Origin of the sequence: Caballeronia sp. GAWG2-1 (assembly GCF_023631405.1) — a bacterium.
Classification (GTDB): Bacteria; Pseudomonadota; Gammaproteobacteria; order Burkholderiales; family Burkholderiaceae; genus Caballeronia.
In genome coordinates this window covers 56904-145587 of sequence record NZ_JALQDD010000032.1, presented here as the reverse complement: position 1 = coordinate 145587, position 88684 = coordinate 56904, and the positions used below count along the sequence as shown (strand labels likewise).

General features: G+C 60.7%; 77 protein-coding genes and 9 pseudogenes (1 of these 86 running past the window's edge). 39 read left to right on the top strand and 47 right to left on the bottom strand.

The window, feature by feature from the left end:
• Positions 1 to 193: 193 nt before the first annotated feature.
• Complete coding sequence (locus tag NCR98_RS22980) at positions 194 to 1225, top strand: IS110 family RNA-guided transposase (protein WP_250470253.1); 1032 nt, start codon at positions 194 to 196, stop codon at positions 1223 to 1225.
• Positions 1226 to 1583: 358 nt separating this feature from the next.
• Here the strand turns inward: NCR98_RS22980 and NCR98_RS22975 are convergent, their stop codons facing one another.
• Entirely contained in the window at positions 1584 to 1859 is a 276-nt protein-coding gene (locus tag NCR98_RS22975; protein WP_502799799.1) for a ProQ/FINO family protein, read from the bottom strand.
• A 343-nt stretch (positions 1860 to 2202) separates the two neighbouring features.
• On the opposite strand from NCR98_RS22975, the gene NCR98_RS22970 reads away from it, so the two are divergent.
• The 3 genes from NCR98_RS22970 to NCR98_RS33690 are packed head-to-tail and all read left to right on the top strand — an operon-like array spanning position 2203 to position 3421.
• Positions 2203 to 2826: an integrase gene (locus tag NCR98_RS22970; protein ID WP_250527427.1), complete on the top strand. Its 624-nt coding sequence runs from the start codon at positions 2203 to 2205 to the stop codon at positions 2824 to 2826.
• Positions 2823 to 3098, top strand: a complete 276-nt coding sequence (locus NCR98_RS33695) for an RES domain-containing protein (protein ID WP_502799796.1) — start codon at positions 2823 to 2825, stop codon at positions 3096 to 3098. The genes NCR98_RS22970 and NCR98_RS33695 overlap by 4 nt, the downstream gene beginning before the upstream one ends.
• Positions 3099 to 3121: 23 nt before the next feature.
• On the top strand, positions 3122 to 3421 hold the full coding sequence (locus NCR98_RS33690; protein ID WP_502799798.1) for an RES domain-containing protein: 300 nt from the start codon (positions 3122 to 3124) through the stop codon (positions 3419 to 3421).
• A gap of 474 nt (positions 3422 to 3895) precedes the next feature.
• Here the strand turns inward: NCR98_RS33690 and NCR98_RS22960 are convergent.
• Positions 3896 to 4054 (bottom strand): annotated as a pseudogene (locus NCR98_RS22960) (transposase); the annotation flags it as partial.
• Between the two features lie 335 nt (positions 4055 to 4389).
• Between NCR98_RS22960 and NCR98_RS22955 the strand changes: the two are divergent.
• From NCR98_RS22955 to NCR98_RS22940, 4 genes are all read left to right on the top strand, one after another.
• On the top strand, positions 4390 to 5349 hold the full coding sequence (locus NCR98_RS22955) for a substrate-binding domain-containing protein (RefSeq protein WP_250527426.1): 960 nt from the start codon (positions 4390 to 4392) through the stop codon (positions 5347 to 5349).
• The gene (locus NCR98_RS22950; RefSeq protein ID WP_250527425.1) at positions 5339 to 6901 is read left to right on the top strand and encodes a sugar ABC transporter ATP-binding protein; all 1563 of its coding nucleotides are present in this window, start codon (positions 5339 to 5341) and stop codon (positions 6899 to 6901) included. The genes NCR98_RS22955 and NCR98_RS22950 overlap by 11 nt, the downstream gene beginning before the upstream one ends.
• A 17-nt stretch (positions 6902 to 6918) precedes the next feature.
• Positions 6919 to 7905: an ABC transporter permease gene (locus tag NCR98_RS22945; RefSeq protein WP_250527424.1), complete on the top strand. Its 987-nt coding sequence runs from the start codon at positions 6919 to 6921 to the stop codon at positions 7903 to 7905.
• Positions 7906 to 8012: 107 nt separating this feature from the next.
• Positions 8013 to 8756 (top strand): GntR family transcriptional regulator, encoded by a 744-nt coding sequence (locus tag NCR98_RS22940; RefSeq protein WP_250527423.1) that lies wholly within the window; start codon positions 8013 to 8015, stop codon positions 8754 to 8756.
• Here the strand turns inward: NCR98_RS22940 and NCR98_RS22935 are convergent.
• The 8 genes from NCR98_RS22935 to NCR98_RS22900 form a co-directional block, all read right to left on the bottom strand.
• Positions 8710 to 9414, bottom strand: a complete 705-nt coding sequence (locus NCR98_RS22935) for a 2-dehydro-3-deoxy-6-phosphogalactonate aldolase (protein ID WP_250527422.1) — start codon at positions 9412 to 9414, stop codon at positions 8710 to 8712. The genes NCR98_RS22940 and NCR98_RS22935 overlap by 47 nt on opposite strands.
• An 18-nt stretch (positions 9415 to 9432) precedes the next feature.
• Positions 9433 to 10422 (bottom strand): 2-dehydro-3-deoxygalactonokinase, encoded by a 990-nt coding sequence (locus tag NCR98_RS22930; RefSeq protein WP_250527421.1) that lies wholly within the window; start codon positions 10420 to 10422, stop codon positions 9433 to 9435.
• 76 nt (positions 10423 to 10498) lie between these two features.
• A complete protein-coding gene (locus tag NCR98_RS22925) occupies positions 10499 to 11227 on the bottom strand; it encodes an SDR family NAD(P)-dependent oxidoreductase (RefSeq protein ID WP_250527420.1) in 729 nt (242 codons plus the stop codon).
• 83 nt (positions 11228 to 11310) lie between these two features.
• The gene (locus NCR98_RS22920) at positions 11311 to 11838 is read right to left on the bottom strand and encodes a 2,4'-dihydroxyacetophenone dioxygenase family protein (RefSeq protein WP_250527419.1); all 528 of its coding nucleotides are present in this window, start codon (positions 11836 to 11838) and stop codon (positions 11311 to 11313) included.
• A complete protein-coding gene (locus tag NCR98_RS22915; protein WP_250527418.1) occupies positions 11831 to 13099 on the bottom strand; it encodes an alpha-hydroxy acid oxidase in 1269 nt (422 codons plus the stop codon). Before NCR98_RS22915 ends, NCR98_RS22920 begins: the two co-directional genes overlap by 8 nt.
• Before the next feature lie 15 nt (positions 13100 to 13114).
• Positions 13115 to 14026 carry an NAD-dependent epimerase/dehydratase family protein gene (locus tag NCR98_RS22910; RefSeq protein ID WP_250527417.1) on the bottom strand — a complete coding sequence of 304 codons (912 nt, stop codon included), beginning with the start codon at positions 14024 to 14026 and terminating at the stop codon, positions 13115 to 13117.
• A gap of 13 nt (positions 14027 to 14039) precedes the next feature.
• Positions 14040 to 15125: a lactonase family protein gene (locus tag NCR98_RS22905; RefSeq protein ID WP_250527416.1), complete on the bottom strand. Its 1086-nt coding sequence runs from the start codon at positions 15123 to 15125 to the stop codon at positions 14040 to 14042.
• A 75-nt stretch (positions 15126 to 15200) separates the two neighbouring features.
• The gene (locus NCR98_RS22900; protein WP_250527415.1) at positions 15201 to 15890 is read right to left on the bottom strand and encodes a GntR family transcriptional regulator; all 690 of its coding nucleotides are present in this window, start codon (positions 15888 to 15890) and stop codon (positions 15201 to 15203) included.
• Between the two features lie 141 nt (positions 15891 to 16031).
• Here NCR98_RS22900 and NCR98_RS22895 point away from each other — a divergent pair, with 141 nt between their 5' ends.
• The 17 genes and pseudogenes from NCR98_RS22895 to NCR98_RS22815 all read left to right on the top strand — a co-directional run bounded on the left by NCR98_RS22895 (position 16032) and on the right by NCR98_RS22815 (position 34458).
• Entirely contained in the window at positions 16032 to 17108 is a 1077-nt protein-coding gene (locus tag NCR98_RS22895; RefSeq protein WP_250527414.1) for an ABC transporter substrate-binding protein, read from the top strand.
• Between the two features lie 19 nt (positions 17109 to 17127).
• Positions 17128 to 18651: a sugar ABC transporter ATP-binding protein gene (locus tag NCR98_RS22890; protein ID WP_250527413.1), complete on the top strand. Its 1524-nt coding sequence runs from the start codon at positions 17128 to 17130 to the stop codon at positions 18649 to 18651.
• Positions 18648 to 19586: an ABC transporter permease gene (locus NCR98_RS22885; RefSeq protein WP_250527412.1), complete on the top strand. Its 939-nt coding sequence runs from the start codon at positions 18648 to 18650 to the stop codon at positions 19584 to 19586. Before NCR98_RS22890 ends, NCR98_RS22885 begins: the two co-directional genes overlap by 4 nt.
• A gap of 4 nt (positions 19587 to 19590) precedes the next feature.
• Positions 19591 to 20586 carry an ABC transporter permease gene (locus tag NCR98_RS22880; protein WP_250527411.1) on the top strand — a complete coding sequence of 332 codons (996 nt, stop codon included), beginning with the start codon at positions 19591 to 19593 and terminating at the stop codon, positions 20584 to 20586.
• Positions 20587 to 20661: 75 nt separating this feature from the next.
• On the top strand, positions 20662 to 22353 hold the full coding sequence (locus tag NCR98_RS22875; protein WP_250527410.1) for a GMC family oxidoreductase: 1692 nt from the start codon (positions 20662 to 20664) through the stop codon (positions 22351 to 22353).
• A gap of 67 nt (positions 22354 to 22420) precedes the next feature.
• On the top strand, positions 22421 to 23173 hold the full coding sequence (locus tag NCR98_RS22870) for an SDR family NAD(P)-dependent oxidoreductase (protein WP_250527409.1): 753 nt from the start codon (positions 22421 to 22423) through the stop codon (positions 23171 to 23173).
• 39 nt (positions 23174 to 23212) lie between these two features.
• Complete coding sequence (locus tag NCR98_RS22865; protein WP_250527408.1) at positions 23213 to 24298, top strand: glycerol dehydrogenase; 1086 nt, start codon at positions 23213 to 23215, stop codon at positions 24296 to 24298.
• Positions 24299 to 24321: 23 nt separating this feature from the next.
• Positions 24322 to 25302, top strand: a complete 981-nt coding sequence (locus NCR98_RS22860) for a C-terminal binding protein (RefSeq protein WP_250527407.1) — start codon at positions 24322 to 24324, stop codon at positions 25300 to 25302.
• Between the two features lie 20 nt (positions 25303 to 25322).
• The gene (locus NCR98_RS22855) at positions 25323 to 26000 is read left to right on the top strand and encodes an RraA family protein (protein WP_250527406.1); all 678 of its coding nucleotides are present in this window, start codon (positions 25323 to 25325) and stop codon (positions 25998 to 26000) included.
• Positions 26001 to 26031: 31 nt separating this feature from the next.
• Positions 26032 to 27186 (top strand): mandelate racemase/muconate lactonizing enzyme family protein, encoded by a 1155-nt coding sequence (locus NCR98_RS33515; protein ID WP_250527405.1) that lies wholly within the window; start codon positions 26032 to 26034, stop codon positions 27184 to 27186.
• A 36-nt stretch (positions 27187 to 27222) separates the two neighbouring features.
• Positions 27223 to 28209: an aldose epimerase family protein gene (locus NCR98_RS22845; RefSeq protein WP_250527404.1), complete on the top strand. Its 987-nt coding sequence runs from the start codon at positions 27223 to 27225 to the stop codon at positions 28207 to 28209.
• 56 nt (positions 28210 to 28265) lie between these two features.
• Positions 28266 to 28451 (top strand): hypothetical protein, encoded by a 186-nt coding sequence (locus NCR98_RS22840; protein ID WP_250527403.1) that lies wholly within the window; start codon positions 28266 to 28268, stop codon positions 28449 to 28451.
• Positions 28452 to 28469: 18 nt separating this feature from the next.
• Positions 28470 to 29495, top strand: coding sequence for a zinc-binding dehydrogenase (locus NCR98_RS22835; protein WP_250527402.1), 1026 nt, complete (start codon positions 28470 to 28472; stop codon positions 29493 to 29495).
• An 85-nt stretch (positions 29496 to 29580) separates the two neighbouring features.
• Positions 29581 to 29799: a hypothetical protein gene (locus tag NCR98_RS22830; protein ID WP_250527401.1), complete on the top strand. Its 219-nt coding sequence runs from the start codon at positions 29581 to 29583 to the stop codon at positions 29797 to 29799.
• Between the two features lie 141 nt (positions 29800 to 29940).
• Positions 29941 to 31308 carry an MFS transporter gene (locus NCR98_RS22825; protein ID WP_250527400.1) on the top strand — a complete coding sequence of 456 codons (1368 nt, stop codon included), beginning with the start codon at positions 29941 to 29943 and terminating at the stop codon, positions 31306 to 31308.
• 82 nt (positions 31309 to 31390) lie between these two features.
• Complete coding sequence (gene dld, locus NCR98_RS22820; RefSeq protein ID WP_250527399.1) at positions 31391 to 33106, top strand: D-lactate dehydrogenase; 1716 nt, start codon at positions 31391 to 31393, stop codon at positions 33104 to 33106.
• Positions 33107 to 33727: 621 nt separating this feature from the next.
• A pseudogene (locus NCR98_RS22815) lies at positions 33728 to 34458 on the top strand (helix-turn-helix domain-containing protein).
• A gap of 45 nt (positions 34459 to 34503) precedes the next feature.
• Here the strand turns inward: NCR98_RS22815 and NCR98_RS22810 are convergent.
• Positions 34504 to 34809, bottom strand: a complete 306-nt coding sequence (locus NCR98_RS22810; RefSeq protein WP_250527398.1) for a porin — start codon at positions 34807 to 34809, stop codon at positions 34504 to 34506.
• A 493-nt stretch (positions 34810 to 35302) separates the two neighbouring features.
• Here NCR98_RS22810 and NCR98_RS22805 point away from each other — a divergent pair, with 493 nt between their 5' ends.
• Positions 35303 to 35971 (top strand): carboxymuconolactone decarboxylase family protein, encoded by a 669-nt coding sequence (locus NCR98_RS22805; protein WP_250527397.1) that lies wholly within the window; start codon positions 35303 to 35305, stop codon positions 35969 to 35971.
• A gap of 68 nt (positions 35972 to 36039) precedes the next feature.
• Here NCR98_RS22805 and NCR98_RS22800 read toward each other — a convergent pair whose 3' ends face one another.
• From NCR98_RS22800 to NCR98_RS22785, 4 genes are all read right to left on the bottom strand, one after another.
• Positions 36040 to 36753 (bottom strand): dihydrofolate reductase family protein, encoded by a 714-nt coding sequence (locus tag NCR98_RS22800; protein ID WP_284503922.1) that lies wholly within the window; start codon positions 36751 to 36753, stop codon positions 36040 to 36042.
• A gap of 84 nt (positions 36754 to 36837) precedes the next feature.
• Positions 36838 to 37680, bottom strand: a complete 843-nt coding sequence (locus NCR98_RS22795; RefSeq protein ID WP_250527395.1) for an SDR family oxidoreductase — start codon at positions 37678 to 37680, stop codon at positions 36838 to 36840.
• 82 nt (positions 37681 to 37762) lie between these two features.
• On the bottom strand, positions 37763 to 37984 hold the full coding sequence (locus NCR98_RS22790) for a hypothetical protein (RefSeq protein ID WP_250527394.1): 222 nt from the start codon (positions 37982 to 37984) through the stop codon (positions 37763 to 37765).
• A 64-nt stretch (positions 37985 to 38048) separates the two neighbouring features.
• Positions 38049 to 38711 (bottom strand): NADPH-dependent F420 reductase, encoded by a 663-nt coding sequence (locus tag NCR98_RS22785; RefSeq protein ID WP_250527393.1) that lies wholly within the window; start codon positions 38709 to 38711, stop codon positions 38049 to 38051.
• Between the two features lie 121 nt (positions 38712 to 38832).
• On the opposite strand from NCR98_RS22785, the gene NCR98_RS22780 reads away from it, so the two are divergent.
• Positions 38833 to 39744, top strand: a complete 912-nt coding sequence (locus NCR98_RS22780; RefSeq protein ID WP_250527392.1) for a LysR family transcriptional regulator — start codon at positions 38833 to 38835, stop codon at positions 39742 to 39744.
• Between the two features lie 94 nt (positions 39745 to 39838).
• On the opposite strand, the gene NCR98_RS22775 is transcribed toward NCR98_RS22780, so the two are convergent.
• On the bottom strand, positions 39839 to 40888 hold the full coding sequence (locus NCR98_RS22775; protein ID WP_250527391.1) for an NAD(P)-dependent alcohol dehydrogenase: 1050 nt from the start codon (positions 40886 to 40888) through the stop codon (positions 39839 to 39841).
• A 274-nt stretch (positions 40889 to 41162) separates the two neighbouring features.
• Positions 41163 to 42282, bottom strand: a pseudogene (locus NCR98_RS22770) (IS3 family transposase).
• 69 nt (positions 42283 to 42351) lie between these two features.
• On the opposite strand from NCR98_RS22770, the pseudogene dmeF reads away from it, so the two are divergent.
• Positions 42352 to 43303: pseudogene (gene dmeF / locus NCR98_RS22765) on the top strand (CDF family Co(II)/Ni(II) efflux transporter DmeF).
• Between the two features lie 183 nt (positions 43304 to 43486).
• Positions 43487 to 44902: an MFS transporter gene (locus tag NCR98_RS22760; RefSeq protein WP_250527390.1), complete on the top strand. Its 1416-nt coding sequence runs from the start codon at positions 43487 to 43489 to the stop codon at positions 44900 to 44902.
• A 59-nt stretch (positions 44903 to 44961) separates the two neighbouring features.
• Here NCR98_RS22760 and NCR98_RS22755 read toward each other — a convergent pair whose 3' ends face one another.
• Both NCR98_RS22755 and NCR98_RS22750 read right to left on the bottom strand, forming a co-directional pair.
• Positions 44962 to 45978 (bottom strand): zinc-dependent alcohol dehydrogenase family protein, encoded by a 1017-nt coding sequence (locus NCR98_RS22755; RefSeq protein WP_250527389.1) that lies wholly within the window; start codon positions 45976 to 45978, stop codon positions 44962 to 44964.
• A 77-nt stretch (positions 45979 to 46055) separates the two neighbouring features.
• The gene (locus NCR98_RS22750) at positions 46056 to 46889 is read right to left on the bottom strand and encodes an SDR family oxidoreductase (protein WP_250527388.1); all 834 of its coding nucleotides are present in this window, start codon (positions 46887 to 46889) and stop codon (positions 46056 to 46058) included.
• Positions 46890 to 47220: 331 nt separating this feature from the next.
• On the opposite strand from NCR98_RS22750, the gene paoA reads away from it, so the two are divergent.
• The 5 genes from paoA (at position 47221) to NCR98_RS22725 (ending at position 53859) form a co-directional block, all read left to right on the top strand.
• Positions 47221 to 47871: an aldehyde dehydrogenase iron-sulfur subunit PaoA gene (gene paoA, locus NCR98_RS22745; RefSeq protein WP_250527387.1), complete on the top strand. Its 651-nt coding sequence runs from the start codon at positions 47221 to 47223 to the stop codon at positions 47869 to 47871.
• The gene (locus NCR98_RS22740; protein WP_250527386.1) at positions 47868 to 48836 is read left to right on the top strand and encodes an FAD binding domain-containing protein; all 969 of its coding nucleotides are present in this window, start codon (positions 47868 to 47870) and stop codon (positions 48834 to 48836) included. The genes paoA and NCR98_RS22740 overlap by 4 nt, the downstream gene beginning before the upstream one ends.
• A 2-nt stretch (positions 48837 to 48838) precedes the next feature.
• A complete protein-coding gene (paoC, locus tag NCR98_RS22735; RefSeq protein ID WP_250527385.1) occupies positions 48839 to 51052 on the top strand; it encodes an aldehyde oxidoreductase molybdenum-binding subunit PaoC in 2214 nt (737 codons plus the stop codon).
• Positions 51053 to 51284: 232 nt separating this feature from the next.
• Positions 51285 to 52697 (top strand): MFS transporter, encoded by a 1413-nt coding sequence (locus NCR98_RS22730; protein ID WP_250527384.1) that lies wholly within the window; start codon positions 51285 to 51287, stop codon positions 52695 to 52697.
• Positions 52660 to 53859 (top strand): amidohydrolase family protein, encoded by a 1200-nt coding sequence (locus NCR98_RS22725; protein ID WP_250527383.1) that lies wholly within the window; start codon positions 52660 to 52662, stop codon positions 53857 to 53859. Before NCR98_RS22730 ends, NCR98_RS22725 begins: the two co-directional genes overlap by 38 nt.
• On the opposite strand, the gene NCR98_RS22720 is transcribed toward NCR98_RS22725, so the two are convergent.
• From NCR98_RS22720 to NCR98_RS22650, 15 genes are all read right to left on the bottom strand, one after another.
• Positions 53853 to 54827, bottom strand: coding sequence for an SMP-30/gluconolactonase/LRE family protein (locus NCR98_RS22720; protein WP_250527382.1), 975 nt, complete (start codon positions 54825 to 54827; stop codon positions 53853 to 53855). The genes NCR98_RS22725 and NCR98_RS22720 overlap by 7 nt on opposite strands.
• A 26-nt stretch (positions 54828 to 54853) precedes the next feature.
• Positions 54854 to 55687 (bottom strand): SDR family NAD(P)-dependent oxidoreductase, encoded by an 834-nt coding sequence (locus NCR98_RS22715; protein WP_250527381.1) that lies wholly within the window; start codon positions 55685 to 55687, stop codon positions 54854 to 54856.
• A gap of 66 nt (positions 55688 to 55753) precedes the next feature.
• Positions 55754 to 56893, bottom strand: coding sequence for a zinc-binding dehydrogenase (locus NCR98_RS22710; protein WP_250527380.1), 1140 nt, complete (start codon positions 56891 to 56893; stop codon positions 55754 to 55756).
• A 58-nt stretch (positions 56894 to 56951) separates the two neighbouring features.
• Complete coding sequence (locus NCR98_RS22705; RefSeq protein ID WP_250527379.1) at positions 56952 to 58412, bottom strand: aldehyde dehydrogenase family protein; 1461 nt, start codon at positions 58410 to 58412, stop codon at positions 56952 to 56954.
• A 59-nt stretch (positions 58413 to 58471) separates the two neighbouring features.
• Positions 58472 to 59914 carry an aldehyde dehydrogenase family protein gene (locus tag NCR98_RS22700; protein ID WP_250527378.1) on the bottom strand — a complete coding sequence of 481 codons (1443 nt, stop codon included), beginning with the start codon at positions 59912 to 59914 and terminating at the stop codon, positions 58472 to 58474.
• 59 nt (positions 59915 to 59973) lie between these two features.
• Complete coding sequence (locus NCR98_RS22695) at positions 59974 to 60918, bottom strand: electron transfer flavoprotein subunit alpha/FixB family protein (protein WP_250527377.1); 945 nt, start codon at positions 60916 to 60918, stop codon at positions 59974 to 59976.
• A 13-nt stretch (positions 60919 to 60931) separates the two neighbouring features.
• Positions 60932 to 61681, bottom strand: a complete 750-nt coding sequence (locus tag NCR98_RS22690; RefSeq protein WP_250527437.1) for an electron transfer flavoprotein subunit beta/FixA family protein — start codon at positions 61679 to 61681, stop codon at positions 60932 to 60934.
• 26 nt (positions 61682 to 61707) lie between these two features.
• Entirely contained in the window at positions 61708 to 62271 is a 564-nt protein-coding gene (locus NCR98_RS22685; RefSeq protein ID WP_250527376.1) for a DUF2889 domain-containing protein, read from the bottom strand.
• Positions 62272 to 62303: 32 nt separating this feature from the next.
• On the bottom strand, positions 62304 to 63578 hold the full coding sequence (locus NCR98_RS22680) for a CaiB/BaiF CoA transferase family protein (RefSeq protein WP_250527375.1): 1275 nt from the start codon (positions 63576 to 63578) through the stop codon (positions 62304 to 62306).
• A 64-nt stretch (positions 63579 to 63642) separates the two neighbouring features.
• Complete coding sequence (locus tag NCR98_RS22675) at positions 63643 to 64515, bottom strand: HpcH/HpaI aldolase/citrate lyase family protein (RefSeq protein WP_250527374.1); 873 nt, start codon at positions 64513 to 64515, stop codon at positions 63643 to 63645.
• A 43-nt stretch (positions 64516 to 64558) separates the two neighbouring features.
• A complete protein-coding gene (locus NCR98_RS22670; protein WP_250527373.1) occupies positions 64559 to 65731 on the bottom strand; it encodes an acyl-CoA dehydrogenase family protein in 1173 nt (390 codons plus the stop codon).
• Between the two features lie 76 nt (positions 65732 to 65807).
• Complete coding sequence (locus tag NCR98_RS22665) at positions 65808 to 66536, bottom strand: FadR/GntR family transcriptional regulator (RefSeq protein WP_250527372.1); 729 nt, start codon at positions 66534 to 66536, stop codon at positions 65808 to 65810.
• A complete protein-coding gene (locus NCR98_RS22660; protein WP_250527371.1) occupies positions 66533 to 67291 on the bottom strand; it encodes an enoyl-CoA hydratase/isomerase family protein in 759 nt (252 codons plus the stop codon). Before NCR98_RS22660 ends, NCR98_RS22665 begins: the two co-directional genes overlap by 4 nt.
• A gap of 53 nt (positions 67292 to 67344) precedes the next feature.
• Positions 67345 to 68637, bottom strand: coding sequence for an acetyl-CoA hydrolase/transferase family protein (locus tag NCR98_RS22655; RefSeq protein ID WP_250527370.1), 1293 nt, complete (start codon positions 68635 to 68637; stop codon positions 67345 to 67347).
• 190 nt (positions 68638 to 68827) lie between these two features.
• Positions 68828 to 70300: an MmgE/PrpD family protein gene (locus NCR98_RS22650; protein ID WP_250527369.1), complete on the bottom strand. Its 1473-nt coding sequence runs from the start codon at positions 70298 to 70300 to the stop codon at positions 68828 to 68830.
• 193 nt (positions 70301 to 70493) lie between these two features.
• On the opposite strand from NCR98_RS22650, the gene NCR98_RS22645 reads away from it, so the two are divergent.
• Positions 70494 to 71252: a FadR/GntR family transcriptional regulator gene (locus NCR98_RS22645; protein WP_250527368.1), complete on the top strand. Its 759-nt coding sequence runs from the start codon at positions 70494 to 70496 to the stop codon at positions 71250 to 71252.
• Positions 71253 to 71261: 9 nt separating this feature from the next.
• Here the strand turns inward: NCR98_RS22645 and NCR98_RS22640 are convergent, their stop codons facing one another.
• Entirely contained in the window at positions 71262 to 72581 is a 1320-nt protein-coding gene (locus tag NCR98_RS22640; RefSeq protein ID WP_250527367.1) for an MFS transporter, read from the bottom strand.
• Positions 72582 to 73293: 712 nt separating this feature from the next.
• Between NCR98_RS22640 and NCR98_RS22635 the strand changes: the two genes are divergently transcribed.
• Positions 73294 to 73515 (top strand): hypothetical protein, encoded by a 222-nt coding sequence (locus tag NCR98_RS22635; protein WP_250527366.1) that lies wholly within the window; start codon positions 73294 to 73296, stop codon positions 73513 to 73515.
• A gap of 127 nt (positions 73516 to 73642) precedes the next feature.
• Here NCR98_RS22635 and NCR98_RS22630 read toward each other — a convergent pair.
• Both NCR98_RS22630 and NCR98_RS22625 read right to left on the bottom strand, forming a co-directional pair.
• Positions 73643 to 74031 (bottom strand): annotated as a pseudogene (locus tag NCR98_RS22630) (aldehyde dehydrogenase family protein); the annotation flags it as partial.
• Positions 74030 to 75141 (bottom strand): annotated as a pseudogene (locus NCR98_RS22625) (aminotransferase class III-fold pyridoxal phosphate-dependent enzyme); the annotation flags it as partial. The pseudogenes NCR98_RS22630 and NCR98_RS22625, both read right to left, overlap by 2 nt.
• An 85-nt stretch (positions 75142 to 75226) precedes the next feature.
• Between NCR98_RS22625 and pdxR the strand changes: the two are divergent.
• On the top strand, positions 75227 to 76732 hold the full coding sequence (gene pdxR / locus NCR98_RS22620) for a MocR-like pyridoxine biosynthesis transcription factor PdxR (RefSeq protein ID WP_250527365.1): 1506 nt from the start codon (positions 75227 to 75229) through the stop codon (positions 76730 to 76732).
• 361 nt (positions 76733 to 77093) lie between these two features.
• Here the strand turns inward: pdxR and NCR98_RS22615 are convergent.
• A pseudogene (locus NCR98_RS22615) lies at positions 77094 to 77366 on the bottom strand (IS3 family transposase); the annotation flags it as partial.
• Positions 77367 to 77373: 7 nt separating this feature from the next.
• Positions 77374 to 78750 (bottom strand): annotated as a pseudogene (locus NCR98_RS22610) (IS30 family transposase).
• A 64-nt stretch (positions 78751 to 78814) separates the two neighbouring features.
• Between NCR98_RS22610 and NCR98_RS22605 the strand changes: the two are divergent.
• Positions 78815 to 79111, top strand: a pseudogene (locus NCR98_RS22605) (IS3 family transposase); the annotation flags it as partial.
• A gap of 171 nt (positions 79112 to 79282) precedes the next feature.
• On the opposite strand, the gene NCR98_RS22600 reads toward NCR98_RS22605, so the two are convergent.
• The 8 genes from NCR98_RS22600 to NCR98_RS22565 form a co-directional block, all read right to left on the bottom strand.
• Positions 79283 to 80227 carry a 2-hydroxyacid dehydrogenase gene (locus tag NCR98_RS22600; RefSeq protein WP_250527364.1) on the bottom strand — a complete coding sequence of 315 codons (945 nt, stop codon included), beginning with the start codon at positions 80225 to 80227 and terminating at the stop codon, positions 79283 to 79285.
• Between the two features lie 47 nt (positions 80228 to 80274).
• Complete coding sequence (locus tag NCR98_RS22595; RefSeq protein ID WP_502799794.1) at positions 80275 to 81063, bottom strand: class II aldolase/adducin family protein; 789 nt, start codon at positions 81061 to 81063, stop codon at positions 80275 to 80277.
• 30 nt (positions 81064 to 81093) lie between these two features.
• Complete coding sequence (locus NCR98_RS22590; protein WP_250527362.1) at positions 81094 to 82404, bottom strand: MFS transporter; 1311 nt, start codon at positions 82402 to 82404, stop codon at positions 81094 to 81096.
• 60 nt (positions 82405 to 82464) lie between these two features.
• Positions 82465 to 83595, bottom strand: a complete 1131-nt coding sequence (locus tag NCR98_RS22585; protein ID WP_250527361.1) for a porin — start codon at positions 83593 to 83595, stop codon at positions 82465 to 82467.
• Positions 83596 to 83753: 158 nt separating this feature from the next.
• Complete coding sequence (locus NCR98_RS22580) at positions 83754 to 84848, bottom strand: ABC transporter ATP-binding protein (protein ID WP_250527360.1); 1095 nt, start codon at positions 84846 to 84848, stop codon at positions 83754 to 83756.
• Positions 84845 to 85651, bottom strand: coding sequence for an ABC transporter permease (locus tag NCR98_RS22575; protein WP_250527359.1), 807 nt, complete (start codon positions 85649 to 85651; stop codon positions 84845 to 84847). Before NCR98_RS22575 ends, NCR98_RS22580 begins: the two co-directional genes overlap by 4 nt.
• Positions 85648 to 86499 carry an ABC transporter permease gene (locus tag NCR98_RS22570; RefSeq protein WP_250527358.1) on the bottom strand — a complete coding sequence of 284 codons (852 nt, stop codon included), beginning with the start codon at positions 86497 to 86499 and terminating at the stop codon, positions 85648 to 85650. The genes NCR98_RS22575 and NCR98_RS22570 overlap by 4 nt, the downstream gene beginning before the upstream one ends.
• A 22-nt stretch (positions 86500 to 86521) precedes the next feature.
• The gene (locus tag NCR98_RS22565; RefSeq protein ID WP_250527357.1) at positions 86522 to 87574 is read right to left on the bottom strand and encodes an extracellular solute-binding protein; all 1053 of its coding nucleotides are present in this window, start codon (positions 87572 to 87574) and stop codon (positions 86522 to 86524) included.
• A 462-nt stretch (positions 87575 to 88036) separates the two neighbouring features.
• Between NCR98_RS22565 and NCR98_RS22560 the strand changes: the two genes are divergently transcribed.
• On the top strand, positions 88037 to 88684 hold the 5' portion of the coding sequence (locus tag NCR98_RS22560) for a LysR family transcriptional regulator (protein WP_250527356.1). Its footprint extends 267 nt past the window's final position; the window shows 648 of its 915 coding nt (coding positions 1-648); its start codon is at positions 88037 to 88039; its stop codon lies beyond the right edge, outside the window.

The following is an 88684-nucleotide window of genomic DNA, read 5'->3' as shown; positions in this document are numbered from 1 at the left end:
TCGACATGGTAATCGTGTCCGTTGCAGCCATCGCGGTCTCCTGCGCCGAAGCATCGGCGCGGGGTAAGCTTAGGCGGTTCGAAGCGGACATTTGAATCTGGCTAAAAGCAATGGGATGGACTCCTCCTCACCCCGCGGGAACAGGGCGCATGATTGCAGTTGTCTTCAACCGGTCAATCAGGAGGAACACAAGATGGACATCATTCGCGTCGGGATCGATCTCGCAAAAAATGTCTTTCAAGTTCACGGCGTGGATCGACGCGAGAAGACGGTCTGGCGTCGCAAGCTTGCACGCGATGAATGGCTGGATATCCTGCGCAAAACGGTTCCCCTGCATGCACAGATCGGAATGGAGGCGTGTGGCGGGGCTCACTATTGGGCACGGCGTCTCCAGATGCTTGGATATACGGTCAAGCTTATCGCTCCGCAGTTCGTGAAGCCGTACGTCAAGAGCAATAAGAACGACGCCAACGATGCTGAAGCTATCTGTGAAGCGATAAGTCGGCCTGGCATGCGTTTCGTCTCCGTCAAGACGGTCGGGCAACAAGACGTGCAGGCAGCTCACCGGGTGCGCACTGGACTGATGGAGCAACGAACCGCGAAAGCAAACCAGATTCGTGGCTTGGCCTCCGAGTACGGTCTCGTGGCTCCCAAACAGATACTTCAGCTACGACGCGCAGTTCCTGTTTGGCTCGAAGATACCAACTGCGGTCTGAGTGATCGTTTCCGTCGACTGCTCACGGGGATCTGGGAAGACCTGCGCTCACTGGACGATCGGATAGCACAACTAGACCGCGAAATCACTGCCATCGCGGCATCTGATCCCGTAGCGGTGCGTCTGCAGCAGTTGCGTGGCGTCGGTCCGATGGTCGCCACGGCCTTGTTGGCCGCAGTGGGCGATGCCAGGCAATTTGCCAATGGACGACAGATGGCTGCATCGCTGGGGTTGACGCCCAAGCAGAACAGTTCAGGCGGCAAGGAACGGCTTCTCGGAATCAGTAAGAGAGGCGATTCTTATGTGCGTTGCCTCTTGATTCACGGCGCTCGAGCGATGATCCAGATGGCCAAACGCAGGACTGATGCGCTAAGTCTCTGGGTCATGCGTATTGCGGCAAGCCGGCATCCCAACGTTGCCGCGGTCGCCTTGGCGAACAAGACTACGAGGATCGCGTGGGCGATGATCACACGGCAAACAGATTACCAGCCAAGGCTGGCTGCGCAGTAAAGTCGTTCGCGACTAGCGATACCTTCTTTAAGATTGCAAAACAAGCCGCATGATGGCCAACAGGTCGAACCGGCGCTGATCGAACCCGCTAATGTCCGGGGCTTCGAGCCCGTAAAAGCGATTGGGAATCAGCGCGCGAATAGCCCATCAGGGTCCGCTGCCTCATTGAGGCGCAGCTTCATGAGACCGGATATACGTGAGCGATCGATACTAGGGCTGACACGCGGAGTGTTTGCAAACGAGGAGGAGTCCATATACGGACATTACAATCTAGCCGCTACAATTAAAAGTGCGTTAATGTTAGTTATGTCAAGTTCACTGTGCCATTGCATGGTGCTTACCAGGTCAACGCGGTTAATCATGAAGGTTTTGAGAACTGCTCCCGCCGCGCGAGCCGAGTGTTCCCATACTCCACTACGGTCACGGTAACGACGCCAGCATTCGCACTGTTAAGGTCTACGCGCACCGCGCCTTCGATGAGACATGTTCGTGGGCCGCGGCACCATGGCTTGACGCTGTTACGAGCGTCTCGCTCGCTCAGTCCGAGCGACGCCGCTCGGGCAAGCATGTCCACAAGAATCCATACCTTAAGCGGCACCTTCGGGGCGGAATTTCGCGGAAAGGCGCGGGAAATGTCGTTGCAGCGTGGTTACTGCGCGCGCCGCTGCGGTAACGGACGTTCGCGAAGGCTTCTGTGGCTGCTTGATCTCGGTTGACGTTCACTTGCGATGACGTCGAGCGTGGCGCAACGTTCTGCTGCCTCGGTTCAGCTGCGCTTTGAGCGCAGCGAGATGTTGGAATCCAATTGTGCGTGGCTGCAATCAGGCGGCCCATTTCACCAGTCGCCTTCATCACCGTTGTCAAGCCCAACTGCAGTCGCTCGCCGCGCGGCCAGGAAGCCAGGCTAAGGCGACAAAGTTGACAAACGCGACAAAAGTGTTCAAAGTGCTGGTATGTGTCTCGCACGAGGCCAAACCATGTCCAAGCCAATGCCCGCCATAGACTTCCCAGAGATCACCGCTGAAGACGCTCATCGTTTCGAACGTGCCGTACGCATCGATGACAAGGATGCCTTCATCGCAGAGCTGAACGCGTTGATTCGAGAGAAATTTGCGGAAGCCGCGCCCTCGCCCCTCCAGCTCAACACGGACCTGCGAGCGAAAGCACGCTCGCTTCGGGCCGAGTCACCCTGGCAGCCGTCGGCGACCGATGTGCAGCGCGGACGTGCAGCGTTGTTGCGCGCATACGATGCACCCGGGAACATTCCACTGACGGAGTTTGCGCGGTTCGCACACAAGTCGCGCCAACAGATTTATAAAGATCTGTCAGCACAGCCTCGGCGCCTTCTCTCATTAGACGTGGGTCGTCGGGGTCAGCGACTGCCTGATTGGCAGCTTGATCCGCTGAAGCTCAAATTTACGCGCGAAGCGCTCATTCGAGCCGCATCGGTTGACTCATGGACGCTGTATCGAGCGCTGTCTTCTCGAAATGATGCGCTCGGTGGTCACTCACCTATCGAAGCCGTGACGCCAGGTAACTTTGATCGACTTGTCGAGGTTGTCCTCAACGCGGTCGGTGTGCACGGTGAGGAAGCGGTTTGACTTTGTCGATTCCAAGCCGCGTCATTGCGGCCGGAGAACTGCTCCAGCACATCAGCCGAGTCGAATACGCCGCCACGCCGCTCTATTTTGGTACAAGCTCCGCAAATCGACACGACGATCCGACCGGTGACTATGGGATCCTGTACTTGGGCTTCGACCTTCCGACAGTATTGATGGAGTCGGTCTTCCATCAGCACCAATGGCACCGGAGCCGTTCGCGTACCATTACGCTAACCGAGATTCGTGGACGCATTGTGCTGCTGTCGGCGTAGTCGAGCGACTGAACTTGGCTGACATGACCGCGCCAGGCGTGATGGCGAGGGAATTTGGCCTCAATCTCGGCCAACTGGCGAGCCGACGTTACATCCACACGCAGCGTATCTCTCGGCAGATTCACAAAGCGCTCGACAACAGCGGCATCCCAGCCTTCGACGGTCTGCTTTATCCCTCGCGGAATAATTTCCCCGCGACATGCATCGCTCTCTTCTGCCGGGCACGAGCGAAAGTCGTGGTGGTCGACGATCTCCCGCTGGCGCAACATGTCGACTGGCCCGCTTTCGTAAATCAGTATCGCATTGGGGTGGCCGAAATTTGAAGCCGTTGACCGCACAGAGGGTCCGAAGTGTTTCCATCGCGCCTGAGTCGATTCTCAAAGCGAAGATAGCGCAAACACTAACAAGTTCCCCTATGCTCTTCGAAAGGTCGAGACTCACCAGCCTATTATGGAACGGTTAGATAGCGATCTAAATATGTTGCTGCTAAGTTCAAACGTCGGGGTTGCCGCTAAGTAGAGATGTCGGGTTTTGAACGGATGTTTCTGTTCAGGTTGTGGGGTTGGGGCGGCGCAGCCGCCCCCCGTTCCCTCATCGTTTTTGCACTGACCTCGAGAATCGCTTCGTTCTTATCAGCGATGCTCAGTGCGCGTTGCTTCTTCAGTCCTTCAAGCGCCTTCTTGGCCCGAACCTGTTCACCGCGATGCGTGCGTGACGGCGCATCACACGCACGACGATCGTCTCGATTGGCTTGCAACAAGCGTGCGGCTTCGAGTGCATGCGCCATGAAATCCTCCTTTATGTGCAACGAGAAATCCATAGGCGGCGATACATTTCCAGGCGTGGTGGTGAGATCCGCGCCACCCACGCCCTTCGACGTGTCCAAGGCCAAACTCCTGCTTGAGGTCCTGGTAGTCACGCTCAATGCGCCAGCGCATTTCGGCGACGTGCACGAGATCTTCGGCATTCTCGCAGCTGCCGACGCGGTCTCAACGCGCTCAAGTTTTCGTCGACGGACTCAGCCGAGTTAATCCGCCCCCAAATCGGAGCAACTATCAGTACTGTGCGTCGGTGTCCTAGGTGAAACTACGGATTTCCGACAAGGATGGCGTACATAGAATGACTGGTGTACCAGATGCCAGACACGAAATTCCAGAAAATCGGGAGATTTAACTACTGATAGGGGCACCGTCTTTTCATCACGTGTGCGCTGCTCCGTCGATTTCGTCATTTATCTTCAGATCAGGTGATCGCTCGCTATCGGGCTCTTCAGAAACGTAAGGGGACAAAAATGAATCGACGTACCTTGGTCGCGTTGGCGGCCGCTGTTGCCGTGTTCGGAGCCAATCTCGCTCACGCCGCGGACAACATGGCAGTGGCTGGTATCGTCTTCCAACAGGACATGTTCATGCGCAGTGTGGCGCGCGGAATGAGCGAGGAAGCCAAAGCCGAAAATGTCCAGTTGCTGGACGGCAACTCGGACAACAAGGCGGAGAAGGAAGCCAGTCTGATCGATACGTATATCGCCCGTGGCGTTAAGGCAATCGTGATCGCGCCGCTGAGCGACCAGGCGTCGATCCCGGCGCTCAAGCGCGCGCATGACAAGGGCATTCAGGTTGTCACCTGGACGACCGATATCAAGGCCGACTTTCCGGCCGCGCGCGTCGGTTCGTCGGGCGCGATCATGGGCGGCGGAACCGGCAAGGCTGCAGCGCGATTCTTCAAGGAAAAGCTCGGCGGCACGGCTACGGTCGGGCTGATCGGCTTCAAGGCGCAACTGCCCGAACTGAGCACGGCGCGCACGCAGGGCTTTCTGACCGAAGCGCGCAAGGGCGGCACGGTCAACGTCGTCGCCGAACAGGATGCCTGGCTCGCGGAGAAAGCCGTCACGGTAGTCAGCGACATGCTCACGGCCAATCCGAAGATCAACGTGATCTATGCCGCCAACGAAGGCGGCACGGTCGGCGCGGTTCAGGCCGTGCGCCGCATGAACAAGCAAGGCAAGGTGTTTGTCTTCGGCACCGATGGCTCCGAGCAACTGACCAGCTTTCTTCAGGATAACGACGGTGTGCTGATCGCGACGACGGCCGCGCAACCCAAGCTCATCGGACGCGAGGCCGTCAAGGCAGCGGTCAAGGCCGCCAAGGGTCAGGCGGTCGACAAGGTCATCGAAGTGCCCGCCGTTCCGTTGAGCCGCGATGACCCCAAGACGCTCGCTTCCTACGCGGCAAGCCTTAAAAATGTCAATTGAGACCCTTGCCGTGGACGCATCCATCGTCGATGACAATCGGGCGTGCCCAAGCTCCGCGCGCATAGAAGCACGCGGCCTGTCGCGTAGTTTCGGGGCGAGCGTCGCGCTCAGGCCGTTCACGCACACCTTCGAGCCCGGTCAGATTCACGCGCTGATGGGCAAGAACGGTTCGGGCAAATCCACGCTGCTCAAGATTCTGGCGGGATCGATTCGCGCGGATGGCGGCGAGCTGCTCGTCAACGGCACGCCGTGCGATTTCCATCATCCGTCGGATGCGTTCGCGGTCGGCATACGCATGGTGCATCAGGAGTTGTCGCTGGTGCCCACGCTCTCGGTGGCCGAGAACATCTTTCTCGGACGCCTGCCCGTGACGCGTCGCGGACTGACGCGCGGCATCGACTGGAAACAGTTGCGGCGCGATGCCGAACGCATGCTCAAGGCGACCGGCCTCGATGTCTCGCCCGACGATCCCGTCTCGAAGCTGCCGGTCGGACAGCAACAGATGGTGGAGATCGTCAAGGCGTACGCCACGTCGCCTTCCGTCCTGCTGCTCGACGAGCCGACTTCGGCGCTCAGTCATCGTGAAGTCGATCGCCTTTTCACGCTGGTGCGGCTGCTGCGCTCGCATGGCGTGACGATGCTTTACATCACGCATCGCATGAACGAGATCTTCGATATCGCCGATACCTGCACGGTGCTGCGCGACGGCGATCACGTGAGCTCTCTGCCTATTGCGCAGACCAGTCCGAAGGAAGTCGTCCGTGCCATGTTCGGCGAGCATCATGTGCCCGCGCGCGTGCAACCGCGCCAGTTGCCCGCCGATCAGCCCGCCCTGTCGATCAAAAACCTGCAACGCGAAGGCGTTTTCGAAGACGTCACGTTCGATTTGCGCCGCAGCGAAGTGCTGGGCATTGCCGGCATGCTGGGCGCGGGACGAACCGAACTGCTGCGTTCGATCTTCGGCGCCGATCCGCTGGACAGCGGCACGATCGACATGCATGGCGAACGTGTTCACGCGCCCTCGCCGTCGCGCATGAAAAAGCTCGGCCTCGGCTACACACCCGAAAACCGCAAGGAACATGGCCTCGTGCAGATGCATTCGATCCACGAGAACCTGTGCCTTGCCGGCCTCGCGCGCATGTCGCGACTGAGCTTCATCAATCAGCAGATGGAAATCGGCCCGGTCCGGCAACAGATCGCGGATCTCGCGATCAAGGCGCCGCGCCCGCAACTGCCCGTCTCGTCGATGTCCGGCGGCAACCAGCAGAAAGTGGTGCTCGGCAACTGGTTCAACACCAATCCCCGCGTGATGTTCTTCGATGAACCCAGCCGCGGCATCGACATTCAGGCGAAGGAGCAGATCTTTCGCATCATCCGTGAGAAAGCGCAACAGGGCATGAGCGCCATCGTGGTGTCGAGCGAACCGGAAGAACTGCTCGAAGTGTGCGACCGGATTCTGATCATGCATCGCGGACGGCTCGTGGCCGAGGTCAACCCTCAGACGATCGCACTCGACGATCTTTACCAAATCATGATGGAGGGCGCGCGATGACCGCCAAAGGAAATACCATGCCGAACGCGACTGCGACCGCAAAGCGCAAACAGCCCGGCGAATCGCTGCTGTTCCGTTACATGCTGGAATTCGTGCTGATTTTCGTCGCGGTAATGCTGGCGTTCTGCGCACCCGGCTTCGCCACGTTCGCCAATCTGCTCAACGTGATGCGCGCCATATCGATGCTCGGCATCGTCGCGTGCGGCATGACGGCGGTGATCATCTGCGCGGAGATCGACTTGTCGGTCGGCTCCGGCATGGCGCTCGCCGGCTGCATTCTGGCGTGGGTGGTCGGCGCATGCACGCCGCTGGTGGGCAGCGTCGCGGCGGTGTTGATCGGCTCGTGCGCGGCAATTCTCGCGGGCATGGCTTGCGGCGCGTTCAGCGGCGTCATGAAGGCGGCCTTCAACGTGCCCACGTTCATCACGACGCTTGGGCTGTTTGCCGCGTTGCGCGGCGCGGCGAATCTGATCACGGGCGGCTATCCGCTCGCGACGTTTCCCGGCTGGTTCGACTTCATCGGTAACGGTGCGCTGTTCGGCCTGCCGTTTCCGGCGTTCGTGTTCGTCGCGGTCGTGCTCGTCATGCATTTCGTCATGAGTTACACGACCTTCGGACGCGCCGTCTATGCAGTCGGCGGCAACGCCGAAGCAGCGCGTCTCTCGGGCATCAAGGTTGCTTGGGTCAAGTCGGCCACGCTGATCCTGACGGGCGGCCTCGCCGCACTGAGCGGCATTCTGATCGCGTCGCAGATCGGCTCGGGCACCGGCACGACCGCCACGGGCATGGAACTCGACGTGATCGCGGCGACGATCATCGGGGGCACAAGCTTGTTCGGCGGCAAGGGCCGCATATGGGGCACCTTTATCGGCGTGCTGTTCCTGGGCATCATCGGCAATGGTATGACGTTGATGAATGTTTCGGAATACTGGCAATATGTTGTGCGCGGCGGGCTGATCGTCGGGGCCGTCATGCTGAGTCAAGTCACCGACAAGCGGCGCTGATTTTCAACTGATACGCTGGGTCGTACGCCGCGTGCGAGCGCGGCTTCTCAGAGTATCTCCGCGAGCGTTCTGACTTACCTTTCTTCTGCCTTGAACCGGACCCCATCATGGAGCCCATTGCACGCAGCACATCGTTGGCAGAAAGCGTCGCCGCGAAATTGCGCGCCGCGATCGTCAGCGGCGACTATGAACTCGGACAGGCCTTGTCCGAGCGGGTGCTGGCCGAAATCCTGCGAGTGTCGAAGACACCGGTGCGCGAAGCATTGTCATTGCTGCGCATGGAAGGGCTCGTGAAAGTGCTGCCGCAGCGGGGCGCGACGGTTTTTCTGCCCAACGAAGACGAAGTGCGCGAACTCTGCGAGTTGCGCCAGGCGCTCGAAAGCACGGCGGCCACGCGCGCCATGCAGCGGGATCATGTCGGCTTCGCGGACAGCCTCGACGATGTCGTGCGACGCATGACCGTCGCGCGCGAGAAAGGCCGGACGCGGACTTATCTCGAATGCGACACCGCGTTTCATCAGTGCTTTTTCGATTGTTGCGGCAATCAGTTGATGGCAAGCACCTACGCCATCCATAGCGGCAAGATCGCGGCGTTGCGCACGCATCTCGCTGTCCGGCCGATGCATACCGATCTCAGTTTCGATGAACACGGACAGATCGCAATCGCCGCACGCGAGAACGACATCGAGCGCATGCTTGCGCTGATCGATACGCACATCGACCGGACGAAGCAGAGCTTCGCGCGCGTGATCGATGCCATTCAGGCCGCGCAGCTAAACGCGGCGCAGTCGTCGCGCTCGGAAATCACGCACGGGCGTCAGCGCATCTCGCCGCAGTCGAAGACCGTTTAGCGTCCTGAAGCTTGCTTTGATAGGCGAGCGCGCTTTCCTTCGTCGCGGCGATACTCTGAGCGGGTTTATACAAGCCCGAGCCGAGTCCGAAACCGCTCGCGCCCGCCTGCATCAGCGAGGCTATGTCGGCAGGTTGAACGCCGCCAACGGGTATCAGCGCGCAGCTCTTCGGCATCACGCTACGCCAGGCTTTGAGCACGGCACGCCCCAACTGTTCGAAGGGAAAGAGTTTGAGCACGTCGGCGCCATGCTCCAGCGCGGCGAAAGCCTCGGTCGGCGTTGCCACGCCGGGCGCGGTCATCAGCGCACTTGCCTTCGACGCCGCGATGATCTTCGCATCGCTGTGCGGCATGACGATCAACTGACCGCCCGCTTCCTTCACGTCGCGCACGTCCGACAGGCGCAACACGGTTCTCGCGCCAATGATGGCATCGTCGGGCAGCGCGCGGCGAATCGCGCCGATGCTGTCCATCGGACGCGGCGAATTGAGTGGAACCTCGATCACGCGAATTCCCGCTTCGTACAACACGTTCGCGTGATCGACAGCTTCTTTCGCCTCGATGCCGCGAAGAATCGCGATCAACGGGCAGGCTTCCAGCGCGATGTCGAATCGTGCCCGGTTCGCGGTGGAAGAATCATCGTTCGATGCTGAATTCATGGGCCGAGTCTTCCTGCGTCAGTTTGCGCGCACGGGCGATGCAACCAGCCCCGCGTCGTGCGCGATACAAAAAAGTCCGCATTCGGTCATGCCCTGAAGCACGCGAACATCAGGACAACCGACATGGGTAAGCGCCAGTTCATACTTCCGGCACAAGGCTGCATCGCCGATCAGGCCGAGTGTCCATTCCTTGAGCGTGGACTGCTCGGCCGCGAGATGATTCGACAATCCGAGCAATTCGTGCGCAATCAGCAAGCCGGACAGATAATCCGACTGTTCTTCCGCCTGCAATTCGCCTGTCAGCCCAAGCGTGCGCGCACTGAAGATGGTGGCGAGCATGCCGGCATCGCCCAGACGCACGGCCGTATCGACGCCACGCAAGAACGCCGTTTCGTTCGGACTGGCGCACGGATGCATCGTGCGGCCGAGAATGGTGTAGTCGCACAGCACGCCGAACACTTCGCCCGTCATGAAGGTGAGGAAATGCTCGATCTGACCATCGACGACGAACGCCCACTTCGCATGCGTGCCGGGAAGTCCAATCAGCGTTTTGCCGCCATCGGCGAGTTCGGGATGCGCCACCCGCGCACCGAAGATCTGCGTTTCCTCTCCGCGCATCACGTTCGGCAACGCGCCCCGCTCGATGATGCCCGGCACGATATGCACCGATGCACCGCGCGATGACGTGACAGTCTTGAGCGCGCCGCTCAATGGTGCGCAGTTGGCGGGCGCCGTGACGTAGGGCGCCTCCACCCAACCTTGCGCGCTGCCGATCATGCCCGAGGCGATGACGGGCAACGCGCGCGAGTCCAGCCAGTCGCCGCAGAGCGCTTCGAAAACTTCGTCGAAGCCGCCCATTTCGCGCGGCTTCGGCAAGCGCATGATGCCGTTCGCCGAGTGACGCGAATCCAGCACGGCGCCCGTCTCGTCGAACAAGTAGGCGCGCAAGGACGAGGCGCCCCAATCGAGACCGATCAGCGCCGGCGGGTTCGTGTTTTCAGTGGTCATCCGGCGGCTCGGGAAGAAAGGATTTCACGGTGGTTCGAATTACGACGTTCCATTGCATGGATCGACGAGGAAAGCATCACGCCACGAGATAGCCGCCATCGACCGGCAGGATCGCGGCCGTCATGAACGATGCGGCCGGCGTGCACAAAAACACCGCCGTCTGCGCAACTTCTTCGGGCGTGCCCCAGCGTCCGAGCGGCGTGCGTCCGAGAATGGTCTTCGAGCGCGCGTCGTCCTGCTGAAGCGCCTGCGTCAACGGCGTCGCAATCCAGCCCGGCGCGATGGCGTTGACGCGAATGCCGTCCGCCGCATAGGCAATCGCCAGAGACTTCGTGAGTTGCGCCACGCCGCCCTTGCTCGCGCTGTACGCGGGCACGAGACCGCCGCCGAAAAAACTCAGCATCGATGCGGTATTCACGATGCATCCGGACGACTGTCTGAGCAACGGCCGCGCACCGGCGCACAAACGCATGGTGCCGTTGAGATTGATATCGAGCACCTTTTCGAAGACATCGACTTCATGCTCCTCGCCGCGCCGGATCACGCCCGCGCAATTGACGAGAATATCGAGGCGTTCGAATCGGCCCAGCACGGTTTGCACGTCTTGTGCCGAACACACATCGAGCGAGACCTGCTCGACGGCTTCATCGACCGTGTTCGGTGCGCCATCGGGTGGCGGCAAGCCCGCCGCGACGACCTTCGCGCCGAGCGAGGCAAGCAGGTTGGCGATGCCCGCCCCGATGCCCGATCTGCCGCCCGAGATGAGCGCGACCTTTCCTTCGAAGAGATTGTCTTTGAACGTCATGTGAGTCCCATGCAACGAATGATGTGAGCGTAATTCGTAGTACTACCGGCTGAGCGCGAGAAAATGGATCGCAGACGATCTTCTCAGCGAATGAACTGATCGACGTAAGATTCCCCGAGTCCGACCGATGCATAGTGCCGTCTGCACATGTCGATCTTGGTGAACACGTCTTCATAGCCCGTATAGTTGCCGTACGGGTCGCAGTAGTACATCACGCCGCTCACCTGAAAATACGTGATCATTTCTTCCACGTCTTCCGGCACGTAGAGCGTGTGCGTTTCGCCCGGCGGCTCGTACACGTAGCTGCCTTCGGTCGCGGTCCACTCGTGTTCGAGATATTTCCAGCGGCCCTTCAGCACCATGCCATGCACGCCTTGCGGATGACGATGGCGGCTCAGCACACCCGACTTGCGCACGCGCAGCAGATTCATCCAGTAACCTTGCGATGCGTTCAGGCACAACGGGCGAAACGAGACATTCTCGGCTTGCGGCACCCACACGCGCTCGTCATCGGGAATGGCCATGGGCACGACGACTTCCTTTTGCGCTTCCTTGGGAAAGGGCAATTGGTAGGGCGTCATCGGGGAATACTTTTCGGCGATGTCAGGCATTGCTGCGCTCCTTGGAAACGATTGGGGAAAGAGTTTGTTGTTCGCGGCCGCCGTGAAGAAGGCCCGGATGGTCCAGCAGATGTTCGACCTCGCGTGTCAGCGCGCGTTGGCTGCCCTCGTCGCGATGGCGAACCGCACCGCGATTCGCGCGCAACTCCTCGATGGAACACATGCCCATCAGCGCGAGCGTCAATTCGGATTCCTTGCGCAGCAGTTCGATCGCCTGCGTCACGCCCTTGCGTCCTGCCGCACCGAGCCCATAGGCGTACGCGCGTCCCAGAAGCACGGCGTCCGCGCCCAGACCGATGGCTTTGACGATATGGCTGCCGCGACGAATACCGCTGTCGAGCAATACTTCCGCGCGTCCGGCCACGAAGGCAGCGATCTCGGGCAGCATCGAAATGGACGAACGCGCGCCGTCGAGTTGCCGTCCGCCATGATTGGATATGCACACGCCGTCCGCGCCGCCATCGAGCGCCCTGCCTGCGTCATCGACGGAAAGAATGCCCTTGACGACGAGTTTGCCCGGCCATTCGCGCCGCAGCCACGCAAGATCGGACCAGTTCATGCTCGGGTCGACGTTCGCAGACAGATACGCGGCCTGCGCCATCAGGTTGCCGGGCACGCCGGCCTTGCCCCTGACATTGCCGAGCATCAGGCGGCCTTTCAGGCCCATGCGCACGCACCAGGCGGGACGCGACAGCACATCGAGCATGGTGCCGATCTTCAGTGACGACGACGTGCGAAAACCGTTGCGCGTATCGCGTTCGCGCACGGACGACACATTGGTGTCGGCCGTCAGAAACAATGTGTTGACGCCGACTTTCCAGGCCCGCTGCATGATGTCGGAAGCAAGCTCGCGATCCTTGAAGACATAGAGTTGCATCGCGAGACCGCGCGGCATGGCAGCGCCCACTTCCTCGATCGAATTGACCGAGAAGGTCGACAGACACATCGGTATGCCGGCGTCGGTCGCGGCGCGCGCGGCCTGCACTTCGCCGTCGGGCCAGAACGATCCCGCGAAACCGACGGGCGCGAGCATCGCGGGCATCGAATGGCGGCTGCCGAGAAACTCGGCCGACAAGTCGCGCTTCGAAAGATCCACGAGCACACGCTGCTCCAGCGTCCAGTCATCGAAATCCTGGGTGTTGCGTGCGAGCGTGGTCTCGGAGAACGCGCCGCCGTCGATATAGTCGAAGAACATCTTCGGCAATTTGCGACGCGCTTGCCGGCGCAGATCGTCGATGTTGGAAATAGTCATGGCCGCGCGATCCCGTCACGTCCTTTCGACGTGTTCGTAGACATCGTCCTCGGGACGATAGCCGAGATACTCGATGGCTCCGCTCAGATCCCAGTCCATGTCCTTGTTGTTCGACACGCCGTTCACGACGATAGCCTGCGACGGCCACGCTTCGCTCGACGCCAGCACCGAGCGAATGAACAACTGATCGAGGTCGCGGTTCGACAGCCACATATTGCGGAACCAACGCAGCGTGCGACGCGCTTCGTCGTCGAGTTCGGTCGTGTCGGAGGTGGACGCGGGCGACCCCGAGTGCGTGATGTCGCGCGCGTTGTTGTCTCCGGTGAGCGCCCAGCCCACGCGCACGGACACGGCGCTCAGCTTGCCTTGCGCCAGTTCCGCCACCGATGCGCAGAGCTTCTCGCCCATGACCTTGGCCGTGCCGTACGGAAGCGAATGCAGTTCGCGCGTGCCGTCGTGCCATTTCGTGCCGGGCGCGGTGTCGATGTCGGTGGTCAGCAGGGCCGGTCCCATCTTCGCCGCGAGCGGCATGTCCTTGTACGCGCCCATCGTGTGATTCGACGACGCGAAGACGAAGCGTCCGACGCCCGCGCGCACGCATTCCAGCAACAGGTTCGACGTCATGTCGTAGGACGCGAGCGAGTCGAGCCATGACGAATCGGGCACCGGATTCAATGCGGCGAAGTGAATCACGGCATCCACTTCTTCCATCGCCTGGGTCCATTCACCTGCGCGCCGGGTCAGGTCGCCCGGCACCAGCCGAAGGCGTTCGCGCGCGACATCGGAGAACTTCGCATAGTTGCCGCTGCGATCGATGCCGATCACCTTTTCGCACCAGTCCGTGCGCGCCAATGCTTCGACCACCTTCTGGCCCAGATTGCCACCGGCGCCCGTGACCATCACGCGGCGAGGGAGGGAATGACTCATGATGCCGTTCTCCTTAAATGAACTCGATGCAGACTGCCGAAGGAATCGCATGCGTGTAGCCGGTATCCGTCAACGCGCCGGTTTCCGCGTCGATCGAAAACACGCGGATGAAGCCATCGTCCTGCGATGCGGCCAGCAAAAAGCGGCCATCGGGCGACACCCGGATATCGCGCGGCGTCCGGCCGCCGACGGCCCATGTTCCGATTGGCGTAAGCGTGCCCGCGGCTTCGTCGACACGCGCGGCGAACACGGAGTCGTGGCCGCGATTGCCGACATAAACGAACTTGCCCGACGGATGCAGGCGCATGCCGCCCGTCGCGCTCTCGCCATCGAACGCGGCCGGGAGCGTCGAAATATGGCTGACGAGTTTGACGTCCGGTTCGCCGAGCGCGTACAGGCGAACCGTCGAGGTCAGTTCATAGTTGACGAGCAGATGCGAGCCCGACTTGCTGAACACCAGATGACGCGGCCCCGCACCGGGCGCCGCCGTCAGCGCCAGATCGGCGGTTTCGTCGATCTTGCCGTTCGCGCCGTCCAGACGATGCCGCACGACCTTGTCGACGCCCAGATCCGACAGATACACATGCCGCCGTCCCGGACCGACGAGCGCGCAATGCGCGTGCGGGCCGTCCTGACGCGCGGCGCTCGGACCGCTGCCGGTGCGCGCGAGCACCGTGGGCGTGCCGCCCGGCACACCGTTTTCATCGAGCGCGTAGGCCAGCACTTCGCCCGTCGCATAGTTGGAAAGCAGCAGCAGCGAGAGTTCGCTATCGACCGATACGTGACACGGCCATCCGCCCGGCGTCGCCAGATCGTGAAGCAGGTCGAGCGAGCCATCGGCCGGATCGAATGCATACGTGCTCAGGCCCGGACCGTCCTTCGCATCGACTTCGCGCACCGCATACAGACGCCGGCGATCCGCCGACAGCGCCACGTACGACGGATTCACCGCCGCTTCGACCGCGATCTTGCGCAGCGTGCCGGCCTTCGTGTCGAAGCCCAGCACATAGATGCCTTTGCCTCGGCCATCGACATGCGGCATGGACACCGTGTAGGTGCCGACGACGAGCATGGCTTGCGTGCTCTGGTCTTGATTCACATCTGTCTCCTTGATGTATCGAAATGGCGCTCGAATCGCGGCACGGAATCACTAAAGCAATAAAGCACCAAGGCGCTAAAGCACGCCGCCGCTGTTGCGGATATTGCCGATCATCTTTTCGCGCGTCGAAGCGAGGTGCTGGCAGATCGCCCGTTCCGCCGCCGCGTCGTCTTTCGACACGACCGCTTTGAGAATCGCGAGATGTTCGGCATGCACGCGCTTGGGCGGCACCAGCGGCCGGTAGTAGTGGCTGCGCATGATGTGCATGTAGATGTTCAGGTTCTCGTAACTGAGCTTCATGCGCTGGTTGTTGCAGGCATCGATCAGCGTGTTGTGGAACGCGCTGTCCGCCAGCGAAAACGCCAGGTAATCCTTGAACTCGCTGTCCGACATGAAGCCGCTCATCTCGTCGATCAGCGCCCGCATCTTCTTCGTCACCTGCGGATTCTCCGGACTGTGGATCACGAAGCGCGCCGAATAGAGTTCGAGGGCTTCGCGCACCTGAAAGATCTCGACCGCGTCCTGCTCGGTAATGCCCTTGACGAAGGTGCCCCGCCGCGCCCTCACCTCCACGAGTCCGTCCGACGCCAGCCGCTTGATGGCGTCGATCACGGGCGTGCGGCTGACTTGCAACTCCGATGCGACTTCATCCACGTTGATCTGTTCATCGATCTTGATGGCCCGGCTGAGTATGCGGGCGCGCACCGCGTCATAGACCTGATCGGTCAGATGCGTGTGCTGAATCGGCGTGAATCCGCGAGTCATAAGTGCTGCTCCTCTCATCCATTTGCGACTCGAAGTCGCAGATGTTGTTGACATCAACATCTAACATGTGAAATATTACACTACACAACGAGCGCTGCCAAGCAACGCGAAAACGTAATTCAACCCCGGAGACAACCCAACATGAAGCAACGTAAGGCCCTTTTCATTCGCACCCTCGTCGCCACCGCGCTCGCTCTGGCCGGCGTCGTCAGCCATGCGGCCGAGCCCATCCCGATGCAAGGCGCGATCGTGCGCGAGGGCGACAACCCCATGACCGCGCCGAATCAGTACAAGAAGCCGGCGCCGTGGAAGATCGGCTTCAGCATCTGGGGTTTCGGCAACACGTGGATGACGCAGATGGTTCACGAGACGGACGCCGAAGCCGCCAAGCACAAGGAAATCTCCAAGGTCGTCTTCGCCGACGCCAACTCCAAGCCTGCGAAGCAGATCGCCGACATCGAAGACATGATCGCGCAAAAGGTCGATGCCATCATCATCGCACCGGTGTCGTACACGGCGCTGACACCGGTCATCAAGAAGGCGGTCGCGGCCGGCATCCCGGTGATCGTGCATTCGACCGAAGTCGATACCGATGCCTACACCACCGAGATTCAGGGCGAATCGCTCTACTTCGGTCAGGTCGGCGGCAAGTTCCTCGTCGACACGCTGCACGGCAAGGGCAATATCTGGGTGCTGCGCGGTCAGGCCGGCATCGCCGCCGACACCATGCGTTACGACGGCCTGCGCAAGGCGCTCGCCGGTTCGAACATCAAGATCGCCTCCGAGCAATACGGCGACTGGTCCTACAACAAGGGCAAGCAGGTCTGCGAATCGCTCATGTTGAGCAACCCGAATCCGGACGGCATCTGGTCCTCGGGCGGCGACATGAGCCGCGCGTGCATCGAAGTGTTCAAGGAATTCGGCAAGCCGGTTCCGCCCATCACCGGCGAAGGCAACAACGGCTTCATGCGCGCATGGAAGGACAGCGGCGCGAACGCGATGGCCGCCGTGTTCCCGTCCGAACAGGGCGCGGCAGGCATTCGCGCGGCCGTCTCGCTGCTCAACGGCGAATCGCTGCACAAGCGTTATGTGCTGCGCCCGGCGCCGATCACCAAAGAGAATTTCTCGCAATTCTTCCGTGCCGACCTGAACGACAACTACTGGGCACCGAGTTCGCTCTCGGAAGCGGACCTGAAGAAATACTACGGCAACAAGTAGTCGGCGGGAGTCAGACGTCATGGATACGTTAGTAGCTGCGAGTCACATCACCAAGCTGTACGACGGTGTGTCTTCGCTCGTGGATGTCGGCATCACCGGCAAGGCGGGATCGATTCACGCCGTCACGGGTGAGAACGGCGCGGGCAAATCGACGCTGATGAAAATCATCGCCGGTGTGGTCACGCCGACCGAGGGCCAGGTGTTCCTGCGCGGCGAGCCGGTGCGATTCACGTCGCCGCTCGACGCGCTGAACGCGGGGATTTCGACCGTGTTTCAGGAATTCTCGCTGGTCGGCAATCTCACGGTGGCCGAGACGATGTTCCTCGGCCGCGAGCCGAAACGCGGCATGGTCAGCGTCGATCGCCGGCGCATGCAGGAAGAGGCGCGCGCCGCGCTCGGCTACATCGGCCTGCAGATCGACCCGCGCCGTCTCGTGAGTTCGCTGACCGTGGCCGAGCAGCAATCGGTCGAAATCGCGAAGGGCCTGGCGGTCAACGCGGATGTGTTCATCTTCGATGAGCCTACCGCCGCGCTCAACACGAAGGATGTCGAACGTATCGAAACGTTGCTGTTGAAGCTGCGCGATCAGAGCAAGTGCGTCTTCTACATCTCGCACCGCATGCGCGAGATTTTCGATCTGTGCGACACGGCGACCGTGCTCAAGGACGGCAAGCTCGTGGGCTCGTATCCGACCGCCGATCTGAATCCCGACCGGCTGTTGTCCCTGATGGTGGGACGTGACGTCGAACATCTGTATCCGCCGCGCGCCGAATATCACAACGGCACGGCATTGAAGGTCACGGATCTCAGCACCGCACCGGGCCGTCCCGGCGTGAACTTCAATGTGCGACGCGGCGAGATCGTCGCGCTCGGCGGTCTCGAAGGCCAGGGCCAGCGCGATCTCGTGCGCGCGCTCGCGGGCGTCGTCAAGGGCTGCACCGGCACGCTGGAACTGAAACGCCGCTCGGGCACGGGCATCACGTTCCGGCCGCGCTCGGGCGCGCGCCGCGCGCTGGCCAAAGGTCTCGCGTTCATGCCCGAAGACCGCAAGGGCGAAGGGCTGTATCTCGACCTGCCGATCCGCGACAACCTCACGCTCGGCGTGCATCAGCGCAAGCAACCGTGGGCGCTCGCGCGTCCGCTCACCGCGCTCATCAAGAAGCTGTCCGATGAGTTGCGGATTCGCGCGGCCAGCACAGCGCAAGCGGTCGTGAACCTGTCCGGCGGCAATCAGCAAAAAGTGATGCTCGGCCGCTGGATTGCCATCGATGCCGACGTGCTGCTCATCGAGGAGCCGACGCGCGGCGTCGATGTCGGCGCGAAGGTGGAAATCTACGGCGCGCTGCGCACGTTCTGCGAGCGCGGTGGTGCGGTCCTGTTCACGTCGCGCGAACTGCCCGAGGTGATCGGACTCGCGGACCGCGTGCTCGTGGTGTCCGGTCATCGCATCGTCAAGGAAATCAATGCGAAAGACGCGACCGAGGAAGACATTCTTCAGGCCGCAGTCTCGCATCCCGAACCCGAAGTGGGAGCACTCGCATGATCAACCGTCTGATTTCGCTGCGCGCGGACCGGACCGGTGGCCAGTACGTGTCCGGTGTGCTGCTGCTGGTCGCGGTGGCGGCGCTGGCCGTGTCCTTCGCCAGTTTCCGCACGCCGCAAAACCTCGGCAACCTGATCGTCCAGGCCACGCCGCTGATGGTGGTCGCGCTCGGGCAGACCTTGCCGATCCTGACCGGCGGACTCGATCTCTCGGTGGGCGTGGTCATGAGTCTGTCGACCTGCATTCTCGCGACGACGGGTTCGCCCGCGCTCGCGATCCTGCTGACCATCGTGAGCGCGGCGCTGGTGGGCGTGCTGAACGGCATCGGCGTGACGCGCTTTCGCGTGCATCCGATCATCATGACGCTCTCCACCGGGACGATCCTGCAAGGCATCGTGCTGCTCGTGCAGCCATCGCCCGGCGGCAGCGTCTGGCCGATGATTCCCGCCGCCGTCGGCAGCTCGGTCATGGGCGTGCCCATCGCGCTGCTGTGGGTTCTGCTCGCAGTGTATGTCGCGTGGACGCTGCTGCATCGCTCGCGTCTGGGTCTGCACATCTACTCCGTCGGTGGCGGCGCGGACAACGCGGCGCTCGCGGGCGTCTCGGTCACGCGCACGACCATTTCGGCCTATGTCATCTGCGCCCTGTTCGCGGCGGTCGCCGGCATCTTTCTGGCCGGGCGCATTTCGTCAGGCGATCCGTGGGTCGGCGCGTCCTACGGGCTCGACTCGGTGGCCGCGGTCGCGCTGGGCGGCACGCAATTGAGCGGCGGCATCGGCGGACCGCTGGGCACGGCGTTCGGCGCGCTCCTGCTGAGTATCGTCGGCAACGGGATGAACATCGTGCAGATCAACCCCTTCCTGCTGTCCGTGGTCAACGGCGCGTTGCTGCTGTTTGCCGTGTGCCTGCGTCGTCGTAAAGAAATCGGAATCTAATCCCATGCCAGTTCAACCTGTTTCCGAAACCGGAAAGTTGACGCTGCGTGCAGCACCACGCTTCAACTTTCGCCAGCTCGTCGTCACGGTGCCGCCGTCGGTCTTCGTGCTCGCCGCGCTCCTGCTGTTCTGCGTGTTCTTTCGTCCCGTGCTGTTGCAGTTGCCGTTTCAGATGGTCATCGCACGGCAGGCGGCGCCGCTCGGTCTGGCGGTCGCCGCGCAGATGATCGTGATGCGCTGCCGCTCGATCGATCTGTCCGTGGGCGGCGTCTTCGTCCTCACGAACTACGTGATCACGTCCGCGCCGCTCAACGAGATGTCCGCGCCCGTGCTGATTCTCGGCGCGCTCGCGGTGGGCGCGGTGATTGGCCTCGTGAACGGCCTGCTCATCACGCAGTTCCGGGCGAGCGCCGTGATCGCGACGCTGGCGATGGCCTCCATCCTCACCGGCATCGTGCTGTTCCTCAGTTCCGGCAGCAGTCCGGGTTCGGTGCCCGATGCTGTGCAGACGCTCGGCAGCGCCAAGCTCGGCGTGGTGCCGATCGCCACGGTCATCTGGCTGGGCGTGCTTCTGCTGCTCGCGATTCCGCTGCGCTTCATGGTGTTCGGGCGTCTGCTCAAGGCGGTCGGCAGCAATCCGGTGGCGGCTTCGCTCTCGGGCTTGCCGGTCGAAGGCGTGTTCATCGCGGCGCACGTCGCGGCGGGCGTGCTGGCCGCGGGCGGCGGGCTGTTGCTGTCGGGCTACGTGGGCGTGAGCACCACCAGCGTGGGCGCCGATGTCGTGATGAATTCGATCGCCGGCGTGATTCTCGGCGGCATCACCTTCGGCGGCGGACGCGGCGGCCTGATCGGTCCGTGCGCGGCGGCCTTCGCGCTCACGCTGCTTTTCAACGTGCTCAACGCATATGGCGCGGGCGAATCCGGCAAGCTGATCGTGCAGGGTCTGGCCATCGCGGGCGCGGCGATTCTCGCCGGCTTGGCGCGGCAAACGCGCCGTTGAAGCGCATCGCAACTCGCAGAATCGGGCGCCGTGTTCGGACGCGGCGCACAGGACAGGAATTCCAAGGTTTCATTCATGGCTAATGCAACGACACGCTACGATTTCATCGTGATAGGCGCAGGCGCGGCCGGATGTCTGACCGCCGGCCGCCTCGTGCGCGATCACGGCGCGCGCGTGCTGCTGGTCGAGGCCGGCGCGCGCGATCGCAATCCGCTCATCCACATGCCCGCCGGTTTCGTCAAACTGCTGACGAACCGCGATTACATGACGTTTCATCGGAGCGCGGAGCACTCGCATCTGAACGGACGTCAGCCGTCGATTCCCCAGGGCCGCGTGCTCGGCGGCGGAAGCTCGGTCAACGCGATGGTCTATATTCGCGGCCAGCAGCGCGACTACGACGACTGGGCGTCGATCACCGGCGACGAATCGTGGCGGTACCAAAGCCTGCTCCCACATTTCATGCGGCTCGAAGGAAACTCCACCTTCAACAACGCCGCGCACGGTGTGGACGGACCGCTCAAGGTTTCCGATGGCGCGAATCTGAGCGATGTCTCGCGCGCCTTCGTGCTCGCGGCGCAACAGACCGGCCTGCCCTACAACCCCGACTTCAACAGCGGCACGCAAATGGGCACGGGCTTCTATCAGACGACCACGTTTCGCGGCCGCCGTTGCAGCGGTGTCGATGCGTTTCTCGCGCCGGTCATGAACGATCCGCGTCTGGAGATTCGCACGGACACACGCGTGACGCGCATCCTCATCGAAGGAAACGCGGTGAAGGGCATCGAAGTACAGACCGGCTCGCGCATCGAAAAGATCGAAGGCGATCAGGTGATCCTGACCGCTGGCGCGCTGGTGACACCCAAGCTGCTGATGCTCTCGGGTATCGGCGCGGCGAGCGAGTTGTCGCGGCTCGGCATTCCGGTGAAGGTCGATCTGCCCGGCGTCGGCGAGAATCTTCAGGATCATCATGAAGTGCCGGTCGTGGCGTTTTGCAATGGCCGTTACGGCTACTTCGGACAGGATCGCGGCTGGAACCAGATTCGCAACGGCCTGCAATATCTCGCCTTCCACAATGGCCCGGTCGCCTCCAACGCGGTGGAAGCCGGCGCGTTCTTCAATCCCGACGATGCATCGGGCGCGCCATCCATTCAGGTGTTCTGTCTGCCGACCGTGTATCTCGACCCGGACGTGACATCGACGCGCGCCACGTACGGCTTCACGCTCAACAGTTGCGTGATGCGTCCGAAGAGTCGTGGCCGAATCTCGTTGCAAACGGCCGATCCGGACGCGACGCCCATCGTCTATCCGAACTATCTGCATCATCCGGACGACTTGCGGTTGTCGATCGAAGGCTTGCGCCGCGCCGAACAGATCATGCGCGCCGCGCCGCTCGCGGGCATGGTCGAGCGAATCGTGCTGCCGGACGAGCGCGCGCTCGCCGCGCGTTCCGCTGTCACGGACGAAGCGCTCGCCGAGCATTGCCGGCGCACCGTGAAGACCGTCTATCACCCGGCCGGCACTGCGCGCATGGGCGCGGACCACGATCCGATGGCCGTCCTGCGTCAGGATCTGAGCGTGCGTGGCGTGAGCGGACTGCGCGTGTTCGATACCTCGTCGTGGCCGACCATCATCAGCGGAAACACGGTCGCGACGACATATGCCGTCGCGGATCGCGGGGTGTCGCTGATGATGGGCGAAACGCTGCCGGGCGCGCGTGAGGACCGGGCCAGCGGCATCCCCGATCCGGCCTTGATGCACGCGCTCTGAAGATCGGCGGCCGAGACACGAATCGTGTCTCCCGGCTCGGATCAGGATACCTAATCATGAACGCAACATGAACGACATACTTTCCTGCTTCGCACCCGATGTGCTCGCGGGCAAGACCGCGCTGGTATCGGGCGGGACGAGCGGCATCGGCCTGGAGATCGCCAGAGGGTTCGCCGGCCTCGGCGCGCGCGTCATGGCCACGGGCAGTTCGGTCGAAAAGATCGCGCAACTCAGGCGCAACGCACCGGCAGACCGGCTCGAATTCGACTGCCTCGATGTGACCTCGCCCGACGCGGTGACATCGTTCACCAAACGCTTCGAAAGCCTCGACATTCTGGTGAATTCACAAGGCATTTCGCGGCCCGGTCAGGAATACGACGACGCCACGTTTCTCAACGTGTTGGACATCAATCTGATCAGCGCCATGCGTCTGTCGAGCGCGATGCTGCCGCTGCTGACGCGTTCGCGCGGAACCATCATCAATATCGCGTCGATGCTCAGCTATCTCGCCGACGAGGAAGTGCCCGCGTACTGCGCGAGCAAGAGCGGCATTCTCGGACTGACGCGCGCGCTGGCGCATCGGTATGGTCGCGATGGCGTGCGGGTCAACGCAATTGCGCCGGGTTATCACCGTACCGCCATGACACACGGCCTGTGGAGCGCCGAACCCGCCGCGTCGCAGATCGCCCGCCGCACCGCGCTCAAGCGCTGGGGCGAAGCCGACGATCTCGTCGGCGCGGCCGTCTTTCTGTCCACGCCTGCATCGCGATATGTCACCGGCGCGACGCTTGCCGTCGATGGCGGATATGTCGTCGGTTGATCGAGCCAACGCCCGCCACGCGATCATGAGGAGCCCGTCATGCTGAGAACAAGCGTCTTTCCTTCGCGTTATGTGCAGGGCGCGGGCGCGCTGCTCGCACTCGACGACGAACTGGCCCGCTTCGGTTCGTCGGCGGCGTGTCTCGTGGATGCCAACGTCAAGGCCATCCTCGAACCGCTGTTCGCGCGCGCCCATCACGTGAAACTGCATGCGCGCAACGTTCACGCGGCCTGCACGGAACGCTCGATTGCCGAAGCCGCCGCATGGATACGCGGCACCGGCGCACAGATGGTGATGTCGCTCGGCGGCGGCAAGGTGGTCGACACCGGCCGCGCGGCCGCGGACGATCTGCGTCTGCCCTTCGTGTGCGTGCCGACGATTGCCGCATCCGATGCGCCCTGCTCCGCGCTGTCGGTCATCTACGACGAAGAAGGCCGCGTGATTCGCGATCGCTTCGTGCGGCGCAATCCCGATCTCGTGCTGGTGGACTCGCAGATCGTGGTGAGCGCGCCGGTGCGCTTCTTCATCGCGGGTATCGGCGACGCCTTGTCGACGTGGTACGAGGCCCGCGCCTGTCAGCGCGCGCAGGCGTCGAACCTGTGCGGTGGACGCGCGACCGCCTTCGCGATGGAAGCCGCGAAGCTGTGCCGCGACACGCTGTTCGCCCACGCGGTTCAGGCCGTGGACGACTGCCGCGCCAACATCGTCACGCCCGATTTCGATGCCGCGCTGGAGGCCACCGTGCTTCTGTCCGGCATCGGCTTCGAATCGGGCGGTGTCGCCGCCGCGCATGCCATTCATCACGGGCTGGCCGAATTGCCGCAAACGCACGCTTTCCTGCACGGGGAAAAGGTCGCCATTGGCGTGCTGGCCTCGCTCTTTCTGTCGACGGTGCCGGACAGCGAGCGTCGCGAAGTATTCCAGCTATGCAGCGATATCGATCTGCCGACACGTCTCGCCGATCTCGATATCGACGTGGACGACGCCGAAGCGCTCGCCCTCGTTGCCGAGCGTGCATGCCGCAGCGGAGAAATCATTCATAACGAGCCGTATCCGGTCACACCGGCGATGGTGGTCGCCGCGTTGACCGCCATGAACCGATACGCATTGCGAAATAATTTTTGATGATCAGAAGACAAGGAAATCCCGTGTTCAAAGTGTATGTCACCGATTACGACTATCCCGATCTCGCGATCGAACGAGCGATTCTCGAACCGATCGGCGCGCAGGTGATCGGCCTGCAATCGCGCACCGGCGAAGGACTGGCCGAACTCGCCGGCGACGCCGACGCGCTCATGCAGCAATACGCGAAGATTCCCGCCGAAACCATCCGCGCGCTCAAGAAGTGCAAGGTCATCGCGCGCTATGGCATCGGCGTCGATATCCTGGATGTCGGCGCGGCGCGCGAGGCGGGCATCGTGGTGACGAACGTGCCCGACTATTGCATCGAGGAAGTCGCCGATCATTCGATCAGCATGGCGCTGACGATCTTCCGCTCGATCCCGACCTATGCGGCATCGACGCGGCGCGGCGAATGGCACTGGAACACCTGGAACCGCCCTATTCCGCGCATGCGCGGGAGTGTGTTCGGCATGATCGGTTTCGGCCGCATCGCGCAGAACATGGCGCGCAAGCTCAATGTCTTCGGCTTCGAGGTCCTCGCCTGCGATCCGTTCGTCTCCGCCAGCCTAATGGCCTCGCACGGTGTCAGGAAGGTCACGCTCGACGAAATGCTGCCGCAGGCGGACCTGATCGACGTGATGTGCCCGTACACGCCGGACACGCATCACCTGATCGATGCAAAGGCAATCGCATCCATGAAGCGCGGTTCGCTGCTCGTCAACTGCGCGCGCGGCAAGGTGGTCGATAACCGCGCCTTGTACGACGCGCTCGTGAGCGGACAACTCGCTGCCGCCGCGCTCGACGACACCGAAGAAGAACCGGCGAAACAAAGCGACTGGAAGCCGTCCGACAACCCGCTTTTCGCGCTGGAAAACTGCATCGTCACGCCGCATGTGGCCTATATCTCGCAGGACGCGCTGCACGAGGCGCGCCGCGTGGCCGCCGAAAACGTGCGTGCCGTGCTGCTCGGCGAAAAGCCGCTCAACCCTGTAGCCGGAAGCTATTAATTCTTTTAGGAGTTGCATTCATGAGCACGACCATCAACAAGAGTCCCGTAGTCAACCGCGATCTGGTCGCGCGTTTCGTCGCCATGGCCGATGTCATGTCGCTGTCCTGCGTCGTGTCCGATGCGCTGCAACGCAACGGCACCATGCGTCATGACATCAAGCCGAAGGGCGCGGACCGCAAGATCATCGGCACGGCGCTGACGGTGCAACTGACGGCCGGCGATATCGTCGATTGCCTCGACGTGTTCACTGTCGCGAAGCCGGGCGATGTGATCGTGATCGATGCGTTCGGCGAGACCGAAACGTCCATCTGGGGCGGCCTGATGACGGGACTCGCGCGCAACGCGGGCGTCGTGGGCGCGGTCATCGACGGCAGTTGCCGCGACACCGACGAAGCGAAGTTCCTCGATTTTCCGGTCTCCGCGAAAGTGGCCGGGCCGCGTCAGGCGCACACCGCGATCAGCGGACGCCGCGAGCCGATCAGCATCAACGTGCCCATTTCCTGCGGCGGCGTGATCGTGAATCCGGGCGATCTGGTCGTCGCCGACGAGATCGGCGTGGCCGTCGTGCCGCACGCGGACCTGAGCGCGGTGTACGAGCGCGCACGCACCATCGCCGATAACGAAGCGCGCATGCGCGAAATGATTCTGGAAGGCAAGACGTTCCAGGATCTGCTCGACAAGTTCGGCCGCATCTGAGCCGCAAGGTCCACTTTTCCGGGAGAAAACTGTGAAGATCGAAAGTGTTGACACGTTCGTGCTCAAGACGAAACTGGACAAGCCGTTCGCCTATTCCCAGGGATGGGTCACCGGCCGCTCGACAACCGTGGTGCGTATTCGTACCTCAGACGGCATCGAAGGATGGGGCGAGACGTTCAGCGTAGGCTTGCAGCCGCCGGAGATCGCGGCGACCGTGGTGGACAGCGCGCTCAAGCCGCTGTTGCTCGGCAAAAACCCGCTCGATACCGAATTGCTTTGGAATACGATGTATCTCCGCACGCGCGACTATGGCCGCAAGGGTGTGGTGATCGGCGCGATCAGCGCGGTCGATATCGCGCTGTGGGACATCGCCGGCAAGGCATTGAAGCAACCCGTCTGGCAATTGTTGGGCGGTGCGTTCCGCAAGCGCGTGCAATGCTACGCGACCGGCTTTTTCCGCCCGGAAGGACAAGGGCAGGCCGCCGAAATGGCCGAAGAGGCGAAACGTCATCAGGTAGCAGGTTTCTCGATGATGAAAGTGAAGCTTGGCTTCGGCATCGACGACGATATCGCGGTCATGCACGCCATTCGTGACGCGCTAGACCCCGCAACGCAACTCATGATCGACGTCAATCATGCTTATGGCGCGAACGAAGCGATCCGCCTCGGGCGCGCGCTCGACAGCTTCAGGTTGCGCTGGATCGAAGAGCCGGTCGTGCCGGAAGACCTCGCTGGATACCGGCGCGTGCGCGATGCCATCGACACGCCGGTGGCGGGCGGAGAAGCCGAATTCTCGATGTACGGCTTTAATGACCTGTTCACGGCTGGCGCAGTTGATATCGCGCAGCCCGATATCTGTCTCGCTGGCGGCTTCACGGCGCTCCGGCACATCAACACGCTTGCGCAAGTCAACGGTGTGAAGGTGAATCCGCACGTGTGGGGCACCGCCATCGGACAATATGCGTCAATGCACATGATTGCCGCCACGCCCGATACGCATTACTCGCTCTATGCCGATCAGCCGCTGTTCGAATACGACACGTCGTCGCATCCGTTCAGAACGGCGCTCGTCGAACAGCCGCTCGAACAGAACGGCGGATGGCTCGACGTGCCAGACCGGCCGGGCCTCGGCTTCGATCTGGATCAGGCTTTCTTCGACAAGACAGCCATTCGCGTCGGCACCTGACACGCGCCATTGGACCACAACCTGAAGGACTGCACGATGCAGAACAACGAACGCTGGACATTGAAGTGGGACCACGGCCAAGCAACTGTCCAGGCTATGGGCGGCATGCTCGCGCCCGTGCGCTTCGATCTCGGCGCGGGCCGCAGCGTCTCGCCGCTTCACGTCGCGCCGTGGGGCGACGATCCGGCGTGGCCCGGGCTCATGCGTGCCCTTCGGGGTGAGTGGCCGTGTCTTCCGTTCGGGACGATCGACGTCCCGCCCGATCTTCCGCCTGGCTTCGAGACGCGGCAGGCGGATGACGAATGGCGCCACGGTTTCAGTTCGAACCACATGTGGCAGTGCGTGGAACAGACGCCGCATCGTATCGCGTTGCACATCGATTATCCGGAGGATCACGCAGTGCAAAGCCTCGCCCGCGTGATCGAAGCGAGCCCGGATGAGGCGTCGCTCACGGTGTCGCTGACGGTTCGCGTTCGCCGCGACATCACACTGCCCTTTGCGCTTCATCCGACCTTTGCCGTTCCGGAGCAAGGCGTGGAGGTCCTCGCCTGTTCGTATCGTGCGGTCCATACCTATCCGGTTGCCATCGAGCCAAACTACTCGCGAATCGTCACGAACAGGACGTTTGCGTCACATACCGCGCTCGAAACGAAGGACGGATCGTTCGATGTCTCGCACCTGCCCTTGCCCGTCGTCACCGAGGAACTCGTTCAGCTCGAAGCCTGCGAGCCGCCGTTCGTGCTCCGCTATCCCGCCGACCGCGCGGAAGTCAGACTCGACTGGAATACCGCCGATTTCCCCGATGCCGTGCTCTGGATCAGCAACGGGGGCCGGGACTACGCTCCGTGGTCGGGCAAGAACTTTGCGCTCGGCGTCGAACCGGTCAACGGTTTCTTTGATCTGGGACGTGTTGTGAGTCCGCCGCCCGGTCATGCGCTTGCAGGACGTATCGGCGCCACGTTCACCGCCGCGCTGCCGCGCACCATTTCATACCGCCTGTCGGCTGCCGCCGTTCAGGACTGAAGCATCGACACAGACGAGCTGGAACGATCCAGCCATCCATTCAAGGAGACTTCACCATGAACTTCCTGTTCCACACCGGATACGAGACGCCTCATTCGCGTCACGTTCCGCCCGCCGACGATGTGCTGAACGCGCTTTTCGCAGACGGCTTTGCAGGCATCGCCTTCAGCCTCATTCACGAAGAAGGCACAGTGAATCGGCCGGCGAACGACGCTGCGAAGCCGGACGTCTCCCCTCAATAGTCATTCACGAGAATTCGAATGCAATCCGAAGATGCGGTTCCCCGCACCTGGCAAGCGTGGACCTGGACCGGCGACGCCGATCCGCTGAAACTCGCGTTGCGCACCGTCGATGCCTCGCCGCTCGCGCGTGGTGAAGTGCTCGTGCGCAACGTCGCGATTGGTCTGAACCCGGTCGACTGGAAGGTGCTGGGCGGCGAACTGGTGGACTGGCGTCCGGGCAAGGTTCCCGGCGTCGACGGCGCGGGGGAAGTGGTGGCGGTGGGTGCGGACCTATCGCGCGAATGGCTGGGCACGCGTGTGGCCTATCACACGAGTCTCGGGAAACCGGGCAGTTTCGCGGAGTACACCCCTGTCGATGCGCGCGCGTTGCTTGCTGTCCCGCCCGTGGTCGATTTCGGCACAGCCGCGAGCGTGCCGTGTCCCGCGCTGACCGCATGGATGGCGCTCGACAAACTCCCCACGCGCTCGGGTTCTCGCATGCTGATCAGCGGCGCGGGCGGCGCAGTTGGTCTCTATGCGACGCAGCTTGCGGTCATGCAGGGATTCGATGTGAGTGTCATGTGTCATCCGCGGCACTGGGATCGCTTGCGTGAACTCGGCGCGAGCGCTTGCCACGAAGGTCCGCTCGACGCGCACGCCACCTGGGCCCGGACACACTCGGGCGAGTTCTTCGCGATCGCCGATACGGTTGGCGCGCAGCACGCCGAACGTTTGTCACCCGCACTCGCCGCGAACGGACATCTCGTCTGCATCCAGGGGCGCGTTGAACACTGGCCATGCGCGCCGTTCGATCGCACGCCCTCGCTTCATGAAGTGGCGCTAGGCGCGCTGCACCGGTACGGAAGCGATGCCGACTGGCGGCGTCTCGTCGAAGCGGGCGAGCGCATTCTCGGGCTCATCGCGGATAGGCGTTTTAGCGCGGAAGCGACGATCGTGGGCGACTTCGCCGACCTGCCCCGGCAACTCGATGCGTTGCGGCAGCGCTCGGTCTCCGGAAAGTCGATTGTCAGGCTCGATTCGTTCGGCGCCGTGGCCCGCCATTGACCATTTGGACCGAAGCGACATGCGAAGCTCGAAGGCACGAACTGTAATCGCGATCCCGCCTCCCGAGGCGATCGACGATCCGACCATGCAACTGGAAGTGAAATCCGGCGAAGTCTCAACGCTGATCGCCGCGCTCGACGCATTACTGCGCGAACGCGCAATGGCTTATCAGATCGCGTCGGATTACCTTGCCCGGCGCCACCAACCCCAGATCGACCAGACGTCCTTTGGACTGGCGCATGTCATCTGCCTCAAGCGTTTGCTCGAAGCGCGCCTCGATGACGTGAAACAAGCGACACCTTAGCGCGCTCCAGAAGGCTGGACGTCGCAGTCATTCAATTTGGCTTCAACCATTCGCTTTGAGTGAAACGCTCCGCCGCCATCGCATTCCGGCGAAGCGGACCCGTATCCACTCGCCAGGATAAAAAGTTTCGGATACCTTCTCATGCTGAATTTGAAGAACGACAAGAGCGCGACATCGCTATTGAAACCCGCAGGAAAGCAGCGATGGATCGTCCTTGGCCTCTTGTGCCTGATTGCGCTGGTGAACAACATCGACAGATTGACGCTTTCGATCGCCGCACCCGCCATGCAGTCGGAGCTCGGCTTGACGGCTACCGACATCGGCTTGCTGGGCAGTGCTTTCTCGCTTTTCTACGCATTCGGGCAGCTACCGTCCGGATGGTTTGTCGATCGCTTCGGGCCGCGTAAATTACTCGGCCTGTCGATCATCGTATGGAGCGCCGCCACCGCGGCCATGGACACCGCGCACACGCTCGGGGCGTTCCTGTTCGCGCGGGCGTGGCTGGGTGTCGCCGAGTCGCCCTCCTTGCCTTCGACAAACAAGATCGTCACGCAATGGTTCCCCCGGAAGGATCAGGGTATCGCCAACGCCAGCTGGGATGCGGCGCTGAAGGTGGGCCCCGCGTTCTTCACGTTCGCGCTGGTCTTTATCGTCGCCGAGTTCGGCTGGCGCGTCATGTATCTGGGCGCGGGCGCGGCCGGAGTGATCGTTGCGCTGGTTTTTCTCGTGCTTTACAGGGACATCGACAAGAACAAGCGCCTGACGGCGCAGGAGCGCGCCTACATTGCCCAGGATGGCGATGCGCAGGTCGGCTCAGAAACAGCACGCGTGCCCTGGAGCGCCATGTTCAGGCGTCAGAGCATGTGGGGAATGATGGCCGGCTTCTTCTGCAATCTGTGGGTCTATCAGATCTTCCTCGTCTTCATCCCGATGTTCATCATCAAACAGTTCGGCGTCAAATTTTCGTCGCTCGGATTTGCAGCGAGCGTGCCGTGGGTAGGCGCGATTCTCGGCGATATCGCCAGCGGACTTGTGTCGGGGAAACTGGCTGGCTTGCCGGGGTGGACGCCGCTCAGGGCCAAGAAAGCGACGATCGTCGCCGCGCTGCTGTTGCAGGCTGTCGTGCTGGCGCTGCTTCCCCTAAACGCCGTGTTCGGCCAGTCGGCAGGGCTTACGGTCGCCGTCGTGCTGATGGCGTTCGCGCTCGGATTCAATGGCGCGGTGGTGGCTCACGCGTGGTCGCTTCCTGCGGAAGTGACGACGTATTCGACGGTTGCATCGGCAGGGGCGGTGCAGAACTTCGGCGGTTTTCTCGGGGCCACGCTGTCGCCGCTGGTTGCGGGCCTCATCATCGACGCCACGCACTCGTTCACGCCTGTGTTTTTCACATCGGCCATCGTCTCCGCGCTCGGCGCGATCGCTTATCATTTCTTCGTGCGTCATCCCATCATTTCTGGGGACGCACCGGCCGCGGTGCGAGCCGAAGGAAGACAGGAAACGGTCATCTGATCCCGAATGCCGGTCTGGGAACCGCGTTTCCTGCACGGGCGCTGCGCGGAGCGCCGTCTCACACAATGAGCACTCTCGACCCATGCACGAACTCATTCTGTCACTTGGCGACATCGTCGGTAGCAACTTCGTCTTCACGGGCACAACCGAGACCCGGCGCTTCCGGCAGGGATATCGCTATGGAGAAGGAGAGATTCTGGCCGCCGTGCAGCCCGGCACGCTCGTGGAGATGTGGCGCGCGCTGCAGGCCTGCCATCGAGCGAAAGTCATCGTCATCTGTCAGGCGGCCAACACCGGCCTGACAGGTGGCTCGACGCCGGCTTCGGATGGTTACGACCGGTCGGTCGTCGTGCTCAACACCATGCGCCTGCGCCGCCTCGATGTGATCCGCAATGGTGAACAGGTGATCTGTCAACCGGGCGTCACGCTCGACCAGCTCGAAAAGCGCCTGCAACCGCTTGGACGCGAACCGCATTCGGTCATCGGCTCCAGTTGCATCGGTGCCTCGGTGACGGGCGGCATCTGCAACAATTCCGGCGGTTCGCTGATTCGTCGCGGCCCTGCCTTTACGCAACTGTCGATTCACGCGCGCGTGACGGCGGACGGAGAACTGAAGCTCATCAATCATCTCGGTATCGATCTGGGCGATTCCGCGGAAGCCATTCTCGGCCGTCTGGATGCAGGGGAATTGCCCGAAGACATTCCGGCAAGCGCTCTGCTCGCCTCCGATCACGAATACAGCAGCCACGTGCGAGACATCGACGCGCCGACGCCCGCACGCTTCAATGCGGACCCGCGCCGTCTCTACGAAGCGTCCGGCTCGGCCGGACATCTTCCGGTGTTTGCGTTGCGGCTCGACACCTTTGCGGCGGATGAAAACACGCAGGTGTTCTATATCGGCAGCAACGATCCGGCCGAACTCGAAACGCTGCGCCGCGACGTGCTGAGCGGATTTCGCAACTTGCCGATCGCGGGCGAGTACATGCATCGCGGGGCGTTCGATATCAGCCGCCGCTACGGCAAAGACATGTACATGTATATCCGTGCGTTCGGCACGGACAAGGTGCCGCATGCTTTCAAAGCGAAAAGTCGCTTCGATGGCATGACCGAGAAGGCAGGTCTAGGGAGTGCCGTGAGCGACCGGTTGTTGCAAGCACTCAGCCGCGTCTTGCCCGAGCATCTGCCACGCAGACTGATCGAGTTTCGCGACCGTTACGAGCATCATCTGCTTCTGAAGATGGGGAGCGACGGCATCCAGGAAGCGCGGACGTACCTCGAATCGCGTTTTCCGACGCCGCAGGGTGGCTACTTCGAATGTAGGCCCGAAGAAGGCAAGGCCGCGTTTCTCAACCGCTTCGCCATCGGGGGTGCGATGGTGCGTTATCGGGCGGTGCATCCGCGCACGGTCGAAGATATCGTCGCGCTCGACATCGCTCTGCCCCGCAATGCGACCGAGTGGTTTGAGCAACTACCGCCACATATAACGGAAAACATCGAGTTTGCGATGTATTGCGGCCACTTCTTTTGCCATGTGCTCCATCAGGAGTATCTGGTCAAGAAAGGGCGGGACTGCGATGCCATCAAGGACGATATCCTCGGCCTACTCGCAGCGCGTGGAGCCGAATACCCCGCCGAACACAATGTCGGGCACCTCTATGAAGCGAAACCGTCGCTGAAAGAGTTCTACGAAGCGCTCGATCCAAGCAACGCTTTCAATCCAGGAATCGGAAAGACTTCTCGGCAATTCAGATGGGGAAAAGCGCTTGGCAACTGCAAGTGCGAGACAGCCATTGAATAACACGGCGCAGCAGAGCGAGGTTCTCGCTGATGAGCTAGCGTATCTTCCAAGAATCAAGTCCAGCTCGCTTTAGATACAAACGATGCGTGCGATGAAGGTTCCGCGTCGCATCGTGTTTCCCTCAAAGCGAACCCATGAACATAATCGCAGAAGACATTGCATCGACGCATCGATATCTTCACCGCTACGCCAAGATTTCGATATCACAGACAGTCAGCACGCTGCCGCCGGCCTGATCTACTTCGCTCTCCCGCAAATCGCGCAAAAGGCCGGAGCGTTAAAATTATTACCATAACCAGCGATGGTCGGTAAATAAATCTAATGGTCTCCATGTTCACTTAAGTTTATGTCAAGCGAAATTTAGCCAGCCAATGTCATCCAATCAGTCAACAATATTTCAATCGCTCGGCTACTTGAAAGAACTGCTTTCGAAGGCCGGCGTCTATTCATCGCCACGCTGGTGGATCGAAAGCCCGCTGCAGTAGACTCGATCCGCCAGCACCCTCAGTTCTGTCCTATTGAGGCGTTGCATTTCGGATTGTGTATAGACCGGGGACATGGGTAACACCTGTTCCAGGACATGGATAACACTCCGGACGAATCGTTCGTCCGGAGTCGATCATGTCTTGGGATAGCAAAAACACCATGGAATTGCGGCTTGAATTCGTGAAGTTTGCCATGCAAGAAGGCGCCAACCGGCGCGCCTTGTGTCGTCAATATGGCATCAGTCCGAAGACCGGTTATAAGTGGATCAGGCGTGCCGAGCAGCGCGACGCCGAGTTGGCCGACCGGCCCCGACGTCCCGTTCATAGCCCCACGCGTACTGCTACGGACCTTGAAGCGAGGGTGGTCGAGATGCGTGAGAAGCAACCCGCTTGGGGTGCAGCCAAGATTGCCCGTCGCATGAGCGATCTGGGTTGTGTTCAGGTGCCTTCGACAAGTACGGTCACGCGCATCCTGCATCGGCACGGCTTGATTACGGCCGAGGCCAACACTTCAGGAGTTTGAAGAGTGCTCAGCAGGCCTTCGATGCGTGGCGCCGCGTGCACAACCACGAGCGACCGCATCAGGCGCTGGACATGGCCACCCCGTTCTCGCGCTATAGACCGAGCCCGCGAGCGTATCCGGAACGTCTGAGCCTGATCGAGTACGGTAACGCAGACGCGGTGGTCCGGGTGGGTACTAACGGTGAGGTGCGGTTCAAGTCGCAACGCTTCAAGGTCTCGAGCGCATTGGCTAATCTGCACATCGCCTTCAGGCCGTGCGCCGAAATCGACGGTAGTTACGATGGGTATTTCGCTCATCAACGGATCGATACCATCAGCTTGAAGGAACGCGATAAAAGGAGCTAAATGTGTTACCCATGTCCTGACACACCTGTTGCCCATGTCTACGGTCTATACAGGATTGCAAACATCCACGGATGAATACGCGAATTCGACGTTAGTCGCACCGAGCGCATAAGCGAATCCTGCCTTGATGTCCTGTTGCGACGAACCCGCGAACACGCCGTCGGTGGACACGGCGCCATTCGCCGAGCGAGGATTGTTTATCTTCAAATAGGCCACCGCCGCAGTAAGGCTGCCGATGGTGTATTGCGTGGCCGCGCTATACATGTGGTTGTTCGCAAAATCCGTGTCGTTGCTGAAGGCGTACATCGCTTCGGCTTTCAGCCCTTGCAACGCCGGCGCGGTGTACTTCACGGAGATGTTGATGCGGTAATCGAAATCGGCATTGTCGTATCAAACGGATGCGATCCCACGTCACCGCTGACCCAACCCGCCAACGTCAACGGGCTCTACAAGTCGATCGTGGATATGAATCCGCAGCGGCAACGTGAAGGCGCTGCCCTGCGGCGTGCCGGCGGTCAATTGAACGACATAAATGCCGGGAGAAAAGCCGCCAGTATGACAATCGCCATATAGCAGGGACGTTCCCGCTTCGCCTGACTACTTTTGCATGGATGGATTGGTTCATCCCGATCTTCTCACGTAGTCTGCTTTCCGGCCAGCGTGTAAAGTCTTCGAACATTCCTATAGCATTGGAACAGGCATGACCCCGAAAACGAGCCACTTCCGACGAGCCATGCTCCGCGCAGCGCTAATTGCGGCGTGCCCCATGTCAATGGTTGAAAGTCGCCTCGCGATTGCAAGTTCCGCCGGACGACCCTCGCACACACTTACGGAGCGTTCCACCATGTCTTCCGATTCGATACCGGCAGCGCAACTGTCTACTTTGCAGACAGCCATCATCCCCATAGCAGCGTTCGCGGCGTGCGGACAAATAGACCATTTGAACGGCGCGCTCGAGGACGGCCTCGATGCAGGCCTGAGCGTCAATGCCATCAAGGAACTGCTGGTTCAGGTGTACGCATACGCGGGATTTCCGCGTAGCCTGAACGCGTTGGGCGCCTTCATGAAAGTCGTCGATACACGACGGGAGCGAGGCATCGAGGATACAGTCGGACCGTTGCCGAGTCAGCCTGCACCTGTAGGCGACGCGCTGCTCGACGCTGGAACGCGAATTCAGACCGAGCTTGTCGGCAGCCCCGTCAAAGGCCCGCTCTTTGATTTTGCTCCGGCAATCGGACAGTTTCTGAAGACACACCTGTTTGGCGATATCTTTCTGCGCGACAACTTCGACTGGCAGGCGCGGGAAATCGCAACCATCAGCATGCTGTCCGCGCTCGAGGGCGTCGGTTCGCAACTGCAATCACATTTAGGTGTGTCGATGAACGTCGGCCTGACAGAAGCTCAGCTCCGGGAGTGCATCGCCATTCTGGCTCGACGCGTCAATCAAACCATGTCGGACCGCGCAGAAGAAGCGCTCACGTGCTTACTCGACAGCAAGAAAAACAAAGCCTAGAGACGACCCGGCGCGACTGTCCGTCCAGCCACAGCCGCCTGGCGATGGCCGGATGGAGACCGTACATGTCAGCCAGCCGAGTTGCGTTTGTATTTCAGATGCACGACGTCGTGATCGAGTTTAGACAGCGCATCAAGAGAAAATGTCGACGGCACGCTGACTGTCGATTCGATGAAACTCTGAATGCCGGTTTCACCGTCGGTGAACGGGCACAGAAGAAGACTCATCTCGTCGATGAGATCCGCTTTCAGGAAGCCGCCGTTGATGGTGCCCCCTCCCTCCAGCAGCAAACGTCGAATGCCAAACTCGGTTGCGAGCACGTTCATCGCCACAGAAAGATCGATGGCGTCGGTGCCCGCGAACAGATACGAAATGCCATCGCGCTGAAGTTCGGCCAGATGGGCATCCGATACCTGCTCGGTCAACACCATGACCGGAGCGTCGCCATTCACCCGTCCGGTATTCAGATGCAGCTTGCCGTGCGCATCGAGTGCTACGGCAAACGGCCCCTTGACGACACCCGGCGCCCGCCAGGTAGTTCTCGGCAAGCGTTCGTCGCTCGCCACGGGTTGGGGGTCTCCTTGCGCAAATTCGGCCATCGTCACGCGACCGACTATCCATGCATCACCGTTCAGCTTCCGGTGGATCTCTTCGTACATTCCTGAGTAGTCGAAGAGGCGGGGCCAGTTCTTCGTAACGATCCGGCCATCCAGAGACGACATCATGTGCAAGATAACGTGCGGCTTCAATCTGTTTCCCCTGACCAAATGGTGGTTTCCCATGGCAGGCCGGGCAGCCTGTCATTGATGAATCGGCGTGCCGACAACTGTCGTGGCGATTGATCCGACAGCCGCCGTGCGCCAGTGTTATTCGCCGGGCGGGAAGTCCGTCGAAGCAGCGATCTCCCTTTGCGCTTCGAACCCGTCGATGCGTTTGCGCAGCACCTGTATCGTCGAATCCAATGCCTGGGAGCCCAACACTAGACGCATTGGCGCTGGCTCGACGTCTACCGATTCGATGATGCGAGCCGCCATGCGTTTCGGGTCGCCCGCCGCCAGACCGTTTTTGGGGTCGAGCATTTTCTGGAAAGCATGTGCCGGCGTGCCCGAGTAAGCAGACGTGAGCGTTGCGACGCGCGCGCTGCCATAACGGAACTCCGTGCGCGCACCGCCCGGCTCGACAATGGTCATGCCGATACCGAACGGCACGACTTCCTGTGCGACCGATTCGACGAATCCTTCAATGCCCCACTTCGTCGCGTGATACATCGAGTTACCCGGGAACGCCACCTGTCCGCCGTACGACGAGATCTGGATCACGCGGCCACTCTTCTGCTTGCGCAGATGCGGCAACGCGCTTCGGATCAGATGAATCGAACCCATCAGGTTCGTGGCGACGATGTCTTCGACCTGACTGTCGGACAACTCTTCTGCCGCACCAAACAGACCGAACCCCGCGTTGCTGACAATCACGTCTATGGTGCCCAGTTCAGCGAATGCGGTATCGACGACCCGACGAACCGCTGACGCATCTGTGACGTCGAGAATCGCGGACGCGAACGTGTCGGGAAACTCTTTCATGAAAGCCTGGGCATCCTCGGCCTTGCGAACAGTGCCCAGCACGCGGTCTCCGCGTTCCAGCAACTGGTGGGTGATTTCACGCCCAAAGCCGCTGCTGATGCCAGTGATGAACCAGGTACGTCGTGTCATAGGTGTATCTCCTGTGGTAAGCAGTCAACGTGTTCGAAGCTGCGGGTTACAGACTGGCAGTGACGCGGACCGGGGATTGGAGTCATGTCACCCACTGCTTCACGGCTCGCGCCAGGTTCTTCGTTGCGCAGCAGCGAGCGCGGTCGCAGCGAGCCATCCGGAACTCCAGTTCTTCGATCTCCGCCAGCAACGCGGTCATTTCAGCCGTTCCGTTCGAGATGCAGCGATACCATAAATAGTCGAAGCGTGTGACGGCGACCCGATAACGTTCGAGCATCGCTGCATGAGGCAACTCGTTCAACATCGTCTGATCCTTCTCGGGTAGGCACAGGAGACGCCATGCTCTCAACTATCACTGCCGCATCAGGTCATGCGATCTTCAGCAGCGATTTCAGGCGAGCAAGCGTGGTGTTCGCACGAAATGCCTGTGTCCCCCGTTCGAAGCGACTTGCGGCCGCGAGTCCGCCCACCACCAGGGGTTCGCATCCCGCGTCCCTCACCAGGTGCTCGGCCCGGGCAACGGCCGTGGAGTCGTCGCCCGCGACGGGAACCGCGAGTCGCTGACTCGCCCGATGCGAAGAAGAGTCGACTTCCATTGCATCCACGCAGCTGAAAGCACGCACCACGACGGCGCCCGGGAATAACTGCTGCGTGGTCACTCCCACGCCGCGTGCGAAAGCGTCCGCTGCAAACTGCGAGGTGAGATCCGACGATGGATTGGCGGCGTCCAGCACCAGTTTTCCGGCAAAGAGGGACCCGAATTCGCCGGCAAGTGCGGGGAGGGAGGCGTAAGGCAAAGTCAGCAATACGATATCGGCAAATAACAGAGCATCCCCGACGCTCCCAACCTTCGCGTTCTTTCCCAGATGGCCAAAATTTTTGCCGAGCCGCTCCGGATGCCGGCTCGAGAACATCACTTCATGACCCGCGCGTACCCATGCCTTGCCCACGGAGCCGCCCATCCAGCCTGCGCCGACGACGGCGATACGCAAGGAGGTCGACGAGTTTTCACCGGAAGTACTCTCTCTCATTCTGTTCTCCGCCTCTGATTACCTGGACGAACGCTGCGTGACGATAAAAATCATTATAAGATTTCGAATCCACCTCAACAATTCGCGTTCAGCTTCATGCGTTACTGAGAGTAATTCAAAAATGGTTCGTGCTGGATTTTCAGAACTCAATGCCTTCGTTGCCGTCGCTGATAGTGGCAGCTTTAGCGCCGCCGCCCGATCGCTCGATGTTTCACCTTCTGCGCTTAGTCACTCGATGAAGGGTCTGGAAGGCCGACTGGGTGTCCGCCTGCTGAACCGCACTACCCGTTCGGTATCGCTCACCGAAGCGGGCGAGCATTTGCTGGTCAGGGTACGTGCGGCGCTGACCGGCCTGGACGAAGCGCTTGAAGAAACCTCTTCCCTGCGCGCGCGGCCCTCTGGGTCAATCCGCGTGAGCGCCGCCGAATCAGGCACGGCCATTCTGCTGCGACATGTACTGCCGGCGTTTCTGATCAAGTACCCTGACATCCACGTCGAGTTCGTCATCGACAGCCGGATGGTCGACATCGTCTCCGATGGTTTCGATGCAGGCATAAGGGTCCACGAAGATGTGCCTCGCGACATGATTGCCGTACGGTTTGGCGAGGACGTCCGCTTCGCGGCAGTGGCCTCGCCCGAGTACATCAAAAGGTACTCAAAACCTTTGAAGCCCGCCGATCTGCTGAAACACCGCTGCATTAGATTCCGGTTTGAAAGCGGCAGGATCTATCGCTGGGATCTCCGCAAAGGCAGTGGAGAGACTTCGATCGATGTCCAGGGCCCGCTGACTTTGGGCAACATCAACATGATGGTCGAAGCCGCGCTCGCCGGCATCGGCATCGCATGGGTACCCGAACACAGCATTGCGGAACACCTCGCGTCAGGCAGACTGGTCGACCTGCTGCCGAAATGGAGCCCATCGTTTGCCGGGTTATGTCTCTATTACCCGGCCAATCGCCATCCGCCCACGGCACTGCGCCTGTTCGTCGAAGCCATCCGCGAATGGGCATCGACACAAAAGTTGCCGCGCTAAGGGCGCCGCGCGCAGACAGTCGGGGTGCGAGCCGACGATTTCATCCCGCTCGCACCGCCAGTTCTGAATTGCCGGCGTCGACGTTGCGGCAAGCCTAGTTCAACGTCGCCATGTCGATGACGAAGCGGTACTTGACGTCGTGCTTCGCAAGGCGAGTCAGCGCTTCATTGATCCTCTCTGCCGGGATCAGCTCGATATCGGCCACGATGCCGTGTTTCGAACAGAACTCGAGCATCTCCTGGGTTTCCCCGATACCGCCGATATTCGAACCGGCGAAGCTGCGTCGGCCCTTGACCACCTTGAACGGCTGCACTTCGAGCGCGCTGTCCGGCAGTCCGACGAGTACCATGCTGCCATCGATGGCGAGCAGGTCCAGATACATGTTCACGTCGTGTCTGGCCGACACGGTGTCGATAATCAGGTCGATCTTCGACGCATACTTCTTCATCTGCGAGGCATCCGTGCTCAGCACTGCCTCGTCGGCACTGAGTCGCTTTGCGTCGTCGATCTTGCTTTGCGACGTGGTCAGGACGACGACGTGTGCGCCCATCGCTTTCGCGATGCGAATCGCCATGTGTCCCAGGCCACCGATGCCCAAGACACCGACCACCTTGCCTGGACCCGCTTTCCAGTGCTTGAGCGGCGAGTACACCGTAATGCCCGCGCATAACAGCGGCGCCGCAGCGGCCAGGTCGAGATTGGACGGCATGTGCAGCATGTATTTGTCTTTGCAGACATAGGTCTTTGAGTAGCCACCGTAGGTCATGCCGCCGAGGTACTTGTCGGGGGAATTGAACGATAGTGTGGTGCCGACTTCGCAGAACTGCTGCAAGTCGATCTTGCAGCTCGCGCATTCTCCGCATGAATCGACGATGCAGCCGACGGCGGCCAGGTCGCCGACCTTGAACGACGTGACCGCACTGCCCAGCTCGGTCACGCTACCGACAATTTCATGCCCCGGCACCATCGGATACTTCGAACCGCCAAAATCGTCGTTGATGAGATGCAGGTCTGAGTGGCAGATACCGCAGTAAAGGATGTCGATTTTCACGTCATCCGGTTGCAGTGCACGGCGTTCGATCAGCTTTTGCTGCAGCGACTTGCCAGCTTCTTCGGCGACGATTGCTTTTACAGATTCAGTCATCTGGATTCGTTCCCTCAACGGTTTCATTGCGGCCCGCCACACGACATTGTGGCGAAGCGGCGCTGCGGCCCATGCATCGGGTGATTTTAGGAGACAAGTCCAGCGCCAACAATGCATTGCTGTCTTTACGCCTTCATGAGCGTCGCTCACAAGTACGCCGGAAGGAGAAGGTCGACTCAAGCCTCGATCAGGTTGAGAAACAAAGGTGGCTTCGCTCGTTCGGACAGTTTTCTGAGATTTTTAAGTGGAGCGTCCGAGTCAATCATGCTGCCGATTAGATCGCTGGCAGCGTCGCGAAGTATGCCTCATCCGGCGTTTGATCCGCCAAGCTCGAATGGGGTCGTTTCCGGTTATATAGCTCGATGTAGTCGCCGATGGAGCGCCTGGCATCGCTGACCGACTCGTAGGCCCTTAGGTAGACCTCCTAATACTTGATGCTGCGCCATACGCGCTCGACGAACACGTTATCGCGCCAGGCGCCTTTGCCGTCCATCGACAGCCGCACGCCGCGTTCAAGTACGGCATTGGTGAACGCGGCCGCCGTGAACTGGCTAACCCTGATCGGTGTTCACGATGTCTGGCAGCCCGTAGCGGGCGAATGCTTCTTCGAGCGCCTCCACGGCATGTATCGCTTCCAGCGTAATTGCAACCCGGTGTGCGAGAACCTTGCGACTCGCCCAATCCACTACCGCCGTCAGATAGACGAAGCCGCGCGCCGTGGGAATGTACGTTGTGTCGAGCGAATACCTGATTGGCGCGCTCGATTTTCATGCCGCGCAACAGGTATGGCCAAATCTTGTGCTGCGGGTTACGTCGGCTCGTGTTGGGCTTGCAGTAAAGCGCTTTCACACCCATACGCTTCATGAGCGTGCGCACGCGACGGCGACCCACCCCATAGCCGTCCCGGCGCAACAGACGGACCAGCATTCGCGCTCCGGCGAACGGAAACTCCGGGTGCAGTTCGTCGATCCGGCGCATCAAGTTCTGGTCAGCCGCGCTGACCTGCCGCGGCCGATAGTACGCACTCGATCTTGCAATGCCGACGCTTCGCTTGCTGCGACACCGGTAACTGATGGCCACGGTCAATCATCGCTTTGTGCTCAGCAATCCGCCTTGTTGAGCGCGCCGCTTAAAGAATCATTTTCGAGAGAAAGCTGGCTGATCTTGGCGTGTAGGGTCTTCACGTCTACCGGCGGCTCGTTCGATACCACGCCCGCCGTTCCAAAAACGTCGGCCGCATGCTCCTGCAGCTGCCGTTTCCATTCCGTGATCTGGTTCGGGTGTACATCAAACTGCTGCGCTAGCTCGGCCAGCGTGCGCTCGCCTTTGACTGCCGCCAGCGCCACTTTCGCTTTGAACGCCGCTGAGTGCGTGCGTCGGGTTCTCTTCGTCATGTCCTTGGTTCCTTTGCCTGCATTATCGCTGGCTCAAGCCCCAGGCGTTCCACCTATCCCGCTGTCCGAATTCGCGCGGCCACCTCTCATCCGCATCCGCATCCGGCATCGGACGACCACAGCCATTCGTTCCTCGGCAGCTCGCACGACGAAAACGCCCGACGCACGAAATCGGTGGTGGCATTGACCTTCATCATGATGGTGGGCGAGATCGTCGCCGGTTATTTGACAGGCTCGATGGCGTTGCTTGCCGACGGTTTCCACTTGGCTACGCACGCAGGGGCGCTCGGCATTGCCGCCGCGGCTTACGCTTACGCTTACGCAAAACGGCATGCGAACGACCGGCTTTTCAGCTTCGGAACCGGCAAAGTGGGCGAACTTGCCGGATTTGCTTCCGCGCTAATCCTCGCGGTTATCTCGCTGGCGCTTGGCGTAGAGTCGGCGTTCAGGCTGCTTCATCCGGCCACGGTCGCGTTTGGTGTCGCCGCCATCATTGCAGTGGCGGCTCGGGCGGTGAACGTTGAGCGCTTTCCTGCTGTCCGGCGGGCACGCCGGACACGGGCATGGCTCGCATCACGACCATGGACATACTCACGCGCATGGGAAAGACAACAACCTGCGCTCGGCTTACGTGCATGTGCTCGCCGATGCGCTCACTTCGGTTCTGGCCATCGTCGCCCTGCTGGCCGGTCGATATCTGGGATGGGTCTGGCTCGATCCGCTGATGGGAATCGTGGGGTCATTGGTGATCGCGCGTTAGGCCTGGTCTCTCGTGCGAGATACGGCGGCCATCCTGCTCGACAAAACCGACGAGCACATTGCCGAAGAAATCCGCGATCTTCTCGGCAAGGACGACGATGTGCGCATCACCGATCTGCACGTCTGGCAAATCGGCCCCGAAGCGCACGCTGCTATCGTCAGTGTCGTCACGACAGAGCAGGTCACGACGCCCATGATCCGCGATCGATTGCTGCCCGTTCACGAGATCCGCCACTTGACCGTCGGGCGAACCCCAATCTGACAACTCGACTTGCAACCTGCCGCGCTTTCTCTCAGGTGTTAACCCCATCAGGACAAGTCCACGGTTGACACTCCGTCCAATCCACGAATAAGCTGAAGCCATATCATTTAGATGATTTTTGCTTCTGCGGTCGAGATCAGAACACCGCCATGACAAAATCAAGACCAGAAGAACGGAGACGTAATGAGCCAGCCCGGACAGCGCGCGAGCAACTGCGACGCGACCAGCCCTGATCACTTCGCTGAGGCTTTGGCTGCACGAACGATCGACGTCGTCGACCTGATCGACTCGGGCAACGTGTCTCCCCTCCAGAAGATCATTCTGTTTCTCTGTTTTCTCGTGCTTGCCGCCGATGGGTTCGATGCGGGTGCGATTGGCTACATCAGTCCGTCGCTGGTGGCGCACTGGGGCATATCGCGGGCCGCATTAGGTCCAGTGATGAGCGCGTCGCTGATAGGGTTAGGATTCGGCGCGCTAGTCGCCGGCCCCATCGGCGACAGAATCGGCCGAAAAGCCGTACTGGTCGCCTCAGTGGGCAGCTTCGGAATATTCAGCCTGCTCGCGGCTCACGCGGAGACGGTCGGCACATTGGTCGTACTGCGCTTGCTGACAGGCATAGGGCTGGGTGCCGCGATGCCGAACGCCCTCACGCTGACTTCCGAGTACGCCCCCGCGCGCCTCCGGTCTATTTTCGTCTGCATGATGAACTGCGGTTATTCGGCCGGTCTCGTCGTTGGGGGATTCATTTCGGCATGGCTGATTCCGCAATTCGGCTGGAAGGTCATACTCGTCATCGGCGGGGTCGCGCCGATGGCGCTGGCGGTGTTGCTCGCGCTGGTGCTTCCCGAGTCGATCGAGTTTCTCGCCCTGCGCCACGATCGCGACGCAACGATTGTGAAGATTCTGCGGCGCGTCTCACCCAGTGTGAATCCAAATGGCGCCACCTTCGTCATCTCGGCAAGAGACAGCGGTACGCAGAGACCGCGCGGCTCGTTCAAATTGCTGTTTGCCGCTAATCATCGACGCGGCACCCTCATGCTCTGGCTCGCCTATTTTATGGGCCTCATGATTTATTACCTGTTGATGAACTGGCTGCCGACGCTCATGAAAGATAGCGGCTTTTCGACGCGGGACGCTTCGTGGATGACGTCGATGTTTCCGCTCGGCGGTATCGCCGGGACATTGTGTGTCGGGTGGCTGATGGACCGGATCGACGGAGCACGTGTAATAGCGGTGACGTTCGGACTCACCGCGTTGCTGGTTGCGCTCGCAGGATCGGTCTCCGGCTACCCAGGTGCCATCGGCGTGGTGCTGTTTATGTGCGGGGCCCTGCTGATCAGCGCGCCCACCGCCATGTCCGCGCTAGCAATTGCTCATTACTCGACGCAATGCCGCGCGACCGGCGTGTCGTGGATGCACGGCATCGGCAGACTGGGCGGCGTAAGCGGCGCCGCCGTCGGCGCAGTCCTGTTGAGCACCGGCTGGAACCTTAGTGCGATCTTTGGCCTGCTGGCCGTGCCCGCCATCGTCGCGGGGAGCGCAATCTACTGGATGGCGCCATCACGACGACGCGGCGAAACGGCCGTAGAACGCGTCTGACTACCGTGCTCCAGCGCGCTGCCCCTGCGGCACGGACGGGACGCGCGCCAACCTGTCGATCAGACTAGCAGCAGCGTCTTGATCGCGCGCCGTTCGTCCATCGCCTTGTAGCCTTGCGCGACATCGGCGAGTGGCAGATGGAGATCGAACACTTTGCCCGGATTTATCTTGCGCTGCAGCACCAGGTCCATCAGGTGCGGCAGAAAGCGCCGGACCGGGGCCGGGCCGCCGAGCATGTTCTTCTGCGCGAAAAACAGTTGCTGACCATCGAACTCAACGCCGTGCGGCACACCGACGAATCCCATCGAACCGCCTGGACGCGTGCAGTTGAGCGCCTGGAACATGGATTCCTTCATGCCCACGCATTCGAGCACCGAGTCGGCGCCTATGCCGCCCGTCATTTTTTTCACCTGCGCCACGCCGTCGTCGCCGCGCTCGGTGATGATATCGGTTGCGCCAAACTCGAGCGCCAGATCCTGACGCGTCTTGTGCCGGCTCATGGCAATGATGCGGCCCGCGCCCATCTGCTTCGCGGCGAGGACCCCCATTAGTCCAACGGCCCCGTCGCCAACGACGACCACCGTCGAACCCGACTGAACGCGCGCCGCATCGGCTGCGAACCAGCCTGTGCCCAGCACGTCCGATACAGCCAGCAAATCCGGAATGAGATCGTCCGGCGGCAGTTCGTCAGTCGCCACCAGCGTGCCGTCGGCGAGCGGCACGCGCGCGAGCGGAGCCTGTGCCCCTGTCATGAACTCACGCTGTTCGCAGGAGGACTGAAAGCCGAACCGGCAATGCGGGCAACTGTTATCGGACAGAACGAACGAGCCGACCACGAACTGCCCCGGCTTGATCGTCTTCACAGCGTCGCCTACCGCTACCACTACGCCGCAGTACTCATGACCCATCGCCTTGGGCGGTCCCGCTTCGTTCAGGCCGCGATACGGCCACAGGTCGGAGCCGCAAACACAGGTCGCCGAGAGGCGAATGATGGCGTCGGTCGGCTGGATAATCGACGGTTCCGTCACGTCCTCGAAACGGACATCGCCGGGTCCATAAAGCATCGTTCCTTTCATCGTGTCGACTCCCCTGATGACATGATTGTCGCGTGAGTACCCGGTCCCCACTGGATGCGGAGGCGGGCTCGAGACGCTTACTTCGGCGCCAGATCGCCGTAGAAATAGGAGGCGGTCGTGCCGCCGTCCATGAGAAAGTCGCTTCCTGTGATGAACGCGCCATCGGGGCCCATCAGCAGCGCGCCGATCGTGCCGACTTCGTCGGGCGTTCCCGCCCGGCCACAGGGGCTCAACTCGAGCATGCGTCGATAATCCGCGCCGCGAGGACCAGACAATTCGTCTTTCGCAAGTGGCGTGATGATGATGCCGGGGCTGATCGTATTCACCCGCGCACCGCGTTTGCCCCATCTCACCGCTTCGGCCTTCACGCGCAGTGAGTTGCCGCGCTTCGACAGTTGATAGGCATGCAGCGAATCGGTGACCTGATCCGGCTGAAGCATCGGCAGCGTAAGCAGTTCTTCTGTGGGTGTAAGGGCAAGCGCTTCGTCCTGCTGCGCCGTCAACGCGCCCAGACGATGCCCGGACTGCGAGGAGATGACGATACAGGAACCGCCGGGTTCAATAATCTTGCCGAACACGTCGAGCACGACCGCCGTCCCGTACAGATCGACTTTGAGAATGACGTCGGGCGAAGCCTGCGAAGGCGACACGCCTGCCGCGTGAATGACGCCGGTCACCGCGCCCATGCGGCGCGCGGTGGCGGCCAGTGCTTCGATCGACTCTCTCGATGAAATATCGACGATCTCGGTCTCGACGTCGAAGCCGGCCTCGCTGAGCGTTTGAGCCGCCGCATCGTTATTTGCCTGCCGCAAATCCGCCAGCAGAATGCGTTTTCCCGCACTGACGCGCCGCGCGATCGCCTGCCCGATTGAGCCTGCGCCGATGACGACGGTCACATTCGTTTGTTTCATAGCGCCCTCTTCCCGTCCAGTTCGAACAATCTCACAGTCTAGGCGACCGGGTGCCGAAGGATAAGCCGTGCGCCGCAGCATATCCTTATGAGCCAGATTCACCATTCACCGGACCACGCAGCGGGAGATCGATGAATTTTTCTCATCAGGCCATGCAGGCAGACACCATTGTCGCGACGCGTCGATCCGATCTATGGTGGCAGCTTGCGCCTCTACGTCCGCGCAGGCCGCATTGCCCATTGCGGGGACGCGGACACCTGATAGCCTGACTCGATCGCACGGTATTTCCAAGCCGTGCGAACCGCACCGACTGATGCAAAGGAGCCCATGCATGGATGACCATTCCCCCACATTTTCGCGGCGTAACTTCTTGATTACGAGCGCCGCGGCGGCCACCGCGATCGGCGCCCGTCCGGAACTGGCCCTCGCAGGCGATAGCTCGACCGCGCCGATTTCCGAAGCCGGTCAGTCGACGGCGCGCGTCACGCTTAACGTTAACGGACAGAAGCACACGCTGGAACTCGACACGCGCACCACGTTGCTGGACGCTCTGCGCGAGCACCTGCATCTCACCGGGACCAAGAAAGGCTGCGACCACGGTCAATGCGGCGCCTGCACCGTACTGGTAGAAGGCAGGCGCATCAATTCCTGCCTGACGCTCGCGGTCATGCATCAGGCCGACAAGGTGACGACGATCGAAGGGCTTGGCAATCCCGGGCAGATGCATCCCTTGCAGGCCGCCTTCGTCAAACACGACGGCTATCAATGCGGCTACTGCACGCCGGGCCAGATCTGCTCGGCGGTCGGTATGCTCGATGAAGTGCAGCGCGGCGTACCGAGCCACGTGAGTGCCGATCTGGTCGCCAGACCGCTTCTGTCCGTCGACGAACTGCGCGAACGGATGAGCGGCAACATCTGCCGCTGCGGGGCGTATTCCAACATCGTCGAGGCCATCACCGAAGTCGCTGGAGGTGCCGCATGAAGCCCTTCACCTACGAGCGACCTACGACTCTCCACGAAGCAGCGGCCGCTGTGATGCGGCAACCAGGCGCGAAGTTCATCGCGGGGGGCACCAACCTGCTCGACCTGATGAAATTGCAGATCGAGACGCCCCACCATCTCGTCGATGTCAACGGCCTCGGACTCGAGCGCATCGAATTGACGCCCGAAGGCGGCCTGCGCGTCGGCGCGCTGGTACGCAACACGGATCTCGCGGCCAACCCGCGTGTCCGCCAGGATTACGGCGTGCTCTCGCGCGCACTGCTGGCCGGTGCGTCGGGCCAGTTGCGCAACAAGGCAACGACCGCTGGCAATCTGCTGCAACGCACCCGTTGCCCTTATTTCTACGACACCAACCAGGCGTGCAACAAACGTCAGCCGGGTTCCGGGTGCAGTGCGATCGACGGCGTGACGCGCTCACTGGGGGTGGTCGGCACGAGTACTTCGTGCATCGCCACGCATCCGAGCGATATGGCCGTCGCGATGCGCGTGCTCGATGCCACGGTCGAAACGGCCCAGGCGGGCGGGCAGCGGCGGCGCATTCCGATTGCCGACTTCTATCGCTTGCCGGGCAACACGCCTCACATCGAAACGAACCTCGAACCCGGCGAGATCGTGACGTCGGTGACATTGCCGCCGCCAATCGGGGGCGTGCATATGTATCACAAGGTGCGGGATCGGGCGTCGTATGCCTTCGCGCTCGTCTCGGTTGCGGCCGTCGTGCAGCCGGATGGAACGGGCCGCGTCGCGTTCGGCGGCGTTGCGCCGCGACCGTGGCGCGTGGAAGCGGCCGAGGCTGCGCTGACGAAAGGCGCGAAGGGTGCCGAAGGTGCCCACGCGCTCGCCGCGAGCGCTTTCGCCGAAGCGCGCCCGACTCCCGATAACGCCTACAAGGTAGCGCTCGCCGAGCGAACGCTCGGCGCGGTCCTGTCAGAAGCGAGGGCATAACGATGAAGTTCGATACACCTGCCACGACCAATCCGATCGACCAGCTCAAAGTGGTGGGACGTCCCACCGACCGCATCGACGGTCCACTCAAAACGACCGGCACCGCGACGTATGCATACGAGCATCACGAGGGTTTCCCGGCGACGCCCGCCTATGGCTTCGTGGTCGGCGCCGCGATCCCGAAAGGCCGCATCGTGTCGATGGATCTCGCCGCGGCCAGAGCCTCGCCCGGCGTACTGAACATCGTCACCGCGGCAAATGCAGGCAAGCTCGGCAAGGGCAACTTCAATAGCGCGAAACTGCTGGGCGGTCCCGAGATCCAGCATTACCACCAGGCCGTGGCCATCGTCGTTGCCGACACGTTCGAACAGGCGCGTGCGGCGGCTTCACTGGTGCGGGTCGAGTACGCGTCGGCACCCGGCGTGTACGATCTCGCGAAAGCGAAAGACGGCGCGGGACTCGCGCGGCCCAGCTCATTCGGCGGTCCCTCGCAGACCGCGGTGGGCGACTTCGCGAGCGCCTTCGACAGCGCGCCGGTCAAGCTCGACGCGACGTACAGCACGCCCGACCAGGCTCACGCCATGATGGAGCCGCATGCGTCCATCGCATGGTGGCAAGGCGACTCGGTGAAAATCTGGACCTCGAACCAGATGATCCACTGGGGACATGGCGACGTGGCCACCACGCTCGGCGTCAAACCCGAAAACCTGCGGCTGATGTCGCCGTATATCGGCGGTGGCTTCGGCGGCAAGCTGTTCGTTCGCGCCGATGCCGTCCTCGCGGCGCTCGGCGCAAAAGCAGCTGGCCGGCCGGTAAAGGTCGCGTTGACGCGTCCGCTGATGTTCAACAACACGACGCATCGTCCGGCGACCATCCAGCGCATCCGGATCGGCGCCGACAGGTCCGGCCGCATCACCGCGATCGGTCACGAAAGCTGGTCCGGCAATCTGATGGGCGGCGGTCCTGAAACGGCGGTCAACCAGACGCGCCTGCTCTATGCCGGCGCGAACCGGATGACCGCTACCCACCTCGCGCTGCTCGATCTGCCCGAAGGCAATGCCATGCGCGCGCCAGGCGAAGCGCCCGGACTTATGGCGCTCGAAATCGCGATGGACGAGATGGCCGGCCAGCTCGGGCTCGACCCGGTGCAGTTCCGCATTCTCAACGACACCCAGGTCGACCCCGAAAAGCCATCCCGGCCGTTTTCGCAGCGTCAGCTGATCAGGTGCATGCAACTCGGCGCCGAGCGCTTCGGCTGGGCACAGCGCAATCTGCAGCCCGGCTCACGTCGCGAAGGACGCTGGCTGATCGGCCAGGGCATGGCGGCGGCTTTCCGCAACAACCAGTTGACCCGATCGGGCGCACGCATCCGGTTGGATCGCGAGGGCCGGTTGACGGTCGAAACCGATATGACCGACATTGGCACGGGCACCTATACGATCCTCGCGCAGACTGCCGCCGAAATGATGGGCGTGCGTATCGAAGACGTGACGGTGCTGCTCGGCGATTCGACGTTCCCGACCTCGTCGGGTTCGGGCGGACAGTGGGGGGCGAACAACTCGACCTCGGGCCTGTACGCCGCCTGCGTGAAGCTGCGCGGGATGGTGGCGAACCGGCTTGGCATGAGCGCCGACGACGCCGAGTTCACGGACGGTGTCGTGCGGGCGGGGGGGCGCGCGGTGCCGCTCGCCGAAGCGGCGGCCGCGGGCGACCTGACGGCCGAGGACGCCATCGAATACGGCGACCTCGACAAGAAGTACCAGCAATCGACCTTTGGGGCGCACTTCGTCGAAGTCGCCGTCGATAGCGCCACCGGAGAAATTCGCGTACGGCGCATGCTGGCCGTCTGCGCGGCGGGCCGTATCCTCAATCCGAAGTCGGCGCGCAGTCAGGTGATCGGCGCAATGACCATGGGTGTCGGTGCCGCGTTGATGGAGGAACTCGCCGTCGACCGCCGTGGCGGCTACTTCGCCAATCACGACCTCGCGAGTTATGAGGTCCCGGTTCACGCCGATATTCCGCATCAGGATGTCATCTTCCTCGATGAGACCGATCCGATTTCCTCGCCGATGAAGGCAAAAGGCGTTGGCGAACTGGGACTATGTGGCGTCGCGGCGGCCGTCGCGAATGCCATTCATAACGCCACTGGCGTGCGCGTGCGCGATTACCCCGTCACGCTCGACAAACTGCTCGGCGGCCTCCCCGCCGTGGCTTGACCATAGCGATCGCGACCGGCTTCGAGCTGCGCGGCGTCAGGGCACCTGGTCCTGACCCCGCGTCACTTTCCAACACACTCCCCGCACGTAAACCCCACGCAAGCGCGGCTTGACTTCGTTTTCCTGCCCACCTAGCATGATGCAAATCATCTAGATAGTTTGCAGTAGTTGCTGCAGACGGGACGTTCACAAAAACGAGACCGTGGTTTGTCGTCGGACAGAGGAGATAGCGATGGAGACTCGTGAAACAGGCAACGTGAACGTATCGTCGAACGGCACGTTAGCGTCGCACGAAGAGGACCGCATCTACCGGAAAATTCTCTGGCGATTGATACCGCTCCTGTTCGTCTGCTATATCGTCGCCTACCTCGACCGCATCAATATCGGCGTGGCCAAACTGCGGATGCTGGGCGATCTGCAATTCAACAATTCGATCTATGCGTTCGGCGCCAGTGTGTTTTTCTGGGGCTATATTATTTTTGAATTGCCCAGCAATATCCTGCTCGACAGGATCGGCGCGCGCATCTGGATTGCGCGAATCATGATCAGCTGGGGTATCGTCTCGACGGCCATCGCGTTTGTCGAGCCGCTTGCTCATGCCGTCGGCATTGCGCCCTCCACGATGTTCTATCTTTTGCGCTTCCTGCTTGGCGCATGCGAAGCGGGCTTTGCACCGGGAGTTGTGCTCTATTTGAGTTACTGGTTTCCTTCGCGGCGTCAAAGCCAGGTTCTGGCCGCGTTCTTTCTGGCGCTGCCTATCGGCACCATGATCGGCGCACCGTTGTCCGGCTGGATTCTGGAGGCGATGAACGGTGCACTGAACCTGCGCGGCTGGCAGTGGATGTTCGTCGTCGAAGGGTTGCCTGCAGTAATGATGGGCTTCGTCGTGTTCTTCTGCATGCAGGACCGCCCCCACAACGCGCGGTGGCTTTCCGAGTCGGAAAAAGCGCTGGTCGAACACAATCTCACGCAACGGCAGGCCGAGACAAAACATCAATTCTCGGCCGCATTGACCGACATCCGTATCTGGCTGCTTTGTGGCATCTATCTCACGTACGCAACGGGTTTTTATGGACTCGCGTTCTGGCTGCCCACCATCATCCAGTCGGCCGGTGTAAAAAGCAGCTTCGATGTCGGCATGCTGACCGCGATCCCTTACGCAATTGCCGCCGTCTACATGTGCTATCACGCACACCATTCGCGCAAGACCGGCGAGCGGCGTCTGCATGTGGCGCTACCCGTGCTGATCGGCGGGATCGGTCTGATTCTGAGCGCGGTGTGGTTCCCGAACCTGGTGATCTCGCTGTTCTTCATGACCATTGCGGTGTCGGGTCTGATGGCGGTGATGACGGTCATCTGGAGTCTGCCCGCAGGCTTTCTTTCCGGCACCGCAGCGGCCGCAGGCATCGCGATCGTGTCCTCGGTGGGTAGTCTGTCCGGCATTCTCGGCTCGTTCGTGTCCAGCATTGCTTTTGAAGTAACCGGCACGATGAAGAGCGGCACGTATGTTCTCGGCGCGTTGATGGTGCTGTCCGGTTTGATCGCGCTGCTCGCTCCGCGAAGCACTTTCGGCGACCGCAAGATCGCGCCGCAAGCCGAAGCGCCGGATGGCGCACTCGCCGTCGGCAAAATATCGCGCGACTGAGCAGGAAGCCGATCCCATGACATTCACTGGCAACCGGATCCGGACGAGCCGCGAGCTCGCCGGGTGGCATGCCGGAGCCGACGCCGAGGCGGCGCTCGACCCCGATCTCGCTATCGTCGACACGCATCACCATCTCTACGGCGACGTGGCCGATACGCACCACTACCTGCTCGCGCAACTGAACGCCGACCTCGACGCCGGCCACCGTATCGCCGGCACGGTCTACGTCGAGGCATATCACGCGGGATGGCATACGGATGGGCCGCCCGAGCTGCGCTCGACCGGCGAGATAGAGCGCATCGTGCGCCTGACTTCCCACGCATCCTGCGGACTTGCTGAACCTGCCGCACCTAACCCGGAGTCGCCGACCAGCAACGCACATCGTATTGCGATTGGCATCGTGTCTCACGTGGACCTGAGTTCGGAGCACAGCATCGTTCCGGTTATCGATGCCCATTTGCACGCGGCGCAGGGCCGCTTGCGCGGCGTACGACAACAGGCAACGTGGGAAGGCGGCAATGTCGGCAAGTTCATCACCAGCACGCCGATGCCCAGCCTGCTGGGCGATCGGCGATTCCGCGCAAACTACGCAAGGCTGCAGGAATACGGGCTCTCATTCGACGCCACGGTCTTCCATACGCAACTGTCCGATGTTGCCAGTCTCGCGGATGCGTTTCCCGACATTCCGATCGTGCTCGACCATATGGGGATTCCGATCGGCGTCGAGAACTATGCGAGCCAGCGCGAGCAGGTCGTGAAGCATTGGCGCGGCGCGCTGCGCGAGCTTGCGCTGCGTCCGAATATCAGCCTGAAGATCGGCGGTCTCGGCATGCCGGTGTTGGGATTCCGATTCGAAGCACGGGCAAGGCCTGCGAATTCCTCAGAACTCGCCGAAGCATGGGGGCCGTTCATTCGCGACTGCATTGAGGCATTCGGCGCGGGCCGCTGTATGTTCGAAAGCAATTTTCCAGTCGACCGGCAGTCGTGTTCGTACTTCTCGCTCTGGAATGCCTATAAGATCGCGACCCGCGAACTGTCGTCGGCGGAGCGGGCCGACGTCTTCGGCCGGACCGCAGCACGCGTCTACCGGCTGCCGGTACTGGATTCAAGTTCATGGAGCAGCCGGCGTGGAGCCGGCTGTTCCGAACGACAGCGTCATTGATGCGAGAAGAGCGTCGCGCCTCGCGCGAAAGCTTGCGCCCGAAAAATCATTGCACGTCCCTTGCCCACCTCGTCCTGCGCCACGATCCTCACCTCCGTCGAACCCGGAATGAACGCAAGGCTGGTCGTCTTCAGAAAATGATTGTCGTCGCGCCCGGGCATCAGTATCTGTCCAATCGGCACGCCGTTCGGACTGAATGCCATGATGCGCCCTTGTGTGTACATCGCGACGTAGACGTTGCCGTCAGCGTCCGTGCGCATTGAATCCGGCGCCCGCCCTGAAAAGTGATAAGGCACCGTCCAGCCGAAATGCGAGTATGTCGTCGGGCTCTTCAGTTCGACACGATGCAGACGCCCGGCGCCGAATTCGGTCGACCACAATACCGAGCCGTTCGGACTCAGCGTCACGCCATTACTGGCCGCCATGTTTTGCAGCACGGGCGTGATGGTTTTCATATCCGACGCAACATAATAGACACCGCCGCTCGGTTGACCAGGCGAGCCCCGGAAGTCCGTAAAGTAGAAGCCGCCGTGACTGTCGAACGTGAGGTCGTCCGGTACGAAGCCGGCACTCGCAGGCACGATGTCTCGCGCGTTGCTGCCATCTGGGTCGAATGCGACGACCCTGCCGGCTTCGAAATCGCCCACACCCGCCACGAAAATCGTCCCGTCCCGATGAATCGCAATACCTGCGGGACGAAGCGTCAGATCGGTATAAACGGTGCTGAGTTCGTTATCGCGCGACAGCCGCAGCACTCTGCCGCCGTAAATATCGACGAACAGCAGATTACCTGCGCGGTCATACGCGGGCCCTTCGAGGGCCATCGCGACATCGGACACGCTGAAGTACGGTGCGGCCGTGACAGTCAACAGTCCTCTTTCGCTTTGGGGAATGGGCGATACGCCGCGCGTAAGGTCGTTGTGCAACAGCGCGTTCGATCGGTCGGCAACACCAGTAGGTTGGAGCATCGGATTCTCCTCACTCGATCCGGCGTTCAGCGCGGACGCATCGGTTTGGCGGGCTGCGGAACGTGGGTCATCAACGTATGGCTGAAGCCGCCATCCGTGAGAATGTCCTCGCCGTTGATATAGCCGGAACGGTCGCTTGCCAGAAACGCGATCACCGAGGCCAGGTCCACCGGCTCCGCAATCCGGCCAACCGGTACGATCTGGCGGCGCGCCTGCGCCACCGTGCTGTCCGAATAGGCTGCCTCGGTTGCCGTGGTGTGGACAAGCCCAGGCGACACCGCATTACAGCGAATGCCGTGCTCTGCCAGTTCGAGCGCCAGGACACGCGTGAGCATGACGAGCGCTGCCTTGCTCACGCTGTATGCGCCGCCGCTCGGCAACGGTGCGCGCCCGCAGATGGACGCGACGTTGACGATGCTGCCGCCATGCCCCGCTTCGATCATCTGCCGCCCGAAAATCCGCGTGCAGAGCAGCGCGCCGGTCACGTTCACATCGAGTGTGTGACTCCACGCCGCCATGTCGCCGTCGAGCAGCGCTCCGCCGTAGCCGACCGAGGCCGCGTTGTTGACGAGTACATGGCAAGGGCCGATTGCATCGCCGATTCGCGCGGCAGCCGTCGAGATGTCGTCGGCGCTCTTGACGTCGGCCTTGAAGGCCTCGGCCCTGCCGCCGCTGTCGCGAATCGCGGCGGCGACCGCGGACGCCGTCTCGAGATCGCGATCGATGAGCGCGACCGACGCGCCGAGCGCTGCGAGTTCGCGCGCGGTGCCCGCGCCAATCCCACTGCCCGCCCCGGTCACGACGCAGACGCGACCGTCAAGGCCCATCCACGAGTCGGTCTGATTACGTTGCTGGTTCATGCGTGTCTCCTTCGAATATTTGATTTCCTGTCGTACTGCCATGCCGGCGCGCGCGCGCCGTTCCGGCTATGCGTTACCGTGCGGCAGCAGCACCTGGCGAATCACCGAGCCCGCGGCCAGTTTGTCGAAGCCTTCGTTGATCTGATCGAAACGCAATTGCTCGCTCAGGAGCTTGTCCACCGGTAGCCGGTCTTTCAGGAACAGATCGACGTAACGTGGAATGTCGCGCTGCGGAATTCCGCCACCCATGAACGAGCCGCGCAGCACGCGCTCTTCGCTGACCCACGACAGATGATTCACGTTGAACATAGCAGTGGTCTTGCCAACGCCCACGCCCACCACCTGACCGCCGCGTACGGTGATCTTCTGCGCCGTGTCGACCGCCACGAGATTGCCCGATACTTCGAACGCGTGATCGACGCCGCCGTTCGTCAGTTCCTTGATCTTCTCCACCAGTTCGGGATCGCGCGCATCGAAACAATGGGTTGCACCACACGCCTTCGCCAGATCGAATTTACCAGGAAGAACGTCGATACCGATGATGGTCGCGGCACTCGCTTCGCGCGCCGCCATCACCGACGTTAGACCGACGCCGCCGAGTCCGAGCACTGCAACTGATTCGCCCGGTGCCACGCGTGCACTGTTGAACACCGCTCCAGCCCCGGTAACAATCGCGCAACCGAATAGCGCGGCCACGTCCATCGGCACGCTGTCGTCGATTTTTACCAGCGCTTGTGGCGTGACCACCGCGTATTGCGCATACACCGAGACGCCGCTGTAGTGATTCAGCCGGCTCCCGTCGAGCTTACGCAAGCGACGATGGCCGGTCGCCAGCATGCCTTCGTTACGCGCACCGGACACGACCTGGCAGATACCGGGCCGGCCGTTCAGGCAGAGCCGGCACTTGCCGCAACCGGCGACAGCCGCGATCGCGACGTGGTCGCCGGGCGTCAGGCCGGTGACGCCTCGCCCCAGTTCTCGCACGATGCCGGCGCCTTCATGACCGCCGACCACTGGCAACGGGCGCTTGCGATGCCCTTCGAGTACGGACAGATCGGAATGACACAAACCGGCGCCGCGAATCTCGACCAGCACTTCGCCTTCGCCCGGCCCTTCGAGTTCCACCTCTTCGATGAGAAAAGGGTTGCTCTGCGCGAACGGCATCGGCAAGCCCTGTTCATACATGACTGCTGCGATCATCTTCATTGAATCTCTCCCGTGTTCCATGCGTTGATAATCCCGGTCGTCGGACATGACGACCGCGTTAGCCCAGTGCGCAATCGATATGCTGGGGTCGAAGGAATTCGCGCAGGCCGTCTTCGCCCCATTCCGAGCCGACACCGCTATGCTTGTAACCCGTCATCGGCGCGTCGGGCCGCAGCGGACTGCCGCCATTGATCTGCACCGTCCCCACGCGTAGCGACGGCACCAGACGCAGGCATTGGTCGCGCTGGCCGAACAGATAGGTTTTGAGTCCGAGATCGGAGTCGTTCGTGATCTCTATCGCTTCCTCGACGCTGTGATAGGGCATCACGACGGAGACCGGACCGAAAATTTCTTCGCGCGCAATATTCGACTTGTTGTCGACGCCGCCGATCAGGACGGGATTCAGATACCAGCCCTTATCGATATTCGGCCGCCCGCCGCCGGCAATGATCGTCGCGCCGTCGGCCACCGCGGCGGCCACCGTGTTTTCGATCCGTTGCCGCTGCGCGGCGGAGACCACCGGCCCGAGGGTCGTGCTGCTTTCGCGCGGATCGCCCACCTTGATCTGCGGATACACCTTGCGGCTGATCTCGGCGAACTCGTCATAGCGGGAAGCTTCCACGAGAATGCGGGTTGGCGACCCGCACCCTTGTCCCGCGTTCCGCGCGTAACGCATGTGCAGCGACAGAGCGTATTTATCGAAGTCGACGCCCGGCAACATGACTGCAGCCGATTTCCCGCCAAGTTCGAGCACGACGCTTGCCAGGCCGGTGGCGGCCTGCCGCATCACCGTGCGGCCCACCGCGACCGAACCGGTAAAGCTGACTTTGGAAATGCCCGGGTGTTCGGTAAGGGCGCGCCCGATCTCCGCGCCGCCCGCAACGATGTTGATGGTGCCGGCGGGAAAGCCTGCGCGCCGCACCAGTTCGCCCACGAATAGAACGGCGAGCGGCGCCTGCGGCGACGTGAGCAACACGGCCGTGCAGCCGGCCGCCAGCGCGGCTGCGATCTTCGTCACGCCGATCAGGATTGGATAGTTGAATGCAGTAATTGCCGCGACCACGCCGACTGGCCGGTACGCGACGCTACTCACCGCGGAAAACGCCGGGTTGAAACCGAGTTGACGGGTCCTGTCACGCACGGCCGCTTCCGCGAACCAGCGCAGGAACATGATCGGCGTATCGATGTGATTGGCCTTCAGCGATGCCGGCGTGCCGACCTCCGCGATCAGCAGATCCATCAATGGGTCGCGGTTCTCTTCGAGCAGATCCGCGAACTTCAGCAGCACCTGTCTACGGTATGCGCCGTCGCTCCAGCTCAAGTCGGCGAACGCCGACTCGGCGCTTCGCACCGCGGCATCCACTTGCGACACCGACGCCGCTTTCAATTTCGCCACCGTCGCTTCGGTCGCAGGATTTACGACCTCGAGCCACTCGCCTTCGCCGCTCACCGGGTGACCGCCAATCAGCATGTCGGTACGAATGGGAAGTCTGGATTGATCATTGCCTGTGTTGCTCATGATTCGAGTCTCCTCCTCGTGATTGCTGCTCGCTCGTGTCTCCTGGGCGAGCGCCATACCTAGTTCAGAACGAACAGGCGCTCTTCGGTCATATCCCGGATCGCGTATTTCGGGCCTTCGCGGCCCATGCCGCTGTCTTTGACGCCCCCATAAGGCATCTGGTCGGAGCGCCAGCGCGACGTGCCATTTACGATGACGCCGCCGGTCCGGATCTTCCTGATTGCCGATAGCGCGAGGTCCAGTGAATTGGTGTAGATGCCGCATTGCAGACCGTAGGGGCTGTCGCTGATGGCCTTGAAAATCGGCTCGATCGCGTCGTAGGGCTGGATCGTCATCGCGGGGCCGAAAATCTCCTTGCAGACCACATCCATTGAAGCATTCACGCCGGTGAGGATGGTGCCCGACAGTTGCGCGCCGCGGCGCGGTGCGCCACGCGTGAGATGCGCGCCGGCATCGACTGCGCTAGCAATCATCTTCTCGACGCGGATGGCGGCATTCTCGTCGATCAGCGTGCCGACTTCCGTGGACAGATCCATCGGGTCGCCGAAGCGGACGGTATCCATCTCCTTGCAGACCAGTTCGACGAAGCGCTCGTACACGTGCTTCTGCACGTAGACGTTCTGCACGGACACACAACTCTGGCCGGCGAGCATCACGGAGTTGCGCGCGCACGCTTTCGCCGCGGCTTCCAGATCGGCGTCGCCATGCACGAAGGTCGGGCCGACGCCGCCGAGTTCGAGAGCGACTCGCTTCATGCCGACCGAATCGCGAATCAGCTTGCCGACCGGGATCGAACCCGTAAAGCTTACGAAATCGACCCGTGCGTCACGCACAAGTTGCGGAGCGATCGCATTGCCGTAAAGGGTGTTGACCGAACCGGCCGGTGCGCCTGCGTCGATGAACGCTTGTGCAAACATCGACACGCAAAGCGGAGCCTTCGGCGAGGGCTTCAGAACGATGCTATTGCCGGCGGCGAGTGCCGCGCCGACCTTGTGCGCGGACAGATTCACCGGACCGTTGAAGGGCGTGATACCCGCCACCACGCCCACCGGAAACCGCATGACCATCGCGATTTTTCCGGCGCCGATCGCACTTGCGTCCATCGGCACGTGTTCACCCGAAATGCGCACGGCTTCTTCCGCGCAAAGGCGCAGCGTGTCCGCCGAGCGCTGCGCTTCGGTCATGCAGTCGCGCAGCGCCTTGCCACTTTCCCGCGACATGACGTAGCCAATCTGCTCGCTTCGTGCGGCCAGCAGGTCCGCCGTGCTGCGCAACAACGCCGCGCGTTCGTATCCCGGCATTGCGGCCATCGTCTCTTTCGCGCGGGCTGCGGCGTCGAGCGCGTCGTCGCAATCGCGAGCCGTCGAGACGGGCGCATGTCCCACCACATCGCCACGATACGGGTCGTGAATTGCATCGTAGTGTTCGGCCTCGCGCGTCTTGCCATCAATGTGCGCGGTGATCTTTCCTACCTGAAGCTGACTGCCCGTTTCGAAATCCATGAGTACATTCTCCGTTGGCATTCGTTGAGTGATGTTGCCGATCGTTGCAGCCGATCCGGTCAGGCTGCCAAGCCAGGTTCGCTCACGAGTTCCGGCACGACGGTGAAAAGGTCACCCACCAGACCGTAGTCGGCGACGCTGAAAATCGGCGCTTCCTCGTCCTTGTTGATCGCGACGATCACCTTGCTGTCCTTCATCCCGGCTAGATGCTGGATCGCACCCGAGATGCCGACCGCGATGTACAACTGCGGTGCGACGATCTTGCCGGTCTGTCCGACCTGATAGTCGTTCGGCACGAACCCCGCATCCACTGCCGCACGTGATGCGCCGAGTGCGGCGTTCAGCTTGTCGGCGAGCGGCTCGAGCACCTTCGTGTAGTTCTCGCCGCTGCCCAGACCCCGGCCACCCGAGACGATGATCTTGGCCGACGTCAGTTCCGGACGGTCCAGCTTCGTCACTTCGCGCGAGACGAACTGCGAGATGCCGCTGTCGGCAGCGGCTTCGATCTTCTCGACCGTTGCGCTGCCGCCTTCGGCTGCGACCGCATCGAAACCGGTCGTGCGGACCGTGATGACCTTGATGGGATCTGCCGATTGCACGGTGGCGATTGCGTTACCGGCGTAAATGGGGCGCTCGAACGTGTCGGCGCTGTCCACTGCGGTGATATCGCTGATCTGCGCGACGTCGAGCTTGGCGGCGATACGCGGGGTGATGTTCTTGCCGTACGGCGTCGCGGGCGCGAGGATGTGCGTGTAGTCCTTCGCGATGTTCAGCACAGTTGCTTCGATGTTCTCAGCGAGGCCGGCTTCGAGTTGCGGTGCGTCGGCCAGCAGGACCTTGCTTACGCCTGCGATCTTCGCTGCTGCATCCGCTGCAGCCTGAGCGTTGTGACCCGCGACCAGCACGTGAATATCACCGCCGATTTTCTGCGCGGCGGCGATGGTGTTCAACGTCGCCGGCTTGATCGACGCATTGTCGTGTTCTGCGATTACCAGATTCGTCATTACCCTGTCTCCTTCACAGCACTTTGGCTTCGTTCTTCAGCTTCTCGACCAGCGTCTTCACATCCGGCACCTTCACGCCGGCGGAGCGCTTGGGCGGCTCGGCGACTTTCAGCGTCTTCAGGCGCGGGGTCACGTCGACGCCGAGGTCTTCCGGCTTGAGCGTTTCCAGCGGCTTCTTCTTCGCCTTCATGATGTTCGGCAGCGTGACGTAACGCGGCTCGTTCAGGCGCAGATCGGTGGTGACCACGGCGGGCAGCGTGAGCGACAGCGTTTCGGCACCGCCATCCACTTCCCGCGCGACCGTTGCCTTGCCGTCGGCCACTGTCACCTTCGAGGCGAACGTGGCTTGCGGCAAACCCGCCAGCGCGGCCAGCATCTGACCGGTCTGGTTCGAGTCGTCGTCGATAGCCTGCTTACCGAGGATGATGAGTTGCGGCTGTTCCTTATCGACCAGCGCTTTCAACAGCTTGGCGACTGCCAGCGGCTGCAACTCTTCGGAAGATTCGATCAGGATGGCGCGGTCCGCGCCGATCGCCAGCGCCGTACGCAGGGTTTCCTGCGCTTGCGCCACACCGGCCGACACGGCGATCACTTCCGTCGCCACGCCTGCCTCTTTCAACCGTACTGCTTCTTCAACTGCGATTTCGTCGAACGGGTTCATCGACATTTTTACGTTCGCGATGTCGACGCCCGACCCGTCCGATTTCACCCGGACTTTCACGTTGTAGTCGACCACTCTTTTCACCGGCACCAGGATTTTCAACATGACTTATTCAGGGAGAGAAGGATTTACTCGGAGCGAACCGGCGGGCCGTCGTAAAAGCCCGGCCATTTATGCAGCACCAGTTCGCGGTCGCTGGCATAGGCGAAGCAGCTGTCGATTTTTCTCGGCCGGCCGTCTGCATCGAGCGACTCGGGCGCGAGGCGCCGCACCTCGAACAACGACTGGAACGCGACGGTGGCAAGCGGGCCGAGCAGCTCTTTCAAGTGCGTGCAGCTATCGGCGCCCGAGAGGCGTTCGCGAATCGCCTTCGTCCAGCCCGGTCCGATCTGCATCCCCTTAATGGACTGCAGCGTCGACGCCGCTTCGGGACAAATGGGAAATGGCGCGGCATCCGTCACGGCAACTACGTCGCGCACATGCAGATCTTCATCGACCACGAGGCGAATCGACATCTCGTGCAGCGCCTCGCCTGGTTGGAGCGACTTGCCGCCATCCAGCTCCAGCGTCCGCGAGCGCGTGTCGAGCAGATGTGCCTCGATGTCGTACAGCCCATCCATGCGCCGATAACCGCGCAAATCGATGCGGCGGCAATGAAGCTCTTCGCGCGGCTGCGAATCCGGCAACGGCATGACGCTTATCTCCAGGAGGTGAGACTGGCGGTTCAAACGGAGCGTGCGGGGCTCGCTTCGCGTAACGTCTCGTGCTGACCGATCACTCCTTCCTCTTCCAGCGCGGCGAGTTCCTGCGCCGAGTGACCGAGCCAATCGCCGAATACCGAGTGGTTGCTCGCGCCGAGCGGCAAACTCGGTTCGATCGCCCGTCGCGACACGCCTTCGAAGACGAGTGGCGAATGCGGCAACACGACATTGCCGAGTTCCGGGTGATCGATGTTCTGCAAGCTTCCGCGCGCGTGCATGTTCTCGTCGTGCATGACCTCGTTGAGGTCGCGGACGGGCGCGCACGGTACTTTTTGCGCAAGCATCCGCTGGGCGATTTCGTCTTTGCCGAGCGTCTTCGTCCAGCTCTCGATCAGTTCGTCGACGGCGGCGAAATTCGTCACGCGGCTCGAGCGGGTCAGAAAACGCGGATCGTCCTTGAGATCGCCGCGGCCCATCACATCGAGAATCGCACGGAAGTGATGGTCGCCCGGCGCATTGAGCACCACGTAGCCGTCGACGGTCTGATAGACGTTGTACGGAGAAATGCCGAGCCCGCCATGCCGGTTGCCGGTTCGGGCCGGCGCGGCCGCACCGCGCGCGTGCAGCATGCCGAGATTGGACGCGAGCGACGCGTAGGTGGCGTCCTGCATCGACACTTCGACAACCCGGCCCACACCCGTGCGTTCACGCTCATAAAGCGCGGTCACGATGGCGGCGTACAGGTGAATGCCGGCCATGAAGTCGCAGATGGCCGCGCCGGATTTGACAGGCGGCTGATCGGCGAAACCGGTCGAGTTAATCACACCGCTCATCGCCTGCATTACCAGGTCCATCGCGGGATAGTCGCGGTACGGTCCGGACTTGCCGTATCCCGAACTCGATCCATAAACGAGGCGCGGATTGATCTTGTGCAGTTCTTCCGCGCCGATGCCCAGGCGGTCCATCACGCCGGGCGCGAAGTTCTCGACGAGAATGTCGGCGCGCGCCACCATCTCCTTGAGCAGCGCACGACCTTTCTCGCTCTTCAGGTTCAGCGTGACGGGCTTCTTGTTGGAATTGAGCATCGCGAAGGGCAACGCGGCGCCGCCCATATCGCCGCGGCTGCGCAGATGTTCGCCGGTAAACGGCTCGACCTTGACGACTTCCGCACCGGCCATGGCCATTAGAAAAGTGGCATAGGGTCCGTTATAAACATGCGAAAGATCGATGACCGTGACACCCGATAGCGGATAGCCGCCCACCGTCCGGCGCTCCGCGGAATTATTTTCTGTCGACATCTTGCCTCCTCAATGATCATGTCTTGAGCAGGCCCGTTCAGGCCTGCAGTACTGTTCAGGCCAACTACAACGCTGCGCGTTCCGCGCGTTGCAACACGCGCTGCGCAGCGCGCAGATGCGGACGGTCGAGCATCTTGCCGTCGATCGCGACTGCACCCGCGCCAGGCGAATTTTCGAAGGCCGCGATGACCTGTCTCGCGTATCCGGTATCTTCGCTCGAAGGCGTGAACGCCGCATTGATGACTGGCACCTGGTCCGGATGAATCGCGGCCTTCGACGAAAAGCCATCGCGTACGGCTTCTTCGGACTCGGCGCGCAGCCCGGCCGCATTGCGAAAATCTGTATAGACGGCGTCCACCGCGTCGACGCCCGCAGCCGTCGCACCCAACAGGGTCATGCTACGCGCCAGCGCATACGGCCCGGCGTAGCGCCCGTCGGGAGCGCGACTCGAACGCGCGCCAATATCGGCGGAAAGATCTTCGCCGCCCCACAACATTCCACACAGGCGAGCGTTGCGGGCGTTCGAATACGTCTGCATCTCGAACAACGCCGCCGCCGTCTCCGTCACGATGGGCAGGACCTTGGTCGACCCTTCCGCAATGCCAGCACGTCTTTCGATGGCTAACAGCCACGTGGCCACTGTCGCAACATCCTTCGCGCCATGCGCCTTCGGCAGCATGATGCCGTAGGGCCTGGCTGCAACAGCGACCGCGAGGTCCTCGGCGGTCAATCCCGTGTCGATACCGTTCACCCGCACGAACAGGCGGATGCGATCGCGATGTTCCTGAATGAACTCGGCACATGTTCCTCTCGCGCGGGCCTTATCGGCGTCTGGCACGGAGTCTTCCAGGTCCAGAATCAGTGCATCGGCGCCGCTCACCATCGATTTGGCGAGCTTGCGGGCGTCGTGGGCAGGAACGAAAAGCAGCGAACGCATGGTTATCCTCGTGTGATGTTCCGGATCGGGCGGATGTCGAAGCCTAGAAAGTGCCTAGCCCCAGGAAACCGTCGACCGGGTCGAAGTCGGCGAGCAGTTTTTTGCCGACCAGGTCCTTCAAGGTTTCGGTCGCGCCGCCGCCGAGCGTGCCGTAACGCACGCCGCGATAGAAGCGCGAAACCGGGTACTCGTCGGTAAAACCGTAACCGCCGTGCACCTGCAGCGCTTCGCTCGTCACGCGGATCGCCATTTCATTGACGAACATCTTCGCGATAGCGGCCTCGTGCGGATCGGGAAACGGATTGGCGGTCAGACACGCGCGATAGAGCAGGCTGCGGCCCGCTTCTATGTCGCGATACATTTCGGCAAGCTTCCAGCGGATGCCCTGGAATTCGCCGATCGTCTTGCCAAAAATCTCACGCTCACGCACGTACTTGATGGCTTCTTCAAATGCGCCTTCCGCGAGACCGAGCGATACGCTCGGATTCAGGCAGCGCTGGGTATTGAACGCCGAAAGCAGCTTCTTGAAACCGCCTTCACGCAGAATCACGTTTTCGACCGGCACTTCACAATTTTCGAACTGGATCTCGGCAAGGTTCTCTCCTCCCAAGGTGTGATAGCGCGCGGTGACGTTGAAGCCCGGCGTGTTGCGATTGACCAGCACGCAACCGATGCCTTCGCGACCCGGCAGACCGTCGATCCGCGTGAACACCACGAACCACTCTGCCTCGTCCGCGCGGCTGATCAGCGTTTTCGTGCCCTTGACGATCGCACGGTCGCCCCTGATGGTGGTATTGGTTCGATAGTTCGGCACGTCGGTGCCCGCATGCGGTTCCGTCATGCACACCGCCAGCATTGCGTCACCCGTGCAAACCTTTGGGAGGATGTCGCGTTTCATGTGCTCCGGCGCATAGGTGGAAATGACACGCACCTGAACGCCCACTTCACCCATCAACGCCATCGACGTGGCATAGCAAACTTTCGACACTTCCTCGAGCACGAGGGCGGTATCGAACACCGGCAGATTCGAGCCGCCGTATTCTTCTGGAATCGACATGCCGAGCACACCGATTTCGGCAAGGTCACGGAGGTTTTCCCATGGGAAGGTCCCATCGAGCCACTTCGTTGCGCGATCGCGGAAGCGGTCCCGCGCGAGTTCACGAACGGTGCCGACCAGTGCGCGTTGTTCCGGCGAGAGCTGAAGTCTGTTGCTCATTATGTCTGTCCTCTGGTTTGATGACCGCGCTGCCGCACGGTGCTGCTTCTGATATCTGCTTTCGATGCAATTCGACCTATACCTGCGTCACGGCCTTCTGCTGCTGGTAGTGGTCCCTGACGAGATGTTCCAGTTCGCCCACGTGATCGGCCATTGCCGCGGACGCAGCCGCCGGGTCCCGGTTCAGGCACGCGAACAGAATCTCCTCGTGCGCGGCGATTACATGTTCCCGATTACCTGCCGTGTAACGAACGCCATGCTGCTCGCCGTGCGCGAGCAGACTCATCGTTCCCCAGAACGTCTCCAGCACGGAATCTCCGCTGGCACCGGCTACGATGCCGTGAAAGACGCGGTTTTCCGCGACGAACGCTTCCTGCGATTCACAGCCCGTTTTCATCCGTTCAATCGACTGCCTCATTGCATCGAAATCTTCTTCGTTGCCGAGCATGGCGGCATGCGCGGCCAATGCCGGCTCGATCACTTCTCGTGCGCGCACTACAGCTGAAAACGGCACGCCGTTGAACCTGAAATAGATCGACAGACTTCGCGCGAGCATTTCGAGCGTGGGTCGCCGGATCACGAGTCCACCTCCGGGTCCTGGCCGCTGACCGAGGACACCCTGCGACTCGAGAATGCGGATGCTTTCGCGCAGTGTCGGTCGACTGACGTCGAACCGCTCAAGCAACTCCGCCTCCGTCGCAAAGGTCTGGCCGGGCTCGATCTGCAGCTCGGAAATCTCTGCGAGAAGTTCCATCGCGATGATCTGCGATTTCCCAAGCCACGAGCAGGAATTGCGGACACTCATTGCGCCGTCTCGGTGAAACGCGGTTCGCGGCGTTCTTCGAACGCTGCGAGACCTTCCGCATAATCGGCCGAACCCAGCACGGCCGGCAGCGCTTCGCGCTCGAGCTTCAGCCCGTTTTCAAGCGATACGTCCAGCCCGCGGTACACGAGCCGTTTGATCTCGGCGAGCGCGCGCCCGGAACGCGAGGATATGAGCGCCGCCATTTCGCGCGCCCGCTCGTCGAGCTGGTCCGCCGCGACGATCTCATTGACCAGGCCGATCTCGAGCGCGTACTCGCTCGTCACGGGTTCGCCGCTCAGCATCATTTGCAACGCGCGGGCGGAACCAATCAGGCGCGGGAGGCGCTGCGTTCCGCCTGCGCCAGGAAATGCGCCCACCCGGCTTTCCGTCAGACCCAGTGTGAGCGCCGGTGCCGTCAGGCGCATATCGCAGGCAAGCGCCAGTTCGAGGCCGCCGCCCAGCGCCAGGCCGTTCAATACCGCGATGCTGACAAAGCTCGCGTCGGCAATCTCCTCCAGCGCCGCTCTGATGCCGGCGTTGTGTGCAAGACGCTGCTCGAGATTCATGCCTTTGCGCTCCTTGAGATCGGCACCCGCGCAGAATGCGCGGCCGCTCCCGCGAAACAGCACCACTTTGGCGTGACGCCGGCGCGCTTGGGCTATCGCTTCTCTCAACGCGTCGACGGTGGCCACGCCCAGCGCATTCATGCGTTCAGGGCATTCGAAACGGATCTGAAACACGGCATCGCCGATCACATCGAGAAAGAGATCCTGGCTCATAAGTATCCTTGTCGCTTTGTTAATTAGATTCAGGCGGCCGCTTTCTTCGACACCCGGCTCAACTCGCTTTTTGCGCCATGCATGGCGCGCATCAGACTGTCCCGGTGATCGGGATGCGCAATAGCCAGCAGCCGGATGGCACGCTCGCGCAGTGCGCATCCGCTCAGATGGGCAACGCCGAATTCCGTAACGACGATATCGATGTCGCTGCGTGCAGTGGTGACCGGCCGGTTGAGCAGCGACGCCGAGATGCGTGACTGCCGGCCGTCGGCAGTGGTCGAGGGCACGGCGATGATCGAATGACCACCCGCCGACGCCACGCCCGCCCGAACGAAATCGATCTGCCCGCCGACTGCGCCAAGATAACGGTCGCCGGCGAGTTCCGAGTTCACCTGACCTGTCAGATCGATTTCGATCGCCGAGTTGATCGTGTAGAAGTTCGGCATTGCCGCGGTCACTGCCAGGTTGTGCGTGTATTCGACGCTGCGCATGTCGATCAACCCCGACGACTGAGCAAAGTCGCGCAGGCGCCGTGTGCCGAACAGCCCGCCGGTCACCGTCTTGCCTGCGTCGCGGCCTTTGAAAGCGTTGGTCACGACACCGCGTTCGACCAGATCGACCAGCGCATCGGACACCACACCGCTATGAACCCCCAACTCGCGATGCGCGTGCAACGCGAACGCAACGGCGGTCGGCAACGTGCCTACGCCGAGTTGTACCGTCGCCCGGTCCGGTATGAGCGAAACGACCTGACGAGCGACTTCGAGTTCGACTGCGGTCGGTTGAGGATCCGGCATATCGACGATGCGTCCATCGCTTTCAACCAGCAGATCGATATCCTCCGCTTGCACCATCGCATCGCCCGAGGTCAGCGGCAGAGCCGGGTTGACGAGCGCGATGACCAGCCTCGCGGTGCGGATCATTGCCTGAGTGAAGTCCGAGATGACGCCGAGCGTGAAGTTGCCGTCGGGCAGCGGCCGCACCGCAATGAGCGCGACATCGACGCGTACCTTGCCGTGGCGCAGCAAGCCTGGAACGGCGCTGACATGACAGGGAATGATGTCCGCAAGCGCGGTGACCCGACGATTCGTGCCGGCGCCGTTGAACGCGCGCAAAATGAAATGCTCCGCGAGTTCAGGCCGCAACGTCGCCGACGATGTCAACCCGAACAGCAAGGTCGGCATCTGCAACTCGTCCCCCTGTGCCACCAGGACTTCCGTAAGCGCAAGCGGCTCGCCGGGTCCCTGAGGCCAGGCGATCACGTCTTGCGGCTTCAGGTATTCAGCGAAGCGCAGCTGCGCGAGTGAAATTGTTTGGCTCATTGCTGGACTCGTGGATGTTGTGACTGTCTCGCGAAGCTTCAGGAAGCTGCGCACTACGAATAGTTAAGCGCTTCGTTTAATTTACTTCGTTTAATTCATTTAGATGATTTAATTTTAGCGTGATGAGTGTTCGTGTCAAGAGCGGGCATGGCGGGGTTTACTCGGTTATCGAGTGCTCGTTTCGTTCGCTTCAGCGCAGCGGCGATAAAACACGCACCAGTTCGCGGGCGTCTTCCAGAACCGGAAGCGAATCGACGACGGCACGCAGTCGAGTCGCGGCGTCGTCGGCGAAGCGGATCGCGGACGCCTTGAAACAATCCTCGGCCTTGGCGTCGAAATCGCGTGGCAACATGGGTCGTCGAGGATTGCCCAATGGAATGTCGACCTGACGTTTGAATGTCCTGCCATCGACGGTTTCGACCGTCACCGCTGCTGGAGAAACGTTGCGACTCCACTTGCGCTCAATCTCTCCGTCGATGCAGGGCTCGACGCGCTGGGCCAGGTCGAGGATCTCTTTACGTCTGATCGCGCTTTCGCTGAAATGACCCAGCCCGATATAGCCATCGGTCATGGCCGCAGCCACGGTGAACGGAATACTGAACTGCGCATGGACGATGGTGGCGGGTGCTCGACGCACGGGTTTCGGCGTGCAGACCGCTTCATACGCTTGCCGGGTCACGCCGACCCTGATTGAGCGGATGTTTTCCGGCGAAATCTCGTGTGTCTTCTTCAGATCGAGCGCCGCGTCGATCGCCGTGTGATTGAAGCGACAGCATGGGTAAGGCTTGTAGCTCAACTGCATGAACTCATAGCTTTCTCCGAGACCGTCGCGCAGCTTGGCCGGATCACAACTGTCGCGCAGATAAACTCTCAGGAACCCATCGATCCCCTCGAACGTTGCCTGCGTCCCTCTCACGCCACGCTGCGCCAGTTGCACCGAGATGAGTGCGGACTGTGCTGCGAAACCCGGCTGCATCCGTTTGGTCAGCGCGCCGTCCCGCGTCACCTGATGATTGCCCGCGACCTGCGAGTAGATAATTCCCAACGCATTGATCATCTCGGTTTCGGTGAGTCGCATGACGCGCCCGGCGGCGACCGTTGCAGCAAAATGCCCGAACAGCGGCGTGTACATATACCCGCTTTCAATTATCCCGATGCTCGTGGCCACTCCTAACCGGCAGATGGTCTCCAGCCCCGCGGCCACACCGGCAATCAGGTCGGCGCCCGAGGCGCCGAATTTCCATTCAAGTGCGGCGAGCGCTGCCGGCACCACCGAGACACCCGCATGCAGCACCGCACTGTCGTGTGTATCGTCGTAGTCGCGGGCGTGACACATGGCCCCGTTCACCCACGCCGCGTGATGCGCCGGGACTTTGTCACTGAAGACCAGAATGGTCGCCTGTGGCGCGCCGCCCCATTCGCCGACAAGTTCGCGCATGTCGCCTACGCCCCGGGCGCCCGATCCCGCAACGGCACATATGAGCGTGTCGAACAGGTTCGCGCTTGCCGCGGCGATGACATCGGCTGGTAACCGGTCGATCGTCAGTCCGCATGCGAACTTCGCCAGATCCGACGCGAAGTCGTCGTCGGCACTGGTTGCGCGCCGGCGCTGCTGCGTTTGTCCCGTCTGTTCCGGCGTCTTCTCACTCCACGCTGCATCCATGTCGACTCCTGTTGTTTGTTTCAGAGGACTTTGCCATTCCCGCGCTTCCACAGAGCACATGCTTGACATCAGATGAATTTCCGAATTAGGATCGAAAAACGATTTAAATAATTTATCGTCGCTATACTCGTGACTTCGCACCTCCGTGTTCCCTCGACAAATTCCCGCGTCTGCACGCGATGGAGACTCCCTGATGAATTCCCGAGCACCCAGCGGTTATCTGGGCAAATCCCAAATGGTTGCTCAGCAGCTTCTGGCGCAAATCGCCGAGTCCGATCTCGAACCGGGCCAGACGTTTGCAACGGAAGCCGAGTTGCTGCAGCGGTTCGACGTCAGCAGACCGACACTGCGTGAAAGCGTGCGTATTCTCGAAGCGCAAGGCGTTCTCGAACAACGCCCGGGGCCAGGCGGCGGTCTTGTCATTCGCCGGCCCAGTCTCGATATGCTGGCGGAGTACCTGTCGATCTATCTGCGCTTTAACGGCGTGCCCTTTCTTGCCGTATTGAAAGCACGCGAAGTGATCGAGCCGGCGCTGTCGGCGGAAGCTGCCCAGCATGGCACCGAGGAAGACTTCAACGAGATGCGCGCGTCGATCGATCGCATGAAGACAACGTGTAAGGAACAAGTCGATTTCGTCGACGAAAACCGCACGTTTCATAGCATCGTGGCGCGTGCGAGCGGCAATGCCGTTCTGGAAACGTTCTGGGGGACGATTGGTTTGCTGGCGCACGGCGAACATCAGGGATTGCGCTATACGTTCGGCAACTGGAAGCATGTGATTGCCGCTCATCAGCGCATTCTCGACGCATGTTGCCGGCGCGATCCCGCCGATGCGGCTACCGCCATGGCGGAACACGTCGGGGCACTCGAACACCTGGTACGCGACCACTACAAGCACCTTTTGAAAAAACCGACCAGCGTGCGCGACCGGCGTGGCGGCAGCAGTCGCTAACGCCTCGTTTCAGTCGACCAGCGGCTTGTGTGCCGTCTCCTTGAGCGTCACGACCACCGAGAGGGACACCAGCGCGGTCGCTATAACAAAGAAGCTCGGCGACAATTCGGACCCTGTCAGTTTGATCAGCAGTTCGGAGATGACCGAGGCGAAACCGCCGAAGATCGTCACCGAGAGCCCATAGCCGATCGACACGCCGGTCGTGCGCAAGCGGGTCGGAAACATCTCCGCCATTGCCGCCGTGCAACTGCCGGCGATCAATCCAATGAGCGCATTGCAGAAGAGGATGGCGAGCAGCACGGTGAGCACCGAGGTGCTATGCAGGAACAGCAGAAAAAGTGGGTACGAGAAGAAGACAAAGCCGATAGCACCCGCGAGCAGCGGCGGCTTTCTGCCTATTGCGTCTGAAAGAAGGCCGGCAGCGAGAATGCATATCACCATCATCACGAAGCCGGCGGTGGTGATCCACAATGCGTCGGCGCCGCGGATATGTCCGTGCAACGTGAGAAACGCGGGGACGTAGACCATGTACACGTAGTAAGAAACAAACCAGACGCTTGAAAACGCAATGGCTTTCAGGCATTGGCGCCACGCGGGATCAACCCGGTTCGCCTCGCTCGCGATCTCACCGTCGTGCACCGCCGTCACATACCGCGGCGTCTCCTCGACTTTCGAACGCAGGTAATAACCGATTGGCGCAATGACCAACCCGCCGAATAGAAAAGGAATCCGCCATCCCCAGGCTTCGAGCGAAGCATAGTCGAGTGTCGTCGACAGGATGGCAGCAAGTCCGGAGCCGACAAGCGTGCCGCTGACCGCGGTGGCATGTGCAAAACTGCTGTAGAAACCGCGTCGTTGCGGCGGCGCCCATTCGACGAGATAGGCCACCGCATTGCCCGCCTCGCCGCCTGTCGAGAACCCCTGTATCAAACGGCACAGTACGAGAAGCAAAGGCGCAGCGAGGCCTATCGCTGAATAGGTTGGCAACAGGCCAATGGCAACCGTGGCTGCGCCCATCATCGGCAATGCGACGAGCAGGGCGAATTTGCGCCCTTTCAGATCGCCCAGCCTTCCGAAGAAGATTGCTCCGAGCGGCCGGGATACGAAGCCGATTCCAAATACTGCGAAGGAGGCGATCAACGCCGTTGCGTGATCGGTCGGCGAAAAAAATTGATGTGAGATCACCGTAGCGAAGTAGGCATAGCACGCGAAGTCGAAGAACTCGAGCGAACTGCCGACGACCGTACACAGAACTGCTTTTTTTCGCTTGATTGCGTGAGCATCGTCGGCGGACGTTGCGCCGGCCGCTCCCAGAACGTGTGAAACCATTGCTGTCTCCTGAGCATTTTCGACCCAGCGGGACCTTCTTATGGTGTCCTTGCCGCCAACCTACGGCATCCGCCCGAAATCATCTAAATGGTATATAGAGAAGCTTATGCGGACGGCGACGCACGTGTCAACACTCACTGCCCCGCTCTCGGGTAAACACCAGAACCCAACCGGGTGCGAAGGAAGCGACGGCTGACCTGCTCATCAGTCATTCAAGAACTTGTGACGTATCGAATGACGCATACCGCTCCGATGATTATTGAAGAGTTCCTGAGATTGCCGATTGCGGCCACAGCGTCCGGACCGGTCGACTAAATACCCCGACGCTTTCTGATAGGCACCTTCGAGGAAGATAGCTGTGCGCTTCGAACGGAGTTAATCCACCATCAGACTTACCTGGTTGAAGTGTTGATGGCTACCGTTGCGCCGGCAGAGGTTTGCACGCCCTTGCCCTGCGTGCACACATACGCCGCGCTAAAACGACGCCGGACCGCACATGTATGCGAGCGTCCATAATCGTTATCCAAGTCGAAATGCAAATCCCGTGTTCGTTCAACAGGGTTCCAATTTTGGCCAGATGTACTGGTAGTGGCATAGTCAGTTGCAGAGCTCCGTTCCCCACTGGCTTGTCTTGCCATTCTTGTTTCTGTGATGCAGAAAGACGAGGACGCCGCAGCGATAAATTGCCCCAATTGATTTCGAAACCGCGCACGTGAGCAATCTCTCCACCATCCGCAAGCAGATCGAGACGTCGCATTCGCAGATGAGTGGCGTATTCCGGAAGCTGACCAACGTTGGCGCTGATCGAAGGGAACTATGCTACCTCGTCGCCTATGTCGGCAAGTCTTTGGTCACCGGCGTCAAGGAAGCGTTATCGACGGCGCAAAAAGCTTGGCATGTACTGGAAGAATGCTGGATGGATAGCGCTGCCTGACTTCGACCTGTATGTAAACGCCGGTCACGCTGACGGGACCTCATATGCCAAGTGAGAAGCAAATGTCAGGGAGGTTCGACCCTCAAAACGGTGTGGGCTTAAGAGCAGGGCGGCCGATCTTGAAGGATCAAGCTACTATGCAGAGATACTTGATGACGACGTAGTCATTGATACCGTATTGCGAGTCTTCGCGTCCTAGCCTCGAATGCTAGACGCCATCGAACGGCGCGACTTCATTCGAGATTAGTCCGGTTTCGATGCCGACCATACCGTACTTCAGCGTTTCGGTCACGCGCCCGACGCTGCCGATATGCGCCTGCAGAATTACGCAGCGAGGCCGAACTCGGTGTTTTTGGCGAACGGCAAAACCTCGCCGTCGGATGAGAACTTGAAGGGCGACGCGAGCGACCCGAAGCTTTCCTCCTTCGCCACTATAATGTCCGGCGTGACACTCGTCAGCACGGTCGGCTCGAAGAAGCCGTAACCGAGCGCATGACGCTTGCCCCCCAAGGCGAGAGACCATCGCGCTGGGTACGCGCACCTCGGCGATCTGCAGCACGTCGCCCTTCAGCGCTCAATTTTCTCCTTGAGCCTGCCGCCGAGCGCAACAGCGCCGTCGCAAAGCTCTTCATCGTAATGATGTTGAGCACCGCATGCGCTGCGGCCAGCGCGAGTGGATTGCCCGCATATGTGCCGCCGAGCCCGCCAGGCGAGGCCGCATCCATCATCTCCGCGCGGCCGACCACGCCCGACTGAGACATTCCGCCCGCCAGCGACTTCGCGATCGTCATCAGATCCGGCACGACGTCGTAGTATTCCATCGCGAAAAGGTTGCCGGTATGCGCAAAGCCGTTCTGTACTTCATCGGCGATGAGAAGAATGCTGTGCTCGTCGCATATCCGGCGCAGGCCGCGCACTAGATCGGCAGGCGTGGGAACAAAGCCGCCTTCGCCCTGCACAGGTTCGAAAATAACTGCGCCGACGCGCTTCGTTTCGAAATCGGCCTTGAACAGGTGCTCGATTGCGCGCAGCGAATTGGCCAGCGACACGCCATGCAACGCATGCGGAAACGGCCCGTGAAAGACGTCCGACAGGAACGGCCCGAAGCCAATCTTAAACGACGCGACCTTCCCGGTCAGCGCCATGCCCAGCAGCGTGCGGCCGTCAAAGCCGCCCGTGAACGCGATCACGCCCGGACGGCCCGCCGCCGCGCGCGCGATCTTCACCGCGTTCTCGACGGCTTCAGCGCCAGTCGTGGAAAACGCAGTCTTCTTCGCGTGCAAGCCCGGCGAGCGTGCGCTGATCCGCGAGCGGCACATACGATTCGTACCGCACGATTTGATAGGCGGTGTGAGTGTAACAATCGAGCTGCGCGCGAATCGCCTCGACGACCTTCGGATGACGATGCCCCGTGTTGCATACCGCAATGCCCGCTGCAAAGTCGATAAAGCGGCGTCCCTCGACATCCCACAATTCCGCGTTTTCGGCGCGCGCGGCGTAGAAATCGCCCATCACGCCTACACCGCTCGGGGTCGCGGCGTTCTTGCGGGCTTGCAGGTCGGCGTTTTTAGTGTGGTAAGCACGGGAACCCCCTTCGCGCGGAGCGCATGTCGATGGTGGCCGCATCGGCCGATTTAATTAGAGATGACTATAATGAGTTTTGGCTCCTAGCATTAGAGCCATTTCAATTAATCTACAGGAGCCAGTTGGGATGTCGAACCGCGCAAGCTTGCTTTCCGATTGGTTGGCACAGCGTATCGATCGCAGCAACGGCCAGCCGATCTACCAGCAATTGCACCGGCTCCTGCAGCAGGCAATCCTCACGCGCGAGCTTGCCGCTGGCGCGAAAGTACCGTCGTCGCGGCTGCTCGCAGCCGAGTTAGGCATCGGGCGCAATACGGTGACGCATGTCTATGAGCAGCTCGCGCTTGAGGGTTACATGTTGTCGGCGACCGGAAGCGGCACGTTCGTTGCGCATAGCGCGCCCCACGAGTTTCTCTTCGACGACGCACCGCCCGCCGCCATCGCGTCATGCGGCACGGCTTCGGCGCTTTCGATGCGCGGCGCGCGGCTAATCGCGGGCGCGGGCGTCTCCAGAAGGCAGGGCGGCGCTTTTATGCCGGGCGTGCCGGACGTCTCGCGGTTTCCATCGCATGTATGGAGCCGCCTGCACGCAAAATACTGGCGCGGCCCACTACCTGATCTATTGACCTACGCCCCCGGCGGCGGCCACGCGAGATTGCGTGACGCGCTCGCACATTACCTGCGCACCTCACGCTCGGTGCGGTGTGCGCCAGAGCAGATCATCGTGACGACTGGCATCCATCAGTCGATCGACCTCGCCGCTCGCCTGCTCGCGGATCCCGGCGACACGATCTGGACCGAGGACCCATGTTACTGGGGCGTGCGCAGCGTGCTGCAAGTGTCCGGCCTTGATTTGAAGGCGATTCCCGTCGATGCGGAAGGCATCGCGCCGACGCCCGCAGATTTTGCCTCGCCCCCGAAGTTGATGCTCGTGACACCGTCGCATCAATATCCGCTTGGCATGGTGATGAGTCTTGCGCGTCGCCGCATGCTGCTTGAATACGCGCGCCAGCATCGCTGCTGGATCATCGAGGACGATTACGACAGCGAATTTCGCTACGGCAGCCGGCCGCTTGCATCACTACAAGGCATGGATTCGAATGGGCAGGTGATCTATGTCGGCAGTTTCGGTAAAACGTTATTTCCGGGGCTGCGCATCGGCTACGTGGTCGTGCCGGAAGCGCTGGCGGAGAACTTTGCTATGGCGAGCGCCGAGCTTTATCGCGAAGGACAGCTGTTGCAGCAGGCTGTACTCGCGGAATTCATCGAACAAGGGCATTTCACCACGCACATTCGACGCATGCGCACACTTTATTGTCAGCGCCGCGACGTGATGCTTGAGACCATTGTCCGCCGTTATGGAGACGCGCTCGCGACCGCAGGAGCCGACGCCGGCCTGCATCTCGTGCTCAAGTTGCCCAAACACGTCGACGATCGCGCGCTCGCCATCGCAGCGCTCGCCGAGGGCATCGTGGTGCGACCGTTATCCGGCTATTACGCGCATCTGTCAGACGCGGAGTCCGGATTGCTCATTGGCTATGCGTGCGTGCATGACAATGATATCGCTCCAGCATTCGACAGACTAGCTCAAGTCATCGACCGTTTCGTGAACCCTGCCACACATGACCTCTGAAATTCCATCACTGTTTGGATCGGCATTAATGGCAATGTTTGCGATTACACCGATGCGTAGCGCCTGACAAGACCGAGACTCTAATCACAGGTGTTCCGGTCGACTAGGGTATAAATTTTTTAGTACCATTGGCAATGGACGAATCCCTCGACTTGCCAGCCGCACGCTGCAGAGTCGACTCAAGAATTCGCACAAAATGTGACGGAGGTATAGTTCGAAATGTCCGGCCGAACTTCTCAGAGGGCACCCTTTTCCTTCAATCGTAAGCGTGTCTTAATTACCGTGTAGATAGCCTCATTAATTGGCGAATTTGGTGTCCACCAATAAATGAACTGACCCCGAAGGTTGGACGGTGTGACAGCTATGCTGCTGCGAGCTGAGACCGGTATGCGACGGGGCTCACGCCTCCTAGCTTCATCTTGATACGTTCGTGATTGTAGTAGTGAATGTAGTTTTTCAGTCCGGCGTGGAGTTCATCAACGTCTCGAAACTTGTTTAGGTGGAAGAATTCTGACTTTGGTGTGCCAAAGAAGCTTTCCATCGCCGCGTTGTCGAGGCAATTGCCCCGGCGCAACATGCTTTGTTTGACAGAATGCTTGTCCAAACCCTTCCGATAGACCGGCATTCGATATTGGGCGGATTCAACCGGTCCTAGCAACACTAGAATGTTGAACGGATTTTAGGTAGGAGTCCAGAGTCTCCGCAGGCGTGTCCCAGCCGAGAGTTTTCCGGGGCCTCGCGTTCAACGTGTTAGCAACTGCCTGAAGCTCTTGAACACTCCATCTGGACAGGTCCGTGCCCTTTGGAAAGTACTGTCTTAGCAGGCCATTGGTGTTTTCGTTCGTACCGCGCTGCCATGGGGCTGTGCGGGTCGGCGAAGAAGACCTCTACGCCCGACTCAATAGTGAAGCGGGCGTGATCGGACAGTTCTTTGCCACGATCCCATGTCAACGACCGCCACAACTGGGCAGGTAAGTCCGCCACAGTCTTCTTGAGTGCGTTGGCCATCGTGACAGCTCCATAGCCGGCGAGCGCAGGCCCGTTATTCGTGCGCAGAATCACACCATAGCCTTCTCGCGAGGTAAGTGTATGAGCATCGTAAAGCGACTCGATCTTTCCACCAACGTTCCAATGGCTGATCGATTCAAGCCAATAATCAGGTCGCCCTCCCAATGGCCCGGCACAGCAAGATCTTGCGCCTCTGCAGGCCGGCTAGAAATTATCACCTCCTCGCTAACGTGCGCCCATGCCTTGGCACGCGCTCTCGCCCGGGGAACGCGCAAGGCACGCCCGGTGCGAAGACAACCCACCAACTCGCGTTTGAGCGCGCCACGCCCTTAAATATAAAGGGCTTGATAAATGGCTTCGTGAGAGATGCGCATTGATTCGTCATCCGGGAAATCGGTCTTCAATCGATTGGCAATTTGCTCAGGTGACCAGCCGTTGACCCACTTTCGGTCACCGCGATGTGGTTTATTGCGCCCCTTGAAGGGCGCCTGCTTAGGACCTGCAATAGCATGGCCATGCGCGTCACGCACCTCGCCCTCCAAACGCTCCCTTACATATTGGAGCAGCCGCGCATTACTCGCGAGCTTCGCCGGCTTTGGTCGTTTGGCGAACCGTTCCGCCTTCCACTGCGCGACCGAAGCACGATACTCGAGGTACCCACCGCGGGTCGCCGCATTGCGGGTAAGCTCTCTTGAAACGGTTGATGGACTGCGTCCGATGCGGCGGGCGATCTCGCGTACACCGACGTTTTGGATAGAGAGCAATGCTATCTATTCTCGCTCAGCGAACGACAAGTATCGACCAGCGATAGGTTTCGACATGAATAGTGGCATACCGCCACAATAGCGGAACCAGCGACCGCCTACTGCCTGAGACACCCCGACCGCCTCCGCGGCTTTCTCGCTTGTAATGCCAGTTCCGATCTGTAGGCAAAAGCGAAGCTCGGCCTCATTTCTAAGCGACGGTGCACCCGGTGAGTACATCGCTGCCCGCCCTGTCAACTGATACATACGCTTTGCACTCTGAACCATGGCAACACCTCCTCAGTTTAAGGTGTTGCGAGGACCGGTTGAATCCGCCCAATATGCAAGTCGGGCGTAGCGAAAACTGGCCGCTGACTTCAAGATGAATGTTTCGATGAGCCGTGGCGCTAACGCATGGGACAACACGCCAATGGAAAGCTTCTTCAAAACCCTGAAAGTCGAACGAATCTATCAAGTTCGCTACGAAACGCGCGCTCAGGCTCGTCTGGATATCGTCGACTAGATCGAGGGCTACTACAATCGACAATGCCTGCACACCACTATCGATTTCTCTACTCCCGTCGATTACGAGGCTAGGATGATCGCAGCAATAATTTGTCATACGTAGAAACAAGGCAGGATCACTTCATCACGACCGTTCTCTCGGCAGCGGTGAATGGAGATAATTTGGTTCCCAGCAAATTTTTGCGGGAACTATCGTGGCCGAGATTGTGGATGGCAAGAACGAAGGATCAGGAAAAGTTGAGGTCTCGGATAACTCGGGGCGCTTTACCTCGACTCAATAGCCAGCGACACGGTCGAAAGCATAAGGCAGTGCATTGCCCTGGCGAAAAGCCTGGATTGCTTGTGCCGCGTGCCCGGCACGCGCACGAAGCGAGAGAAAAGAAGCCACGTGGGGGGTGACTAGAACACGTGGATGCTGCCATAGCGGATGATCTGACGCTAGCGGCTCGTTTTTAAATACGTCAAGCACGGCACCGCTTAAATGACCGCTATCGATTTTTTCCACCAACGCATCGAGGTCCAGATGGGTGCCGCGGCCAACATTGATGACGGAGGCACCACGTGCCAACTGTGAGAGTGCCTTTGCGCCGATTATCCCGGCAGTCTCGTGAGTCTCGGGCAACAAATTGATCAGGATATCCGTCTTCGCGAGAAAGTTTGGAAGCTCCTCCATACCGGCATACGTGGCCACTCCCGCAAGCGTCTTTTGCGATCGTGCCCAGCCCGACACACGAAAACCGATTGCGCCGAGCCGCAGCGCAACATATCCGCCCAGATGTCCCAAGCCCATCACGCCGGCCGATACCTCGCTGGACACTCGGCCTGTGAGTTCCGTCGCCCAGTGGCGCGAACGCTGCGCTTCGATCAGTTCCGGCAATTGCCGCACCAATCCAAGTGCGGCCATCGAAACGAAATCAGCCATTCTCTCAGCGGTTTCCTGGGTGACCATGCGTGCAATCGGGATGTTCTTCGGAAGCTGCGGGTCGGCGAGAATATGCCCGACTCCCGCAGCGTCGCTCAAGATCAGGCGCAAGCGCGGGTAACGGCTGAGTTGCCCTGGCTCCGGCTGCCAGACAAGCACGTAAGCCACTCGTTCCCGATTGACGAATTGATCCGCCCAGTCGTACACGTCGATATCGGGAAGCAGTTCCTTGAAGACTTTCTGCCACACGGTCAAACCCGCGCCGCTGTCCGTCTTTACCAACAGGATTTCCCGCATGCCAGATTGCTCCGTGGAATGGTCGTTTTGCCTTACGCCGAGAAGTTTCAATCGCGGTACGACGATGTCGTAGCCTCCAGTCTCTGCAAGTAAGCGGACCACTCCCGCCCAAACGGATCCCCTCTCGCCTTTTTCTCTGCATCCGCCCAGGTTTCGTATTGACGGGCAGTCAGTTCGCACACTTCCCGAGGCACCGGATAAGTCTTCTCCCCCGTCGATTGAATAGCGACCTGAACCCGGCATGCCCGCTCCATGTTCATCATCAGGATGAAGGCTTCCGCCACCGAGTTACCGCAGGTCAGCAGGCCGTGGTTGCGAAGTATCAACACTTTCGAAGTCGGGCCGAGATCTTTCACCAGCCGTTCACGCTCCTCCAGATGCAGTGCAATGCCTTCAAAATCGTGATACGACACGCGGTTATAAAACTGCAGCGCCCACTGATTGACCGGTCGAAGTCCGCACGCCATCGAGGACACCGCAACACCAGCCAAGCTATGCGCGTGGAGCACACAGATTGCATCGTGACGATGGGCATGGATCGCGCTATGGATGGTAAAGCCTGCTGGATTCACGTCCTGCGACTCGTCCAGGCTATTTCCGCTCGTGTCGATCTTCACCAGCGAAGAAGCGGTGATGTTCTTGAATAGTGTGCCGTAAGGGTTAATCAGAAACTGGTCGACGGTTCCGGGCACCCGAACGGAAATGTGCGTGTCGATGCTATCGTCAATGCCGAAATGCGCGATCAACCGGTATGCGGCCGCCAGATCATGACGGGCCCTCGTTTCAGCTTCGCTCCATGCAGGTGAAGATTTCGCTGCAATATGTCTCATAGTCATCGAATGGTTAAGTCTGTTTATGGGAAATTGCTACCTGCCATGCGATGCGTTTCCTTGCTGTCTAGAGCGCAACGCGCATACAGCGGCGAAATACAAGATCGACGCGATCACCGCGTTGAACACGAACAGCCCGCTAGGGCCGGCCCAAGTCATCAACACCGCGATTACCGGCGGTCCGAGTACGCCGCCGAGCGAGAAAAGCACCAGCAGGATTCCCGATACTGCGACCCGGCTTCCTGGGGCCGTGCAATCGTTAATATGGGATACATTTAGGCTGTAAAGCGTCAGCGTAACAGCGGAATAGGTCAAATACACGACCCACACGACCGGCCGTGCGCTCCACACCAGCAATATCACACTCAAACCGGCGGAAACCGCGGCGATCGTCGCAATGATCCGGCGCCGGTCGAAGCGGTCCGAAAGACGTCCGATCGGCCATTGCGGCAACCACGCACCGAACATGACTGCTGCCATGAAAATAGCCAGATCCGTATTGTCGTATCCCTTCTGCTCCAAAAACAGCGGGGTCATCGAGAAGATCGCGCTATACAGCATGCCGCCGAGAATGCAGCCGGGCAAGGCCAGTCGTGTCGACTTTGCCACAGCGACGAATGTATGGGCCAAGTGCTGCGATGGCTTGCGGATAGCAACGGCGTCGACCGCCGTCACGGGCCAGCCGTCGAGCAGCGCCACCGGAACGATCGCGCTTACAGCCAGTGCGCCCACGATGGAGAACTGCGCTGCATGCGAGGCATTGCCGACGATAAGCATCAACTGGCCAATGCCTGCGGCCAGATAATTGATCGCCGCGTATGCGCCGAATATCTGCCCGCGCTGCCGGTTTTCCACGGAGATGTGCAACCAGCTTTCGATGGACATATAAAGCGCCACGAAAGCGAGTCCACTGAGCAATCTGAGACCGGCCAGCACTGCCGGCGAATCACACTGCGCGAAGATGAGCGCGATGATCGAAACGAGAGCCGCCGCACAGATGAAGGTGCGATGCTGGCCGATCCTCTCAATAATCTTGCGGCTCGTCACGGCACCCACCACGAAGCCTAGGTAGTAGCAGGATTGAATCAGCCCAATTACGAAAGTCGGGGCGGCGAGACGCACCATGTGCAGCGGAATCAACGTCTGGAATAACCCGTTGCCCACCGTCAGGAGTCCAAATCCCGCGAACAGACCCGAGAGCGACCAAGGGACACTTGGGGTGACAGATGGTCCGCCAGTTTGCGGGTCGATGCCCGGCTTGCGCAATCCCGTTGCAATGCCATTGCGTAAGGAACTGATGCCATTGGTGCGGTCGGCGTCGCCATCGACATTCATATGTTCTTCCACGATCCCATCTCGTCGCCTGCGGAGGCCGGCAATCGTCCCATTGCCGGCCCGGTCCAACCGTTAGAATTGATGCGCGATACCCAATAGAACCATTTCCTGCGTCGACTTTCCGCCCAGCGCCCATGAGTCGGCAATCACCGCCTGCGCTGCGCCCGCACCATTGGTACCCGATGCATGAGCGTACGCGAACGAGGCGTACACCATGGTCGCTTTGCTCAACGAATACGAAGCGGACGCGCTCGCCTGGTGATACGTCGCTGAAGAATCGCCGTGCGATTTCAGGAAGTCGTAGCCGGCTTCGACTGCCACCGACGGCGTCGCTTGCCAATAGGCGAACACGGAGCCGTTGTTGTAGCGTTCCGCCTTGCTGAATGTTGAATAACCGTCCGGTAGATACTCGGAGTAGCTGTAATAACCGCCTAGCGTGACCGGACCTATGGCGTAGCTCGCACCCGCGCGGGCGATGTTGAACGCCTTCGACGTGGCGTAAGCGCCATTCACCGGTGTATAGAAAAGCCCAGTCGCGCTTCCGGTCCCACGATCGGAATAGACCGGGTTGCCGTTATCGGAGTGAATGTAACCACCCGCCACGATGAGGTGGCCCACGGTATAGTTCGCAGCGGCAGCATAGAACTGGCCTGAGCCAGTCGAACCGGCCACGCCGCCGAAGCCGTAGTTCAACCCGATCTGCAAGCCGTCCCAGCTCGGGCTAATCCACTTCACTGCACTGTTGGCTTTGATTGAGCCGTCCGCAAGATCGATGTCGCCAGGCGTTGTGAAGTACTCCAGATAGTAATTGCCCTGCACCGGCGTGACAATATCTTGAAGCACGTCGAACTGCCGGCCCATCGTAACCGTTCCGTAATGATCGCTGGCCACGCCGACATAGGCGCTGCGATCGAATATCGAACCGCTCGAACCGGACTTCCCGTTGTTTAGGTCGAAGGTGCTTTCAAGCTTGAAAATCACCTTATTGCCGCCGCCGATGTCTTCTTTACCCATCAAGCCCCAGCGCGTCACCCACATCTGCGTCGATTGCAGGCCGATCTGATTGCTCTTGCCACCCGTGTTGTGGATATACTGAAGCGATTCGTCGATCCGGCCGTACAGCGTCACCGACGATTGAGCGTGCGATTCCTGGCACACGGCGAGCAATGCCAAGGCCACCCCTGCAATAATACGAGTCTTCAAATTATCACCTCAAGGTTTTGTTAGTAGTGCTACGTAAATGACGAACAGATTCCGCGCCAAGGCATCGCGCACATTCGGATTACAAGGAGAATGCAAGGGGCGACGGCTAATAGCGATGAGGGCACGCCACTACTAGAACCGCCGTAACCTACGGATACTTAATCGGCTTCGACCAGCGTAGCTGCGGCCGGGGCCCAGCCCACGTCGACGCTCGCGCCTTCGCGCGCAAATTGCGCCGCCGGTCCCGCCTCGACGGTTGCCGACAGAATTTGCCCGGAAGCCGAGCGCAGGGTCATCTCGACATGAGTGCCGAGAAACATCGCTGTCTGCACGACTGCCTTGCGGCTATTCGGACCCGGGCCGAATCTAAGACGTTGTGGCCGAACGGCGAGCAGCACGGAAGCACCCTGCACGATCGACCGTTCGGATACCTCATAAAGAACGGTGCCGTCCGCAGTTTCGATATCGGCTACGCCGTTGCCAACCCGCGCAACCTTACCTTCGACGAAATTGTTCTTGCCGAGAAAATCGGCGACGAACTTTGTTTTCGGCTGGTTATATAGCTTGTCGGGTTCGTCCAGCTGCACAATCTTGCCCGCGCGCATGATGGCAATGCGATCCGACATCGCCATCGCTTCGTCCTGATCGTGCGTCACATTGATGAACGTGCAGCCGAGCCGCCGATGCAATTGCCGCAATTCGACTTGCAGATCGTGACGTAGCTTCTTGTCCAGCGCGCCCATCGGCTCGTCGAGCAACAGTACCTTCGGCGAGAACACCAGCGCACGCGCTAATGCAACGCGTTGCTGCTGTCCGCCGGAAAGTTGCTTCGGGTAGCGACTGGCCAGATGGCCGAGTTGAACGAGATCTAGCGTATTCTTCACGCGCTTCCCAATCTCGTTTTTAGCGAGGCCGCGTACTTTCAACGGATAAGCAATGTTCTCGGCCGCCGTCATGTGCGGAAAGAGCGCATAGCCCTGGAACACAACGCCGAAGTTTCTTTGCTCCGGTGGCAGCCGCAGAATCGACTTTCCGCCAAGGAACAGGTCGCCGTGCGTAGGATCGACGAAACCGGCTAAGGCCATCAGTAGCGTGCTTTTCCCGGAGCCGGACGGACCTAGCAAAGTTAGGAATTCGCTAGGGCGCACCACGAGATCGATATCGTCCAGCGCACGGAAGTCGCCGTAGTACTTCGACAATCCATACAGTCTGATGCCCGCCTCTGCTGAAGCGATGTTTTCGATGGCACTCATGGAGACTCCTTGATCTTCGCACGGGGCAGTGCGCGAAGCAGATAAACAACGGCGACGGCAAAAGTGACGATGATCATAATTGTCGAAATCGCGGTGACAGCCGGATCGATGTTGTCGCGAATGTCAGAGAAGATCTTGCGCGGCAGCGTGAAAACGGTTTGCGCGGAAACAAATGACGTGACGACGATTTCATCCCACGACGCGAAGAACGCAAACACGGCACCGGAGATCAACCCTGTTTTGATATTCGGCACGACCACGTCGCGCACGCTGCGCAGCGAACCGGCTCCCAAACTACGCGCCGCCTGGAACGTTCGGCGGTCCAACGTTTCTAGCGCCGCGATCGCGGTCATAAACACGAACGGCACGCCGATGATTGCGTGCGAGAGAATCACTCCGGAGTAAGTGTCGAACAGATGCAGCGTTACCCAGGTGCGAGACAGCGCCAACGCGGTCACGATGGACGGCACCACCATGGGCAGCACGGCCAGCGCGCTCACCACGCGCCCGACGCGGCCGCCGAGTTGCCAAACGCCGATCGCCGCCGCGCCACCGACCGGCGTCGCAATCACAGTTGCCCCGGCTGCGACCAGCACGCTGTTCCAGATCGCGCCGATCCACGCGGAATCGGTGACGAGCGTGCGGTAATGGCGCAGTGACAGCACGCCATCCGGCATCGACAGATAGCGCTCTGGTGTCAGCGAGTACGGCACGACCACAAACAGCGGCGCGACCAGAAAACCGATCAGGATCCACGCGCTCACAATCGTCACGGCCATACCGGGAGGGATATGACGCTTCATGACCCTAACCCCTTTTTAAAGCCCACGGTCTTCGCCATCAAACGTACGAGCACGACGGTGATCACCAGTAGGAAGACGGCCTGCGCCGCGCCAAAACCCCAACGCAAGGTCTGCATAATCTCGACGTTAATCGACTCGGCCATCATCACTACCCGGCCGCCACCAAGAATCGCGGGCGTCACGTAAAAGCCCAGTCCGAATACGAATACGATGACTGTCGCAGCGAATGCGCCTTGAATGGTCAACGGCAAATACACTTTCAGGAAAGTACGGGTTGCGCCCGCGCCCAGACTGCGCGATGCGAACAGCAGCCGTTGGTCGATATCGCGCATCGCCGCGAAAATCGGCAGCACCGCGTAAGGCAAGAGATAATGCGTCATGCCGATCACGACGCCAATCTCGTTGTTCACGAAATGCACGGGCGCGCTGACCAGTCCACTATGAATCAGCGAGCTATTCACGGGACCGTTGTCAGCTAGCAGCACCATCCACGATAGCGAACGGATCAGCACGGAGATCCAAAGAGGAATCACGACGCCCAGCATCAGGATGCGCCGATGCATCTCGCCGACGTTCGCCATCGCATACGACACAATGTAGCCTGCCAGGACCGCCAGGACCGTCGTGATCGCGCTGACGCGCAGCGTGGTGAACAGCACCCTCAAAGGCCCACGCGCACTCATCATGCGATGATAGTTCTCGAGGCCGACATGAGGCTCGCTGACACTCATCAGCAATACGTTGATCACCGGCACCAGATACAGGCAACCGACGAGAATGATCATGGGCAGCAGCAGGCACCAGATCGGGTTTAGTCTCGGCCATGTGCCGGGATTGACCTGATTCATGTCCGTTGCGCCTCCAGAGAGCTTAGCCGGAGATTGCATCGAGCCAGTTACCCAGTTGAGTGTCGTAATTTTCCGCATACCAAAGGTCGTTGCGAATAATGCCTACATCCAGATGCGAAGTGGGATTCACCTGCTTTTGCGCCGCCGTGAGGAGCGGCAGCGCGGCGGGATTAGCGGGACCGTTACCCATCTCGTCGAGCAGCTTGATCTGCCTTTTGACGTCTTGTGTCGATGCGATGAACCGCTGCGCGGCGGCGACGTGTTTGCTACCCTTCGGAATGTTCCAGGTGGCCGGCACGACGATCTGCTGATTCCACGTAGATGCGATACGCCCCTTCGTATCATGATTCAGGCGCATTGCCCGGGTGTTCCAGATGTTGCCCATGACGATATCGCCGTTCAGAAACAGCTGTTGACTCGATGCGCCCGTATCCCATAGCACGAGGTTGTCGCCGAGCGACTTAACCATGTCGAGCACGACTTTCATATCGATCGGATAGACTTCGCTCGGCTTCCTGCCCGCGGCGAGCATGCACGCCTCCGGCATGCACAGGAACCATTTGAACATCGCCCGCTTGCCGGGAAAGCGTTTCAGATCGAAGAAGTCTGTCCACGAGTTCGGCGCCTTCGCAAACTTGCTCGAATCATAGGTCAGCACGTGCGAGTACACATAGCTGCCCGCGCCGTACGGCTGCTTGTTCCAGGGGAAAAAGCCCTTCGGGTTGACAATCGAATAGTCGATCGGCTCAAGATATTTGCTACCGAGAATTGGGCCGTACATGCCGTCGCCATCGACGATGTCCCAATGCACGTTGTTCTCGTCGATCATTTTCTTGACGCTGCCAACCAGCGGACCCGAGCCATCAAGGTTCACGCCGATGCCGGTCTCCTGCCTAAACTGATTGGTCCACGCATCGTTGTAAGCCTTGATCGCGTCGCCGCCGAAGTTAGCCAGCGTGACGCGTTCGTCAGCTGAAAACGCAGTGCCGAGACCCAATCCCGACGCTGCCGCTCCCGCGCCCATCGACAAGCACAGCCGGAGGAAGTCGCGTTTTGAGATTTGTTTTCGCGCCACTTTCTCTTTCAAAATTTCGACGCAATCAGATATAAAAAGATCATCCACTCTTAAGCTCCGCTTGGCAGATTAAAAAACAATACATTGATGGACGCTCATTCGGAACATCAGACTGACTCAAATGGAAAACAACTCGCGCGTTCAATTTTTGCATGAAGGATAAAAAATGCCTTGCCGGGCCGCCTTTAAATTTTTCAAGCAATCCTTCCGGCTTGAAAAATAGTCCCATGCCAAAAAATTCGAGACAATTGAATTTTTCTCGGGATACGTTCAATAAGTTTGAATAGTCATGTGCGCTTACCACTAAATGCATGCATCGCATAGGGAACGTCGAACGAATAGTGATACGTTGACGCTTCAAAATGTTCGAAGTAACGTTCGGTTTGGTTGCAACAACTTCAATCGACCACGCAAAGCGGCGTCGAAACAACCCAAACACCACCTCAAGCGCAGGGAACCTGGATGAATATTGAACTGGCGAGGACGTTCCTCGAAGTGGTCTCGACCGGCAGCATGGCAAACGCGGCGGACCGGCTTCATGTCACTCATTCGACAGTAACAATGCGAATAAAAGCATTGGAAGATATTCTAAGGAGACGCGTATTAATCCGAAGTAAAACCGGAGTAACAATGACGCCGGAAGGCGTGCGTTTTCATCGATTTGCGGAAACGCTAGTTCGTACGTGGCAGATGACGCGCCGGCAAATGTCGCTGTCGTCGGAATTCAACGGTATTCTCTCCGTCGGCTGCGATCAGAGCTTGTGGGACGACGTGATGTTCCAATGGGTGGTGAATACCCGCCGGACCTATCCGGGCATCGCGGTTCGATGTGAAAACGGCGATTCTGAGTATCTGGTGAACCGACTTTTTCAGGGCTGGCTCGACTTCTGTATCGTGTACGAGGCGCGCGCCACCAGCGGCTTTACCGTCGAGTTCCTGTTCGACGACCCCATGGTGATTGCGTCAACCGAAGATCGCACGCTCAGAGACTCGTGGGACCCCAGCTTCATTGAAATCGACTGGGACGCAGGCGTGAAGGCGCAAGAGGAGTACCACTGGGGCGCAGTAGATGAAACCGCGCATGTCTCCGTGATGGGTGCCGCGCTCGGC

What these genes read in the sequence shown, in the direction of transcription:
- NCR98_RS22980 (WP_250470253.1), top strand. Translation starts at nt 194, where the DNA reads ATGGACATCATTCGCGTCGGGATCGATCTCGCAAAAAATGTCTTTCAA.
- NCR98_RS22970 (WP_250527427.1), top strand. Translation starts at nt 2,203, where the DNA reads ATGTCCAAGCCAATGCCCGCCATAGACTTCCCAGAGATCACCGCTGAA.
- NCR98_RS33690 (WP_502799798.1), top strand. Translation starts at nt 3,122, where the DNA reads ATGACCGCGCCAGGCGTGATGGCGAGGGAATTTGGCCTCAATCTCGGC.
- NCR98_RS22955 (WP_250527426.1), top strand. Translation starts at nt 4,390, where the DNA reads ATGAATCGACGTACCTTGGTCGCGTTGGCGGCCGCTGTTGCCGTGTTC.
- NCR98_RS22950 (WP_250527425.1), top strand. Translation starts at nt 5,339, where the DNA reads ATGTCAATTGAGACCCTTGCCGTGGACGCATCCATCGTCGATGACAAT.
- NCR98_RS22945 (WP_250527424.1), top strand. Translation starts at nt 6,919, where the DNA reads ATGCCGAACGCGACTGCGACCGCAAAGCGCAAACAGCCCGGCGAATCG.
- NCR98_RS22940 (WP_250527423.1), top strand. Translation starts at nt 8,013, where the DNA reads ATGGAGCCCATTGCACGCAGCACATCGTTGGCAGAAAGCGTCGCCGCG.
- NCR98_RS22935 (WP_250527422.1), bottom strand. Translation starts at nt 9,414, where the DNA reads ATGAATTCAGCATCGAACGATGATTCTTCCACCGCGAACCGGGCACGA.
- NCR98_RS22930 (WP_250527421.1), bottom strand. Translation starts at nt 10,422, where the DNA reads ATGACCACTGAAAACACGAACCCGCCGGCGCTGATCGGTCTCGATTGG.
- NCR98_RS22925 (WP_250527420.1), bottom strand. Translation starts at nt 11,227, where the DNA reads ATGACGTTCAAAGACAATCTCTTCGAAGGAAAGGTCGCGCTCATCTCG.
- NCR98_RS22920 (WP_250527419.1), bottom strand. Translation starts at nt 11,838, where the DNA reads ATGCCTGACATCGCCGAAAAGTATTCCCCGATGACGCCCTACCAATTG.
- NCR98_RS22915 (WP_250527418.1), bottom strand. Translation starts at nt 13,099, where the DNA reads ATGACTATTTCCAACATCGACGATCTGCGCCGGCAAGCGCGTCGCAAA.
- NCR98_RS22910 (WP_250527417.1), bottom strand. Translation starts at nt 14,026, where the DNA reads ATGAGTCATTCCCTCCCTCGCCGCGTGATGGTCACGGGCGCCGGTGGC.
- NCR98_RS22900 (WP_250527415.1), bottom strand. Translation starts at nt 15,890, where the DNA reads ATGACTCGCGGATTCACGCCGATTCAGCACACGCATCTGACCGATCAG.
- NCR98_RS22895 (WP_250527414.1), top strand. Translation starts at nt 16,032, where the DNA reads ATGAAGCAACGTAAGGCCCTTTTCATTCGCACCCTCGTCGCCACCGCG.
- NCR98_RS22890 (WP_250527413.1), top strand. Translation starts at nt 17,128, where the DNA reads ATGGATACGTTAGTAGCTGCGAGTCACATCACCAAGCTGTACGACGGT.
- NCR98_RS22885 (WP_250527412.1), top strand. Translation starts at nt 18,648, where the DNA reads ATGATCAACCGTCTGATTTCGCTGCGCGCGGACCGGACCGGTGGCCAG.
- NCR98_RS22880 (WP_250527411.1), top strand. Translation starts at nt 19,591, where the DNA reads ATGCCAGTTCAACCTGTTTCCGAAACCGGAAAGTTGACGCTGCGTGCA.
- NCR98_RS22875 (WP_250527410.1), top strand. Translation starts at nt 20,662, where the DNA reads ATGGCTAATGCAACGACACGCTACGATTTCATCGTGATAGGCGCAGGC.
- NCR98_RS22870 (WP_250527409.1), top strand. Translation starts at nt 22,421, where the DNA reads ATGAACGACATACTTTCCTGCTTCGCACCCGATGTGCTCGCGGGCAAG.
- NCR98_RS22865 (WP_250527408.1), top strand. Translation starts at nt 23,213, where the DNA reads ATGCTGAGAACAAGCGTCTTTCCTTCGCGTTATGTGCAGGGCGCGGGC.
- NCR98_RS22855 (WP_250527406.1), top strand. Translation starts at nt 25,323, where the DNA reads ATGAGCACGACCATCAACAAGAGTCCCGTAGTCAACCGCGATCTGGTC.
- NCR98_RS22845 (WP_250527404.1), top strand. Translation starts at nt 27,223, where the DNA reads ATGCAGAACAACGAACGCTGGACATTGAAGTGGGACCACGGCCAAGCA.
- NCR98_RS22840 (WP_250527403.1), top strand. Translation starts at nt 28,266, where the DNA reads ATGAACTTCCTGTTCCACACCGGATACGAGACGCCTCATTCGCGTCAC.
- NCR98_RS22835 (WP_250527402.1), top strand. Translation starts at nt 28,470, where the DNA reads ATGCAATCCGAAGATGCGGTTCCCCGCACCTGGCAAGCGTGGACCTGG.
- NCR98_RS22830 (WP_250527401.1), top strand. Translation starts at nt 29,581, where the DNA reads ATGCAACTGGAAGTGAAATCCGGCGAAGTCTCAACGCTGATCGCCGCG.
- NCR98_RS22825 (WP_250527400.1), top strand. Translation starts at nt 29,941, where the DNA reads ATGCTGAATTTGAAGAACGACAAGAGCGCGACATCGCTATTGAAACCC.
- dld (WP_250527399.1), top strand. Translation starts at nt 31,391, where the DNA reads ATGCACGAACTCATTCTGTCACTTGGCGACATCGTCGGTAGCAACTTC.
- NCR98_RS22805 (WP_250527397.1), top strand. Translation starts at nt 35,303, where the DNA reads ATGTCTTCCGATTCGATACCGGCAGCGCAACTGTCTACTTTGCAGACA.
- NCR98_RS22800 (WP_284503922.1), bottom strand. Translation starts at nt 36,753, where the DNA reads ATGGGAAACCACCATTTGGTCAGGGGAAACAGATTGAAGCCGCACGTT.
- NCR98_RS22795 (WP_250527395.1), bottom strand. Translation starts at nt 37,680, where the DNA reads ATGACACGACGTACCTGGTTCATCACTGGCATCAGCAGCGGCTTTGGG.
- NCR98_RS22790 (WP_250527394.1), bottom strand. Translation starts at nt 37,984, where the DNA reads ATGTTGAACGAGTTGCCTCATGCAGCGATGCTCGAACGTTATCGGGTC.
- NCR98_RS22785 (WP_250527393.1), bottom strand. Translation starts at nt 38,711, where the DNA reads ATGAGAGAGAGTACTTCCGGTGAAAACTCGTCGACCTCCTTGCGTATC.
- NCR98_RS22780 (WP_250527392.1), top strand. Translation starts at nt 38,833, where the DNA reads ATGGTTCGTGCTGGATTTTCAGAACTCAATGCCTTCGTTGCCGTCGCT.
- NCR98_RS22775 (WP_250527391.1), bottom strand. Translation starts at nt 40,888, where the DNA reads ATGACTGAATCTGTAAAAGCAATCGTCGCCGAAGAAGCTGGCAAGTCG.
- NCR98_RS22760 (WP_250527390.1), top strand. Translation starts at nt 43,487, where the DNA reads ATGAGCCAGCCCGGACAGCGCGCGAGCAACTGCGACGCGACCAGCCCT.
- NCR98_RS22755 (WP_250527389.1), bottom strand. Translation starts at nt 45,978, where the DNA reads ATGAAAGGAACGATGCTTTATGGACCCGGCGATGTCCGTTTCGAGGAC.
- NCR98_RS22750 (WP_250527388.1), bottom strand. Translation starts at nt 46,889, where the DNA reads ATGAAACAAACGAATGTGACCGTCGTCATCGGCGCAGGCTCAATCGGG.
- paoA (WP_250527387.1), top strand. Translation starts at nt 47,221, where the DNA reads ATGGATGACCATTCCCCCACATTTTCGCGGCGTAACTTCTTGATTACG.
- NCR98_RS22740 (WP_250527386.1), top strand. Translation starts at nt 47,868, where the DNA reads ATGAAGCCCTTCACCTACGAGCGACCTACGACTCTCCACGAAGCAGCG.
- paoC (WP_250527385.1), top strand. Translation starts at nt 48,839, where the DNA reads ATGAAGTTCGATACACCTGCCACGACCAATCCGATCGACCAGCTCAAA.
- NCR98_RS22730 (WP_250527384.1), top strand. Translation starts at nt 51,285, where the DNA reads ATGGAGACTCGTGAAACAGGCAACGTGAACGTATCGTCGAACGGCACG.
- NCR98_RS22725 (WP_250527383.1), top strand. Translation starts at nt 52,660, where the DNA reads ATGGCGCACTCGCCGTCGGCAAAATATCGCGCGACTGAGCAGGAAGCC.
- NCR98_RS22720 (WP_250527382.1), bottom strand. Translation starts at nt 54,827, where the DNA reads ATGCTCCAACCTACTGGTGTTGCCGACCGATCGAACGCGCTGTTGCAC.
- NCR98_RS22715 (WP_250527381.1), bottom strand. Translation starts at nt 55,687, where the DNA reads ATGAACCAGCAACGTAATCAGACCGACTCGTGGATGGGCCTTGACGGT.
- NCR98_RS22710 (WP_250527380.1), bottom strand. Translation starts at nt 56,893, where the DNA reads ATGAAGATGATCGCAGCAGTCATGTATGAACAGGGCTTGCCGATGCCG.
- NCR98_RS22705 (WP_250527379.1), bottom strand. Translation starts at nt 58,412, where the DNA reads ATGAGCAACACAGGCAATGATCAATCCAGACTTCCCATTCGTACCGAC.
- NCR98_RS22700 (WP_250527378.1), bottom strand. Translation starts at nt 59,914, where the DNA reads ATGGATTTCGAAACGGGCAGTCAGCTTCAGGTAGGAAAGATCACCGCG.
- NCR98_RS22695 (WP_250527377.1), bottom strand. Translation starts at nt 60,918, where the DNA reads ATGACGAATCTGGTAATCGCAGAACACGACAATGCGTCGATCAAGCCG.
- NCR98_RS22685 (WP_250527376.1), bottom strand. Translation starts at nt 62,271, where the DNA reads ATGCCGTTGCCGGATTCGCAGCCGCGCGAAGAGCTTCATTGCCGCCGC.
- NCR98_RS22680 (WP_250527375.1), bottom strand. Translation starts at nt 63,578, where the DNA reads ATGTCGACAGAAAATAATTCCGCGGAGCGCCGGACGGTGGGCGGCTAT.
- NCR98_RS22675 (WP_250527374.1), bottom strand. Translation starts at nt 64,515, where the DNA reads ATGCGTTCGCTGCTTTTCGTTCCTGCCCACGACGCCCGCAAGCTCGCC.
- NCR98_RS22670 (WP_250527373.1), bottom strand. Translation starts at nt 65,731, where the DNA reads ATGAGCAACAGACTTCAGCTCTCGCCGGAACAACGCGCACTGGTCGGC.
- NCR98_RS22665 (WP_250527372.1), bottom strand. Translation starts at nt 66,536, where the DNA reads ATGAGTGTCCGCAATTCCTGCTCGTGGCTTGGGAAATCGCAGATCATC.
- NCR98_RS22655 (WP_250527370.1), bottom strand. Translation starts at nt 68,637, where the DNA reads ATGAGCCAAACAATTTCACTCGCGCAGCTGCGCTTCGCTGAATACCTG.
- NCR98_RS22650 (WP_250527369.1), bottom strand. Translation starts at nt 70,300, where the DNA reads ATGGATGCAGCGTGGAGTGAGAAGACGCCGGAACAGACGGGACAAACG.
- NCR98_RS22645 (WP_250527368.1), top strand. Translation starts at nt 70,494, where the DNA reads ATGAATTCCCGAGCACCCAGCGGTTATCTGGGCAAATCCCAAATGGTT.
- NCR98_RS22640 (WP_250527367.1), bottom strand. Translation starts at nt 72,581, where the DNA reads ATGGTTTCACACGTTCTGGGAGCGGCCGGCGCAACGTCCGCCGACGAT.
- pdxR (WP_250527365.1), top strand. Translation starts at nt 75,227, where the DNA reads ATGTCGAACCGCGCAAGCTTGCTTTCCGATTGGTTGGCACAGCGTATC.
- NCR98_RS22600 (WP_250527364.1), bottom strand. Translation starts at nt 80,227, where the DNA reads ATGCGGGAAATCCTGTTGGTAAAGACGGACAGCGGCGCGGGTTTGACC.
- NCR98_RS22595 (WP_502799794.1), bottom strand. Translation starts at nt 81,063, where the DNA reads ATGACTATGAGACATATTGCAGCGAAATCTTCACCTGCATGGAGCGAA.
- NCR98_RS22580 (WP_250527360.1), bottom strand. Translation starts at nt 84,848, where the DNA reads ATGAGTGCCATCGAAAACATCGCTTCAGCAGAGGCGGGCATCAGACTG.
- NCR98_RS22575 (WP_250527359.1), bottom strand. Translation starts at nt 85,651, where the DNA reads ATGAAGCGTCATATCCCTCCCGGTATGGCCGTGACGATTGTGAGCGCG.
- NCR98_RS22570 (WP_250527358.1), bottom strand. Translation starts at nt 86,499, where the DNA reads ATGAATCAGGTCAATCCCGGCACATGGCCGAGACTAAACCCGATCTGG.